This window comes from Actinomycetospora rhizophila, assembly GCF_042657905.1.
Lineage (GTDB): Bacteria > Actinomycetota > Actinomycetes > Mycobacteriales > Pseudonocardiaceae > Actinomycetospora > Actinomycetospora rhizophila.
The window spans coordinates 1-111,355 of record NZ_JBHSKG010000017.1; the positions used below are offsets into that span (position 1 = coordinate 1).

108 protein-coding genes, 1 tRNA gene, 2 pseudogenes and 1 riboswitch (1 of these 112 cut by a window edge) are annotated in these 111,355 nt (G+C 74.9%); of the genes and pseudogenes, 43 read left to right on the forward strand and 68 right to left on the reverse strand.

Going from position 1 to position 111,355, the window contains the following annotated elements; genetic code table 11:
• Positions 1-127: 127 nt before the first annotated feature.
• From ACFPK1_RS25210 to ACFPK1_RS25220, 3 genes and pseudogenes are all read left to right on the forward strand, one after another.
• Positions 128-1,039 (forward strand): annotated as a pseudogene (locus ACFPK1_RS25210) (IS30 family transposase); the annotation flags it as partial.
• A 292-nt stretch (positions 1,040-1,331) separates the two neighbouring features.
• A riboswitch (glycine riboswitch) is annotated at positions 1,332-1,435 on the forward strand.
• A 200-nt stretch (positions 1,436-1,635) separates the two neighbouring features.
• Positions 1,636-4,581 carry an aminomethyl-transferring glycine dehydrogenase gene (gene gcvP, locus ACFPK1_RS25215; protein WP_378023708.1) on the forward strand — a complete coding sequence of 982 codons (2,946 nt, stop codon included), beginning with the start codon at positions 1,636-1,638 and terminating at the stop codon, positions 4,579-4,581.
• 117 nt (positions 4,582-4,698) lie between these two features.
• Positions 4,699-4,914, forward strand: a complete 216-nt coding sequence (locus tag ACFPK1_RS25220; RefSeq protein WP_378023709.1) for a hypothetical protein — start codon at positions 4,699-4,701, stop codon at positions 4,912-4,914.
• Here the strand turns inward: ACFPK1_RS25220 and ACFPK1_RS25225 are convergent.
• The 3 genes from ACFPK1_RS25225 to ACFPK1_RS25235 are packed head-to-tail and all read right to left on the reverse strand — an operon-like array spanning position 4,908 to position 6,616.
• A complete protein-coding gene (locus ACFPK1_RS25225) occupies positions 4,908-5,465 on the reverse strand; it encodes a Clp protease N-terminal domain-containing protein (protein ID WP_378023710.1) in 558 nt (185 codons plus the stop codon). The genes ACFPK1_RS25220 and ACFPK1_RS25225 overlap by 7 nt on opposite strands.
• 17 nt (positions 5,466-5,482) lie before the next feature.
• Positions 5,483-5,698 (reverse strand): helix-turn-helix domain-containing protein, encoded by a 216-nt coding sequence (locus ACFPK1_RS25230; protein WP_378023711.1) that lies wholly within the window; start codon positions 5,696-5,698, stop codon positions 5,483-5,485.
• 57 nt (positions 5,699-5,755) lie between these two features.
• Complete coding sequence (locus tag ACFPK1_RS25235; RefSeq protein ID WP_378023712.1) at positions 5,756-6,616, reverse strand: alpha/beta hydrolase; 861 nt, start codon at positions 6,614-6,616, stop codon at positions 5,756-5,758.
• A 141-nt stretch (positions 6,617-6,757) separates the two neighbouring features.
• Between ACFPK1_RS25235 and ACFPK1_RS25240 the strand changes: the two genes are divergently transcribed.
• Entirely contained in the window at positions 6,758-7,705 is a 948-nt protein-coding gene (locus ACFPK1_RS25240; protein ID WP_378023713.1) for a helix-turn-helix domain-containing protein, read from the forward strand.
• Between the two features lie 3 nt (positions 7,706-7,708).
• On the opposite strand, the gene ACFPK1_RS25245 is transcribed toward ACFPK1_RS25240, so the two are convergent.
• From ACFPK1_RS25245 to ACFPK1_RS25280, 8 genes are all read right to left on the reverse strand, one after another.
• Complete coding sequence (locus ACFPK1_RS25245) at positions 7,709-8,506, reverse strand: universal stress protein (RefSeq protein ID WP_378023714.1); 798 nt, start codon at positions 8,504-8,506, stop codon at positions 7,709-7,711.
• A complete protein-coding gene (locus tag ACFPK1_RS25250; RefSeq protein WP_378023855.1) occupies positions 8,503-9,897 on the reverse strand; it encodes an APC family permease in 1,395 nt (464 codons plus the stop codon). Before ACFPK1_RS25250 ends, ACFPK1_RS25245 begins: the two co-directional genes overlap by 4 nt.
• 115 nt (positions 9,898-10,012) lie before the next feature.
• Complete coding sequence (locus ACFPK1_RS25255; protein ID WP_378023856.1) at positions 10,013-11,329, reverse strand: MFS transporter; 1,317 nt, start codon at positions 11,327-11,329, stop codon at positions 10,013-10,015.
• Positions 11,330-11,447: 118 nt separating this feature from the next.
• A complete protein-coding gene (locus tag ACFPK1_RS25260; protein ID WP_378023715.1) occupies positions 11,448-12,224 on the reverse strand; it encodes a VldE C-terminal domain-containing protein in 777 nt (258 codons plus the stop codon).
• A gap of 299 nt (positions 12,225-12,523) precedes the next feature.
• Positions 12,524-13,498, reverse strand: a complete 975-nt coding sequence (locus ACFPK1_RS25265; protein WP_378023716.1) for an NAD(P)/FAD-dependent oxidoreductase — start codon at positions 13,496-13,498, stop codon at positions 12,524-12,526.
• Complete coding sequence (locus tag ACFPK1_RS25270; protein WP_378023717.1) at positions 13,495-14,679, reverse strand: hemolysin family protein; 1,185 nt, start codon at positions 14,677-14,679, stop codon at positions 13,495-13,497. The genes ACFPK1_RS25265 and ACFPK1_RS25270 overlap by 4 nt, the downstream gene beginning before the upstream one ends.
• Positions 14,676-16,031 (reverse strand): hemolysin family protein, encoded by a 1,356-nt coding sequence (locus ACFPK1_RS25275; RefSeq protein ID WP_465252230.1) that lies wholly within the window; start codon positions 16,029-16,031, stop codon positions 14,676-14,678. The genes ACFPK1_RS25270 and ACFPK1_RS25275 overlap by 4 nt, the downstream gene beginning before the upstream one ends.
• Positions 16,032-16,050: 19 nt before the next feature.
• On the reverse strand, positions 16,051-16,515 hold the full coding sequence (locus ACFPK1_RS25280; protein WP_378023718.1) for a PPOX class F420-dependent oxidoreductase: 465 nt from the start codon (positions 16,513-16,515) through the stop codon (positions 16,051-16,053).
• A gap of 50 nt (positions 16,516-16,565) precedes the next feature.
• Between ACFPK1_RS25280 and ACFPK1_RS25285 the strand changes: the two genes are divergently transcribed.
• The 4 genes from ACFPK1_RS25285 to ACFPK1_RS25300 all read left to right on the forward strand — a co-directional run bounded on the left by ACFPK1_RS25285 (position 16,566) and on the right by ACFPK1_RS25300 (position 19,488).
• Positions 16,566-17,297 carry an SDR family oxidoreductase gene (locus tag ACFPK1_RS25285; protein ID WP_378023719.1) on the forward strand — a complete coding sequence of 244 codons (732 nt, stop codon included), beginning with the start codon at positions 16,566-16,568 and terminating at the stop codon, positions 17,295-17,297.
• A 61-nt stretch (positions 17,298-17,358) separates the two neighbouring features.
• The gene (gene coaA, locus ACFPK1_RS25290; protein ID WP_378023720.1) at positions 17,359-18,333 is read left to right on the forward strand and encodes a type I pantothenate kinase; all 975 of its coding nucleotides are present in this window, start codon (positions 17,359-17,361) and stop codon (positions 18,331-18,333) included.
• Between the two features lie 44 nt (positions 18,334-18,377).
• Positions 18,378-18,845 carry a MarR family transcriptional regulator gene (locus ACFPK1_RS25295; protein ID WP_378023721.1) on the forward strand — a complete coding sequence of 156 codons (468 nt, stop codon included), beginning with the start codon at positions 18,378-18,380 and terminating at the stop codon, positions 18,843-18,845.
• A 58-nt stretch (positions 18,846-18,903) separates the two neighbouring features.
• The gene (locus ACFPK1_RS25300; protein WP_378023722.1) at positions 18,904-19,488 is read left to right on the forward strand and encodes a mycothiol transferase; all 585 of its coding nucleotides are present in this window, start codon (positions 18,904-18,906) and stop codon (positions 19,486-19,488) included.
• On the opposite strand, the gene ACFPK1_RS25305 is transcribed toward ACFPK1_RS25300, so the two are convergent.
• Together ACFPK1_RS25305 and ACFPK1_RS25310 are read right to left on the reverse strand one after the other, a co-directional pair.
• Positions 19,485-20,279: a DUF427 domain-containing protein gene (locus ACFPK1_RS25305; RefSeq protein WP_378023723.1), complete on the reverse strand. Its 795-nt coding sequence runs from the start codon at positions 20,277-20,279 to the stop codon at positions 19,485-19,487. The genes ACFPK1_RS25300 and ACFPK1_RS25305 overlap by 4 nt on opposite strands.
• Before the next feature lie 69 nt (positions 20,280-20,348).
• Positions 20,349-20,999, reverse strand: coding sequence for a GOLPH3/VPS74 family protein (locus ACFPK1_RS25310; RefSeq protein WP_378023724.1), 651 nt, complete (start codon positions 20,997-20,999; stop codon positions 20,349-20,351).
• A gap of 92 nt (positions 21,000-21,091) precedes the next feature.
• On the opposite strand from ACFPK1_RS25310, the gene ACFPK1_RS25315 reads away from it, so the two are divergent.
• Positions 21,092-21,820 (forward strand): YqjF family protein, encoded by a 729-nt coding sequence (locus ACFPK1_RS25315; protein ID WP_378023725.1) that lies wholly within the window; start codon positions 21,092-21,094, stop codon positions 21,818-21,820.
• Positions 21,821-21,833: 13 nt separating this feature from the next.
• Here the strand turns inward: ACFPK1_RS25315 and ACFPK1_RS25320 are convergent, their stop codons facing one another.
• Positions 21,834-22,241: a hypothetical protein gene (locus tag ACFPK1_RS25320; protein WP_378023726.1), complete on the reverse strand. Its 408-nt coding sequence runs from the start codon at positions 22,239-22,241 to the stop codon at positions 21,834-21,836.
• A gap of 113 nt (positions 22,242-22,354) precedes the next feature.
• Between ACFPK1_RS25320 and ACFPK1_RS25325 the strand changes: the two genes are divergently transcribed.
• Complete coding sequence (locus ACFPK1_RS25325) at positions 22,355-23,149, forward strand: MmyB family transcriptional regulator (protein WP_378023727.1); 795 nt, start codon at positions 22,355-22,357, stop codon at positions 23,147-23,149.
• 46 nt (positions 23,150-23,195) lie between these two features.
• On the opposite strand, the gene ACFPK1_RS25330 is transcribed toward ACFPK1_RS25325, so the two are convergent.
• On the reverse strand, positions 23,196-23,828 hold the full coding sequence (locus ACFPK1_RS25330) for a class I SAM-dependent methyltransferase (protein ID WP_378023728.1): 633 nt from the start codon (positions 23,826-23,828) through the stop codon (positions 23,196-23,198).
• 89 nt (positions 23,829-23,917) lie between these two features.
• Here ACFPK1_RS25330 and ACFPK1_RS25335 point away from each other — a divergent pair, with 89 nt between their 5' ends.
• The 3 genes from ACFPK1_RS25335 to ACFPK1_RS25345 are packed head-to-tail and all read left to right on the forward strand — an operon-like array spanning position 23,918 to position 26,875.
• On the forward strand, positions 23,918-24,799 hold the full coding sequence (locus ACFPK1_RS25335) for a hypothetical protein (RefSeq protein WP_378023729.1): 882 nt from the start codon (positions 23,918-23,920) through the stop codon (positions 24,797-24,799).
• Between the two features lie 7 nt (positions 24,800-24,806).
• Positions 24,807-25,520 carry a DUF998 domain-containing protein gene (locus ACFPK1_RS25340; RefSeq protein ID WP_378023730.1) on the forward strand — a complete coding sequence of 238 codons (714 nt, stop codon included), beginning with the start codon at positions 24,807-24,809 and terminating at the stop codon, positions 25,518-25,520.
• Between the two features lie 11 nt (positions 25,521-25,531).
• A complete protein-coding gene (locus ACFPK1_RS25345; protein WP_378023731.1) occupies positions 25,532-26,875 on the forward strand; it encodes a pyridoxal phosphate-dependent decarboxylase family protein in 1,344 nt (447 codons plus the stop codon).
• On the opposite strand, the gene ACFPK1_RS25350 is transcribed toward ACFPK1_RS25345, so the two are convergent.
• Positions 26,859-27,605, reverse strand: coding sequence for a class I SAM-dependent methyltransferase (locus tag ACFPK1_RS25350; RefSeq protein ID WP_378023732.1), 747 nt, complete (start codon positions 27,603-27,605; stop codon positions 26,859-26,861). The genes ACFPK1_RS25345 and ACFPK1_RS25350 overlap by 17 nt on opposite strands.
• 89 nt (positions 27,606-27,694) lie before the next feature.
• Between ACFPK1_RS25350 and ACFPK1_RS25355 the strand changes: the two genes are divergently transcribed.
• On the forward strand, positions 27,695-28,591 hold the full coding sequence (locus ACFPK1_RS25355) for a helix-turn-helix domain-containing protein (protein WP_378023733.1): 897 nt from the start codon (positions 27,695-27,697) through the stop codon (positions 28,589-28,591).
• A gap of 3 nt (positions 28,592-28,594) precedes the next feature.
• On the opposite strand, the gene ACFPK1_RS25360 is transcribed toward ACFPK1_RS25355, so the two are convergent.
• A complete protein-coding gene (locus tag ACFPK1_RS25360) occupies positions 28,595-29,374 on the reverse strand; it encodes an SRPBCC family protein (protein ID WP_378023734.1) in 780 nt (259 codons plus the stop codon).
• A gap of 190 nt (positions 29,375-29,564) precedes the next feature.
• Between ACFPK1_RS25360 and ACFPK1_RS25365 the strand changes: the two genes are divergently transcribed.
• The 3 genes from ACFPK1_RS25365 to ACFPK1_RS25375 are packed head-to-tail and all read left to right on the forward strand — an operon-like array spanning position 29,565 to position 31,368.
• A complete protein-coding gene (locus tag ACFPK1_RS25365) occupies positions 29,565-30,326 on the forward strand; it encodes a 5-formyltetrahydrofolate cyclo-ligase (RefSeq protein ID WP_378023735.1) in 762 nt (253 codons plus the stop codon).
• A gap of 54 nt (positions 30,327-30,380) precedes the next feature.
• Entirely contained in the window at positions 30,381-30,791 is a 411-nt protein-coding gene (locus ACFPK1_RS25370; RefSeq protein WP_378023736.1) for a hypothetical protein, read from the forward strand.
• Between the two features lie 7 nt (positions 30,792-30,798).
• Positions 30,799-31,368 (forward strand): Uma2 family endonuclease, encoded by a 570-nt coding sequence (locus ACFPK1_RS25375; RefSeq protein WP_378023737.1) that lies wholly within the window; start codon positions 30,799-30,801, stop codon positions 31,366-31,368.
• Here the strand turns inward: ACFPK1_RS25375 and ACFPK1_RS25380 are convergent.
• Entirely contained in the window at positions 31,365-32,438 is a 1,074-nt protein-coding gene (locus ACFPK1_RS25380; RefSeq protein WP_378023738.1) for an AbrB family transcriptional regulator, read from the reverse strand. The two genes, ACFPK1_RS25375 and ACFPK1_RS25380, sit on opposite strands and share 4 nt — an antisense overlap.
• A 262-nt stretch (positions 32,439-32,700) precedes the next feature.
• A complete protein-coding gene (locus tag ACFPK1_RS25385) occupies positions 32,701-33,195 on the reverse strand; it encodes a hypothetical protein (RefSeq protein ID WP_378023739.1) in 495 nt (164 codons plus the stop codon).
• A 67-nt stretch (positions 33,196-33,262) separates the two neighbouring features.
• On the opposite strand from ACFPK1_RS25385, the gene ACFPK1_RS25390 reads away from it, so the two are divergent.
• Positions 33,263-33,916, forward strand: a complete 654-nt coding sequence (locus tag ACFPK1_RS25390; RefSeq protein WP_378023740.1) for a TetR/AcrR family transcriptional regulator — start codon at positions 33,263-33,265, stop codon at positions 33,914-33,916.
• Between the two features lie 286 nt (positions 33,917-34,202).
• Complete coding sequence (locus ACFPK1_RS25395; RefSeq protein WP_378023741.1) at positions 34,203-34,856, forward strand: sigma-70 family RNA polymerase sigma factor; 654 nt, start codon at positions 34,203-34,205, stop codon at positions 34,854-34,856.
• Here ACFPK1_RS25395 and ACFPK1_RS25400 read toward each other — a convergent pair.
• The 5 genes from ACFPK1_RS25400 to ACFPK1_RS25420 form a co-directional block, all read right to left on the reverse strand.
• Positions 34,804-36,042, reverse strand: coding sequence for a class I SAM-dependent methyltransferase (locus tag ACFPK1_RS25400; RefSeq protein WP_378023742.1), 1,239 nt, complete (start codon positions 36,040-36,042; stop codon positions 34,804-34,806). The genes ACFPK1_RS25395 and ACFPK1_RS25400 overlap by 53 nt on opposite strands.
• An 11-nt stretch (positions 36,043-36,053) precedes the next feature.
• On the reverse strand, positions 36,054-37,412 hold the full coding sequence (locus ACFPK1_RS25405; protein ID WP_378023743.1) for an FAD-binding oxidoreductase: 1,359 nt from the start codon (positions 37,410-37,412) through the stop codon (positions 36,054-36,056).
• 164 nt (positions 37,413-37,576) lie between these two features.
• The gene (locus ACFPK1_RS25410) at positions 37,577-38,488 is read right to left on the reverse strand and encodes a YihY/virulence factor BrkB family protein (RefSeq protein WP_378023744.1); all 912 of its coding nucleotides are present in this window, start codon (positions 38,486-38,488) and stop codon (positions 37,577-37,579) included.
• A 44-nt stretch (positions 38,489-38,532) separates the two neighbouring features.
• Positions 38,533-39,066: a UGSC family (seleno)protein gene (locus tag ACFPK1_RS25415; RefSeq protein WP_378023745.1), complete on the reverse strand. Its 534-nt coding sequence runs from the start codon at positions 39,064-39,066 to the stop codon at positions 38,533-38,535.
• Positions 39,063-40,481 carry a thioredoxin domain-containing protein gene (locus tag ACFPK1_RS25420; RefSeq protein WP_378023746.1) on the reverse strand — a complete coding sequence of 473 codons (1,419 nt, stop codon included), beginning with the start codon at positions 40,479-40,481 and terminating at the stop codon, positions 39,063-39,065. The genes ACFPK1_RS25415 and ACFPK1_RS25420 overlap by 4 nt, the downstream gene beginning before the upstream one ends.
• A gap of 95 nt (positions 40,482-40,576) precedes the next feature.
• On the opposite strand from ACFPK1_RS25420, the gene ACFPK1_RS25425 reads away from it, so the two are divergent.
• The 4 genes from ACFPK1_RS25425 to ligD are packed head-to-tail and all read left to right on the forward strand — an operon-like array spanning position 40,577 to position 44,083.
• Positions 40,577-41,161: a dihydrofolate reductase family protein gene (locus ACFPK1_RS25425; RefSeq protein WP_378023747.1), complete on the forward strand. Its 585-nt coding sequence runs from the start codon at positions 40,577-40,579 to the stop codon at positions 41,159-41,161.
• Between the two features lie 48 nt (positions 41,162-41,209).
• Positions 41,210-41,608, forward strand: coding sequence for a CopG family transcriptional regulator (locus ACFPK1_RS25430; RefSeq protein ID WP_378023748.1), 399 nt, complete (start codon positions 41,210-41,212; stop codon positions 41,606-41,608).
• Between the two features lie 32 nt (positions 41,609-41,640).
• Positions 41,641-42,645, forward strand: coding sequence for an extracellular catalytic domain type 1 short-chain-length polyhydroxyalkanoate depolymerase (locus tag ACFPK1_RS25435; RefSeq protein WP_378023749.1), 1,005 nt, complete (start codon positions 41,641-41,643; stop codon positions 42,643-42,645).
• A gap of 10 nt (positions 42,646-42,655) precedes the next feature.
• Positions 42,656-44,083 carry a non-homologous end-joining DNA ligase gene (gene ligD / locus ACFPK1_RS25440; RefSeq protein WP_378023750.1) on the forward strand — a complete coding sequence of 476 codons (1,428 nt, stop codon included), beginning with the start codon at positions 42,656-42,658 and terminating at the stop codon, positions 44,081-44,083.
• A gap of 25 nt (positions 44,084-44,108) precedes the next feature.
• Here the strand turns inward: ligD and ACFPK1_RS25445 are convergent, their stop codons facing one another.
• A complete protein-coding gene (locus ACFPK1_RS25445) occupies positions 44,109-44,951 on the reverse strand; it encodes a hypothetical protein (protein ID WP_378023751.1) in 843 nt (280 codons plus the stop codon).
• Positions 44,952-45,116: 165 nt separating this feature from the next.
• On the opposite strand from ACFPK1_RS25445, the gene ACFPK1_RS25450 reads away from it, so the two are divergent.
• Both ACFPK1_RS25450 and ACFPK1_RS25455 read left to right on the forward strand, forming a co-directional pair.
• A complete protein-coding gene (locus ACFPK1_RS25450; protein ID WP_378023752.1) occupies positions 45,117-45,932 on the forward strand; it encodes a glycerophosphodiester phosphodiesterase family protein in 816 nt (271 codons plus the stop codon).
• Between the two features lie 155 nt (positions 45,933-46,087).
• Entirely contained in the window at positions 46,088-46,432 is a 345-nt protein-coding gene (locus ACFPK1_RS25455; protein WP_133828683.1) for an RNA polymerase-binding protein RbpA, read from the forward strand.
• A gap of 70 nt (positions 46,433-46,502) precedes the next feature.
• On the opposite strand, the gene ACFPK1_RS25460 is transcribed toward ACFPK1_RS25455, so the two are convergent.
• The 4 genes from ACFPK1_RS25460 to ACFPK1_RS25475 all read right to left on the reverse strand — a co-directional run bounded on the left by ACFPK1_RS25460 (position 46,503) and on the right by ACFPK1_RS25475 (position 50,253).
• Entirely contained in the window at positions 46,503-47,282 is a 780-nt protein-coding gene (locus tag ACFPK1_RS25460; RefSeq protein WP_378023753.1) for a polyprenol monophosphomannose synthase, read from the reverse strand.
• Positions 47,279-48,874: an apolipoprotein N-acyltransferase gene (lnt, locus tag ACFPK1_RS25465; protein WP_378023754.1), complete on the reverse strand. Its 1,596-nt coding sequence runs from the start codon at positions 48,872-48,874 to the stop codon at positions 47,279-47,281. The genes ACFPK1_RS25460 and lnt overlap by 4 nt, the downstream gene beginning before the upstream one ends.
• Complete coding sequence (locus ACFPK1_RS25470; protein WP_378023755.1) at positions 48,868-49,974, reverse strand: M24 family metallopeptidase; 1,107 nt, start codon at positions 49,972-49,974, stop codon at positions 48,868-48,870. Before ACFPK1_RS25470 ends, lnt begins: the two co-directional genes overlap by 7 nt.
• Positions 49,975-50,046: 72 nt before the next feature.
• On the reverse strand, positions 50,047-50,253 hold the full coding sequence (locus ACFPK1_RS25475; protein ID WP_133828686.1) for a hypothetical protein: 207 nt from the start codon (positions 50,251-50,253) through the stop codon (positions 50,047-50,049).
• 131 nt (positions 50,254-50,384) lie between these two features.
• Between ACFPK1_RS25475 and ACFPK1_RS25480 the strand changes: the two genes are divergently transcribed.
• A complete protein-coding gene (locus ACFPK1_RS25480) occupies positions 50,385-52,343 on the forward strand; it encodes a DUF2339 domain-containing protein (RefSeq protein ID WP_378023756.1) in 1,959 nt (652 codons plus the stop codon).
• A gap of 791 nt (positions 52,344-53,134) precedes the next feature.
• On the opposite strand, the pseudogene ACFPK1_RS25485 reads toward ACFPK1_RS25480, so the two are convergent.
• Positions 53,135-53,596: pseudogene (locus tag ACFPK1_RS25485) on the reverse strand (FAD-dependent oxidoreductase); the annotation flags it as partial.
• A 114-nt stretch (positions 53,597-53,710) separates the two neighbouring features.
• Here ACFPK1_RS25485 and ACFPK1_RS25490 point away from each other — a divergent pair.
• The gene (locus ACFPK1_RS25490; RefSeq protein WP_378023757.1) at positions 53,711-54,691 is read left to right on the forward strand and encodes a 5'-3' exonuclease; all 981 of its coding nucleotides are present in this window, start codon (positions 53,711-53,713) and stop codon (positions 54,689-54,691) included.
• On the opposite strand, the gene ACFPK1_RS25495 is transcribed toward ACFPK1_RS25490, so the two are convergent.
• The 10 genes from ACFPK1_RS25495 to pafA form a co-directional block, all read right to left on the reverse strand.
• Positions 54,688-55,092: an MmcQ/YjbR family DNA-binding protein gene (locus ACFPK1_RS25495; RefSeq protein WP_378023758.1), complete on the reverse strand. Its 405-nt coding sequence runs from the start codon at positions 55,090-55,092 to the stop codon at positions 54,688-54,690. The two genes, ACFPK1_RS25490 and ACFPK1_RS25495, sit on opposite strands and share 4 nt — an antisense overlap.
• Entirely contained in the window at positions 55,092-55,895 is an 804-nt protein-coding gene (locus ACFPK1_RS25500; RefSeq protein ID WP_378023759.1) for a DUF4333 domain-containing protein, read from the reverse strand. Before ACFPK1_RS25500 ends, ACFPK1_RS25495 begins: the two co-directional genes overlap by 1 nt.
• Before the next feature lie 3 nt (positions 55,896-55,898).
• Positions 55,899-58,745, reverse strand: coding sequence for a DEAD/DEAH box helicase (locus ACFPK1_RS25505; protein WP_378023760.1), 2,847 nt, complete (start codon positions 58,743-58,745; stop codon positions 55,899-55,901).
• A 38-nt stretch (positions 58,746-58,783) separates the two neighbouring features.
• On the reverse strand, positions 58,784-59,797 hold the full coding sequence (tatC, locus tag ACFPK1_RS25510; protein WP_378023761.1) for a twin-arginine translocase subunit TatC: 1,014 nt from the start codon (positions 59,795-59,797) through the stop codon (positions 58,784-58,786).
• A gap of 1 nt (position 59,798) precedes the next feature.
• Positions 59,799-60,068 carry a Sec-independent protein translocase subunit TatA gene (gene tatA / locus ACFPK1_RS25515; RefSeq protein ID WP_378023762.1) on the reverse strand — a complete coding sequence of 90 codons (270 nt, stop codon included), beginning with the start codon at positions 60,066-60,068 and terminating at the stop codon, positions 59,799-59,801.
• A complete protein-coding gene (locus ACFPK1_RS25520) occupies positions 60,065-60,310 on the reverse strand; it encodes a hypothetical protein (protein WP_378023763.1) in 246 nt (81 codons plus the stop codon). The genes tatA and ACFPK1_RS25520 overlap by 4 nt, the downstream gene beginning before the upstream one ends.
• 215 nt (positions 60,311-60,525) lie before the next feature.
• On the reverse strand, positions 60,526-61,515 hold the full coding sequence (locus ACFPK1_RS25525; protein WP_378023764.1) for a helix-turn-helix transcriptional regulator: 990 nt from the start codon (positions 61,513-61,515) through the stop codon (positions 60,526-60,528).
• The gene (locus tag ACFPK1_RS25530; protein ID WP_378023765.1) at positions 61,512-62,495 is read right to left on the reverse strand and encodes a helix-turn-helix transcriptional regulator; all 984 of its coding nucleotides are present in this window, start codon (positions 62,493-62,495) and stop codon (positions 61,512-61,514) included. The genes ACFPK1_RS25525 and ACFPK1_RS25530 overlap by 4 nt, the downstream gene beginning before the upstream one ends.
• A 67-nt stretch (positions 62,496-62,562) precedes the next feature.
• Positions 62,563-64,317, reverse strand: coding sequence for a serine/threonine-protein kinase (locus tag ACFPK1_RS25535; protein WP_378023766.1), 1,755 nt, complete (start codon positions 64,315-64,317; stop codon positions 62,563-62,565).
• 89 nt (positions 64,318-64,406) lie between these two features.
• Complete coding sequence (pafA, locus tag ACFPK1_RS25540; protein WP_274279480.1) at positions 64,407-65,765, reverse strand: Pup--protein ligase; 1,359 nt, start codon at positions 65,763-65,765, stop codon at positions 64,407-64,409.
• Between the two features lie 147 nt (positions 65,766-65,912).
• On the opposite strand from pafA, the gene ACFPK1_RS25545 reads away from it, so the two are divergent.
• Together ACFPK1_RS25545 and ACFPK1_RS25550 are read left to right on the forward strand one after the other, a co-directional pair.
• Complete coding sequence (locus tag ACFPK1_RS25545) at positions 65,913-67,463, forward strand: bifunctional phosphatase PAP2/diacylglycerol kinase family protein (protein WP_378023767.1); 1,551 nt, start codon at positions 65,913-65,915, stop codon at positions 67,461-67,463.
• Positions 67,436-68,953 (forward strand): diacylglycerol/lipid kinase family protein, encoded by a 1,518-nt coding sequence (locus ACFPK1_RS25550; RefSeq protein ID WP_378023768.1) that lies wholly within the window; start codon positions 67,436-67,438, stop codon positions 68,951-68,953. The genes ACFPK1_RS25545 and ACFPK1_RS25550 overlap by 28 nt, the downstream gene beginning before the upstream one ends.
• A gap of 34 nt (positions 68,954-68,987) precedes the next feature.
• Here the strand turns inward: ACFPK1_RS25550 and prcA are convergent, their stop codons facing one another.
• The 8 genes from prcA to ACFPK1_RS25590 form a co-directional block, all read right to left on the reverse strand.
• Positions 68,988-69,806: a proteasome subunit alpha gene (prcA, locus tag ACFPK1_RS25555; protein ID WP_378023769.1), complete on the reverse strand. Its 819-nt coding sequence runs from the start codon at positions 69,804-69,806 to the stop codon at positions 68,988-68,990.
• A gap of 49 nt (positions 69,807-69,855) precedes the next feature.
• Positions 69,856-70,689, reverse strand: a complete 834-nt coding sequence (gene prcB / locus ACFPK1_RS25560) for a proteasome subunit beta (RefSeq protein WP_378023770.1) — start codon at positions 70,687-70,689, stop codon at positions 69,856-69,858.
• 137 nt (positions 70,690-70,826) lie between these two features.
• Positions 70,827-71,021 carry a ubiquitin-like protein Pup gene (locus tag ACFPK1_RS25565; RefSeq protein WP_337698589.1) on the reverse strand — a complete coding sequence of 65 codons (195 nt, stop codon included), beginning with the start codon at positions 71,019-71,021 and terminating at the stop codon, positions 70,827-70,829.
• Between the two features lie 82 nt (positions 71,022-71,103).
• On the reverse strand, positions 71,104-72,621 hold the full coding sequence (gene dop, locus ACFPK1_RS25570) for a depupylase/deamidase Dop (protein ID WP_378023771.1): 1,518 nt from the start codon (positions 72,619-72,621) through the stop codon (positions 71,104-71,106).
• Between the two features lie 46 nt (positions 72,622-72,667).
• On the reverse strand, positions 72,668-73,891 hold the full coding sequence (locus tag ACFPK1_RS25575; protein WP_378023772.1) for a multidrug effflux MFS transporter: 1,224 nt from the start codon (positions 73,889-73,891) through the stop codon (positions 72,668-72,670).
• The gene (locus tag ACFPK1_RS25580; RefSeq protein WP_378023773.1) at positions 73,888-75,156 is read right to left on the reverse strand and encodes an esterase/lipase family protein; all 1,269 of its coding nucleotides are present in this window, start codon (positions 75,154-75,156) and stop codon (positions 73,888-73,890) included. The genes ACFPK1_RS25575 and ACFPK1_RS25580 overlap by 4 nt, the downstream gene beginning before the upstream one ends.
• A gap of 37 nt (positions 75,157-75,193) precedes the next feature.
• Positions 75,194-77,014, reverse strand: coding sequence for a proteasome ATPase (arc, locus tag ACFPK1_RS25585; RefSeq protein WP_378023774.1), 1,821 nt, complete (start codon positions 77,012-77,014; stop codon positions 75,194-75,196).
• Positions 77,015-77,171: 157 nt separating this feature from the next.
• Complete coding sequence (locus ACFPK1_RS25590) at positions 77,172-78,035, reverse strand: tRNA (adenine-N1)-methyltransferase (RefSeq protein WP_378023775.1); 864 nt, start codon at positions 78,033-78,035, stop codon at positions 77,172-77,174.
• A 67-nt stretch (positions 78,036-78,102) separates the two neighbouring features.
• Here ACFPK1_RS25590 and ACFPK1_RS25595 point away from each other — a divergent pair, with 67 nt between their 5' ends.
• On the forward strand, positions 78,103-78,945 hold the full coding sequence (locus ACFPK1_RS25595) for a RecB family exonuclease (protein WP_378023776.1): 843 nt from the start codon (positions 78,103-78,105) through the stop codon (positions 78,943-78,945).
• 7 nt (positions 78,946-78,952) lie between these two features.
• Here the strand turns inward: ACFPK1_RS25595 and ACFPK1_RS25600 are convergent, their stop codons facing one another.
• Positions 78,953-79,981, reverse strand: a complete 1,029-nt coding sequence (locus ACFPK1_RS25600; RefSeq protein ID WP_378023777.1) for a hypothetical protein — start codon at positions 79,979-79,981, stop codon at positions 78,953-78,955.
• Between the two features lie 65 nt (positions 79,982-80,046).
• Here ACFPK1_RS25600 and ACFPK1_RS25605 point away from each other — a divergent pair, with 65 nt between their 5' ends.
• Complete coding sequence (locus ACFPK1_RS25605) at positions 80,047-80,844, forward strand: thioesterase family protein (protein ID WP_378023778.1); 798 nt, start codon at positions 80,047-80,049, stop codon at positions 80,842-80,844.
• A gap of 6 nt (positions 80,845-80,850) precedes the next feature.
• On the opposite strand, the gene hisG is transcribed toward ACFPK1_RS25605, so the two are convergent.
• The 4 genes from hisG to metH form a co-directional block, all read right to left on the reverse strand.
• Complete coding sequence (gene hisG / locus ACFPK1_RS25610) at positions 80,851-81,744, reverse strand: ATP phosphoribosyltransferase (protein WP_378023779.1); 894 nt, start codon at positions 81,742-81,744, stop codon at positions 80,851-80,853.
• 34 nt (positions 81,745-81,778) lie between these two features.
• A complete protein-coding gene (locus ACFPK1_RS25615) occupies positions 81,779-82,042 on the reverse strand; it encodes a phosphoribosyl-ATP diphosphatase (protein WP_378023780.1) in 264 nt (87 codons plus the stop codon).
• Positions 82,043-82,234: 192 nt separating this feature from the next.
• Entirely contained in the window at positions 82,235-82,942 is a 708-nt protein-coding gene (locus tag ACFPK1_RS25620) for an HAD family hydrolase (RefSeq protein ID WP_378023781.1), read from the reverse strand.
• A gap of 96 nt (positions 82,943-83,038) precedes the next feature.
• Entirely contained in the window at positions 83,039-86,584 is a 3,546-nt protein-coding gene (metH, locus tag ACFPK1_RS25625) for a methionine synthase (RefSeq protein WP_378023782.1), read from the reverse strand.
• Between the two features lie 173 nt (positions 86,585-86,757).
• Here metH and ACFPK1_RS25630 point away from each other — a divergent pair, with 173 nt between their 5' ends.
• Together ACFPK1_RS25630 and ACFPK1_RS25635 are read left to right on the forward strand one after the other, a co-directional pair.
• Positions 86,758-87,624: a PAC2 family protein gene (locus ACFPK1_RS25630; RefSeq protein ID WP_378023858.1), complete on the forward strand. Its 867-nt coding sequence runs from the start codon at positions 86,758-86,760 to the stop codon at positions 87,622-87,624.
• Positions 87,621-88,745: an MFS transporter gene (locus ACFPK1_RS25635; RefSeq protein ID WP_378023783.1), complete on the forward strand. Its 1,125-nt coding sequence runs from the start codon at positions 87,621-87,623 to the stop codon at positions 88,743-88,745. Before ACFPK1_RS25630 ends, ACFPK1_RS25635 begins: the two co-directional genes overlap by 4 nt.
• Here ACFPK1_RS25635 and ACFPK1_RS25640 read toward each other — a convergent pair.
• The 6 genes from ACFPK1_RS25640 to ACFPK1_RS25665 form a co-directional block, all read right to left on the reverse strand.
• Positions 88,729-89,937 carry an MFS transporter gene (locus tag ACFPK1_RS25640; protein ID WP_378023784.1) on the reverse strand — a complete coding sequence of 403 codons (1,209 nt, stop codon included), beginning with the start codon at positions 89,935-89,937 and terminating at the stop codon, positions 88,729-88,731. The genes ACFPK1_RS25635 and ACFPK1_RS25640 overlap by 17 nt on opposite strands.
• Positions 89,938-89,973: 36 nt before the next feature.
• Entirely contained in the window at positions 89,974-91,368 is a 1,395-nt protein-coding gene (eccB, locus tag ACFPK1_RS25645; RefSeq protein ID WP_378023785.1) for a type VII secretion protein EccB, read from the reverse strand.
• A 162-nt stretch (positions 91,369-91,530) separates the two neighbouring features.
• Positions 91,531-91,887, reverse strand: a complete 357-nt coding sequence (locus tag ACFPK1_RS25650) for a DUF2237 family protein (protein WP_378023786.1) — start codon at positions 91,885-91,887, stop codon at positions 91,531-91,533.
• A gap of 36 nt (positions 91,888-91,923) precedes the next feature.
• Positions 91,924-93,174: a cysteine--1-D-myo-inosityl 2-amino-2-deoxy-alpha-D-glucopyranoside ligase gene (gene mshC / locus ACFPK1_RS25655; protein ID WP_378023787.1), complete on the reverse strand. Its 1,251-nt coding sequence runs from the start codon at positions 93,172-93,174 to the stop codon at positions 91,924-91,926.
• Positions 93,175-93,483: 309 nt separating this feature from the next.
• Complete coding sequence (locus tag ACFPK1_RS25660; RefSeq protein ID WP_378023788.1) at positions 93,484-95,445, reverse strand: VWA domain-containing protein; 1,962 nt, start codon at positions 95,443-95,445, stop codon at positions 93,484-93,486.
• Positions 95,435-96,883 (reverse strand): ATP-binding protein, encoded by a 1,449-nt coding sequence (locus tag ACFPK1_RS25665; RefSeq protein WP_378023789.1) that lies wholly within the window; start codon positions 96,881-96,883, stop codon positions 95,435-95,437. Before ACFPK1_RS25665 ends, ACFPK1_RS25660 begins: the two co-directional genes overlap by 11 nt.
• Positions 96,884-97,092: 209 nt before the next feature.
• Between ACFPK1_RS25665 and ACFPK1_RS25670 the strand changes: the two genes are divergently transcribed.
• From ACFPK1_RS25670 to ACFPK1_RS25685, 4 genes are read left to right on the forward strand one after another with little or no spacing between them, the layout of a single operon-like run.
• Positions 97,093-97,401, forward strand: coding sequence for a hypothetical protein (locus ACFPK1_RS25670; RefSeq protein ID WP_378023790.1), 309 nt, complete (start codon positions 97,093-97,095; stop codon positions 97,399-97,401).
• On the forward strand, positions 97,398-98,054 hold the full coding sequence (locus ACFPK1_RS25675; RefSeq protein ID WP_378023791.1) for a class F sortase: 657 nt from the start codon (positions 97,398-97,400) through the stop codon (positions 98,052-98,054). Before ACFPK1_RS25670 ends, ACFPK1_RS25675 begins: the two co-directional genes overlap by 4 nt.
• A gap of 37 nt (positions 98,055-98,091) precedes the next feature.
• Entirely contained in the window at positions 98,092-98,838 is a 747-nt protein-coding gene (locus ACFPK1_RS25680) for an SDR family NAD(P)-dependent oxidoreductase (RefSeq protein ID WP_378023792.1), read from the forward strand.
• Positions 98,839-98,870: 32 nt separating this feature from the next.
• Positions 98,871-99,668, forward strand: a complete 798-nt coding sequence (locus ACFPK1_RS25685) for an enoyl-CoA hydratase/isomerase family protein (RefSeq protein ID WP_378023793.1) — start codon at positions 98,871-98,873, stop codon at positions 99,666-99,668.
• Here the strand turns inward: ACFPK1_RS25685 and ACFPK1_RS25690 are convergent.
• From ACFPK1_RS25690 to ACFPK1_RS25715, 6 genes are all read right to left on the reverse strand, one after another.
• The gene (locus ACFPK1_RS25690) at positions 99,614-100,942 is read right to left on the reverse strand and encodes an MFS transporter (RefSeq protein WP_378023794.1); all 1,329 of its coding nucleotides are present in this window, start codon (positions 100,940-100,942) and stop codon (positions 99,614-99,616) included. The two genes, ACFPK1_RS25685 and ACFPK1_RS25690, sit on opposite strands and share 55 nt — an antisense overlap.
• On the reverse strand, positions 100,939-101,880 hold the full coding sequence (locus tag ACFPK1_RS25695; RefSeq protein ID WP_378023795.1) for an MBL fold metallo-hydrolase: 942 nt from the start codon (positions 101,878-101,880) through the stop codon (positions 100,939-100,941). The genes ACFPK1_RS25690 and ACFPK1_RS25695 overlap by 4 nt, the downstream gene beginning before the upstream one ends.
• Before the next feature lie 82 nt (positions 101,881-101,962).
• On the reverse strand, positions 101,963-102,799 hold the full coding sequence (locus ACFPK1_RS25700) for an SCO1664 family protein (RefSeq protein WP_378023796.1): 837 nt from the start codon (positions 102,797-102,799) through the stop codon (positions 101,963-101,965).
• Between the two features lie 4 nt (positions 102,800-102,803).
• On the reverse strand, positions 102,804-103,373 hold the full coding sequence (locus ACFPK1_RS25705) for a DUF3090 domain-containing protein (protein WP_378023797.1): 570 nt from the start codon (positions 103,371-103,373) through the stop codon (positions 102,804-102,806).
• A gap of 70 nt (positions 103,374-103,443) precedes the next feature.
• Positions 103,444-104,175 carry a histidine phosphatase family protein gene (locus tag ACFPK1_RS25710; RefSeq protein ID WP_378023798.1) on the reverse strand — a complete coding sequence of 244 codons (732 nt, stop codon included), beginning with the start codon at positions 104,173-104,175 and terminating at the stop codon, positions 103,444-103,446.
• Between the two features lie 26 nt (positions 104,176-104,201).
• Positions 104,202-105,050, reverse strand: coding sequence for an undecaprenyl-diphosphate phosphatase (locus tag ACFPK1_RS25715; protein WP_378023859.1), 849 nt, complete (start codon positions 105,048-105,050; stop codon positions 104,202-104,204).
• A gap of 101 nt (positions 105,051-105,151) precedes the next feature.
• Here ACFPK1_RS25715 and ACFPK1_RS25720 point away from each other — a divergent pair, with 101 nt between their 5' ends.
• Together ACFPK1_RS25720 and ACFPK1_RS25725 are read left to right on the forward strand one after the other, a co-directional pair.
• Positions 105,152-106,159: an aldo/keto reductase gene (locus ACFPK1_RS25720; RefSeq protein WP_378023799.1), complete on the forward strand. Its 1,008-nt coding sequence runs from the start codon at positions 105,152-105,154 to the stop codon at positions 106,157-106,159.
• A gap of 145 nt (positions 106,160-106,304) precedes the next feature.
• Positions 106,305-106,505, forward strand: coding sequence for a DUF5703 family protein (locus ACFPK1_RS25725; protein ID WP_378023800.1), 201 nt, complete (start codon positions 106,305-106,307; stop codon positions 106,503-106,505).
• 4 nt (positions 106,506-106,509) lie between these two features.
• Here ACFPK1_RS25725 and ACFPK1_RS25730 read toward each other — a convergent pair whose 3' ends face one another.
• Positions 106,510-106,944: a MarR family winged helix-turn-helix transcriptional regulator gene (locus ACFPK1_RS25730; protein WP_378023801.1), complete on the reverse strand. Its 435-nt coding sequence runs from the start codon at positions 106,942-106,944 to the stop codon at positions 106,510-106,512.
• Between the two features lie 68 nt (positions 106,945-107,012).
• Here ACFPK1_RS25730 and ACFPK1_RS25735 point away from each other — a divergent pair, with 68 nt between their 5' ends.
• Positions 107,013-107,648, forward strand: a complete 636-nt coding sequence (locus ACFPK1_RS25735) for a maleylpyruvate isomerase family mycothiol-dependent enzyme (protein ID WP_378023802.1) — start codon at positions 107,013-107,015, stop codon at positions 107,646-107,648.
• Here the strand turns inward: ACFPK1_RS25735 and ACFPK1_RS25740 are convergent, their stop codons facing one another.
• Positions 107,649-108,593, reverse strand: coding sequence for an NADPH:quinone oxidoreductase family protein (locus tag ACFPK1_RS25740; protein ID WP_378023803.1), 945 nt, complete (start codon positions 108,591-108,593; stop codon positions 107,649-107,651). It abuts the gene before it with no gap.
• Positions 108,593-109,909 carry a M20/M25/M40 family metallo-hydrolase gene (locus ACFPK1_RS25745; protein ID WP_378023804.1) on the reverse strand — a complete coding sequence of 439 codons (1,317 nt, stop codon included), beginning with the start codon at positions 109,907-109,909 and terminating at the stop codon, positions 108,593-108,595. Before ACFPK1_RS25745 ends, ACFPK1_RS25740 begins: the two co-directional genes overlap by 1 nt.
• Positions 109,910-109,973: 64 nt before the next feature.
• On the opposite strand from ACFPK1_RS25745, the gene ACFPK1_RS25750 reads away from it, so the two are divergent.
• The 3 genes from ACFPK1_RS25750 to ACFPK1_RS25760 all read left to right on the forward strand — a co-directional run.
• A tRNA-Leu gene (locus ACFPK1_RS25750) sits at positions 109,974-110,057 on the forward strand.
• A gap of 65 nt (positions 110,058-110,122) precedes the next feature.
• Entirely contained in the window at positions 110,123-110,836 is a 714-nt protein-coding gene (locus ACFPK1_RS25755) for a VOC family protein (protein WP_378023805.1), read from the forward strand.
• Between the two features lie 60 nt (positions 110,837-110,896).
• Positions 110,897-111,355, forward strand: the 5' portion of a protein-coding gene (locus ACFPK1_RS25760; protein WP_378023806.1) for an endonuclease/exonuclease/phosphatase family protein. The gene runs 507 nt beyond the window's last position; only the first 459 of its 966 coding nucleotides appear in the window; the start codon lies at positions 110,897-110,899; its stop codon lies off the right edge, out of view.

A 111,355-nucleotide genomic window follows, 5' to 3' on the forward strand; every position in this document is an offset into this window, starting at 1 on the left:
AGGGCAGCACCGTGCTCGGCTGGAAACAAGCCCTCGGCGCTCTCGCCCTGGCCTACCCCGACCGCATCGGCCCCTACCTCAGCTGACCGACCCATAGATCAACTTACACAGACAACTTGACAGGCCCCGACCGTATCGACGTGTCGATGCCCGTCAGGCCTGTCGGGACGCTTACCGGGCCGGGCCGGCGCGGCACAAGGCCGACCAGCGGGCGCGGCGCCCGAAGCCGACCAAGTTCAGCGGGCATCCTGAGCTGGTCACCGAGGTCCAGCAGGGCCTTGAGCTGCACTGGAGCCCCGAGCAGATCGCGGCCGAGTTACGCGTCCGGTTCCCCGACCGCCCGGAGATGTGGGTGTCCCACGAGACGATCTACCAAGAGCTCTACGTCCAGGGACGGGGCAGCCTGCGCCGCGAGCTGCACCGCTGCCTGCGCACCGGTCGTGCGCTGCGCCGCCCGCGGGCCTTCACCCGCCGCTCGGGCCGGCTCCACATCCCGCCCGAAATCATGATCAGCGAGCGGCCGGCCGAGGCCGGGGACCGCGCGGTGCCCGGGCACTGGGAGGGCGACCTGATCCTCGGGGCCGCCAACGGCTCCGCGATCGGCACCCTGGTCGAGCGCTCCACCCGGTTCGTGCTGCTGCTGCACCTGCCCGAGCGTCACGACGCCGCGGCCGTCCACGACGCCATGGTCCCGGCCATCCGCGCCCTGCCCGCCGGGCTGCGCCGCTCGCTGGCCTGGGATCAGGGCAGCGAGATGGCCCGCCACCACGAGATCCGCATCGCGGCGGACCTGCCGATCTACTTCTGCGACCCGCACAGCCCCTGGCAGCGCGGCAGCAACGAGAACACCAACGGGCTGCTACGCCAGTACTTCCCCAAGGGCAGCGACCTCTCGGTCCACACCGCCGACGACCTCGCCGCCGTCGCCGCCGAACTCAACGCCCGACCCCGCAAGACCCTCCAGTGGCGATCCCCAGCCCGCGCCCTCGACCAACTACTCTCCGGCCCACCAATCACCGGTGTTGCGACCACCCCCTGAGCCCACGGGCGTTCGATCATGCGCACCGTGCCGGTCGCCGCGGGGGGAGCCGGAGGGCCCGCGAGGTGCTCTCCATGTCGATCTCTCGAGAGTGCCGCCAGTGCTCTCGGACCCGGTTGCGCTGAGAGCTCTCTGGAGAGATCGTTCTGGCGAGCTCGCGTGGCGAGAGGCACGTTCGGCAGGTGCTCGGCGGGTTCGATCATGCGCACCGTGCCGCTCGCGGGAGGTGACGGGGCCCACGCGGGACCTGGGTCGTCGCCACCATCTGCGGTACCCTCCACGCGTCGTTCTTGGACACCGCGCGGGAGAGACCTGCAGACAGAAGCCTCTGGGTGCAGGCGCCGAAGGAGCAACTCCTCCCCGGAACCTCTCAGGCACCCCGACCGCGCGGAGGAGACGACCTCTGGAAAGAGGTGAGCGGTCCGGGTCCTGCCGGGATCGTCCACCCGCCGATGGTGCAAGCCGAGGGTGAGCCCACCCCACCGGCGAAGCTCTCAGGCGCTCGCACGGAAGCGGGCAGCGGCAGAGGGGGAGGCCGCGCGGAGGACGGAGACGTCCCGAGCGCGAGGCCCAGTCCGCCCTGCCCCGGAGGCGTCATGAACGCACCGCACGGTCCCGCATCCTCCTCACACTCCCGCGAGTCCTGGGAGACCGCCCCGCTCGCCGCGCTCGAGCACGGTGTCCCCTTCGCCGACCGCCACGTCGGTCCCGACGCCCGCGGGCTCGCCCGCATGCTGGAGACGGTCGGCGTCGGCTCGCTCGAGGAGCTCGCCGACCGGGCGATGCCCACGTCCATCCGGACCGACCCCGCCGACTGGTCGGACGACCCGACCGGCGCCGCGCCGCCCCCGCCGGCCACCGAGGCCCAGGTGCTCGAGGAGCTGCGCGCGCTGGCCGCCCGCAACACCGTGCTGGAGCCGATGCTCGGCCTGGGGTACCACGGCACGATCACCCCGCCGGTGATCCGCCGCAACGTGCTCGAGGACCCGGCCTGGTACACGGCGTACACGCCCTACCAGCCCGAGATCTCCCAGGGCCGGCTCGAGGCGCTGCTGAACTTCCAGACGATGGTCTGCGACCTCACCGGCCTCGACGTCGCCGGCGCCTCGATGCTCGACGAGTCCACCGCCGCCGCCGAGGCCATGCTGCTGCTGCGCCGGGCCGACAAGACGAAGAGCTCACGGTTCCTCGTCGACGCCGACACGCTGCCCCAGACGATCGCCGTGCTGCGCACGCGTGCGGAGGCGCTCGGCATCGAGATCCAGGTCGTGGACGTGACGGCGGAGCTCCCGGAGCCGGACTTCTTCGGCCTCCTGCTCGCCGCCCCGGGCGCCTCGGGCGCGCTGCGCGACCACCGCGGCGTCGTCGAGGCCGCCCACGCTCGCGGCGCCGCCGTCGTCGCGGCCTGCGACCTGCTCGCCGCCGCGATGGTCACCCCGCCGGGCGAGATCGGCGTGGACGTCGCGGTCGGCTCCACCCAGCGCTTCGGCGTCCCGCTCGGCTTCGGCGGCCCGCACGCCGGCTTCCTCGCCGTGCGCCAGGGGCTCGCGCGCCAGCTGCCGGGCCGGCTGGTCGGCACGTCGGTCGACGCCGACGGCGACCCCGCCCACCGGCTGGCCCTGCAGACCCGCGAGCAGCACATCCGCCGCGACAAGGCCACCAGCAACATCTGCACCGCGCAGGTGCTGCTCGCGGTGATCGCCTCGATGTACGGCGTGCACCACGGCGCCTCGGGCCTGCGCACCATCGCCCGGCGCACCCACCGCATGGCCGCGGTCCTGGCCGCCGGCCTGGTCAAGGGCGGCGTCGAGGTCGTACACCGCGAGTTCTTCGACACCGTGCTGGTGCGCGTGCCCGGCGGCGCGGCCGGGGCCGTCGCGGCCTGCCGCGCCGAGGGCATCCTCGTGCGCGAGGTCGACGCCGACCACGTCGGCGTCTCCTGCTCCGAGCAGACCACCCGCGAGCACCTGCGGGCCCTGTGGCGGGCGTTCGGTGCCGGCGCGATGGACGTCGAGGACCTCGACGCGGCCACCGACGACGCGATCCCCGCGGCGCTGCAGCGCACCTCGAGCTACCTCACGCACCCCGTCTTCCATCGCCACCGCAGCGAGACCGCCCTGCTGCGCTACCTGCGCGAGCTCTCCGACAAGGACGTCGCGCTCGACCGCAGCATGATCCCGCTGGGCTCCTGCACCATGAAGCTCAACGCCACCGCGGAGATGGAGCCGATCACCTACCCGGGCTTCGCCGGGCTGCACCCGTTCGCGCCGGAGTCGGACGCGCCCGGGATGCTGCAGGTGATCCACGACCTCGAGGACTGGCTGGTGCACCTCACCGGCTACCACGCGGTGTCGCTGCAGCCCAACGCCGGCTCGCAGGGCGAGCTCGCGGGCCTGCTCGCCATCCGCGCCTACCACCGCAGCCGCGGCGACCTGCAGCGCGACGTCTGCGTCATCCCGTCCTCGGCGCACGGCACCAACGCCGCGTCGGCGATCTCCGCAGGGATGCGGGTCAAGGTCGTCAAGACGACCGACCGCGGCGACGTCGACCGCGAGCACCTGGACCAGGTGATCGCCGAGGCGGGCGACGCGCTGGCCGCCATCATGATCACCTACCCGTCGACGCACGGGGTGTACGAGCCGCACGTGCGCAAGGTCTGCGCGGCCGTCCACGACGCCGGCGGGCAGGTCTACGTCGACGGCGCCAACCTCAACGCGCTGGTCGGGCTCGCCCGGCCCGGCCGCTTCGGCGCCGACGTCAGCCACCTGAATCTGCACAAGACCTTCTGCATCCCGCACGGCGGCGGCGGTCCGGGCGTCGGCCCGGTGGGCGTCGCCGAGCACCTCGCCCCGTTCCTGCCCAACCACCCGGCCCAGCCGTCGGCGGGCCCGGAGACGGGCGTCGGCCCGGTCGCGGGCGCGCCCTGGGGCTCGGCGTCGATCCTGCCGATCTCCTGGGCCTACGTGCGGCTCATGGGAGTCGACGGGCTGCGCCGCGCCACGCTCACCGCGGTCGCCGCCGCGAACTACGTCGCCACGCGGCTCGCCGACCACTTCCCGACGCTCTACACCGGACCGGACGACTTCGTCGCCCACGAGTGCATCCTCGACCTGCGCCCGATGACCAAGGCCTCGGGCATCACGGTCGACGACGTCGCCAAGCGCCTCGCCGACTACGGCTTCCACGCGCCGACGATGTCGTTCCCGGTGGCGGGCACGCTCATGGTCGAGCCCACGGAGTCCGAGGACCTCGACGAGATCGACCGCTTCTGCGACGCGATGATCGCGATCCACGGCGAGGTGGCCCGCGTCGAGTCCGGCGAGTGGCCGGCCGACGACAACCCGCTGGTGCACGCCCCGTTCACGGCGCGCTCGGTGCTGGTGGGGGAGTGGGACCACGCCTACAGCCGCGAGCAGGCCGCCTTCCCGGCCGGCGGGCGCCCCACCAAGATCTGGCCGCCGGTGCGGCGGATCGACGCCGCCCACGGCGACCGTCACCTCGTGTGCTCCTGCCCGCCGCTGGAGGAGCTCGCCGAGTCGTGACGTCCCCGGGGTCGCCGTCGAGGTCGTCGGCGGCGGCCCCGGGCACGCGGCGTGTCGGTCTCACTCGATCGTGGTGCCAGAGGTGACACTGGGACTCACGCGAACAGGGGGGCCACTGTGACCACGTACATCGCCGCTGGGGCCGTCGCCGGTGTCGTCATCGGGTTCTTCCTAGGACGGAGCTGGGCCGAGTACTTCCGCGCTGCCAACGACGCCAAGAACATCATGGCGGGCCGCAAGAACTACCACGGCAAGAGCACTCGTGCGTTCGTTCTTGGTGGTCTCCTGATCCTCGGTCTCGCGATCTTCTTCGCGAACAGTCAATTCTACTGAGCCGCCGCGCCGGGATCGTCGAGCGCCGCGCGCGCACCCTCGAGCGTCACCCCGCGGGCGGCGAGCAGGGGCAGTGCGCGCCCGGTCCCGGAGTGCAGCATCCCGAGCAGGACGTGCTCGGTGCCGATCGAGCGGTCGCCACGCCGCAGCGCCTCGCGCAGGGCGAGCTCGAGGACCTTCTTGGCGTCGCGGCCGAACGGGATGTGACCCCAGCGGCGGCGCCCCGCGGCCCGGGTGCTCTCCAGCGCGCCCGGCCCGAACGCCTCCTCGACGCGCTCGCGGACCTCGTCGAGGTCGATCCCGACGCTCGCCAGCGCGGCCTTGTCGGGGAGGCCGGGGAGGTCCGTCGGTGGCGCCGCGTCGAGGTCGGCCTCCACGCCCGCCCGCGTCACGCCCCGGGCGGCCAGCAGCGCCGCCGCCCACGTGTCGGTCGCCCGGCACACGCCGAGCAGCAGGTGCTCGCTGCCGATCCGGTCGGCGGCGCGCTCGCGGGCGTCCTCCTGCGCGAGCACCACCACCCGCCGCGCGGGGTCGGTGAACCGTTCGAACACGTCGGACCTCCTGGGGGTCAGTCGATGTGGCGGCGGTACTTCTTGTGCACCGCCTGCCGGCTGACCGACAGCCCGTCGGCGATCTGCTGCCAGGACCACCCCCGGTCACGCGCGTTGCGGACCTGCAGCTCCTCGAGGGACTCGAGCAGCGTCCGCAACGACGCCACCGCCGCGAGCCCCGTCGCCGGGTCCCGCGAGGACGCCGCGGCCGCCACCGCCGTCGCATCAGCCATGACTGTCAATCTAGGTTGACACGACGGCGCTGTCAACCACGGTTGACAGAGCCCCGCTCAGACCGTGATCGCCTCGGTGGGCGCGTCCGGCGCCGGCACGATCGGCGGCGGGGTCGTGGCGTGGCGCAGCGCCCAGGCCAGGACGTAGTCGGCGATCTCCTCCCAGCCCGGCGCGGCGGGCAGGAGGTGCGGCTTGCTGCCGAACTCGACCACCTCGGTGATCGTCTTCTCGGCCTTGTAGTGCGCCGCGTTCGACCACTGCACCTTCGGCGGCATGATGTTGTCGCAGCTCCCGCCGACGAACAGCAGCGGCGCCCGGTCCTCGTTCTCGTAGTTCACCCAGGTGCCCTGGTGGCCGGGCGTGAGGTTGGCCAGCGCGCTCTCGAACAGGATGCCGCCCGACACCGGCACCGCGTAGCGCTCGTAGAGGGCGCGGGCCTGCTCCTCGGGGAAGGTGTTGGTGAACGCGTAGTTCCAGTGCGCGAAGTCGTAGCGCACGGCGCGGTGGCGGTTCGCCGGGTTCTTCAGCACCGGGAACGTGGCCTTGACCTGCGACAGCGGGATCACCGGCACGCCCTCGGTCGGCGCAGAGTTCAGGGCGACACCGGCCGCGCCGAACCCGTGGTCGAGGAGGATCTGGGTGAACGCGCCGCCCGCGGAGTGCCCGATGATGATCGGCGGCGACGAGAGCCCGCGCAGGATCTCCTCGAGGTGCTCGACGATCGCGGGGATGGTGACGGCCTCGACGGGGGAGGGGTCGGCGTTGAGCGCCTCGACCTCGACCTCGAAGCCCGGGTAGGCCGGGGCGATCACCCGAAAGCCCTTCGCCTCGTAGTGGGCGACCCACTGCTCCCAGGAGCGCGGGGTCACCCAGAAGCCGTGGACGAGGACGATGGTGTCGGGCGTGCGCTGGGTCATCCGGTTCTCCTCGATCGGCCTACACTGAGATCACCGTAGGTAGACAGAAGACGCCGGAGTTGCCCGAGAGTGCGCGGTTCTTGTCCCAGGATGCGGTCGCAGGCTTGGTATCGATCGCCCTCTTCTCTACGCTGAGTCACCATGCTGGTGCTCGACTCCCGGGACACCCCCGTGGCCGAGCGCGCCGAGCTCGTCACGACGCTGATGGCCGAGACGAGCGCGGCCACCGTGACGCTCGCGCCGCACGCCGACCTCCACGCGCGCATGGAGCTCTGGCAGCTCGGCCGCCTCCCGCTCTTCCGCAGCGAGTCGTCGGGGATGGCGATGTCCCGCGACGTGCGGCGGGCCCGGCGTGACGAGGCGCCGATCGTGGCGCTGGCGGTCCAGGAGCGCAGCACAGCCCGCCACGAGCAGTTCGGTCACCAGCAGACCGTCGCCCCGGGCCGCCTGATGCTGGTCGACCTCACCGCGCCGTTCGCGTTCTCGTGGGCGACGACCGGTGCGTCGCGGGCGCTGCAGGTGCCCCTCGACGCGCTCGGCCTGCCGATGGAGGTCGTCCGCGACGCCGCGCCGCACCTGGAGGACAGCCCGCTCGCGGCGCTGGTCAGCCGCCACGTCGTCGACCTGTTCGGCGCGGCCGACCGGCTGGAGGCCGGTGAGCAGGCGGCGGCGATCGGAGCGGCGAGCATCGACCTCGTCCGGGCCCTGCTCGCGTCGACGGCCCGTCCTCCCGTCGCCCGCGATGTCCACCACGAGACGCTGCTCGCGCGGATCCACGAGTACGTCCGGCAGCGGCTGCGCGACCCCGACCTGGGTGCCGACGAGATCGCCGCGGTGCACAACATCTCGCGCCGCCAGCTCTTCGAGCTCTTCGCCCGCACCGGCAGCAGCCTCGAACAGACGATCATCGGGCGGCGCCTCGAGGGGGCCCACGACGAGCTCGGCCGGCCGGGGGCGCGGCACAAGGCGATCGCCACCGTGGCCCACGAGTGGGGCTTCCGCGACGCCGCGCACTTCTCCCGCCGGTTCAAGGACGCCTTCGGGATGACGCCGCGCGAACGGCGCGCGGCGGTCGACGCCGGCGGCTAGCGCTCAGGACAGGGTCGTCGTCCCCGGCGTGAGGACCACCGGCACGGGGGCACCGCGCACGATCGCGCCGCCCGGGTCGCCGAGCAGGACACGGGTGGCGGCGCCGGCCGCGTTGGCGCCCACCACGAGGAGCTCGCCGTCGTCCCAGCCGATGCCCATCACCGCCTCCTCGACGGTCGCGCCGGCGGCTGCGAGGGTCTCGGCGTCGGTGACCCCGAGCTCGTCGAGCGCCGCGCGCTGGGCCGCGAGCATCTGCTCGCGCCACTGCTCGACGACGACCTCCTCGGCGTGCAGGCCCGCCTCCGAGGGCACGGTCGTCCCGCGCTGGGGACCGAACGACGCCACGCGCAGCGACCCCCCGGTGCGGCGGGCGAGGTCGACGGCCGTGGCGAGCACCCGGGAGGCGTGCCGGCCGCCGCCCCACGCGCAGGTCACCCGCGTGACCGGCCCGTCGTGGACCGCGGAGTCGCCGGCCACCGCCACCGGCACGTCGGCCGAGCGGGCGAGACGCGCGCCGACCGACCCCGGGCCGGGCGGGGCGTCGCCGAGCACGATCACCGCGGCCTGCCGGGCGTGGGCCGCGCGCGCCAGACCCCCGGGCACCGAGCGGTCCTCGACGACGGTCGTCTCGACCTCGACGCCGTCCACGGCGGGCGCGGGGCCGGCGGGGGTGCCGTCGCCGGGCGAGGTCACCGTGCACACGACGAGCGGGCCGCCGAGCGCGCGGGCCAGGCGCGCGCCGAGCACGAGGGCCCCGCTGCCCGGCTCCTCGCCGGGCACGCGGCCGACCAGGACGGTCACGTCGCCTCCTCTTCGGTCGGTGCGGCCAGGCGCGAGTGGCGGGCGCCGTAGAACCGCCAGAACACGAGCGCGACGCCGAGCCAGAGCACGAACACCAGCAGCGTGATCCACCGCAGCCCGGAGATGAGGTAGACGCAGGCGGCGATCGAGAGGATCGGCGTCACCGGGTAGCCCGGCACCCGGAACCCGCGGGGCAGGTCGGGGGCGGTGCGGCGCAGGATGATCACGCCGACCGAGACCACCGCGAACGCCACCAGCGTTCCCACGCTGACCAGGTCGGCGAGGACGTCGAGCGGGATCAGCCCGGCCAGGACCGCCACGGCGACCCCGACGATGACCGTGGTGGGCACCGGGGTCAGCGTGCGCGGGTTCACCCGGGAGAGCAGGGGCGGGAGCATGCCGTCGCGGCTCATCGAGAACAGGATGCGCGACTGCGCGTACATGGTCACCAGCGTGACGCTGAAGATCGAGATGACCGCGCCCGCGGCGACGACGATGCCCGGCCAGGCGGACCCGGTGACCGCGCCCATGATCGCGGTGAGGCCGGCCTCCTGGCCCTCGAACTCCGTCCAGCGCTGGGCGCCGACGGCGGACACGGCGACGAGCAGGTAGATCGCGGTCACGGTGACGAGGGCGAGCATGAGGGCCCGGGGGACCGTGCGCCGCGGGTCGCGGACCTCCTCGCCGGCCGTCGACACCGCGTCGAGGCCGATGAACGAGAAGAACACGGTGCCCGCCGCGGCGCCCACCCCGCTGAACCCGAGCGGGGTGAACTCCGCGAAGTTGTCGACGTCGAACGCGGTGAACGCGATACCGACGAACAGCAGCAGCACGCCGAGCTTGATCACCACCATCACGGCGTTGACCGTCGCCGACTCGCTGACACCGCGGATCAGCAGCAGCGTGCACAGCACCACGAGGATCACGGCCGGCAGGTTGAACACCCCGCCCGCCCCCGGCGCGCCGGACAGCGCCTCCGGGAAGCGGATGCCGACGGTGGCCTGCAGCAGGGCGTTGAGGTACTCCGACCAGCCCACCGCCACCGCGGCGGACGAGACGAGGTACTCGAGGATCAGGCACGCCGCCACGGCCATCGCCGCGGCCTCGCCGAGGGTGGCGTAGGCGTAGGAGTACGACGAGCCCGACACCGGTACCGCCGAGGCCAGCTCGGCGTAGCACAGCGCGGTGAGCCCGGCGGTGATCGCGGCGATGACGAACGACAGGACCACCGCGGGCCCGGCCTCCGGGGTGGCCTCGGAGAGCACGAAGAAGATGCCGGTGCCGACCGTGGACCCGATGCCGATGGCCGCGAGCTGACCGAGGCCCATCGACCGCTTGAGGTCGCCGCCCTCGTGCCCCGCGCTCGCGTCCGCGCCGGTCTCGGCGGCCATCGCGGTGACCGGTTTGCGCCGCAGCCAGGCAGAGCGGTCGGGTCCGGGCACGGGTCCCCCTCGAGGGTCGCTGTCGATCTCCGCAGGCTCCGTCTCCGAGCGGGTGATCGAGAGCCTAGCCTCCGGTGACGCGCACGGACTCGCTCTCGACCGCGCTGCTCGCCCGGCGTCCCACCGACAGCGCGACGACCGCGGCCACGACCGTCACGATGCCGACGACCCAGAGCCCGGCACGCTGGCTGCCGGTGAGGTCGGCGAGCCCGCCGGTGACGTAGGGGGCGGCAAACCCGGAGATGTTGCCCAGCGAGTTGATCAGCGCGATGCCGCCGGCCGCCGCCGCGCCGGTGAGGAACTGCGAGGGCAGCGGCCAGAACGTCGGCAGGGCCGCGCAGGTGCCCACGGCGCAGACGGTCACCGCGGCCATCGCCGAGTAGGGGTCCTCGAGGTAGAGCGCGACGGGGATCGCGACCCCGCCGAGGATCATCGGCAGCGCGAGCCACCAGCGCCGGCCGCGCTCGCCGGACAGGAAGCCGCCGTCGGCGCGGGCGGCGGCCCGGTCGGCGGCGCGGCTCCACACCACCATCCCGATCGCGGCGACGGCGTAGGGGATCGAGGTGACCAGGCCCTTCTCGATCGTGTCGAGCTTGGTGCCGAACTGCTGCTCGAAGTCCGACACGATCGTCGGCAGGAAGAACCCGAGGGCGTAGAGCCCGTAGGTGACGCCGAAGTAGACGAAGGCGAGCGCGAGGATCCGGGGTGCGGTGAGCGCGCGGCGCAGCGTCCAGTGGTCGGCCTTCTCCACCTGCGCGGCCTCGGCGTCGAGGCGCCGGCGCAGCCAGGACCGCTCGTCGTCGGCGAGCCAGCGGGCCTGCTCGGGCCGGTCGGTGAGCGCGAAGAAGGTGACGACGCCGAGCAGGATCGCCGGGATGCCCTCGAACAGGAACATCACCCGCCACCCCGACAGGCCGAACAGCCCGTCGCCCGCGGAGATGATGAGCGCGCTGACCGTCGAGCCGACCGCTGTCGAGATCGGCACCGCGACCATGAACCAGCCGACCGCCCGCGCCCGGTACTCGGCGGGGAACCAGAACGTGAGGTACAGGATGATCCCGGGGAAGAAGCCGGCCTCGGCCACGCCGAGCAGGAACCGCAGGATGATCAGCACGGTGGCGTTGGGGGCGAACGCCATGACCGACGCGACGATCCCCCAGGACACGAGGATCCGGGTGATCCACCGGCGCGCCCCGAAGCGGTGCAGCGCGAGGTTGCTGGGCACCTCGAGCAGCAGGTAGCCGATGAAGAAGATGCCCGAGGCGAGCCCGAACATCGTCGCGGTCAGGCCCAGCTCGCGGTTCATGCCGTTGGGCCCGGCGAACCCGATGTTGACGCGGTCCAGGTAGTTGACGAAGTAGAGCACCCCGAGCAGGGGCATCAACCGCCAGGCGACCTTGCGGAGCGCCCGGCGCCCGACGTCACTGTCCGTGCTCGATCCGCTCGTCTCCGTCGACACCCGTTCAGTGGACCAGTCGGGTGAGGTCCCTGTGAAGACGTCAGCCGCAACTGCGCAGGGCCGACACGTCCGGCGACCCTCCGCGCTCGAACGAGATGTGGACGTGGTCCTCGTGGTTGGCCGTGGCGCCGCCGCGGTCCTCCATGCCCTCCCACCCGGAACCGGTGTTGATCCGCTGGTCCCAGATGACGTAGGAGACGCCGAGGTCGTCCTTGTTGTCGATGACGCAGTCGGCGATCGCGTCGCCGTCGGTGGTCATGAAGTCGAGCGCGTAGCCGCCCGGGTGGTCGGACTGGCCGCCGCGGCTGCCGACGCCCAGGACGTCGTGTCCGGGGAAGACGCACTCCATCGCGTTGCCGACCTCCTGCACGGAGTCGGCCACGCCGCCGTACGAGCTCGAGGCGCCGCAGCTCGTGATCGACGCGGTGCGCTCCTGCTCGGCGGCGGCCTGCTGCGCCCGCTGCTGCTCGGCCTCGCGGGCCTGCGCCTCGCGCGCGGTCGCGGCGTCGGCGGCGCGGTCGCGCTCCGTGGCCTTGATCAGGTCGGCGGACGCCGCGCCCGTGCCGGGCCCGCTGACCGGGGCGACGGCGGCCTGCGCGCCCCCCGCGGCGGGCGTGTCCGCGAGCGCGGCGCCCTGGGCGGAGAGCTCGAGGGTGGCCGCGGCGTCCTGCGTGTCCTGGTCGGGCAGGGCGATGACGGCCGGCCCGACCAGCGCGAGCGCGCTGCCGGTCAGGCCCGCGGCCACCGCGCCGTGCCGGATCGCGGCGCGGCCGGGGGAGCGGTGCCGGGAGGCGCCGCGGACGGCGCCCTCGGGCATGACGAACGGGACGGTACGGGGCTCGCGTCGGCGCTGTCCTGCGTGCGCGTCACGGCCCCTGGGGGAGCGTTGCCGTGTCACGTGCTGCCTTCCGGTCACGGAACGGCCTGGCGACACCGTCGGGGTCGGTCGTCGCCGCGGGGAGGGAGCAGATCACCACGGGGGAGCCGTGACCAACTCGTAACCGTTCCGTGAGCGACAGTAGACGAACCGGACGGCGAGGACGGGCGGGGTTGCCCCCGCGACGGCGGACGGGACGTGCGGCGCGGTCGGCGGTCACCGGGCGCGGCGACCGGCGGTCAGCAGACGACGCGTGTCGCGATCGCCCGGCCGAGCAGGGTGCCCGAGCGCCAGGCGGTCTCGACCTTCGGGCTGCCCCAGCCGTCGCCGCAGAGCCCGACGAGGTCGTCGGTGAGCACGAACTCCTCCTCGTGCGGCTGCGCCGGGCTGGCGAACGTCCACCGGTGCGCGTGGGTCCAGGCCGGCGCCTCGTCCAGGGCGAGCAGCTCGGTGACGGCGTCGACGACGGGCGGGATCGCGCCGTCGGGGTCGTCGAGGTGGCGGCGGGCCCGCTCGGCCGTCGTGTGGGCGACGAGCACCGGCGCGAGGTCGCCGCGGCGGTCGCCGTCGTCGGCGAGGAGGTCCACGTCGGGGTGCCCGTTGACGAACGCCGCGGGGAACCGGTCCCAGCCGCGGTGCCCGTAGCCGAGCGCCACCGCGACGACGGGGTTCCACTCCCGCTGCGCGACCAGGGCGCCGGCGCGCAGCGCGGGGTGCAGCAGGCGGGCGGCCTGCGGGTCGGGCATGGCCAGCACCACGGCGCGCGCGGGGACGCCGTCGACCGCGGGGCCGGGCTCGACGACGCCCACCGTGTGCCCGGTGCGCACCGGCAGGCCCTCGGCGAGGTCGGCCACCAGCGCGCGCAGCCCGCCGGGGGAGCGCCACCGCTGCGGGCCGGCCTTCGACGACCAGGTGCCGTCGGCGTCCCGGCTCGCGAGCGTGTCGGTCCACGGCACCGCGAGCCCCCGGCGCCGCCAGCCCTCGACGACCGCCGCGAACTCCTCGTCGCGCACGGTGAAGTAGGCGGCGCCCAGGTCGACGACGTGCCCCGAGCCCGCCGGCAGCGCCCGGCTCGCCATCCGGCCGCCGACGCGGTGCGAGCGCTCCAGCACCCGCACGCGCACGCCGGCGGCGACCAGCGCGCGGGCGCACGCGATGCCGCTGATGCCGCCGCCGACGACGAGGACCTCGTCGCGGACCCGGGGAGACGTCACGCCCGCGACCTCGTCACGTGCGTGCTGTCGCGGACCGTGCCGACGTACTCCTCGACGAGGTCCTCGAGGGCCACGAGCCCGACCGTGGTGCCCTGGTCGTCGACGGCCCGCGCGAGGTGCGAGCCCTCGCGGCGCAGCGCCGCGAGCGCCTCGTCGACCGGCGCGGAGAGCGCCAGCTCGGGCAGCGCGCGGACCCGCTCGGCGGGCACCGGCCGGTCGGCGGCCTCGTCGTCGGACTGCCCGTCACCGTCGCCGTCGCCCAGGTCGAGGACGTCCTTGACGTGCAGGTACCCGGCGAGCGCGACCACCGGCGCGTGCTCGGTGTGCTCGCCGTCGCCGTCGGCGGGGCTGATGGGCGTCGTCCCGGCCTCGAGCGGGCGGGTGTCGAGGCGCGGGTGCGCGTCGGGGGCCTGCGGCGCCTGCACCGGGAACCGCGAGAAGCCGGTGCGGGCGACGGCCTCCTCGACCGCCCCGACCGTCGGGTGCGGCGGGAGCACGGTGACCCGGTCGAGCGGGATCGTCACGTCGGCGACGGTGTGCTCGGCGGAGCTCAGCGCCTGGGTCAGACGCCGGGTCTGCGAGGCGTCGAGCAGCCCCTCGCGGCGCGACTCCGAGAGCATCTCGGCGATCTCCTGCGGCGTGTAGGCCGCCTCCCGCTCGTCGACGGGCGTCACGCCGAACAGCCGCAGGACGTGGTTGGCGCACCAGTTCAGCACCGTGATGATCGGGCGCGTGACCTTGAGGAACGCCACCAGCGCCGGCACCAGCCACAGCGACGTGCGCTCGGGCCCGGCGATGGCGATGTTCTTGGGGACCATCTCGCCGATGACGATGTGCAGGATCGTCACGATCGTCAGCGCGATCACGAAGGCGATCGGGTGGATGAGCACCGACGGGACGCCGAGCGGCTCGAGGACGGCCTCGAGCTGGTGGGCCACCGCGGGCTCGCCGAGCGAGCCGAGCGCCAGCGAGCAGATGGTGATGCCCAGCTGGGCGGCCGCCAGCATCATCGAGAGGTGCTCGGAGGCCCGCAGCACCGTGGCGGCGCCCGCGGTGCCCTCGGCCTGGAGGGCCTCGAGGCGGTCGCGGCGGGCCGTGATCAGCGAGAACTCGGCGCCGACGAAGAACGCGTTGGCGAGCAGCAACGCGATCATCAGCAGCAGGGCGACGGTGTCGCTCACGCGGGCGCCTCCGTCCCGTCGGTGGTGACCGCGGCCGGGACCTGGGGCGGTCGCACCACCCGGACCTCGGCGACCCGGCGGCCGTCCACGCGTGTGACGATCAGCTGCCAGTCGTCGCAGGTGACGGCGTCACCGACGTGGGCCAGGCGCTGCAGCTCGGCGACGATGTAGCCCGCGAGCGTCTCGTAGACCTCGCTCTCGGGGAACGACCAGCCGACGGCCTCGGCGAGCTCGTCGGGGCGCAGCATCCCCGAGACGATCCAGCTGTCCTCGCCCTCGCTGTGCACCCGGGTGGCCTCGCCGCGGTCGTGCTCGTCGCGGACGTCGCCGACGATCTCCTCGACGAGGTCCTCGAGGGTGACGATGCCGGCGGTGCCGCCGTACTCGTCGACCACCAGGGCCATCTGCAGCCCGGCGCCGCGCAGGCGGTCGAGCAGCTCGTCGCCGTCGAGGGAGTCCGGCACGGTGGTCGCGGTGCGCATGAGGTTGCGCAGCTTCGTCGTGGGCCGCTTGGCCCGCGGCTCGGAGAACGCCTGCTTGACGTGGACGACGCCGCGGATGTCGTCGAGGTCGCGGTCGACCACGGGGAACCGCGAGAACCCGGTGCGCACGGTGGCGGCGAGCAGGTCGTCGACGGTGTCGTCCTGGGACAGCGACTCGACCCGCACGCGCGGGGTCATCAGCTCGTCGGCGCGGCGGTCGCCCACCCGCAGCGAGCGCGCCATCACCTCGGCGGTGCCCTCGTCGAGCGTGCCCTGCTGGGCGCTCGTGGCCACCAGTGAGCCGAGCTCCTGGGGCGAGCGCGCCGAGCGCAGCTCCTCGGCGGGCTCGATGCCGAGGCGCCGCACGATCCAGTTGGCCGACCCGTTGAGGCCGCCGATGAAGTAGGAGAACACCCGCGAGAAGCCGGCCTGGATGCCCGCGACCATGCGGGCGGTGCTCATCGGGCGGGCGATCGCGAGGTTCTTCGGCACCAGCTCGCCGAACACCATCGACAGCGCGGTGGCGAAGACCAGCGCGATGATCGACGCGGCGCCGCCGGCCGCGCCCGCGGGCAGGCCGAGGTCCTCGAGCAGCGGGGAGATCAGCGTCGCGATCGCGGGCTCGGAGAGGTAGCCGGTGATCAGCGTGGTGATCGTGATGCCCAGCTGGGCGCCGGAGAGCTCGAACGAGAGGTTGCGATGTGCGCGCTGGACGATCTTCGACCGGCGGTCGCCGACCTCGGCGACGTGGTTGTCGATCTGGCTGCGTTCGAGGCTGGTCAGGGAGAACTCGGCCGCCACGAAGATGGCGGTGCCGAAGGTGACGGCGACGAACCCGACGAGTCCGAGCACCGACAGGAGGACGTCCACGATGCGTCGAGTCCCCGCCTCAGCCCGTGGCCAACCGGGCCGGGAAACCGCCGGTGGCGATCGGCCCCCAGCGCTCCACCGACAGGCGGATCAGCGACTTGCCCTGCCGCGTCATGGCCTGGCGGTACTCGTCCCAGTCGGAGTGCTCGCCGGAGATGGAGCGGAAGTACTCGACCAGGGGCTCGAGCGCGTCGGGGAGGTCGAGGACCTCCGCGGTGCCCTCGACGTGCACCCACGGGCCGTCGAAGTCGTCGGACAGCACGCACATCGCGACGCGGGGGTCGCGCCGGATGTTGGTGACCTTGGCGCGGTCGGGGTAGGTCGATACGAGCAGGCGCCCGTCGGCGTCGATGCCGAGCGTGACGGGCGAGGTCTGGTCGCCGCCGTCGCTGCGCCGCGTCACGACGATCGCCTTGTGCCGCGTCCGCAGGAACGCGTCGAGCTCCTCGCGCCCCACGCGGTCGTTGGTCGCCACGTTCACCATGGCGACGAGCGTAGCCGCGGGAGGGGGTCGGCCCCTCTACGGTGATCACCATGGGGTCGCTGGACGGTCGTCGTGTGGTGGTGACGGGCGCGTCGTCGGGCATCGGCGCCGCGGTGGCCCGGGCGGCCGCCGACGCCGGGGCCCGCGTGGGGCTGCTGGCCCGGCGCGCGGACCGGCTCGAGGCGCTGGCGGCCGAGGTCGGCGGCCGGGCCGGCGTCGCGGACGTCACCGATGCGGCGGCCGTCACGCGGGCGGTCGACGAGCTCGCCGGCGCCCTCGGCGGGGTCGACGCCGTGGTCGCCGCCGCCGGGACGATGCACCTCGGCGCGGTGTCCGAGACCGACCCGCAGCGCTGGCGCGAGGTGTTCGACGTCAACGTGCACGGGCTGCTCGCCACCGCCCGCGCCGCGCTGCCGCACCTGGGCGAGGGCGCGAGCTGGGTGACGGTCTCGTCGATGTCGGGCCGGCGGGTGCCGAGCGCCGCGGGCGGGGTCTACGCGGCGAGCAAGCACGCCGCCCACGCCGTGGACGAGACGCTGCGCCGCGAGGCGGGCGCGCGGGGCGTGCGCGTCACCACCGTCGCGCCGGGGTTCGTCGCCACGGACCTCATGGCGGGCGACGAACCGGGCCGCGAGGACGTCGCGGCCTTCCGCGGACGGATGCACGAGCTGGGCCTGACGCCCGAGCACGTGGCCGCGGCGGTGGTGCACGTGCTGGGCCTCCCGCCCGAGGTATGCGTGGTCGAGTACGCCCTCGTGTCGTCGGCGCAGCAGCGGGGATGAGGCCCCGGTTCCGTGACCTGCGCCGCAGGCGGTGGCGGGGCCCCCCACGTCCCCGACGACAATGTCCCGCCATGTGCGACGGAGCCCGGGGGATGAACGGCCGGTGAGCGGCAGTCCGTTCGTCGACTTCGACCGGAACACCTGGGCGCAGCTGCGCGAGACCAGTGCGGTCCCGCTGACCGCCGAGGAGCTCGAGGAGCTCCGCTCGCTGGGCGACCCGGTCGACCTCGACGAGGTCCGCGACGTCTACCTGCCGGTCTCGCGGCTGCTGGACCTGCACGTCCGGGCCAACGCCGGCCTGCTGGACGCCTACCGGCGGTTCCTGCGCCAGGACGAGGAGGCGACGCCGTTCGTCATCGGCATCGCCGGGTCGGTGTCGGTCGGCAAGTCGACGACGGCCCGCCTGCTGCGTCTGCTGCTGGCCCGCTGGGACGACCACCCCGACGTCGCCCTGGTGACCACCGACGGGTTCCTGCACCCGAACGCCGAGCTGGAGCGCCGCGGCCTCATGCGCCGCAAGGGGTTCCCGGAGTCCTACGACCGGCGTGCCCTGCTGCGCTTCGTCGCCGACATCAAGGCGGGCAAGCCCGAGGTGCCGGTCCCGATGTACTCGCACCTCGTCTACGACGTCCTCGACGAGCAGCGGATCGTCTCGCGCCCGGACATCCTCGTGCTCGAGGGCCTCAACGTGCTCCAGCCGGCGCCGCAGACCGGCGAGCGCGCGAGCGCGCTGGCCGTCTCGGACCTCATCGACTTCTCCATCTACGTCGACGCTCACCCCAGCGACGTCCGCCGCTGGTACGTCGAGCGCTTCCTGGCCCTGCGCGAGACCGCCTTCCGCGATCCGGCGTCGTACTTCCGCCGCTACGCGGAGATGGACGAGGACGCCGCGCGCGCCCAGGCCGCGCGGCTCTGGGACGAGATCAACGGGCCGAACCTGCGCGAGAACATCGCACCGACGCGGTCGCGGGCGGGGCTCGTGCTCACCAAGGGCGGCGATCACACGGTCCGGCGCATCCGCCTGCGCAAGCTCTGACCCAGCTCTGACCTCGTCGTCACGAGGGCGTGGGACCATGAGCTATGTCCACTTCCGCCACCGGGACGCAGGCCGGGCCGTCCGGTGGGTCCGGATCGTCCGATCCCGACCTGCCGTCGCGCCTGCGGCTGGCCATCGGCCGTCTCAACCGCCGGATCCGCGTCGACTCCGCGGCGGCCCTGCCGCCGTTGCAGACGTCGGTGCTGGCCACACTCGAGGACCACGCTCCGCTGCGCCTCTCGGAGCTGGCGCGCCGGGAGGCGGTGACCCCACCCACGATGAGCCGCGTGCTGGCCGCGCTCGACGACGCGGGGCTGCTGGTGCGCACGCCCGACCCGCAGGACGCGCGGTCGGCGCTGATCCACCTCTCCGAGGAGGGCCACGCCGCCATACGGCGTATCCGCACCGAGCGCACGGCGTCGCTCGCGCAGCGGCTCGACCGGCTCGACGCGGAGCAGCGCGCGGCCCTCGAGGCGGCGCTGCCCGCCCTCGAGGTCCTCGTGGAGGAGTGACGATCCCTCGCGCGGTGTAACGTTCCGCGGTCGACTGACGACGGACGGTGTGTCAGGTGTGAGCGATACGACTCCGGGAGAGCCGGTGCCGCTGTTCCAGGCCCCCCTGCAACGCCGCCCGTCCCCGCCCGAGGTGGCCGACGAGCGCGAGGCCCTCGAAGGCTGGCTCGACTACTTCCGCGCCCTCGTCGTGCACGCCCTCGACGGGCTGGACGACGCGACGCTGCGCCGCCGCGTGCCCGACGGCGACGGGCCGAGCCTGCTCGCGATCGTCAAGCACCTCACCGAGCTCGAGCGCACGTGGCTCGTCGAGCGCTGGGGCGGTCGCGGCGGCCGCCACGTCCCGAGCTACGTCGACGAGGAGGTGCCCGGCTTCCGTCTCGCGGACATCGAGTCCCCGGACGACGTGGTGGGCAGCTACCTCGAGGCGTGCGAGAAGGGTCGCGACGCCCTGGCCGGCGCCGAGTCGCTCGACGACGCCGTGCGCGACGACCGGCGCGGGCACATCGAGCTGCGCTGGATCCTGCTGCACCTCGTCACCGAGACCGCCCGCTACGCCGGGCAGGCGCAGGTGCTGCGCGACGCGGCCGCCGCGCTGACCGGCGCCCGGCCCGAGCCGCAGGACGACGACCCGGCCGGCTAGCGGACGTCCGCGGTGACCACCAGGTCGTCGTGGGCGAAGCTGAGCAGCCCCTCGATGGCGCGCGACTCGTCGGTCGGCGTCTCGTAGGACCACGCGGCGTCGCTGAGCACCCGCCCGTCGGGCAGCCGCACGTCGTAGTACGTCGCGTAGCCCTTGTACGGGCACGCCGTGCGCTTCTCGGCGGGCTCGAGCGTCGCCGAGAGCGCGGCACGGGGGATGTAGAGGCGGTCGACCAGGCCGGTCTCGCCCAGCAGCACCCCGCCCGCCGCGTCGGCCACGGGGACGCCGTCGGTGGTGGTGACGGTGACGTGGCGGCTGGTGTTGCGCAGGCTCACGCGGTGGTAGGGGTCGGGCAGGCGCCCGATGACCTCGTCGTCCTCGTCGAACCACCGGTCGGCGGCCTCGGGGGCCAGCACCGCGAGGCCCGCGAGCCACGACGACTCGGGGATCGGCTCCGGGTAGGCCCACACGGCGTCGGTCACGACGCGGTCGCCCACGCGCAGGGACCGGTAGGTCGCGTCGCCCTTGAACGGGCAGTGGGTGCTGGTGTCGCTGGGCTCGAGCAGGTCGGCGCGCAGGTCCTCCTCGGGCACGTAGAGCTGCGGGGGCAGCCCCGTCTCGTAGAGCAGCGCGCCGCGCGTCGTGTCGAGCACGGTCACCCCGTCGACCTCCGCGCGCACGCGCCGGGTGAACGGCTCGAGCAGCAGCGAGTGCGCGGGACCCTCGACGGTGAACGTCCTCGTCTCGGGCACCTTGCGCGACAGCGGGCCACCGAACATGGTCAGGGCCACGACGACCTCCTGGGCTGGGGATGCTCTCGTCTGCGTGCAACCCGGCCCCCGGCAGCGGGATTCCCCGGGTCAGGTCCCGCTCGCCGCGGCGCCCGCCCCGGCCACGACGGCGACCGCGGCGTAGAGGTCGGCGATCGCCCTGTGCACCGCCTCGCCCGCCCACTCGCCCTCGGCGACCACCTTGCTGCGGTCCCGCAGCGCGCGCTTCGGGGCGTCGACCACCTTGTGCTCCGCCTTGACCGCGCGCAGCAGGGCGACGAGCGCGGCGTCGTCAGTGGTCGGCGCCACGCCGTCCACGAGGACCGCGCGCATCCGGACCGCGGCGGCGTCCCGTCGGCGGCGGTCGGCGGCCGGGTAGAGCGGGGAGCGCGGGATGCCGAGGAACGAGCGCTCCTCGACGCGCACGGACCCGTCGTGCACGAGCCCGGCCATGAGCGGGCCCTGGACGCGGCTCTGCAGCTTCTCGATCGCGGCCTTCGGGACGGGGTCCGCGGGGAGCCGCTCGAGCGCGAGGTCGAGCACGTGGTCGCCGGTCGGCGCGCGGTCGCCGATCACGAGGTGGGAGTTCCACCGGCGCTGCTCGAGGCGGGCGCGGCCGTCGAGCACGAGCTGCAGCACGACGGCGCCGGCGAGGGCCCGGGGCAGCGACGAGGAGTCCACCAGGGGCGCGCCGGTGGCGGGGTCGTGCAGGAGCAGGGCCAGGTCCTCGGCGGTGCGCATCGGCTCATCGTGGCGGGCCGCGGGGCCGCGCCACCTCCTCCTCGCGGCGGAGATCGGGTGTCGCGGAGGTCCGTACGGGGGACGACCGGGGCGTGACCTCGCCCGTGCCCGTGCCCGAGCCCGTGACCCGCAAGGCCCCCGGTTACGCGGGCCCGACGATGATGACCCAGCGCTGGCTCGACGTGGCGTTCCTGCACTGGGCGGTCGACCCGTCGGCGGTGGCCCCGATGCTCCCGCCGGGCGTGCGGCCCGACGTGCACGAGGGCGTCACCTGGGTCGGGCTCGTCCCGTTCCGCATGGTCGGGGCCGGGGTGCTGCGCGGTCCGTCGGTGCCGTGGCTCGGGACCTTCCCCGAGACCAACGTCCGCTGCTACACCGTCGACGAGCGCGGCGTGCGCGGGATCGTCTTCCGCAGCCTCGACGCCACCCGCCTCGCCGTCGTGGCGGGCGCGCGGGCCGCGTTCGGGCTGCCGTACCGCTGGGCCTCGATGGGCATCACCGGCGAGGGCGACGAGCGCACCTACGTCACCCGCCGGCCGCACCCCAGCGGGGTGCGCGTCCGGATCGGCGCGCCCCGGGCCGCGGGAGAGCTCGAGGACTTCCTCACGGCCCGCTGGGGCCTGCACGAGCGCCATGCGCGCCGGGACTGGTACGTCCCGAACGTCCACGAGCCCTGGCCGCTGCACGACGCCGAGGTCGTCGACCTCGACGACACGCTGCTCGCCGCCGCGGGCTTCCCGGACCTCGCGACCCGACCCCCGGACCACGTGATGTGGTCGCCCGGGGTGTCGGTCCGCTTCGGGTTCCCGCGGCGGCGCTGAGCCCGCGCGGCTCTCACGCCCGGCGCAGCCCGCTCGCCCACTGCAGGTCGGCGAACACGGCGACCGCCGCGGCCTGGGCGAGCACCACGATCGCGCCGAGCACGGTCAGCTGCTCCCAGGCGCCGACCACGAGGCCCAGGCTCATCAGCACCCAGGCGCTGTTGCCGAGCACGACCACCCACGTCGCGGGCCGGGGGATCGCCGGGCGTCCCGCGAGCAGGACGAGCCCGGTGGCGTAGACGACCAGGAACACGCCGACGCCGAGCAGCAGCGGGGTGGACAGGCCGAGCAGCGTGTCGAGCACGCCGGCGCCGGCCGCGGCGGCGACGCCGAGGGCCCCGGACGCGGCGGCGTCGAGGCGCAGGACGCCGCGCAGGGTGCGCTGGACGTCGGTGCGGGTGGCGGTGGTCGTGGTGCTCATGGGGTCCTCCTCGTGTCGGGCTGTCGACGAGAACCCTGCGGCGCCGCGGGTAAGCAGGTCGATGACCTCGTAGGTCATGGCCCCGGTCCCCGGCGGCCCCTAGCGTCGGGCCCGTGACGACGCTCGAGTCCCGGCCCGCTCCCGGCGACCTGCTGCGCGGCTGGCGCACCCGCCGGCGGCGCAGCCAGATGGACCTCGCCCTCGACGTGGGCGTGTCCACCCGGCACCTGAGCTTCGTCGAGACCGGCCGCGCCCGGGCCAGCCGCGAGCTGCTGGTCGACCTCTGCGAGCACCTCGAGGTCCCGCTGCGCGAGCGGAACACGCTGCTGCTCGCGGCGGGCTTCGCCCCGACCTACAGCGAATCCCGGCTCGACGCGTCCGCCCTCGACGCCGTGCGGGGCGCACTCGAGCACCTGCTGACCGGGCACGAGCCGTTCCCCGCGCTGGTGGTCGACCGGTGCGGCGACGTCGTCATGGCCAACCGGGCGGTGAGCGCGCTGCTGGCGCTGCTCGACCCGGCGCTGCTCGAGCCGCCGGTGAACGTCTACCGGCTCAGCCTGCACCCCGACGGCCTCGCCCCCCACGTGCGCAACCTCCCGGAGTGGGCGGGCCACCTCCTGCACCGCCTCGAGCGCCTCAGCGACCTCACCGGCGACCCGCGCCTCGTCGCCCTGCGCGAGGAGCTCGCCGGCTACGCCCCGCCCGCCCCGACCGGCGCCGCGGCACGGGCCGCCCACGTGATGCTGCCGCTGCACATCGCCCACCCCGACGGCGACCTGCGGCTCTACTCGACGATCACGCACTTCGGCGCGGCGTGGGACGTCACCCTCGACGAGCTGTCGCTGGAATCGTTCGTGCCCGCCGACGACGCGACCCGCACGACGCTGGAGCGCCTGGTCGCGGAGTAGGGGCGGGGGGCGAGCGGCACGGTCGGCCGGTCCGCGGGCCCGTCGATCATGCGGAACGTGCCGGTCGCCCCGGGCGCCAGGAACGCCGCGCGTGGACCGCGATCACCGGGTCGTCGGACGACGCCCGGCGCTGGGCCACCGGCTCGTCGAACGTGCCCGCGTCGCGCAGGTAGGTCGCCACGATGGCCGCGCGCTGCCCGTCGTCGGCGGCCAGCCAGCCGCGGATCGCCTTGGTCGGGAAGCAGCGGTTCGAGAAGGTCAGCGCGAACGTCCCGCCGGGGCGCAGCACCCGGCCGACCTCGGCGCACACGGCGACCGGCCGGACGAGGTAGTCGATCGACACGGTGCAGACGACCGTGTCGAAGGCCGCGTCGGGGAAGGGGAGCGCGGGATCGGTGTTGAGGTCGCGCACCACGCGCTCGTCGGCCATCGGGTTGGCGTCGAGCTCGGCGGCGTTCATCCCGAGCACGGTGAGGTGCCGCGGCCGGGTGTGCAGGTGCGAGACCCACGAGCTCATGAGGTCCAGCACGTCGCCGTCGACGCCGATCTCGTCGTAGAACGCGCCCACCGCGGCGATCGCGCCGTCGTCGATGTGCTGCACGAGGCGGGGCGGGCCGTAGAAGCCGCCGTCGTCGCCGTCGTCGGCGCGGTCGAAGAACCCGGGCGGGAAGTCGGTCACGGTGCCGGGATATCCCGGCGCGGGCCGTCACATGTGATCCGGTCGGTGGCGGCGCGACGCGCCGGTCCCCGTCGCCGACGATGGGGCGCATGGCCGACCACGCCCCGGTCCTGTCCGCCGGGCCCTCGCTCGCCGAGGACGGTGGCGCCCTCGCCGACCCGTCCGCGTTCCCCACCCTGCACCCGCTGACGCCGCGCTACGCCGACCTCGGCGGCGACGCCCGCGTGACGACGGTGGCGCTCGGCCGGTGGTTCGAGGAGGCGCGGGTCGCCGCGGCGCTGCCCCGGTTCCGGCGGCTGGTGCAGGACGGCGGCTTCCGGCCCGGGCGCATCCTGCTCGCCGCCCAGCGGATCCGCGCCCTGGCGCCGATGACGCCGGGCGAGCAGTACCGCGTCGGCACCGGCGTGCGGCGCGTCGGCGGGTCGTCGTACTCCTGGGGCCACGGCGTGTTCGCGGGCGAGCGCTGCGTGGCGGTCGCCGACTCGGTGACGGTGCTGGCCACCGACGCGGGCCCGAGCGAGCTGCCCGACGAGCTGCGCGCCGACCTCGCCGCGATGGTCATCGACGAGCCCGGCGGCGCCCCGGCGCGGCCCCACGCCTCCCGGCACGACCGCGGCGGCTACCCGACCGGGCACACGGTCACCACGCGCATCGGCGACGTCGACACCAACCGGCACGTCAACAACGTCGCGATCCTGTCCTGGTACGCCGACGCCGTCGCGGCCTGGCAGGCGGCGCAGCTCGGTGCGGCGGACGGCGGCCCGCCCGAGGATCTCGCGCCGAGCGCCTGGGAGGTGCAGTACGTCGCCGAGGTGGCCCACCCGCGCACCTACGACGTCGCCCTCGCCGTCGACGACACCCCCGACGGCCTGCACTACCGCGCGGGCGTCTTCGCGGGCGAGCGGTGCGTGGGGCTCGCCGACGGCTTCGGTCCGGCGCTCGCGGAACGCGGCGCGCGCCCGCCACGTTGATCCGGTCGTGACGACTCCCGAGGTGGCGGCGGCCCGTGGTGTGGCGCCGGGGGCGCGGGCCGGGCTCGCGGGCGTGCTGCTCGCGCTCGTGGTGATCGGCGCGATGCACCTCGTGGGGCCGTCGTCGCGGGTGGACCCGGTCCGGCGCACGATCAGCGAGTACGCGCTGCTGCCCGGCGGGTGGCTGTTCGACGTCGCGGTGGTGGGGCTGGCGCTCGGGTCGGCGGGCGTGATCGCCGCGCTGGTCGCGGCCCGGCTGGCGCCGGCCCGATCGCTGCCGGTCGTGCTGCTCGGCGCCTGGTGCGTGGGGCTGCTGCTCGTGGTGGCGTTCGAGAAGACCAACTGGTCGATCGGGCCGAGCCTCTCGGGCTACATCCACCGCTACGCGAGCCTCGTCGCCTTCATCGCGCTGCCCCTCGGGGCGCTGCTGCTCGCCCGGCGCCACCGCCACGACCCGGCCGCCCGGCCCTTCCGGGTCGGCGTGCGCGTGGGGTCGTGGCTCGCGCTGGCGTCGTTCCTGCCGATCGTCGGGGCCATCGCCCTGCGCGGGATCACCGGGGTGCCGTGGTGGCGCGCGGTCCCGCTGGGGCTGCTCGAGCGGGGGCTCGCCCTGGCCGAGGTGCTCGTCGTGGCCCTGCTGGGGGCGTGGGCGCTGGCGCACGCCCGGCGGTCGGTGCCGGCCCTCGAGGACGACCCGCCGGGGGACCGGGCCGCCGCGTAGCGTCCCGCGGCGTGTGGGACGCAACGCTCGACCGGGCCCGGCGGTTCGCGGGCGACTGGCTGGCCTCGCTGCCCGAGCGTCCGGTGGGGCGCCCCGTCGAGGAGCCCGTCGCCCTCGACGACCGGCTGCCCGAGCACGGCACCCCGGCCCCGCAGGTCCTCGACGACCTCGCCGCCGCCCTGGGCCCGGGCCTGGTCGCGACGCCCGGGCCGCGCTACTTCGGGTTCGTCACCGGGGGCTCGCTGCCGGCCGCGCTCGGCGCCGACTGGATGGTGTCGGCGGCCGACCAGAACGTCGCCGCGCGGGTCATGTCGCCGGCGATGGCCGCGCTGGAGGAGGTCACCGGTCGGTGGGTGTGCGAGCTACTCGGGCTCCCCGCCGAGAGCGCCCTCGGCTTCGTCACCGGCGCGCAGATGGCCAACGTCGTCTGCCTGGCCGCGGCGCGCCACGCCCTGCTCGCGGCGGCCGGCTGGGACGTGGGGACCGACGGGCTCGCCGGCGCCCCGGTGCCGACCGTCGTGATCGGCGAGCAGGCGCACTCGACGATCCTGCAGGCGCTGCGCCTGCTCGGGTTCGGCTCCGGGCGCGCCGTGCGCGTCCCCGCCGACGACCAGGGACGGATGCGCCCCGACGTCCTGCGCGACCTGCTCGCCGCGATCGACGGCCCCGTCCTCGTGTGCGCGCAGGCGGGCCAGGTCGACACCGGCGCGTCGGACCCGCTCGACGCGATCGCCGAGGTCCTGGCCGCGCGGGAGCAGCGGTGGCTGCACGTCGACGGCGCGTTCGGGCTGTGGGCCGCGGCGGCACCCGGCCGCCGCCACCTCGTCGAGGGCGCCGGCCGGGCCGACTCGTGGACCGTCGACGGCCACAAGTGGCTCAACGTCCCCTACGACTGCGGCATGGCGATCGTCCGCGACCCGGCGGCGCTGACCGCGGCGATGAGCCTGTCCGCGGCCTACCTGCCGATGGGGCAGGCCGACCCGTCCAGCCGCGTCCCGGAGAGCTCCCGGCGCGCCCGCGCGCTGCCGGTGCACGCCGCCCTGCGCAACCTCGGGCGCGACGGGGTCGCCGACCTCGTCGAGCGCTGCTGCACCCTGGCCCACCAGGCCGCCGACGAGCTCGGCGCGCACCCCGGCATCGAGATCCTCAACGACGTCGTGCTCAACCAGGTCCTGTTCCGGCCGCGCGCGGGCGACGCCCGCGAGCTCGCCGCCGCCGTCGCCCGCGACGGCACCTGCTGGGTCGGCACCACCGCGTGGCAGGGCCGCCCGGCGGTGCGGCTGTCCGTGTCGAACTGGTCGACGACCCCGGACGACATCGCTCGCTCGACGGCGGCGATCACCCGGCTGCTGTGACCCGCGCCCGGTAGGAGGCGAGCGTCCCGAACACCCACCGGCGCCGCTCGACGACCTCGGCGTCGACGAAGCCGGCCTCGGTCAGCAGCGTGACGACGTCGGCGGCGGGGGAGAGCTGCGGGCGCAGGTCGTGGTCGTGCTCGTCATGGCCGCCGTGGCCGTGGCCGTGGCCGTGGCCCTGGTCGCCGTTCCGCTGCACCCGGCTCAGCGCGTGCATCGCCGCGCCGGCCGCCCGGGCGACGACGCCGGTCGAGCGCTCGCCCTCCATGTCGACGATGTGCACCGTGCCGCCGGGGCGCAGGACGCGGCGGACCTCGCGCAGGACGCCCGGCCGGTCGTCGGCGGGCAGGTGGTGGAACATCAGCGACGAGAGCACGCGGTCGACGTGGTCGTCGGGCAGCGGCAGCGCGTCGGCGAAGCCCTGCTCCAGGCGGACCGTGGCGGGGAGCTTGGTGCGGGCCCGGGCCAGGGCGGCCGGGTCCGGGTCGAGGCCGACGAGCTCGGCGTCCGGGTGCCGCCGGGCCATCACGGCGAGGACGTTGCCGGTGCCGCAGCCGATCTCCAGCACCCGCCCGCCCGGCGGGGGCGCGGCCTGCGCGACGAGGCGCCGGTGCGAGGGCCCGGCGCCGAGCACGCGGCTCATCACGTCGTACAGGAACTGAGGCGCCTCCGCGGGCATCCCGGGCAGGTACGCCCGGCCCCCGGTGCTGGCGCGCTCCGGCTCCGTCATGCTGGACTCTCCTCGTGGGACGGGATTCGGTGTCGAGCTCCACGATCGCGGGGGCTCCACCAGGCGACAAGGGACGGAGCCCGGCCGTGATGGAACGATCCTCGGACGTCCCGGTGGTCGACTACCCGCGCTCCCCGGACGGCCTCGACGTCACCGTGCGGCACCGCCGCGGTGGCGCGGCGCTCCCGGCCGCCGGGACCCCGGTCGCGGGCCCGCACGCCCACGACTTCCTCGTGCTCCTGCTGGTGCAGAGCGGGCACGGCACGATGCGGGTGGACGACCGGGAGGTCCCGCTGGGCCCGGGTGACGTCCTGGTGCTGGCGCCCGGCGCGGTCGTCGCCCCGTACGCGGGGCACGTCGACCCCGACGCCGAGGTGTGGATGGTCTTCTTCCCGGCCGACGTGGTCGACCCGGCGACCACGGGCTCGCTGGTCTCGTGGCGCTCGCACCCGCTGCTCGCGCCGCTGGTCGGGCCCGGGCGCGCGGGCGGGCAGCGGTTCGCCGTGCCGGTGGGGGAGCGGGAGCAGTGGCTGGCCCACATGCGGGCCCTCGACACCGAGCTCCGGGAGCGCCGGGAGGGCGCCGCGGCGGCCGTCCGGGCCCACCTGACCCTGCTGCTCGTCGGGCTCACGCGGCTCGAGGCCGTGGTCACCGACGAGCTGCGCGCCCGCGACGAACCGCTGCTCGCAGCGGTGTTCGACGTCGTCGAGCGGCGGTTCCGCGAGCCGCTGTCGCTGCGCGACGTGGCGGGCGAGGTGGGGCTCACGCCCGGCCACGTGACCACGATCGTGCGGCGGCGCACCGGGCGCACCGTCCAGCAGTGGATCACCGAGCGCCGCCTGCGCGAGGCCCGCCGGCTGCTGCACGACACCGACCTGACCGTGGCCGCCGTCGCCGCCCGGGTGGGGTTCCGCGACGCCGGCTACTTCGTGCGTCGCTTCCGTGCCGAGCACGGTGTCCCACCCGGGCGGTGGCGCGCGGCCTGACGGTCATCGGATCTCCTCGAGCCAGGTGCGCCAGCGGGGGCCCTCGCGGTCGGCGAGGGCGGCGGCATCGGTGCCGGCGTCGTCGAAGAGCGACAGGTGCACGGTGGCGTGACCGCCCGCGGTCGCCAGGTCGGCGATCCCCGGCGCGGGGGCGTCGAGGTGCAGGACGACGCCGCTGAGGTGCTCGCCGGGGGAGAGGGCCGTGACGGTGCCGGCGAGCCCCGGGGTGGCGTCGAGGGTCACGTGGTCGCCGACCCGCGCGTCGGCGAGACCCGCGGCGGCGAGCAGCGCCTGCCAGGCGTCGGGCTGCGACCCGCCGAGGCGGGCGCCCTCGGCGACCGTCGCCGACCGTCGTCCCGCGAAGTGGGTGAGGTAGACCCGCAGGGTCTCCAGCGCGAGGCCCATCCCCTCGCGCAGCGCGTCGATCTCGCCGTCCCAGTCGTCGCCGGTCCCGAAGCCGCTCATCACCATGCCCACGACGCAGGTGCCCTCGTCGCGGGTCGAGACCAGCCACTCGGTCGCGAGCGTCGTGGTCTCCTCCCCGGCGGGCCAGGTCGCCTCGGTGGCGAAGCGCTCGGGAGCGTCGTAGGCGGTGACGGTGCCGCCGTCGGAGAAGCCGCTGCCCATGTCGAAGGCGAACTCACCGCCGGCGTACTCGCCGACGCGGGTGGGGTGCAACCAGGAGCTGACGCCGGGCCCGGTCGCGATCGCGTCCCAGACCTGCTCGGGGGTGCCGGGCACCGTGACCTCGAGGTCGACGGTACGGGGGTCCTGCTCGGTCATGAGGCGTCCTCTCCGGTGGGGGCCGGCACGGGGTGCGCGCCGATGATCAGGCGGTGGGGTCGGCCGTCCGGGGCGTGGTAGCGGGCGGCGAGGTCGCGGACGGCGGCGCCGAGCTCCTCGGCGAACGCGGCCCGCTCGGAGGCGGAGGCGAAAAGATTGGCAAATGACGACGACGCCTACGGTGGGCGCCGTGGCACGGCGACACGACGCGGACGCCGGGGGACCGGCGGAGGTCAACGAGGCGAAGGCGGCGATCCGGCAGCGCGTGTGGGACGCGCTGAAGGACGGCAAGCTGGCCCGGTTCCCGGGCGCGCACGGGCGCATCCCGAACGTCAGCGGCGCCGAGGCCGCCGCCGAGCGGCTGCGCGAGACCGAGGTCTGGCAGCGGGCGCGGACGCTGAAGTGCAACCCCGACGCGGCGCAGTGGCCGGTGCGCCAGCGCGCGCTGCAGGACGGCAAGACCGTCTACATGGCCGTGCCGCGCCTCGCCGAGGAGGCACCGTTCTTCCTGCTCGACCCCGAGCACCTCGCCGACACGCCCCGTAAGGCGTCGTCGATCAAGGGGGCGTCCCGGTCGGCGCGGACGGTGGCCGTCGAGGACCTCGAGCCCGTCGACCTCGTCGTCACCGGCTGCGTGGCCGTCGCCGAGGACGGCGCGCGGCTGGGCAAGGGCGGGGGATTCAGCGACCTCGAGTTCGCCGTGGCCAGCGAGGCGGGCCTCGTCGCGCCGGACACCCCGGTGGTCACGACGGTCCACGAGCAGCAGGTCGTCCCGCGTGGCGAGATACCGGTGACCGACCACGACGTGCGCCTCGACCTCGTCGTCACCGCCGACCGCGTCATCACGTGCACGCGGGAGGCGCGCCACCCGGGACGGATCGACTGGGACGCGCTGACCGAGGAGAAGATCGCGGCGATCCCGCTGCTGCAACGGCTGCGGCCCGGCCGCTGAGCAGTTCCGCGAAACCGCACCCACCGGTCCGCGCGAGCGCTCAACGTGGACGACATGACCCGAACCCCCGAGAACGCCCCGCCGCTGCTGACCGACGACGACGTGCACGACCGCGTCGCGGCGCTCGTCGGCCCGGCCACCCAGGACGGCTGCGTCTGGCTGATGCTCGTCGACGGCGACCGGCGCCAGGCGCCCCTCGTCATCCCCCTCGCGGACTCGCCCCGGCGCCCCGAGACCCATCTCGTGGACGGCCTGCGCGACATGCTCGCCCACCTGAGCCATCAGCTGGCGACCGACGCCGGTCCCGGCGCCTGCTTGTTCACGTTCGAACGCCTCGGGCCGACCGCGACGGGCCCGGACGACGAGGAGTGGGCCCGGGCGCTCCACGGCGCGGCGACCGGCGCGGGTCTGGGCACGGTCGGGGTCTTCCTCAGCACGCCGGCGGGTGTCCGGCGGGTCCGGTAGGTGCACCATGAGTGCTGTGACCGAGCTGGCCTCCACCGCGGCGTACACCGTCGCCGAGCTGCACGCGATGCCCGACGACGGGCGGCGGCGTGAGCTCATCGACGGGATGCTGTTCGTGAGCCTGGCGCCCGGCTGGCCGCACCAGGAGATGGCGCTGACGCTGTACCGGCTGCTGCACGCCGCGTGCCCGCCGGAGCTGCACGTGCTCGCCGCACCCTTCGCGGTCACCACCAGCCCGATCGACGAGGTCCAGCCCGACGTGATCGTCTGCCGGTACGCCGACCTCACGCGGGCCAACCTCCCGGTTGCGCCCGTCCTGGCGGTCGAGGTGGCCTCGCGCAGCACGCGGCTGCACGACAGGAACACCAAGAAGGCGCACTACGAGCGGCTGGGAGTGCCGAGCTACTGGCTGCTCGACCCCGACGGCGACGGCGCGCTCGCGGCGCTCGAGCTCGACGGGGCCGGGCGCTACGCCACCGCCGCCGAGGTCGTCGGGGACGAGACGGCCGACCTGACGGCGCCGTTCGCGGTGAGCGTCGCGCCGACCCGCCTCCTCGCCGGCCTCCGTCGTCCCTAGGCGGCCCGCCGCCCGACGATCCGGGCGAGCAGGGGAGCGACGAGCAGCATCAGCAGGACGCGCAGCACCTGCACCGCGACGACGGACGTGACGTCGACGCCCGAGGAGATCGCGGTGGCCAGGACGGCGTAGATGCCGCCCGGGGTCGTCGCGAGATAGCCCTCGAGCGGGGTCATGCCGGTGGTCCAGGACAGCAGCAGGCCCAGCCCGGCGCAGACCGCGATGACGGCGAGGATCAGCGCGGTGGCCAGGGGCAGCACGCGTACGACGGTCGCCAGCGCCTCGCGCGTGAACTTCAGGCCGGCCTGCCACCCGATCACCGCGTACGCGACGTCGACCAGCAGGGTCGGCACGCTCGCCCCGACCACCACGCCGGACAGGCTCAGCGCGGCCGCGAGCACCATCGGCCCGAGCAGGGCACCGGCCGGCACGTGCAGGGCCCGCGCGAGCGGGACGCCCACCGCCGTGCACCCGACCAGCAGCAGGACGCCGACCCACCACGGGGCCGACGGGCCCACGGTGGGCGGCCCGGCCGCGCCGGCGTGCGCGGCGCCGTAGAAGGCGATCGCGACCACCGGCATCGTCGCGGTCACCAGACCGACCCGCAGGTACTGCACCACCGAGACGACCCGCTCGTCGCCGCCGAGCTCGTGGCTCATCGCGACGAGGCCGGAGGCGCCGCCGGCGGTCTGGGCCAGCATGCCCGTCAGCGGCGACACCCCGCGCTGCAGGCCCATCACCAGCCCTGCGGCCATGCTCGCCAGCAGCGTCCCCAGGCTGATCAGCAGCACCGGCAGCCACTCCGCCGCGACGGCGCCCAGGGTCTCGGGGCGGGCCAGCAGACCGATCACGACCCCGATGACGGCCTGGCCGCCGGTCGTGGCGCGGCGCGGGACGGCGCCCGGGCCCAGGCCGGCCAGCGCGACGGCCGTGGCCACCACGAGCCCGGCGAACAGCGCCGCCGACGGGACGGCGAGGGTGGCGAACCCGGCGGTCGCGGCCACCGTCAGCACCGCGAGCAGCGCCCACCGGGCGCCGGTACCGAGCCGTCCCGCGCCGCGATCTGCCACCGCGCGGGAGCCTAGGCCCCACGCCCGTCGTCCGCGGGGGAGGACGTTCGCTCAGGTGTTCGAACGACGGCGAGAGGTGCGTCCGGCAGGCTCTTGATCATGCGAGGAGGTGCCGCTCGCGAGCCGCGGCGTTGCGGCGAGGGGCGCCCACCGTCCGTCTGTCCGACCGAAGGTGCCCTTCGCTCAGAACCCCCGGGGCGAGGCAGGTCCGCGCAGGTCCGCGCCGGGGAGGGCCGCTCCTGTCAAAATGACATAATGTCGATTATCGGATCGCGCGGGTGATGCGCGAGGTCGCCACCAGCAGCGCCGCGGTGCTCGCCGTCAGCGCCAGCGACCGCACGAGGTTCGCGTCGAGCAGGCTGTCGATGGTCGCCGCGGACTGACCGATCCGGTCGAGCCGGTCGTGCATCGGGATCGCCCACGCGACCGTCGCCACGAGCGACACCAGTCCGCCCGCGGCGACGACGCCGGCGAGGCGGCGCGAGACGGCGGCCGGGCGCGTCCACGGGAACGCCGCACACGTGAGGAACGTCAGGAACCCGGGCACGATCACCACGAGCGGGATCGCCCGGTCGTACTGCGCGTGGTAGGCGAGGAAGTCCGAGGCCGGGACGGCCCGGTAGAGCGGGTACGACACCAGCTGCGCCTGCCAGCCGATGCCCGTCGAGTACGCCGTCAGCGCGGTGAGGCCGACGAGGTGGGCGGGTCGCCAGGACGTCCGGAGGCGGAACGGTCGGTCGGCGACGACGGTGCTCATGCGGGTCTCCCCTGTGTCAGAATTCGATGGAGTGATACTAACTCTATTTGAGCAGGAGTCCAACCAAATGTCGGCACGACGTCGCTACGACGCCTCCGGGCGCGAGCGCCAGGCCGCCCTCACGCGCCGCCAGATCGCCCTGGCCGCGGTCGAGCAGTTCGTGGTCCAGGGGTACGCGACGACCACCGTGGCGTCGGTGGCGAAGGCCGCCGGCGTGTCCGCGCAGACGGTCTACAACGGGTTCGGGACCAAGGCGGCCCTGCTCAAGGAGGGCTACGACCTGCTCATGGTCGGCGACGGCGAGGCGGTGCCGCTGGCGGAGCGCCCCGACGTGCAGGCCCTCTACGCCGACCCCGACCCGGTGTCCTTCCTGCGCGGCTACGCCCGGCTCGGCCGTGAGCTGCTCGACCGCCTCGGCCCGCTCGCCGTGCAGATCGGCGCCGGCGCCCTCGCCGGCGACGCGGACCTCGTGGAGCTGCGCGCCACCACCGACCGCGAGCGCCTCACCGGCACCGGCATGGTCGTGGGGCGGCTGGTCGAGCTCGACGCCCTCTCCCCCGGGCTCGACGCCGACGCCGCCCGCGACCGGCTGTGGACGCTGAACAGCACCGAGGTCTGGTACCTGCTCACGACCACCCGCGGGTGGACCGGCGAGCAGTACGAGGACTGGGTCGGGGACGCCATGGCCGCCGCCGTCCTGCGCCCCGACCTGCTCCGGTGATCGAGATCCGCTCGCCGAGGCACGGCGACCGGTGACGCGGTCCGATCGGGTAGGAACGTTGAATCGCGCACGATCGATCGACCGTCTGGCGGACGGTCGCACCGCCGACCGCGCGCCTCCTTCCCACCGCCCACCCGATCGAGCACGGTGAGGTCACGACCGGGTCGCACACCGCGACTTTCATGTTCGTCGCGTGACGACCCGCTCACGATCAGTGCCGGGCGACGACCCGGGCGTGCTCGGGGGGAACCGTGACGACAGGGGCAGGACACCGGCGGGGGCGCCGGTGACCGAGGAATCCGACGAGATCGACCGGCTGGTCGCCGCCGTCGTGGCGGGCGACCGGACCGCGCTCAACCAGCTGCTCATGATCCTGCGCCCCCTGGTCGTGCGCTACTGCCGCTCGCGGCTCGGCACCGAGCGCTCCGGCATGGCCGCCGACGACGTCGCGCAGGAGGTCTGCCTGGCGGTGCTCAAGTCGCTGCCGACCTACACCGACCAGGGCAAGCCCTTCCTCGCGTTCGTCTACGGCATCGCCGCCCACAAGGTCGTCGACGCCCACCGGCACGCCGGCCGCGACCGCTCCGAGCCCACCGACGACGTGCCCGAGGGCTTCACCGACGCCGTGGGCCCCGAGCAGGCGGCGCTGGAGATGTCGGCCAGCACCGAGATGCGCGCGCTGCTCGCCCAGCTGCCCGCCAAGCAGCGCGAGATCCTGGTGCTGCGCGTCGTCGTCGGGCTCTCCGCCGAGGAGACCGCGGTGGCGGTCGGCTCGACGCCCGGCGCGGTGCGGGTCGCCCAGCACCGCGCCGTCGCCAAGCTGCGCACCGTGATGGGCGGCCAGGACGACGACCGCGGCCCGGACGACACCCCGCCGCGCGGGCTGCTCAGTACGCGGGCCGCAGCGGGAACCCGGACCGGGCGTCGGGGCCGAGCTTGACCCCGAGCACCTGGTGCAGCTGGATGTTGTTCAGGTCGAAGCCGACCTGGCACGCCGGCATGTAGAGCCGCCAGACGCGGGCCCGGCCCTCGCCGGCCTCGGCGACGCACTCGTCCCAGTTCGCCTCGAGGTTGGCCGACCACCCGGCGAGCGTCCGGGAGTAGTGCTCGCGCAGGTTCTCCTCGTGCCGGATCTCGAAGCCGGCGGCGTTCATCCGCGAGATCAGCCAGCCGACCGGCAGGAGCTCGCCGTCGGGGAAGACGTAGCGGTCGATGAAGGGGTCGGCGTGGGCCCGGTGGTGGGCGTCGGGCCGGGTGATGCAGTGGTTGAGCAGGCGCCCGCCGGTGCGGAGCTTGCCGTACAGGAAGCGGAAGTAGCCCGGGATGTTGCGCCGCCCGATGTGCTCGGTGAGACCGATCGAGCTGACCGCGTCGAACTCGCCCTCGGTGACGTCGCGGTAGTCGCCGTGACGGATCTCGACCAGGTCGCCGAGCCCGCGGCGGGCGACCTCCTTCTGCGCCCAGTGGGCCTGGTCGCGCGAGAGCGTCACGCCCAGCGCGCGCACTCCGTGGTGCTCGGCGGCGTGCATCGCCATCTGGCCCCAGCCGCAGCCGACGTCGAGCAGCCGCATCCCGGGCTCCAGGCGGAGCTTCTCGGCCACCAGCGCGTGCTTGGTGAACTGCGCGTCCTCGAGCGTCGCGGTCGCCGACGGGTAGACGGCGCACGTGTAGGCCATCGAGGGCCCGAGGACCATCTCGTAGAAGCGGTTCGACACGTCGTAGTGGTGCTCGATCGCCTCGGAGTCGCGGTCCTTGGAGTGTCGCCGGCCGTGCTGGCGGTGCTCCTCGGGCGGCGGCGCGACGCGGTGACGGAAGCGCAGCGGCGCGAGGCGCGCGGCCATCCGCACGAGCGTCGCCGGGGTGACGTCGGAGACGGTGAGCTCGCCCAGGGCGGTCAGCGCCTCGTAGATGTCGCCCTCGACGTCGAGGTGCCCGGAGACGTAGGCCCGCGCGAGGCCCAGCGAGTTGGGCGAGCTCGCGAGGTAGGCGAGCGCGGTCTCGCTGCGCACGTCGACGGTGGCGACGGGACTCGCCCCGGACGGGGACGAACGACTCCCGTCGTAGGCGCGGATGGCGACGGGGGCCTGCTCCCCCAGCACCGGTCGGAACATCTCGGCGACCTGCACGGCGATCCTCCTCAGCCCGTCACGGTCTTGGTGTAGAGGTCCGGGAGGCGGCCGTCCGGGTCGTAGCGGGCCTTGAGCTCCCGGTAGGTCGTCCCCCCGTACAACGCGTCGAACTCGGCGCGCGTGTAGCTCGCCGTCGAGTACAGCGACTTGTGCCCGTCCAGCCCCATGAGCACCTGTTCGATGCGCCGGTTGTGGTGGTCCGGCGCCTGGCCCTCCGCGAGCGGGGCGTCCGACCAGAACCCGATGTTGACGTAGGTCGTGTCGGGGTCCAGGGGGTAGAGCGGCCAGCTGCGCCGGTCACGCTGGCGCAGCGGGCACAACCAGATCGGCTCGATGCCGATCTCGTCGTGGAAGAACGCGAGGAACTCCGGCAGCCGGTCCACCGGCACCTCGACGTCCTGGATGATCGGCTCGACGCCGGCCGCGCCGCTGCGCCGCGCGAGGGCCTGGGACAGGCCGGTGCGCCGGTCGAGCGCGACGATGCGGCGGTAGACGTCCGAGCGCCGGTACCGCGACGGCCAGAGCCGCCGGACCACGGGGTGCTGCACGCCGAGGGCGCGCGAGCACCAGAACCAGTCGGTGTCCCAGCGCCACAGGTAGTCGTGGATCGTCAGGAAGTCGACCTGACGATGCTGGATCGACCGGTAGTAGATGCCCTGGCCGGTGTAGTCGGAGAGGTACGGCGCGGTGTCGACCATCTCGCCGACGGTCATGTAGTGCTCGCGCCCGGAGAACACGACGCCGTCGCAGAAGTCGACGCGCTCACCGGCCCACTCGCGGGTCGTCGAGACCTCCGCCAGCGCCTGCGCGACCTCCGCGGCGGTGTCGAAGCGGACGTGGCGCAGGCGCACGAACGGCCGGACCGGGGCGAGCTCGATGGTCAGCCGCAGCGCGTAGCCCAGCGTCCCGTAGGAGTTGGGCAGGCCGGCGAGCAGGTCGGGGTGATCCGTCGTGGACAGGATGTCGCCGGTGCCGGTGAGGACGTCGGCCTCGAGCACCGACTCGTGCGGCAGGCCGTCGCGGAACGACGACGACTCGATGCCGAGCCCGACCACCGCTCCCCCGAGCGTGATCGTCTTGAGCTGCGGGACGACGAGCGGCATGAGCCCGTGGGGCAGGGTCGCCGCGACGAGGTCCTCGTACGTCGTCATCCCCGCGACCTCGGCGGTGCGCGCCGCGGGGTCGACGGCGAGCACGCGGTCGAGCCCCTCGACAGTGAGCCCGCCCGCGCCGCCGCGGAAGCGGAACAGGTTGGAGGTCTTCTTGCGCAGCCGGACCGGGGCGTCCGCCGGCAGTGCCGCGAGCCCCTCCCGCACCGCGTCCACCGCCCGGCGGTGCTCGGTCTCGGCGTCCGCGCCGACGCTCATCTGGGTGCCTCCTCCCGGATCCAGCCGAGCGTATGCCCGCTGTGAGGCCGGAGGCACCGGATCTCAGATGTTCTGTGCGCCACCCGAGCGGACGCTCGACGGACCGTGGTCGTTGTGCCACACGGCGTGTCGAGCGAGCGTGTCGGCCCGGGTGTGGCGCGGCGTCACCCGACGAGGTCGGCCACCAGCTCGATCCCCCCGCGGGCGGCCTCGCCGCGGTCCGACACGGCATCGGGTGCCCGCGTCCCGGTCCAGACGGTGACCAGGAACAGCCAGCGGACGACGAGGTAGACGATCAGCAGGAAGCCGACCAGCGCGCCCAGGGCCGTCACCGCGGGCGAGGTGCCGACGAGGCCGAAGTACAGGCCCCCGAGCTGCTGCAGGACGACGAGGCCCGCCGCGGCGACGGCCGCCGCCGGCAGCAGCGGGCGCAGGGGACGCGCCGGGCGCGGCAGGCGGGCCAGGCACCACGCGACGACCAGCCAGTTGGCGGCCAGCCCGACGACGATCGACCCGACCGCCAGCACCGCCCGCGCGCCGCCCGTGCTCGTCAGGCCGAGCAGGTCGAGCAGCCACCTCCCGAGGACACCGGTCAGCGACGCCAGCGCGAACGAGACCGCCAGCGCGAGGCCCACGCCCACCAGCGCGACGACGTCGGAGACCGCGGAGCGCACCCGGCGCTCCGGGCACGGGCGCCCCAGCAGCGCGGTGACGGCGTCGCGCAGGTGGCTGATCCAGCTCCACCCGGACACCGCCGCGGCCGCCAGCCCGAGCACCCCGAGCGCCCCGCGCTCGGCCACCACGACGTGCACGACGTGGACGACCTCGGCGCTCACCGGCTGGGGCAGCGCCACCGCGAGGAGGCGCTCCACCTCGGCGAACACGCTCTGGCTCGACGACAGCACGAACCCGACCGCGGACACCGCCAGCATCAGCAGCGGCACCAGGGCGAGCACGGTGAAGAACGTGACGGCGGCCGCGAGGTGGTCACCGTGACGCGCGCGGTAGAGCCGGCGGCTCTCGCGCAGGCGCCGCCACCAGGGCCCGGTCCGGCCGATCCTGCGCCCGGGTGCCATCCGGCCAACCAACCACGCTCACGCACGGTCCCCTCACCGGGGGTTCACGTGCCGGGCGCGCCCCCGGTGACCGCCGCCAGCACGCGCGGGAGCGACTCGTCGGCGAGGGCGGCCATCTCCGCGTCGGTGCGGTCCTGGATCGGGTGGGCGACGTAGACCGCGGGCACCGACGCGAAGCCCAGCGCGCGGGCCTGGACGTCGGTGGCGATCACGAACTCCGTCGACGCGACGAAGGTGGCGGTGACGCCGTCGGCCTCGAGGGCGGCGAGGTCGTGCACACTGCACGACGTGCACGAGCCTCAATCGGCGAGTGCCTCGATCACCACGTCGCACTCGGCGGCGATCTCCGCGCGCAGGTCCGCGGGCAGGGGCTTGGTGAAGGTCGGCTTGGCGTAGCGGCGCACCGTCACGCCGTGCTCGCCGAGCAGCGCCGCGAGCCGGTCGAGGTAGACCTCCCCGCGCGGCTTGGAGATGTCGAGCAGCCCGACGGTGCGCCCGGCGAGGTCGTCGGGCCGCGCGCCGACGGTGCGCGACGACGGCCGGGCCTCGTCGGTGGGGTCCAGGACGGTGGTGCTCATGTTCCCTCCTCGATCACGCGGGTGACGGGGCTGCTGCCGCCGGGTCCGCCGACCCAGCCGCCGAGCACGGCGGAGAACTTGCCCGCTCCCCCGCCGGCGACCGTGATCAGCAGCCCGCCGGGGCGGAACTTGGGGCGTGCACGGGTCGGCGCCGGAATGCCCTCCTCGACGCCGCCGGCGCCGCGGGCGAGCTCCTCGGGCGGGAGCAGGAGCAGCTCGTCGAGCGCGGCGGTGAACCGCGCCCGGTCCCACCCGGCCGCGGCGAACACCGCGACGTGCTCCGGACAGACCACCAGCGTCGCGTCGAAGCCGCCGGCGAGCTTGGGGTGCGCGACGCCGCGCAGCGCGCCGGCCAGCGTGCGGGCCAGCGACTCCGGACTGCGCGAGATCTGGTCGACGACCCCGCGGACGCCCTCGGCGGCGAACACCGTGACCGCCGACGCCCCGGCGGGCACCCCGCGCGACACCGACAGCGGCTCCCACGGCGAGCCGTCCTCGTCCTCGGCGAAGCAGAGCCCGACCTTGCCGGGCTGACCGAGCGTGGCCCGGTCGACCTCACCGGGGCGCCCGCCGCCGACGTTGCGGATCACGAGCTGCAGCGCGCGCCCGATCGTCGAGTTCGCCCGGGTGCCCTGGCCCAGGGCGTTGCCGCCGGCGTTCACCCCGATCCGGCGGGCCACCGGGCCGTGCACGAGCACCGCCGGCGCCGCGCCCCACGTGGTGGCGAGCAGGCCGTGCGCGTTGAACTCGGGGTCGCAGGCGGCCTCGACGGCGGCGAGCACCACCGGCAGGTGGTCGGGGCGGCAGCCCGCGAGGACGGCGTTGATCGCGACCTTCTCGACGGTCGCGGGCACGAGGTTCGGCGGGACGACCGCGACGACCTCGCCGGGCGCCCGGGTGGTGCCCGCGAGCATCCGCAGCACGCGCGGCGGGGTCGGCGCGACCACGGGCAGCCCGTCGGTCCAGCCCCGGTCGTACAGCGCCTCGGCCTCGTCCTCGAGCCCCGCGAGCTCGACGCGCCGGGCGGTGAGCTCGTGGCCGCGGGCGCGCACGAGCATCTCGTCGGCCACCGCGGGGTCGTGCGTGCGCGACCCGCAGCCCGGCTTCCACTCCGGCAGCTCCGCGCCGAGGTCGGCGATCCCGGACAGCTCCCGCCAGCGCTCCCGGTCCCAGCCCTCGGTACGCGCGGTCTCGCGGCCGCCCTCGCGGCGCAGGAGGGTCGGGACGACGTCGATGCCGAGCGCCACGCTGGCGTCGAGGGCGGTGTCGTCACGGACCGCGATGCCCGGCGGGAAGGCGGGGTCGTCCTGGCTGAAGACGGTGGCGTCGAGGACGTCGAGGACGGGCGCCACCAGCCGGCAGGTCGGGCAGTCCTGCTTGAGCACCACCACGAGCCCGTCGTCCGGCAGGGTCACGCCCGGCACGGTAGCCCAGAAACCCTGTCGAGGATCCCGGTCCGGCTCCGTCCCCGTGGTGCAGGCACCCCGCCCACAGGTCAGGAGCACCGGAGATGCGTCAGCTCGTCGTCACCGTCATCGCCACCCTCGACGGCTTCGTCGCCGGCCCCGGCGGCGACGTCATGGTCATGCCCTTCGACGAGGGCTTCGACGACTACGCCGGCGAGCGCATCCGCGCCGCGGGCACGCTGCTGGCCGGCCGGACCACCTACGAGGACTTCCGCGCGTACTGGCCGGGCGTCGCCGACGACCCCGCGAAGGGCGAGATCGAGCGCGGCATCTCCCGGGTGCACAACACCCTGGAGAAGGTCGTGGTCTCCGACTCGCTCGTGCTCGAGCCCGGGTCCACGTGGGCCGACATCACCCGCGTCGTGGCGCGGGCCGACGCGACGGCGACGGTGCGGGAGCTGAAGGAGTCCGACGGCGGCGACATCCTCGTGTTCGGCAGCTTCACCACCTGGAACCCGCTGCTGCTCGCGGGCCTCGTCGACGAGCTGCACGTCCTGGTCGGCCCCGCGCTGCTCGGGGCCGGTGTGCCGCTGCTGTCGGAGCCCACCCGGGTGCCGCTGCGGCTGCTCGAGGCCCGGCGCCTGCCCGGCTCCTCCCTGGTGCTGCACCGCCACGCCGCGCTTGCGTAGCGCCGGCCCTCCGTGCACCATCCAGGTGGATGGCGGACGGAGGGCAGCATGGCCGGTGAACCGGACCGGACCGAGAAGATCACGATCAATCTCGGTCCCGTCGACCTCGGGCGCATCGACCTGCTCGTGCAGGAGGGGTTCTTCACCACCCGCACGGACTTCATCCGCACCGCCGTCCGCAACCAGCTCGCCACCAGCGAGCGCGCGATCGAGCAGACCGTCGCGCGCCGCACCCTGGTGTTGGGGACCCAGCACTTCTCCCGGCGCGACCTCGAGGCCCTCCGCGACGCGGGCGAGCAGGTGCACATCCGTGTGCTCGGGCTCGCCACCGTCGCCGAGGACGTCCCGCCCGAGCTCGCGACGGCCACGATCGCCTCGGTCGAGGTGCTCGGGGCCTTCCGGGCCAGCCGCGCGGTGAAGGCCGCGCTGGGTCCCCGCATCGTCTGACGACCCCCACGGGGGTCAGCAGGGAGGACGCCGTGTTCCGCAGGATGACCGAGGCCACCCGCCTCGTGCGCCAGGGCCGTCTGCTCGACGCGACGGCCCGGATCCAGGAGCACCTGGGCGGCGGAGGCCGGCCCGGACCGTCGCCGACGACGACCCCCGGTCCGTCCCGCGCCACCGGCACCGTCACCCGCGGCTCGGCGGCGGCAGGCGGCGACCGGCGCGCCTACCGCCTCCACGTCCCCGCCGGCCTCGCGCCCGGCGCGCCGCTGGTCGTGATGCTGCACGGCGGCACCCAGGACGCCGACGGGTTCGCCGCGTGCACCGGCATGGACGAGGTCGCCGAGCGCGCCGGGGTCGCGGTCGTCTACCCGGAGCAGTCGCGGTCGGCCAACGCCATGGGCTACTGGAACTGGTTCCGCCCCGGCGACCAGACCCGCGACGCCGGGGAGCCCGCGCTCATCGCCGCGATCACCCGCGCGGTGACCGCGGAGCTGCGGACCGACCCGTCGCGGGTGGCCGTGGCCGGCTTCTCCGCGGGCGCGGCAATGGCGGCGGTCATGGCCGCCACCCACCCCGACGTCTACTGCGGGGCCGGCGTGCACTCCGGTCTGCCCCACCGGGCCGCCCACGACGTCGGCTCGGCGTTCGCGGCGATGTCCAGCCCGCCCACCTCCGTCGCCGACGCCGGGCCCGTCCCGCTCGTCGTCGTGCACGGCGACGGCGACCGCACCGTGGCGCCGGGCAACGGCGAGGCCGTGCTGCGCTCGGCGCTGGTCGGCGCCACACCCGGCCGGCTCGACCGGAGCACCGGGCGCGCGCCGGGCGGGCACGCCTGGACGCGCGAGCGGTTCACCGAGCCGGGCGGGCGGGTGCTCGCGGAGTCGTGGACCGTGCACGGCCTGGGCCACGCCTGGTCCGGCGGACCGGCGGGCGTCCAGTACGCGGACCCGGCGGGGCCGGACGCCTCCGCGGCGATGCTCGACTTCTTCGGGTTCACGGGCGCGGCGGGGATGCCGCGCCAGCGCGCGGTCGGGTAGACCCGTCCTCGTGCCCGACCTCTCCGAGTACAACGCCAAGCGGGACCCGGCGCGCACGCCGGAGCCCTTCGGGGACGTCGATGCCGCGGCGCCGACCGGGGACCGCTTCGTCGTCCAGGAGCACCACGCGCGGCGCCTGCACTACGACGTGCGCTTCGAGCGCGACGGCGTGCTCGTGTGCTGGGCGGTGCCCCGCGGGCTGCCCGACAAGCCGGGCGCGCCGCGGCTCGCGGTGCACACCGAGGACCACCCGCTGGAGTACCTCGAGTTCCACGGCGAGATCCCCGCCGGCGAGTACGGCGGCGGCTCGATGACGATCTGGGACTCGGGGCGCTACGAGACCGAGAAGTGGTCCGACCGCGAGGTCGCGGTGACCCTGCACGGCGAGCGGGTCTCGGGCCGGTTCGTGTTCTTCAAGCCCGACCGGGACGACCAGGAGGAGAAGGACTGGCTGGTCCAGCGCCGGAAGGCCGACACCGCCGCGCCGGCACGCGACGCGTCGGCCCAGTCGCCGCGGGTCTCGGTCGGCGGGCGCGGCCTGCGCCTGTCGAACCTCGACAAGGAGCTCTACCCCGACGTCCCCAAGGCGGCGGTGATCGACTACTACGCCCGGGTCGCGGACACCCTGCTCCCCCACCTCGCCGGCCGGCCGCTGACGTTGCGCCGCTTCCCCGACGGCATCGCGGCGCCCTCGTTCTACGAGAAGAACGCGGGCGCGAAGGCCCCGGACTGGCTGCGCAGGGTCACTGTGCCCACCCCGGGCAGCAGTCGGGGCTCGGCGACGGCGAACTTCGTGGTCGTCGAGGAGCTCGCGACGCTGGTCTACCTGGCCAACCTCGCGGTGCTCGAGCTGCACGTGCCGCAGTGGCGGGTCGACGACGACGACACCCCGCAGCCGCCCGACGAGCTCGTCTTCGACCTCGATCCCGGCGAGGGCACCACGGTCGTCGACTGCGCGCGGATCGCAGAGCGGGTGCGCGACGTGCTGGTCGCCGACGGCCTCGCGCCCTGCCCGAAGACCAGCGGCAGCAAGGGCATGCAGGTCAGCGCCGCGGTGCGCGTCGACGACCCGGCACGCACGTCGGCGTACGCGAAGGCCGTCGCGGAGCTCCTGGCCCGCGAGACCCCGCGCTCGGTCACGGCGATCATGGCCAAGGAACGGCGCCGCGGGAAGATCTTCGTCGACTGGAGCCAGAACAACACCGCGAAGACCACCGTCGCGCCCTACTCGCTGCGCGCCCGGGCGGCGCACGGTGCACCGACCGTGTCCACACCGCTGACCTGGGACGAGGTGGCGGCGGCCCGGGAGGTCCGCGAGCTGACGTTCTCCCCCGCCGACGTCCTCGCCCGCATCGAGGCGCACGGGGACCTCTACGCGGCGGCGCTGGGCGAGGGCGTACCGCGCCCCGACCTGCCCGAGGCGCCCTCCGCCGGCTGACGGCTCGCCGGAACGGTCGGTGTGCTCAGCCCGTCAGGCCGTTGACGGGGCGGCCCAGACCACCGACGACGCCGCCGACGGTCCGGCCGAGGCCGCCGACCACACCGTCGCCACCCCCGCGGGAGCCCGAGCCACCGGAACCGGCGGAACCCCCGCCCGATCCGGAGCCACCGCCCGAACCGGAGCCACCCGAACCCCCGGAGGAGCCACCCGAGCCCCCGGAACCGCCGGACGACCCGCCCGACGAACCGCCCTCGTCGTCATCGTCGCCGCGGGTCGTCGGGGTCGAGGTGTCGTCCTCGTCGTCGTCGCCCGTGGTCGTGGTGGGGCGGGTGGTCGTGCGCGAGGTGGTCTCGTCGTCCTCGCGGGCCAGGGCGCGCGGGGTGACGGTCGCGGTGCGCGGCGGCTGGGCGACCACGACGCTCGGGTCGTCCAGCGGCGGGAGCACCGAGGCGTCCGCGGGCGCGCCCGGGTCCTGGGTCGACGAGCCCGGCGCGGTCCGCGTGCCGGGCGGGAGGCCCTGGCCGGGCAGGTCGCCCGGCGCGACGACGGGGAACGTGCCGACGCGGGGCAGGGCGGTGTTCTCCCCGTTGTGCGCGAGCGTCGAGATCGCGGCCGGCACGACCGCGGCCGCGGCGGCGACCGAGGCGGCGGCGAGGCCCCAGCCCCGCAGACGGCCGCCGGTGCCGGCCCCCGCGGCGGCCGCGGCCCCGCGACGTCGGCGGTGGCGACCCGGATCGGTGACCGGCGCGGAGGGCGTCAGCGCGGTGGGCGACTCCTCGAGGCCGCGGCGCGCCCAGTCCGGCAGCTCGGCGGGCACGTCGCCCGACGACCACCAGGAGGGCTCACCCCCCGACCCCTTGGGCATCCTGCGCTCCCCTCAGCCCAGTGTGATCGCCGAGACTACTGCACGTGCACGGGCGCCCCCAAGGTGGCCCGGCGATTCCCCGAAACGTGCGAAGGCTCACGGCTGTGTGCACCAGCGATGCCCGACCTGAGCGCCGGCGGCGCGGACCGGGCAGACTCGGGGCCCGTGACCCGGCACCCGTTCCTCGCCGGTCGGACGCCCCGGGCGTTCGCGCACCGTGGCTGGCACATCGGTGACCTCGCCGGCCTGGAGAACTCGCTCGCGGCGTTCCGCCGGGCGGTCGAGGAGGGCTACACCCACCTCGAGACCGACGTGCACGCGACCGCCGACGGCGTGCTGGTCGTCCACCACGACGCGACCCTGCGCCGCGTGGCCGGGCACCCCGGCGTCCTGCGCACCATGCCGTGGGCCGACCTGGCCGGCGTGCGCCTGCGCGGGCGCGAGCCGCTCCCCCGCCTCGAGGAGGTGCTCGAGGCGCTGCCGGGGACGCGGTTCAATGTCGACCTCAAGGCGCCGGGCACGCTCGGGCCGATGCTGCGGCTGCTCGAACGCGACGACGTCGCCGAGCGGGTCGCCGTGGCGAGCATGGACGAGCGGCGCCTGCAGGCGGTGCGCGCGCGGTTCGGGGACCGCGTGATCACCGGGATCGCGGCGCGCTCGGCGGTGCGCCTGCGGGCCCGCGCCGCGTCGCCCTCGCCGCTGCGCCGGGCGCTGCCCGTGCGCGGCGACCTCGCCCAGCTGCCCGTGCGCTTCGGCGCGCTGTCGGTGGTGGACCCGACGCTCATCGCCGCCGCCCACGAGCTCGGTGTCGAGGTGCACGCCTGGACCGTCGACCGCACCTCCGAGATGCACCGCCTGCTCGACCTCGGCGTGGACGGCATCATGACCGACCGTCCGGACCTGCTGCGCGACGTCCTCGTCGCCCGCGGGGCCTGGCCCGGGCACAACCGGCGTCGTGTGGGCGTTGACGAGGACGGGTAATCACCCGCTGTGCGCCCGGACCGGTGAGTCGGGTCACGGATGGGGTGAACGGCGGTCGGCGCGGGAACGAACTGCGTTGGTCCGGCGTTGACCACCCCGTGCCCGGCGCCTCGCGCGTCGTCGGGTGCACTCGCAGTCGAGGAAAGGACACCATCATGGCCGACCGCGTCCTCCGTGGTAGCCGTCTCGGGGCCGTCAGCTACGAGACCGACCGCGACCACGACCTCGCCCCCCGCCGTTCCTTCGCCTACCGCTGCCCCAAGGGCCACGACTTCGAGGTGCCGTTCTCGGACGACGCCGAGGCGCCGGTGACCTGGGAGTGCCGCCTGCACGGCGACGAGGGCAAGCGGATCGACGGCACCGAGCCCGAGCAGAAGAAGGCCAAGCCGCCGCGTACCCACTGGGACATGCTGCTCGAGCGCCGGTCCGTCCCCGAGCTGGAGGAGCTGCTCGACGAGCGCCTCGGCCTGCTCAAGGAGCGCCGCTCCGAGAGCGCCTGAGCGCCCCCGGGTCCCGAGCACGCACAGGGCCGTCCCGCACCGCCGGGGCGGCCCTTTCGTGTGCCCGGGGTCAGGAGCGGGCCGGGCGGGCGCGGCGCCGCCGCACGCGGTCGCGCACGGCCCACGAGGTGATCCGCCACAGCGCCTCGCGCACCACCGCGCCGCTCATCTTGGACAGGCCGTGCTCGCGCTCGACGAAGGTGATCGGGACCTCGCGGGCGCGCAGCCCCGCCCGGTCCACCCGGAACGCGACGTCGACCTGGAAGCAGTAGCCCTCCGAGGCCACGGTCGCCATCCCGAGCTCGGCGAGCGCCGTGCGGCGGAAACAGCGGTACCCGCCGGTGACGTCGTGCAGCCGCAGGCGCAGCGCCCGCCGCGAGTACGCGTTGCCCGCCCGCGAGAGCAGCCGGCGGTGCCACGCCCAGCCCGCGGTCGCGCCGCCGGGCACGTAGCGCGAGCCCAGCACGACGTCGGCGTCCGCGGCCGCCGCGAGCAGGCGCGGCAGCTCCTCGGGGGCGTGCGAGCCGTCGGCGTCCATCTGCACGATCCACCCGATGTCGTGGGCGAACCCGCCGCACCGCCCGTCGACGATCAGCGAGAACGCGTCGACGTACGCGGCACCGAGCCCGGCGCGCGGCGCGTGGTGGTGCACCCGCACCCGGGGGTCGGCGGCGGCGAGCGTGTCGGCGAGCGCGCCGGTGCCGTCCGGGCTGCCGTCGTCGACGACGAGGATCCGCAGGCCGGGCAGGGTGTCGTGGAGCCGGGTCACGAGCCGGGGCAGGCTCTCGCGCTCGTTGTAGGTCGGGACGGTGACCAGCACGTCCGACCCGTCGGCGGCCGGACCGGTCACGCGCGCTCCTGCCGGCGCCGCACCGTCCCGACGACCAGCGCACCGAGGCCGAGGGCGACCAGCACCCACTCCGGTGCCGGCCCGACACGGGTGGCGAGCGTCGTCGTGGTGCGCAGCGGCACCGTCTCGACGAGCACGCCGGGAGTGAACAGCGCCCCGGTGCGCGCGACCAGCGACCCGTCCGGCGCGACCACGGCGCTCTGCCCGCTGGTGGCGGCGATGACGACGGCGCGGTCGTGCTCGACGGCGCGCAGCCGCGACATCCCCTGCTGCTGGTAGGTCATGTCGCTGTAGCCGAACGTCGCGTTGTTCGTCGGCACCGTGAGCAGGTCGGCGCCGCCCCGCACGGCGTCGCGGACGGCGTCGTCGAAGACCACCTCGTAGCAGGTCACGACGCCCAGGCGCACCGGGCCGGCCGGCAGCACGCCCGAGCCCGTGCCCGGCTCGAAGTCGGTGACGCGGTCGACCAGCGGCGACACCGCGCGGGCGATCGGGCGCAGCGGGATGTACTCGCCGAACGGGAGGATGTGGCGCTTGGTGTAGGTCCCCGCCGGGCCGGTGCCCGGGAGCCAGACGATCGCGGTGTTCCGCGGTCCCTGGACGAGCGTGCCGTCGGCGGCGCGGGTGCCCGACAGCACGGCGCCGACCACCACGGGCACGCCGATCTCGTCGGTGACCGCCTGGATCTCCATGCCGGCGTCGGGGTTGCGGATCGGGTCGATGTCCGAGGAGTTCTCCGGCCAGATCACCAGGTCGGGGCGCGGGGTGCGGCCGGCGCGGACGTCGTCGGCGAGCCGGCGGGTCTGCGCGACGTGGTTGTCGAGCACCGCGCGGCGCTGGGCGTTGAAGTCGAGGCCCGCGCGCGGCACGTTGCCCTGCACCGCGGCCACCGTGACGGTCGGTCCGGGGGGACCCGACGCCACCGACGGCCACACCGCGAGGCCCGCCACCGGGCCCAGCAGCACGGCGACGAGCGCGCCCGCCACGGCCCGGGGACGGCGCGGGCCCCGCAGCGCCCGCACCAGCGCCCAGAGCCCGGCGCCGGACAGCGCCACCGCGAAGCTGACCAACGGGGCGCCGCCGAGCGAGGCCAGCGGGGCGAACGGGCCGCCGGGCTGCCCGAACGCGAGCTTGGCCCAGGGGAAGCCCTCGAAGGGGGCGCGCTCGATGAGCGCCTCGCCGGCCACCCACAGGCACGCGGCCCACAGCGGCGCGCCGGGCAGCCGCGTCACCAGCGGGACCAGGGCGATCGGCAGCGCGACGACCACCGTCAGGGCCGCGAGCAGCAGGAACCAGACGCCGCCGACGTACTCGCCGGTCCAGTGCAGCAGCGGCCACTGGTAGGCGAGGCCGACCAGGAGGCCGAGCCCGAACGCGGCACGCAGGCGGCGCCCGTCGACGACGGTGACGACCAGCGCGATCCCCAGCGGCGCGGCCCACCAGGCGCCGAGCGGCGGGAACGCCACGTAGAGCAGGAGCCCGGCGACGACGGCGCCGGCGAGACGACCCCATGTTCCGAGCGAGGGGCCCCGTCGCTCGGCCAGGTCGAGCGAGGGGGCCCCTCGCTCGGATCCGGGGTCGGTCGTCAGCACGACTGCAGGTCGTGGGGGCGCCGGTTCACCGGCTCGCAGCCGGACTCGGTGACCACCACGATGTCCTCGATGCGGGCGCCCCAGCGGCCGGGGAAGTAGATGCCCGGCTCGACGCTGAAGGCCATGCCCGGCTCGAGCGGGAGATCGTTGCCGTCGACGATGTAGGGCTCCTCGTGCACCTCGAGGCCGATGCCGTGGCCGGTGCGGTGCACGAAGAACTCGCCGTACCCGGCGTCGCGGATGATCGCGCGGGCCGCCTCGTCGACGCTCGCGGCCGTGGCGCCGGGGCGGACCGCGTCGACGGCGGCGGCCTGGGCGCGCTGGAGCACCGCGTAGACCTCGCGGACCTCGGGGTCGGGCTCCCCCACGACGTAGGTGCGGGTGGAGTCGGAGTTGTAGCCGTCGGGCAGCGGGCCGCCGATGTCCACGACGACGACGTCGCCGGTCTGCAGCACGCGGTCGGACACCTCGTGGTGCGGGCTCGCCCCGTTCGGCCCCGAGCCGACGATGACGAACGCGGCCTCGGCGTGCCCGGTCTCGACGATGGCGCGGGTGATGTCGGCGCCGACCTCGGCCTCGGTGCGGCCCGCGACGAGCCACCCGGGCACGCGGGCGTGGACGTCGTCGATGGCGGCCCCGGCCTTGCGCAGCGACGCGATCTCCTCGGCGTCCTTGCGCATCCGCAGCTGCCGCAGGATCGGGGTGGCGAGCTCGAGCGTCGCGCCGGGCAGCGCGTCGCGCAGGCCCAGGACGTGCAGGGCCGGCATGTCGGCGGCGACGGCGACGCGTCGGACGTCGCCGAGCCTCGAGGCGGCGAGCGCGTGGGGGTCGACGCCGTCGGTCCAGGTCAGCACGTCCATCGCCTCGACCGCGGACCCGTCGAGGCCGGGGCGCTCGAGCGTGGGGACGACGAACGCGGGGTCGCCCTGGGCAGGCAGCAGCAGCGCGGAGAGGCGTTCGTGGGAGTGCTTGACGACGCCGGTGAGGTACTGCAGATCGGGCCCGGGGGTCACGACCAGGGCGTCCACCCCGGCCTGCCGGGCGGCCGCCCGGGCCCGCTCGAGCCGGGCGGTGACGTGGTCGGGGGCGGTGCCGCTCATGGTCGCCGAGCCTAGGTCAGACCGGCGCGCCCCGGGGTGGCCCGGGGCGCGCCCGGCTGACTCACTCGTGACTCACTCGGCGAGCTTGGCGAAGGCCTGCGCCCAGAGGAAGTACTTGTTCGTGCCCAGGTCGCGCACCGTCTTGATGTTGAACGCCTCCTTGAGCTTCTCCGCGTCGCTCTCGCTGACGCCCTGCAGCGCGGCGACCGGCGCGTCGGCGATCTCCTGCGCGGACTTGGTCTCGTACTCCTTGTCGAGCTTGGACGCGATGTCACCCATGATCGTCTCCCCTTCGTCGTGGGTCGTGCTTGGCGTCGATCCTCTTCCCTCTCGCCCGCCGGATCACGCACCGTCCGGGTTGAGTAGATGTCCCCTGGGGGCGGCGGTCGCGCTCCGGGACGCTCACGGACATGAGCAGCCCGGTGCCCCAGGACGCGCTCCTCGCCCGCCTCGACGGCGACCTCGCCGGCCTGTCCCGTGAGGTCGACCGCATCCGCGCGGAGCTGCGGGCGGCGCGCCCGCGCACCGCGGCGACGCCGGCCCCGTCGGGGCCGATCCCCGCGCCGCCGGTGCCGGGGTGGCCGCCTCCCTGGGCGCCTCCGACGGGCTGGGCCCCGCCTCCCGGACCGCCCCCGCGCGGCGTGCCGGCGGTCCCCCCGCGGCGTCCCGCGCGCCCGCCCCGCACCCCGCGGGTGGCCTGGACGCCCGCGCGCCTGCTCGCCGTCACCGGCGGCGCGACCACCGTGCTCGGCGTCGTGATGCTGCTCGTCCTCGCGGCCGGGCGCGGCTGGCTGGGCCCGGAGGCGCGGGTGATCGGCGGCGCGCTGCTGGGCCTCGCGCTGGTCGGCGTCGGCGTCCGCGTGCGCCGGCGCGCGGGGTCGCCGGAGGCGCCCGCCGGCGCCGTGGCCCTCGTCGCCACGGGCGTCGCCGCACTCTTCCTCGCCGACGTGGCCGCGGTCGCGCTCTTCGCCCTCCTCCCCCTCGCGGTCGCCGCCCCGCTGGCCCTGGTCGTGACCGCGGGCGGGCTCGCGCTCGCCGACCGCTGGCGTCACCGCGGCCTCGCGCTCGGGGTGCTCGTCGCCGCGGCGCTCGCGGCGCCGCTGGTGGTGGGCGCGCCGACCCCGACGCTCGTCACCGTCCTGCTCGCCGCGCAGGTCGCCGCCGCGGCCGTGGCCCGCCGCCGGGCCTGGCCGCTGGTCGCCGCCGTGGCCTCGGTCGCGAGCACCCTGGCCGCGCTGGGCGCGGCGATCCGGTTCCTCGCCGGCGGGACGTTCTCCGACCTGCCCACCGTGCTCGCCGTGCTCGCGGTCCTCGCCGCCGGCGGCGCCACCGCCCTGGCCGTCGGTGCGCCGGGCCGGGCCGTGGCCGCCTCGCTGCTCGGCCTGCCGGTGCTCCCGGTCCTGCTCGTCGCGCCGGGTCTGGCCCGCGTGCCCGGCACCCTCGTCGCCGGGGGCGTCGCGGTGGCCCTGCTGGTCGCCGTGGTGGTCCTGGACCGGTCCGTGCAGCACCGCGGTCTCGCCCTCGTCGCCGGCGCCGGAGGCACCGCGTCCCTGCTGGTCGCGACGCTCATCGCCGTCGACTCCGGCCCGGTGTCCGTGCCGCTGCTCGCCGAGGCCGCCGTGCTCGCGGTCGCCGCGGGTGCCGCCCGCCGGGTCGGGCCGCTGGTCGCCGGGTCCGTCCTCGCCCTCGTCGGCGGGGCCGCGGCGCTCGCGGTCGACGCGCCGCCCGCGCTGGTCGCCGACTTCCCCACCCGCCCGTTCGTCCTCACGGCGCCCGGGGGTACGGCGACGACCGCCGTCGTCGGCGAGCTCGTCGGCGCCCTGGCCACGTCGCTGCTGCTCGTCGCGGTCGCGGCGGCCGGCCTGGTCGCGCTCACCCGCCTCGAGGCCCTGCGCGACCGCACGCAGACCGCCGTCGCGGTCGGCGGGCTCGGCCTGGTCGGGCTCTACGGCGCGACCGGCACGGTGGTGGCGAGCGCGCTGCTCGTCTCCCCCACCCGCGGCGCCTTCCTGGCCGGCCACGTGCTGGTCACCGTGTCCTGGACCGCGATCGCCCTGGTGCTGCTGGTCCGCGGCCTGCAGTCGTCGCTGCCGCGGGTCCTCGGCGGGGTGCTGGTGGTCGCCGCCGTGGCGAAGCTCGTGCTCTTCGACCTCACCGCCCTCGACGGGCTCGCGCGGGTCGCGGCGTTCCTCGGCGCCGGGCTGGTGCTGCTCGCGGCCGGGACCGGCTACGCGCGGGCCGTGGCGGGCGCCGCGGGGGCGGCCGGCGGTGGGGCGGGCACGCCCGGCCCCACCGCCGTGCCCACGAGTCCGGCCAGCTCGTCGACGGTCGGCCCCTCGGCGACCGGCGGCCGCCAGCCGGAGGCGTAGATCTCCTGCACCCGCGGGTGCACCGCGGCCAGCGAGTCGGGCAGCGCGTGCATCGCCAGGTACGGCCCGACCACGCCCATCAGGGAGCGGTCGACCTCGGTCGCGGAGACGACGAGGTCGGAGGTCGGCGGGCGGGCCGGGTCGACGTCCTCGCCGGCCCACCGCGCGGTCTGGGCGGCGTCGGTGGCGAGGTGGTCGAGGAACCAGGGCCGGATCCGCGCGTGGCACCAGGCGTCCTGGGCGAGCGCGAGGGCCTGCGGGTCGGCGCCGCCGCCGGCGTCGAGCAGCGCTAGCAGGTGCTCGACCTGCATCAACGACGTCGAGACCCCGCGGCCCGCCGTCGGGTTGGTGGTGCAGACGCTGTCGCCGACGAACACGAGGCCCGGCAGCGGCACCCGGCCCCGCGCGTCGAGCTGCCCGCGGTAGGTGTTGTGCAGCCGCCCGCCCGGCAGGACCGGCGAGATCGGCACCGACCGGTCCGGGTCGCACCAGACCGCGAGCAGCGGGATCGCGGCGACCGCGGCGGCCCAGGCGGCCTCGTGGCGCAGGTCGGCCAGGCGGCGGTCGGCGCTCGGGCGGGCGATCAGCGTCGAGAAGGTGCCCGCGTCGTGGGTGAAGACGATGACGACGTAGCCGGCGTGCATCGCGACCGCCCCGATCGGCGAGGTCACCGGCCCCGGCTCCGCCCCCGGGCGCAGGCGGTACTGGCGCGAGACGTAGGCGAGGCCGCAGTCGGTGGCGTCGGCGGGCGCCCGCAGGCCCTCGGCGAGGGTGGCGGTGCGCCCGGTGGCGACCAGGACGAGGTCGGCGCGGAGCGTCCGCTCCCGCAGCCCCACCCCGGTCGCGCGGTCCCGGTCGGCGAGCACGGCGTCGGCCCGCGCGCGCACCCGCGTCAGCCCGGGCTCGTCCTCGGCGACGCGGCGCAGCTCGCGCTCCACGACCATCCGGCGGCAGCGCAGGCCCGAGCCCGGCGGGACACCGTCGGCGTCGCCCGACCCCGGCGGGGCGAACGGCTCGGCGCCCGCGGCGAGCAGGGCGTCGAACGCCTCGGGCACCTCCGCGCGGATCACGTCGACGGCCTGGGGCCGGAACCCGTGCGGGTGGTGGAACTGCATCACCCCGCGCCGTGACCAGTGCTCGGCGTCGCGCGGGCCCGGGTCGTTGTCGACCAGCGCCACGCGGTGGCCGCGGCGGGCCAGCGCGACGGCGCTGACGAGCCCCGTGGGTCCTGCGCCGACGACGACGGTGTCCATGGCGGCTCCCGGGTGCTCTCCGGGACCAGGGCACTCCCGTGGGGCCGAGCCGTCAAGCTCCGTGACCGTCGGCGGTCAGCCGTACGCCGAGGGGCACGTGGGAGGCTTCGGACCATGGACGCGCCGGTGATGCTGCTCGACTCGGCCAGCCTGTGGTTCCGGGCCTTCTACGGGGTGCCCGCCACGCTGACCGCCGAGGACGGCACGCCGGTGAACGCCGCGCGGGGGTTCTGCGACATGGTCGCCCGCCTCGTGCGCGGCCGCCGGCCCGGGGCCGTGGTCGCGTGCCTCGACCGCGACTGGCGCCCGGCGTTCCGGGTACGTGCCATCCCGTCGTACAAGGCGCACCGCGTGGACCCGTCGATGGGCGACCCGTCCTCCCCCGTCGGCGGCGCGCCCGACGCCGAGGCCGCCCCGCCCGAGCTCGGGCCGCAGGTGGAGATCATCCTCGAGGTCCTCGCCGCCGCCGGGATCCCCACCGCGGGCGCCGAGGGCTACGAGGCCGACGACGTCATCGGCACGCTGTGCGCCACCGAGAAGACGGACGCCATCGAGGTGGTCAGCGGCGACCGCGACCTGCTCCAGCTCGTGCGCGACGAGCCCAGCCCGGTGCGGATCGTCTACATCGCCCGCGGGGTGTCGAAGTACGAGCTCTACGGCCCCGAGGACGTCGCCGCGCGCTACGGCGTGCCGGTCGCCCGGGCCGGCGACGGCTACGCCGAGATGGCGATGCTGCGCGGCGACCCCTCCGACGGCCTGCCGGGCGTGGCGGGGATCGGGGAGAAGACCGCGGCGCAGGTGGTGTCGAAGTTCGGGTCGTGGGACGAGATGGTGGCCGCCGTCCTCGACCGGTCCGACACCCGCATGTCCTCGGCGGTGCGCGCCAAGATGGCGAAGGCCGGCGAGTACCTCGTCAAGGCCCCGGAGGTCGTGCGGGTCGCCCCCGACGCGCCCCTCGACTGGACCGGCGAGCGCCGCACCCTCCCCCACGACCCGGTGGACACCGACAAGCTCGCCGAGCTCGCCGAGCGCTGGAACCTCACGGGCTCGGTCGACCGGCTCGTCGCGGCGCTGAAGGGCGAGGACGCGCCCTAGCGGTCCTGCTGCTCGGCGAGCCACGCCGCCGCGACCGTCTTCGGCGCGCGCTGCAGCCATGCCTCCTCGACGAGCTCGCGCAGCTCGTCGGCGCCGAGGCGCTCGAGCCGCACGAGCACCGCGGCGTAGCCGTCGAAGTGCGGGGTCGTGAAGTAGATGGCGGGGTCGTCGGCGATCAGCGCGTGCTTGACGCCCTCGTCGGCGACCCGCACGCCCAGCACGTCGCCCTCGGGCAGCGGTACCCCGGCGGCCTCGAGCGCGGCCTCGTCGGCACGGCGCAGCGGGCGCTCCCAGACGAAGCTCTTCGACGACACCCGCCAGTTCGCCGACCCCCACGAGACCTTCTCGTCGGTGCGCGGCAGGGCCAGCGCGAGACGCCGGACGTCGTCGAGCGTGGCCATCAGCGGGGCTGGCCGACCGAGTACGTGCCCTCGGCGTCGACCACCTGCACCGGCACCTGGACCGGGCGCCCGTCGACGGTGGCCGAGCACGTGAACCGGACGCCGGGCCGGACCTCCTGGTCCGACGGGCACGAGACGCCGGTGATCTGGCGCCGCCAGTCCTCGGTGACCACCCGCGTCACGCCCTGCGCGACGGCGTCGGCGTCGAGGACGTCGACCCGGGCGAAGCGCGGGCCGACCACGAACGCCAGCAGGCCCACGACGATCAGGGCGATCAGCAGCAGGGCCCCGACGACGATGCCGACGACCTTCCAGGGGAAGGGCCGGCGCTGCCGCGGCGGGTACGGCCCGCCCCACCCGGGCCCGGGCTGCCCCCAGCCGGTCTGCGGTCCGGGGTGGCCGGCCCCGGGCGGTGCCCAGACCGCGGTGCCCGGTGGGGGCTGCTGGCCGTAGGGGGCCTGCTGGCCGTACGGGGGCTGCTGGCCGTAGGGAGCCTGCTGGCCGTAGGGAGCCTGCTGCCCGTATCCGGGCTGCTGCCCGTACCCGGGCTGCTGCCCGTACCCGGGCTGCTGCCCGTAGCCCGGCAGCGGGCCACCGTGGCCCGGTGGCGGACCGTACCCCGGCGGGAGGGTGTACTGCTGGGTACCGGCGTCGGCGGGGGCGTCGTAGTGCGTGCCGGTCGACGGCGGGGCCTGCTGCCCCTCCGGCGGCGTCGCCGACGGTCCTTCCCGGGTCGTGCCCTCACCGGACCCCGCGTTCGGCGGCGCCCAGGGCGACCGGGCGGGATCGTCCGGCTCGGACACTGCTCAGCCCTCCCCCACGGCGACGACACCCCGCCGGATGGCGCGGACCGCGTCGGCGGCGGCGCGCCCGACGGTGTCGTCGGTGCCCGCGACCGCGCGGATCTGGTCCAGCAGGTCGACGACCTGGCGGCACCAGCGCACGAAGTCTCCCGCGGAGAGCTCGGTGCCGTGCGAGCGGGCCCCGTCGAGCACCGTGGCGAGTGAATCGCCCCGGACCCAGCGGTGCACCGGCCAGGCGAACCCGAGGTCGGGCTCGCGGGTGCGGTCGAGGTGGTGGCGGCGCTCGTCGCCGACGAGGTCCTGCCAGAGCCGCACGGTGCCGTCGACGGCGGTGGCCGCGTCGTCGGGCACCCGCGGCACGCCGCCGTCGTCGCGGCGGCTGTCGTAGACCAGCGACGACGCGACCGCGGCGATCTCGGCGGGCCCGAGCCCGCGCCAGATCCGCTGGCGCAGGCACTCGGCGACGAGCAGGTCGGACTCCCCCCACAGCCGCGAGAGCCGGCGCCCGTCGGCGGTGACGTCCTGCTCGGCGTCGGGGGCGTCGTCGAGGTAGCCGCGCTCGGTGAGCAGCCCGCGGATGCGGTCGAAGTTCCGGGCCAGCGAGTGCGTCGTCGAGCGCACCCGCGACTGCAGCTGCTCGGTCTCGCGCTGGAGGCGCTGGTGGCGCTCGTACCAGCGCGCGCGCTCGTCGCGGTCAGCCAGCCCGTGGCAGGGGTGGGAGCGCAGGGCACGGCGCAGGGCGGCGAGCTCGCCGTCCTCGTTGTCCGCCGCGCCGCGCCGCCGGCGGGCCGACCCGTTGCGCAGCGGCGGCTCGATGCCGGTCTCGCGCAGGGCGTTGGCGAGGTCGCGGCGCAGGCGGGGCACGCGGTGGTCGAGCTTGCGGGGCAGCTTCATCGAGCCGAGCGCCGCGACCGGCTCGGGGAAGTCGGCGAGCGAGAGCCGGCCCGCCCACCGGTCCTCGGTGAGCACGAGCGGGCGGGGCTCCTGGCCCCGGGGGCTGCGGTCGACGCCGGGGTCGAGGACCACGGCGAGGCCGGCCCGCTTGCCCCCGGGCACCGCGATGACGTCGCCGGGGCGCAGGGCCTCGAGCGACGCCGCGGCCTCGGCCTTCTGCGCCGAGCGGCCCTGCCGGGAGAGGACCTTCTCGCGCTCGGAGACGCGTCGCCGCAGGTCCATGTACTCGGAGAAGGCGTGGAAGTCCTTCTCCTCGCCCGAGTGCCCGCCGGCGGCCTCGGCGTAGCCCGCGAGGGCCTCGCGGTTGCGCTCCAGGCGCTTGGCCAGCCCGACGACGCTGCGGTCGGCCTGGAACTGCGCGAACGACTGCTCCAGCAGCTCGCGGGCGTCCTCCACGCCGAGGCGGTCGACGAGGTTGACGGCCATGTTGTAGCCGGGGCGGAACGACGAGCGCAGCGGGTAGGTGCGGGTCGAGGCGAGGCCCGCGACCTGCTCGGGGTCGACGCCCGGTGTCCACACGACCACCGCGTGGCCCTCGACGTCGATGCCGCGGCGCCCGGCACGTCCCGTGAGCTGCGTGTACTCCCCCGGCGTCAGCTCGACGTGCGCCTCGCCGTTGTACTTCACGAGCTTCTCGAGCACGACCGTGCGCGCGGGCATGTTGATGCCGAGCGCGAGGGTCTCGGTGGCGAACACCGCCCGGACCAGGCCGCGGACGAACAGCTCCTCGACGGTCTCCTTGAACGCCGGCAGCATCCCGGCGTGGTGGGCCGCGACGCCGCGCTCGAGGCCCTCGCGCCACTCCCAGTAGCCCAGGACCTCGAGGTCGGCGTCCGGCAGCCCCGCCGTGCGCCGCTCGACGACCTCGCGGATCACGGCGACGTCGTCGGGGCCGGTGAGGCGCAGGCCCGAGCGCACGCACTGCGTGACCGCCGCGTCGCACCCGGCCCGGCTGAAGATGAAGGTGATGGCGGGCAGCAGCCCCGCGGCGTCGAGGCGCTCGATGACGTCGACCCGCGAGGGCGGGCGGAACCCCGACGGCCCGCCCCGGCCGGGCGGACCCTGCCGCCGGCCCGGTCCGCCGCGCCGGTCGCCACCGCGTCCGGGCGGGCCCGACCGCGACCGGCCGCCCCGCAGCGAGGGGCCGCGGTCGACCTCGGCGACGGCCCGCACGAGCGTGGGGTCGACCTTCAGCGCGGCGGTGCTGCCGCGGCGCTCCTCGGCGAACAGGTCGAACATGCGGTGCCCGACCACCATGTGCTGCCACAGCGGCACCGGGCGCGTCTCGTCGACGACGACCGTGGTGTCGCCGCGGACGGTCACCAGCCAGTCGCCGAACTCCTCGGCGTTGCTCACCGTCGCCGACAGCGACGCGATCTGCACGTGCTCGGGCAGGTGGAGGATGACCTCCTCCCACACGGCGCCGCGGAAGCGGTCGGCGAGGTAGTGCACCTCGTCCATCACGACGTACGCCAGGCCCTCGAGCGCCGACGACTCGGCGTAGAGCATGTTGCGCAGCACCTCGGTGGTCATGACCACCACGGGGGCCGAGCCGTTGATCGCCGCGTCGCCGGTCAGCAGCCCGACGGCGTCGGCGCCGTGGCGCTCGACGAGGTCGGCGTACTTCTGGTTGGACAGCGCCTTGATCGGCGTCGTGTAGAAGCACTTCTGCCCGCGGGCCAGCGCCAGGTGCACGGCGAACTCGCCGACGACCGTCTTGCCGGCGCCCGTCGGGGCGCACACCAGCACCCCGTGGCCCTGCTCGAGGGCCAGGCACGACCGGCGCTGGAAGTCGTCGAGCTCGAAGGAGAGCTGCGTGGTGAAGCGGCTGAGCTCGGGGTGGGCGGAGCGGGTGCGAGCCTGCTCGTAGGCCTCGGCGGGAGAGCGAGTGGCCACCTACCCACACTGACACATCGGGGCGACGTGCCGCTGGCTCAGGTGACGTCCCACCGGTCGGCGGACCCGTCGTTGCCCCGGTCGGCGGGGGGCGGCGTCACCGGCCGGATGCGCGGGGCGGGGCTCGCGGCCGGTGTCGTCGACCCGAGCCGGTCGTCCAGCGGGGAGGGCTGGTCGGGATCCAGGCCGTCCCAGCCCTGCTCGAGACGCCGCCGCGCGGCGCGCTTGTCGTGCACCCGCGCCACCTGGATCGCGAACTCCAGCAGCAGCACCAGCGAGACGCCCAGGGCGAGCATCGAGATCGGGTCCTGGCCGGGGGTCGCCAGCGCGGCGAAGACGAAAAGACCGAAGATCAGGCCCCGGCGCCAGCGCTTGAGCTGCTCGTAGGCGACCACGCCGACGCGGTTGAGCATGATGACCAGCAGCGGGAGCTCGAAGCTCACGCCGAAGATGATCAGCAGGGCGAGCAGCAGGCTGAAGTAGTCCGACCCGCGCAGGACGGTGGCCTGGACGTCACCGCCGATGGTGAACAGGAACTGCAGCGCCTGGGTCACCACGAAGTAGGCGAGGACGGCGCCGGCGGTGAACAGCACCACCGCGGCGGTGACGAACGTGTACGCGAAGCGCTTCTCCTTCGCGTACAGCCCGGGCGTGATGAAGCCCCAGATCTGGGCGAACCAGACCGGGCTCGAGAGCAGTGCGCCGGCGGTCGCCGCGACCTGCAGGCGCAGCACGAACTGCTCGAACACCCCGAACGCGACGAGGCGGCACTCGTCGCCCCCGCCGATCTGGACCCGGTTGGCCGGGGGCAGCGCGCAGTACGGGTCGGTGAGGATCTGGCCCAGCGAGGGCAGCCCGAAGGGGTGGCCGGTGTACCAGATGAAGCCGAGCACCGTGCCGACCGCGACGGCCAGCAGGGCGATGGCGAGGCGGCGTCGCAGCTCGTAGATGTGCTCGACGAGCGTCATCGTGCCGTCGGGGTTGGCCCGACGACGCGTTCCGGGCCAGCGCAGGCTGCGCCACCACCGGGCGCGGGACCCGGGAGCCGTCACCTCAGGACGAGGTGGAGCCCGGGCGCGTGGCCGGGGTGTCGTCCTTGGGGCCGGTCGTGCCGTTGGTCGTGCTCGACCCCTCGTCCAGCGCGCGTCCCGGGGCCTGCGGCTCGGCGGTACCCTGGCCGGCCTTCTCGTCCTCGCGCAGACCCCGCGTCTCGGCCTTGAAGATGCGCATCGACTGACCCAGCCCACGCGCCATGTCGGGCAGCTTCTTGGCGCTGAACAGCAGCACCACGCCGACGATCGCGACGATGACCCATTCGCTCACGGTGTGGCTCCTTCCACGGTGCCGCTGATGCTACGCGTGCGACCGGCACCCCGACGCTCGCCGAGACGGACCTTGAGCGCCGCCACCCGGGCGTTGAGCAGCACGGCGTCGCGGCCGAGCTGCTCGCGCGCCACGCTCGCGACGAGCCCGAACCGCTTGACCGGCCCGAGCAGCGTGACCACCACGAGCCCGAGCCCGACCAGCGCGGCGAGCACCGCGACGACGCTCCACAGGTACGGCACGCGCCCGACCCTATCCGGGGCGGGTGACCGCACGGTGAACGCCCGCGCGGGGCTCGGGCGGCCTCCCGGTGCGAGCGATGCGGCGTTGCCGCCGTCTCACGCCAGGATCGCCACACGCTCGGTGCGCGACACGCCGATGCCCCGAGGGGCACGTCGCGCATGATCGACAGGCGCGCCGGCCTGCCGAACGTGCCGCTCGCCGAGGAGCCGGCGGGTCAGTCGTCCTCGCCGTACGCCGCCAGCGCCTCGCGCGCGCGGGCCCGGCGGGCCTCGACGAGGTCCGGCGGTGCCAGGACCTCGACGGCGTCGCCCAGGCCCAGCAGCATGCGCACCATCCAGTCGCGGTCGCCGTAGCGCATCGTCACGCGGGCGGAGCCGTCGTCGTCGGCGTGCAGGTCCTCGACGGGGTAGTACTCCGCCACCCAGCGGGCCGCCGGGTGCAGCACGAGCGCCGCGACGTGCGCGCCGTCGTCCGGGCGCAGCAGGTCCTCCCCCGACCCCTCGCGGCCCCGCGCACCCGGCGGCGGGGCGGAGGGCTCGTCGAGGACCTCGGCGTCGTCGACCCGGTCGAGCCGGAACAGCCGCACACCCTCGGCGCGCCGGCACCACGCCTCCAGGTAGGCGGAGGCGTCGACGAGCAGCAGGCGCATCGGGTCGACCACGCGCCGCCCGACCGCGTCGCGGGACGCCGAGTAGTAGGTCAGGCGCAGCGCCCGCCCCGTCTCCACGGCCCGGCGCACCTCGTCCTCGGCGCGCCCGGGCCGGCGCCCCAGCCCGACGGCCACGCCCTCGCCGACCGGCTCCGCGGCGTCGGCGTGCGCGGCGCCCACCTTGCCCGCGGCGTCCTCGATCTTCGCCAGCGCCCGCTGCACGGCGTCGGCGTCCACCATGCCGGGGGCGTCGGCCAGCGCGCGCAGCGCGACGGCGAGGGTGGCGGCCTCGGCGCCCGAGAGGCGCAGCGGGCGGCGCATGCCGGCGTCGAACGTCACCGTCACCGTGTCGCCCTCGAACGACAGGTCGACCAGGTCGCCCGGCCCGTAGCCGGGCAGCCCGCACATCCACAGGAGTTCGAGGTCGCGGCGCAGCTGGGCCTCGGGCACCCCGAAGTCCGCCGCCGCCTCGGCCACGGCGATCCCGGGACGCGCCAGCAGGTAGGGCACGAGCGTGAGCAGGCGTGGCAGCCGCTCGGACACCCCGGCGGTCATCGGGCGTCCCCCGCGTCGACGGTGGCCAGCGTCCCCCGCAGCAGCGCCACCACGGCCTTGCGCAGCTCCGGCGGCTCGAGGACGACGGCGTCGGGCCCGTACGCGGCCACCCACCGGGCCGCGGTGTCGACGCGCGACAGGTCGATCTCGACGACGTCCGGGTCGCCCCCCGGGTCCGGTCGCGACCCCCGCCGCAGGCCCTGGGCCCGCCCGGGCACGAGCCGGATGCGCGCCGTGCCCGACGGCGGCGGCGGTCCGGCGGACGCGGCGACCAGGGCGACGAGGTCGACGCCCGCGGGCGGGGTGACCGCCCCGCGCGCCCCGATCGCGCGCACGTCGTCGCCGATGCGCGAGAGCCGGAAGCAGCGCACGTCGAGGCGGTCGCGGTCGTGCCCGACGAGGTACCAGCGCCCGCGCCACGAGACGACGCCCCAGGGTTCGACGGTGCGGGTGCGGGCCTCGGCGGTGGGGTTGGACCGGTGGGTGAAGGTGACGACGCGCCCCGCCCGGCTGGCCGCCAGCAGCGGCGCGAACGCCGGCTCCGCGGCCTGCAGGCGCGGCTGCACGGCCGACGCGGCGTCCGGGTCGACCGCGATCCCGGCCGCCCGGAGCTTCTGCAGCGCCGAGCGCGCCGCGCCCGCGAGCGCCGGGGAGTCCCACAGCCGGGCGGCCAGCGCGACCGCGGTGGCCTCGTCGGGCGCGAGGTCGATGTCGGGCAGCTCGTAGTCGCCGCGGGCGATGCGGTAGCCGTCGACGGGCTCGGCGAGCCCCGACCGCCCGGTCTCGAGCGGCACCCCGAGCTCGCGCAGTTCGGCCTTGTCGCGCTCGAACATCCGGAAGAACGCCTCGTCGGAGGCGGCGTCCGCGTAGCCGGGCACCGTGGCGCGGATCCGCTCGGCGCTGAGGTACTGGCGCGTCGAGAGCAGGCAGAGCACCAGGTTGACCAGGCGTTCGGCGCGCGCGGACGGGCTGGTCGTCACGGGGTGAGCCTACCGAGCCCTCGCCCAGGTGTTCGAACGCCGGGCCCGGCGCGCCGGGCCCGGTGGCTCAGCTCGAGTCGCTGCCGCGCTGGGCGCGCTGGATGCGCACCTGGCCGTCGTCGTCCTGGTCGACCTCGAAGCGGTAGTTCTCGCGGCTGGTCCGCCCGCTCGCGGTGACGAACTCGATGTCGGCGGTGACGGTGTCGCCGCGCACCGCGACGTTCGACGTCCGCACCTCGCGGATCCCCGACCAGAACCGCTGGTAGCCGTCGTACCCGCCCGAGTCGTCCTGCGCCCGCTCCGAGAGCCGGCTCCAGGCGCGGTCGAGGTCGCCGGGCAGGGCGGCGTAGTAGTCGACGACGACGGCGGCCGGGTCGCCCGGCGGGGTGGGGTCGGCGGGCGACAGCGGCGCCGCGACGGTGGGCGGCGGGAGGGCGTCCGCCGACGGCGCCGAGGCGGGGGCCGCGGAGGTCGGGGCGGCCACCGACGGGGTCGGCGCCGCGACCGTGCCGCTGCCGGCCGTGGCGGCCAGCGCGGCGCCGGTGCCGTCGCCGAGCACGACCGCCGACGCCGCGGCGATGGCGGCGAGCCGCCGGCGTGAGGGCCGGCGTGACGGGCGGCTGCGGTCGGAGCCGGCGCCGGCCGGGCGGGGCGGCGCGGCGGCCGCCCCGGGACGGGCCAGCGACGACGCCGCGCCGGCGGCGGACGGGCCGCTGATCCGGTGGGCGTCGGCCGCCGGCACAGGCGGTTCGTGATCGATCCCGTCGCGGGCGGCGCCGGGCGCCTCCGCCGCGAGGGCCGCCCCGAGGGGCAGGTCGGCGGTGCCGGTCGGGCGCGGGGCGGGGACGGCGACGTCGGCCGCCTCCGGGTCCTCGGGGTCCGCCGCGGCGGTCACGGGCGCCGGGATGAACGGCGTCGTGCCGGCGCGCGACCGCAGGGCGCGCTCGACGGCGCCGACCGCGGGCCGGTGGGCCGGGTCGAGGCGCAGCATCGCGGCGAGCGGGCGCCCGAGCACCCCGGCGCGCTCCGCCGGGCGCAGCCTGCCCTCGGCCATCGCGTGCAGGACGGCGAGCGTGTTGTCGTGCTGCCCGCAGACCAGCTGGTTCTCCACGGCGGCGTAGAGGGTGGCGCCCAGGGAGAACACGTCGGAGGCGGGCGAGGGGTCGCCGCCGCGCGCGACCTCGGGGGCGAAGTAGCCCGGCGTGCCGGCCACCATGCCGCCGCCGGTGGACGTGGTGTCCCACGTGGCGCGCGAGACCCCGAAGTCGGTGATCTTGGCGACGCCCTCGTCGGTGATCAGGACGTTGCCGGGCTTGATGTCGCCGTGGACGATGCCCGCCTCGTGCACCGCGCCGAGGGCCTCGGCCACCTGGGCGCCGATCCACGCGGCCTCCGCCGGGGCGAGCGGCCCCTGCTCGGCGAGCACCGCGGCCAGCGAGCGCGAGGGCAGGTACTCCATGACGAGCCAGGGGCCGGCGTCATCCACCACCACGTCGAACACCGCGATCGCGCGCGGGTGCACGACGCGGGCGGCGATGCGGCCCTCGCGCATGGCCCGGGCGCGGGCGACCCGCTCCTCGGTGGCGTCGCGGTACCCGCGGGCGGCGAGCTGCTTGATCGCCACCGTGCGTCGCAGCCGGCGGTCCCAGGCGGTGAAGACCACCCCCATGGCCCCGGCGCCGATGCACTCCCCGATCCGGTAGCGCCCGCCGAGCACCGTGCCCACGACCGACGTGTCGACCGGGGCCGGCGTGGCGTCGTGGAGCGTGCTCGGCGCCGCGACGGGGCCGTGCAGGCGGGAAGTGCGGGGCTGGTGCTGCATCGCGTTCTCGTGCCGTCCTCGGCGTCGTCGGTCAGTGCGTCCGTGGTTACCTCGTGCGCCCTCGACGCACGCCGCCGACGTGGCCTCGGTTACAAGGTCGCGATCAGCCGGTCCACCCGTTCGTCGACGGCGCGGAAGGGGTCCTTGCAGAGGACGGTTCGCTGGGCCTGGTCGTTCAGTTTGAGGTGCACCCAATCCACTGTGAAGTCCCTCCCTGCGGCCTGGGCGGCCGCGATGAAGTCACCGCGCAGCTTGGCCCGGGTGCTCTGGGGCGGGGTGTCCTTGGCCGCCTCGATCTCGCCGTCGTCGGTGACGCGGTCGACCATGTCCTTGCGCTGCAGCAGGTCGAACACGCCGCGGCCGCGCCGGATGTCGTGGTAGGCGAGGTCGAGCTGGGCCACGCGGGGGCTCGACAGGCCGAGGTCGTTGCGCGAGCGGTAGCGCTGGACCAGCCGGTGCTTGATCGCCCAGTCGATCTCGCGGTCGATGAGCGAGAGGTCCTGGCGCTCGACGGCGTCGAGCGTGCGGCCCCAGAGCTCGACCACCCGGTCGGTCACCGGGTCGGACCCGCGGCGCGCCACGTGCTCGACGGCGCGCGCGTGGTACTCGCGCTGGATGTCCAGCGCGCTCGCCTCGCGGCCACCGGCCAGGCGGACCGGGCGGCGCCCGGAGAGGTCGTGGCTGATCTCGCGGATGGCGCGGATCGGGTTGTCGAGCGTGAAGTCCCGGAACTGCACGCCCTGCTCGATCATCTCGAGCACCAGGTGGGTGGTGCCCACCTTGAGCAGCGTGGTGACCTCGGACATGTTCGAGTCGCCGACGATGACGTGCAGGCGCCGGTAGCGCTCGGCGTCGGCGTGCGGCTCGTCGCGGGTGTTGATGATCGGGCGCGACCGGGTGGTCGCCGACGAGACGCCCTCCCAGATGTGCTCGGCGCGCTGCGACAGGCAGAACACCGCACCCCGCGGGGTCTGCAGCACCTTGCCGGCGCCCGCGATGAGCTGGCGCGTGACGAGGAAGGGCAGCAGGACGTCGGCGATGCGCGAGAACTCGCCCGACCGGCCGACGAGGTAGTTCTCGTGGCAGCCGTAGGAGTTGCCCGCCGAGTCGGTGTTGTTCTTGAACAGGAAGATGTCGCCGCCGATGCCCTCGTCGGCGAGGCGGCGCTCGGCGTCGAGCAGGAGGTCCTCGAGGATCCGCTCGCCCGCCTTGTCGTGGGCGACGAGCTGGGTCAGCGAGTCGCACTCCGCGGTGGCGTACTCGGGGTGGCTGCCGACGTCGAGGTAGAGCCGCGAGCCGTTGCGGAGGAACACGTTCGACGACCGTCCCCAGGACACGACCCGGCGGAACAGGTAGCGGGCCACCTCGTCGGGCGAGAGGCGCCGCTGGCCGTGGAAGGTGCAGGTGACACCGAACTCGGTCTCGACCCCGTAAATCCTCCGCTGCATGGGCACCACCCTAAGCCAGCGACGGGCCGGATGAGGCCTCTCCGACGCTCCGGGTCACCCGCCGTCACGAGCCGTCCACCCCCGATCACTACGGTCGGCGTCGTGGCGCTCCCGGCACGAGAACTCGCATCGGACATCTCACGCGGCGTGGGTCGGCGGGTGCGCCAGGGCGCCCGGGGCAGCAGGCGGCGCCTCGCGGACGTCAACGAGCAGGACTGCCGGATCACCACGGCGATCGGGCACCTGCCCTACTCGGTCGCCGACCCTGCGCTGGCCGCGCTGAGCCGCTCGGCCGATCACAGCAAGCTCTGGTTCGCCGTGGCCGCGGCGCTCGCCGCCGGCACCCGCCACACCCGGCGCGGGGGCCTGCGCGGGGTGCTGGCGATCGCGGGCGCGAGCCTGCTCGCCAACGGCGTGCTCAAGCCCCTGGTCCCCCGGCGGCGGCCCGCGGCGGAGCTGCTGCCCACCTACCGCTCCCTCGACGACCCGCCCACCTCGTCGTCGTTCCCCTCCGGGCACGCCGCCTCGGCGGCCGCGTTCGCCACCGCCGTGGCGATGGAGAGCCCGAAGGCCGCCACCTGGGTCGTGCCCCTCGCCGCGACCGTCGCGTACTCCCGGATCCACGTGGGCGTGCACTGGACCAGCGACGTCGCCGCCGGCGTCGCCCTGGGCGCGGGCGCCGCGCTGGCCACCAAGCGGTGGCTGCCGGTGCGCGACATCGACGAGGCCGCCGCCCGCCCCGTCGCCGGCGCCCCGGCCCTGCCCGAGGGCGAGGGCCTGGTGATCCTGGTGAACAGCCGCTCGGGGCGCGCGGGCGTCGACCCCTACGACGAGCTGACCACCGCGCTGCCCCGCGCCCGCGTCCTGCGCCTCCAGGACGGTGCCGACCTCGCCGAGACGCTCATCGACGCCGCCCGCGAGCCCGGCACCCGGGCGGTCGGCATCGCCGGCGGCGACGGCTCGGTGGCCGCCGCGGCCCGGGTGGCCGAGGACCTCGACCTGCCGCTCGCCCTGGTCCCGGCCGGGACGCTGAACCACTTCGGGCGCGACGTCGGGGTCTACGACACCCAGGAGGCCATCGACGCGACCGGCGCGGGCGAGGCCGTGGCGGTCGACCTCGGCGAGCTGCGGATCCACGTCGACGTCGAGGGCCGCCAGGAGCCGCAGCGCGTCGTCTTCGTCAACACCTCGGCCTTCGGCGGCTACCCCGAGATGGTCCGCCTCCGCGAGAAGTGGCAGCAGCGCTGGTGGGGCAAATGGCCCTCGGCCGTCGCCGCACTGCTCGTGACGCTCGCGCGCAGCCGGCCCATCCGTGTCCGCCTCAACGGGGTCGAGCGGTCGGTGTGGATGCTGTTCGTCGGCAACGGGCCCTACGTGCCGACCGGGATGGTGCCGTCGTACCGGCCCCGGCTCGACACCGGCGTGCTGGAGGTCCGTTACCTGCGCGCCGACCGGCCGCTGGCCCGCGCGCGGGCGTTCGTCGCGCTCGCCACCGGCGTGCTCGGGCACAACAGGATCTACCAGGAGAGCGCCATGCGATCGCTGGACATCGAGCTGCTCGACGGCCCGGTGGACGTCGCCGCCGACGGGGAGGTCGTGGGCCGCGGGCGGCGCCTGCGCTACCGGGTCGCCGACCACCCCGTGCCGATCTACCGCCGTGACGAGTCGCTGTGGCCGCATCGCGCGACCGCGCGGTGACCGGCATCCCGCCCGGGATCCCGCCCGAGCTCCGCTCCCCCTCCGGGCCCCGCTGGATGCGCCGCCTGGACCGCACGGCCGACCGCGGGCTGCTCTGGGCCGCCGTGGCGGGCGGGCTCTTCGCCTCCGGCCGCGGGCCGCGCCGGCGCGCCGGCGTCCGCGGGGTGATGGCCGCCGCCGCCACGTCCGCGATCGCCCACGCGCTGGCCAAGCCCCTGCTGCCGCGCGCCCGCCCGTGGGGCCGGCGCTTCCCGTCGGCGCACGCCGCGTCCTCGTCGGCCTTCGTCACCGCGGCGGCGATGGAGTCGCCGATCGTCGGGGCGGCGCTCGCGCCGGTGGCGGTCGGCGTGTCGGCGGCCCGGGTGGCCCTCGGGGAGCGCGTGGTGTCCGACGTCGTCGCCGGCGCCGCGCTGGGCGCCGGGGTGGCGGTGCTGACCCGGCGCTGGTGGCCGGTGGTGCGGCACGCGCCCGCCCGCGCGCGCCCCGCCGGCGACGCGCCCGCCCTCGGCGACGGCTCGGGGCTCGTGGTCGTCGCCAACAGCTCGGCCGGGACGCCGGGCCCGCTCGAGACCCTCACGCAGATCGTGGCGCCGGTGATCGGCGTCGGCGACGAGCCCGAGGGGGACCTCCCGCCCGCGCCGCCCTCGGAGATCCACGAGGTGCTCCCCCGCGCCCAGGTGATCGTCCCCGAGCCGGGCATCGACTTCGTCGAGGAGGTCGAGGCCGCCCTCGACCGCCCGACGGCCGACGGCCTCGCGCCGCGGGCGATCGGTGTGGCCGGCGGCGACGGCTCGGTGGCCTCCCTCGCCGGGCTCGCCCAGCGTCGGCGCGTGCCGCTGATGGTGCTGCCCGAGGGCACCCTCAACCACTTCGCCCGCGACGTCGGCATCGACGACACGCCCACCGCGCTCGCCGCGGCCCGCGACGGCGAGGCCGTGCTCGTGGACGTCGGCGTCGTCGACATCTCCGCCGCCGACGGCACCGACCGCTCCGTCGCGTTCGTCAACACCGCGAGCCTCGGCGGCTACCCCGACATGGTCCGGCTGCGCGAGGACTGGGAGGAGCGCTGGGGCAAGTGGCCCGCGGCGGCGATGGCGCTGGTACGGGTGCTGGCGGAGGCGACGCCGCTGGTCGTCGAGCTCGACGGCAAGCGCCGCACGATCTGGCTGCTCTTCGTCGGCAACGGGGGCTACGAGCCCCGCGGGATGGCGCCGCTGTTCCGCCCGCGTCTCGACGCGCGCAAGCTCGACGTGCGCTACCTGCGCGCCGACGTGCCGTTCTCCCGCACCCGGTTCGTCGTGTCGGTCGCGGCGGGCACGCTCTCGCGCAGCCGCGTGTACGTCGCGCACTCGCGCACCCGGCTCTCGGTGCGCGTCGTCGGACCGCCGATCGGCCTGGCGACCGACGGCGAGGTGCAGCCCGACGCCGACCGCTTCGTCTTCCGGATCGCCCCGGGCGCGATCCCGGTGTACCGGCCGCAGGAGCTGTAGACCGGGCGCCCACTGGAACCGGCTTGCCGCGAGGCTAGGCCTGAGGGTCGGCGCCGCCCGCGCCGGAGACCTCGTCGCCGGCGCCCGTGTCCTCGGCGGGCGCGTCGTCGGAGGAGTCCGCCCGGTCGCCGGCGGGCAGCAGGCCGGCCAGGGCGGCGCCGGTGATGCGCCGGAAGGCGCGGCGGGGCCGGCGGGTGCGGTCGAGCACGGCCACCTCGAGGGCGTCGACGCCCAGCGTGCGGTCGTCGCTGCCGGCGGTGCTCCCCGAGCCCGAGGTGCTGCCGTTCGCGGACTGCAGGGCGTCGACGGCGATCCGCAGGGCGCCGCTCATGTCCAGCTCGGCGTCGTACGACGAGCGCAGGGCCGCGCTGATCGGCTCGGTGGTGCCGCCCATGACCACGAAGCGCGGCTCGTCGGAGATCGAGCCGTCGTAGGTGATGCGGAACAGCTTGTCGCGGTCCGGGGTCTCGCCGACCTCGGCGACGCAGAGCTCGACCTCGAAGGGCTTCTGCTGCTCGATGAAGCTCGCGCCGAGGATCTGGGCGTAGGCGTTGGCGAGCGAGCGCCCGGAGACGTCGCGGCGGTCGTAGGAGTAGCCGCGTACGTCGGCGAAGCGGATGCCGGCGGTGCGCAGGTTCTCGAACTCGTTGTAGCGCCCGACCGCGGCGAACCCGAGCGCGTCGTAGATCTCCGAGACCTTGCGCAGCGAGTTCGAGCGGTTCTCCGCCACGAACAGCACGCCGCCGGCGAAGGTCAGCACGACGACGCTGCGGCCCCGCGCGATGCCCTTGCGCGCGAGGTCGGAGCGGTCGCGCATCAGCTGGTCGACCGACGCGTAGAACGGCATCGTCATGGCGGGGAGCGCTCCTGGTCTCTCGTGTGCTGGTGGGTCGGTGGGCCGGTCAGCCGCCGGGGCGCTCGCGGCGCCCGGCGATGACGGCGTCGGCGACCGCGCCGACCTCGTCGTCGCCCAGCATCGTCGCGCCCTCGGCGTCGATCGTCACGACGATCGGGTTGATGCCGCGGATGGTGTCGGGGCCGCCGGTGGCGGTGTCGTCGTCGGCGGCGTCGTAGAGCGCCTCGACGAGGGCGCGGACGACGTCGTCCCGCGAGCCCTCCGGGTCGTGGCGCTTCTTCAGCGACGACTTCGCGAACAGCGAGCCGGAGCCCACGCCCGCGTAGTGGCTCTCCTCGTTGCGGCTGCCGACCACGTCGTAGGAGACGATGCGCCCGGCGCGGGCCGGGTCGGCGGCGTCGACGTCGAAGCCGACGAACAGCGGCACGAACGACAGGCCCTGCAGGGCGGCGCCCAGGTTGCCGCGCACCATGCCGGCGAGCTTGTTGGCCTTGCCGTCGAAGGTGAGCGGGACGCCCTCGATCTTCTCGTAGTGCTGCAGCTCGACGGTGAACAGCCGGACCGCCTCGACGGCCATCCCCGCCGTGCCCGCGATCCCGGCCGCCGACCAGTCGTCGGTGACGTAGACCTTCTGCATGTCGCGCGAGGAGATGAGGTTGCCCATCGTCGCGCGCCGGTCGCCCGCGATCGCGACGCCGCCGGAGAAGGTCGCGGCGACGATCGTGGTGCCGTGCACGGCCGACGTGCCGGCCTGCTCGGCGGTCACGGTGCGGGCGCCCGCCCCGGGGAGCAGGTCGGGCCGGACCTCCCGCAGGAAGTCGACGAACGAGGCCGTCCCGGCGGAGAAGTAGGCCGGGGGCAGGGCCGACGAGGGCTCCATCGGTGGGGCGCTCCTGGGGTCTGTGGGTGCGGGGTGCGTTCGGGGGATGGAACACCGCCCCCGGGACCCGGATGACCGGGCCACGGGGGCGGCGTGGTGTCTGTAGGCCGGACGGAGTACCTGACTCCGCCGGGAGGTTACTGGCCGCCCTTCTGGACGTACGCGCGGACGAAGTCCTCGGCGTTCTCCTCGAGCACGTCGTCGATCTCGTCGAGGATCGTGTCGACGTCCTCACCGAGCTTCTCGCGGCGTTCCTGGCCGGCAGCGGTGCTGTCCTCGCTGCCCTCGCCGTCGTCGCCCCCGCCCTGCCGCTGGGTCTGTTCCTGCGCCATGGCTAGCCTCCCGGGGTCTTTCCTCACAACGGGGTACTGCGCCTTCGAACCCTACAGATCGCGGGCGACATCTGCCCGGGAACTAGCCCCGCGTGAGCGCTTCGACCAGGGCCGTCGCGTCGGCCGAGTTGTCGATGAGCTCGCCGACGTGCTTGCGGGTGCCGCGCAGGGGCTCGAGGGTCGGGATGCGCACCAGCGACTCGCGCCCCAGGTCGAAGATGACCGAGTCCCAGGACGCGGCGGCCACCTCGCCGGGGTAGCGCTCGAGGCACCGGCCGCGGAAGTAGGCGCGGGTGTCCTCCGGCGGGTGGGTCACCGCGGCGCGGACCTCCTCCTCGGTGACCAGGCGCTTGATGGAGCCGCGGGTCACGAGACGGTTGTAGAGGCCCTTGGCCTGGCGCACGTCGGCGTACTGCAGGTCGATGAGGTGCAGCTTCGGCGAGTCCCAGGGCAGGTTGTCGCGCTGCTGGTAGTTCTGCAGCAGGTTGAGCTTGGCGACCCAGTCGAGGCGGTCCGCGCAGCGCAGCGGGTCGGTGCCGAGGTCGTCGAGCACCTGCTGCCAGACCTCGAGGACCTCGCGGGTCATCGGGTCGATCTCGCCGTCCCCCGACTGCTCCTCGTGCGCCCAGGCGCGCTCGAGGTAGGCGCGCTGGATGTCCAGCGCGGTCATCTTGCGGCCGTCGGAGAGGTCGACGACGGTCTTCAGCGTCGGGTCGTGGCTGATGCGGTGCACCGAGCGCACCGGCTCCAGCAGGCGCAGGTCGTCGAACCGGACGCCGGCCTCGATCATCGAGAGGACGAGCGCGGTGGTGCCGACCTTGAGGAACGTCGAGTACTCGGCGAGCGTCGCGTCGCCGATGATGACGTGCAGCCGCCGGTACTTGTCGGCGTCGGCGTGGGGCTCGTCGCGGGTGTTGATGATGCCGCGCTTGAGCGTGGTCTCCAGCCCGACCTCGACCTCGATGTAGTCCGCGCGCTGCGAGAGCTGGAAGCCCGGCTCGTCGCCCGACGGCCCGAGGCCCACCCGGCCGGCGCCCACGACCACCTGGCGCGACGCGAAGAACGGCGTGAGCCCGGTGATGATCGTCGGGAACGGGGTCTGGCGGGCGCAGAGGTAGTTCTCGTGGGAGCCGTAGCTCGCGCCCTTGTTGTCGATGTTGTTCTTGTAGAGCTGGATGCGCGGGGTGCCCGGGACGGTGGCGGCGCGCTCGGCGGCGTCCTCCATGACCCGCTCGCCCGCCTTGTCCCAGATCACCGCGTCGCGCGGCGTGGTCACCTCGGGGGCGGAGAACTCGGGGTGCGCGTGGTCGACGTAGAGGCGCGCCCCGTTGGTGAGGATGACGTTGGCGGCGCCGAGGTCGTCGAGGTCGCCCGCGTCCGGCGGCGGGCCCGCGCTCGGCCCGAGGTCGAAGCCGCGCGCGTCGCGCAGCGGCGACTCGACCTCGTAGTCCCAGCGGGCGCGCCGGGCGCGCGGGACGTCGGCGGCCGCGGCGTAGGCCAGCACGATCTGCGTCGAGGTGATCACCGGGTTCGCGGCCGGGTCGCCGGGGACGGAGATGCCGTACTCGATCTCGGTGCCCATGATGCGGCTCGCGGTCATGCCCCGACCCTAATTGCGCCCGGCCTCCTCGGCCCTCTCCGGGCGGTCATGTCGAGCTCTCGCTTCGCTTCGTCTCCCCGCGGCCACCACGCCACAGAAGGCCGAACGCCACGGCGCCGAGGAGGACCGCGCCGGCCATGGTGGCGGCCATCGGCACGGCCGAGCGGCTCCCGGCGAGCCCGACCAGCGGGGCGGTGCCCGCGCCGACGAGGAACTGCGCGGTCCCCAGCAGCGCCGACGCGCTCCCGGCGTGCTCGGGGTGGTCGGCGAGGGCGAGCGTCGTCGCGCAGGGCAGCACGAAGCCCACCCCGACGACGGTGAGCACGAGCCCGGCCAGCAGCCCCGCGAGGCCCGCGTCGAGCAGCGAGGCGGCCAGCAGCCCGCCGGTGCCGACGAGCGCGACCCCGAGCCCGACCACCATGAGGCGCTCGGGGCGGACCCGCCCCGAGCCCGCGAGACGCCCCGCGACCTGCACCGACGTCACGATCGCCACCGAGTTGACCGCGAACACCCCGGAGAACGCCTGCGGCGAGAGGCCGTAGAGGTCCTGCAGCACGAACGTCGACCCGGAGATGTAGGCGAACATCGCCGAGAACGTCAGCCCGGCGGTCAGCACGCACGCCACGACCCGCCGGTCGCCCAGCAGCACCCGGAACGACGCGAGGGTGGCCGCGGCGCTGCCCACCCGCCGGCGCGACGGCGGCAGCGACTCGCGCACCAGCCCGAGCACGGCCAGCCCGGTGAGCGCCCCGTACACCGCGAGCACGACGAACACCCCGCGCCAGCTCGTGATCCGCAGCAGCTGCCCGCCGAGCACCGGCGCGACGATCGGGGCGACGCCGGACACCAGCATGAGCGTCGCGAACGCCCGCGCCGAGGTCGTCCTGTCGCTGGTGTCGCGCACCACCGCCCGCGCGACGACGATCCCCACCGCGCCGAGCAGCCCCTGGGCCAGGCGCAGCGCGATGAGCACCTCGATGGTCGGCGCCACGGCGCACAGCACCGACGCGACCGCGAACCCGGCCGCCCCGAGCAGCATCGGCCGGCGCCGGCCCAGGACGTCCGACAGCGGCCCGGCGACCAGCTGGCCGAGCGCGAGCCCGACGAGGCACGCGGTGAGCGAGAGCTGGGTGACCGACGGCGAGGTCGCGAGGTCGGCGGACAGCGCCGGCAGGGCGGGCAGGTAGGTGTCGAGCGACAGGGGCGCGGCGGCGGTGAGCGCGCCGAGCACGACGAGACGGGCGCGGTGCGAGCGCCTCGTCGTGGTCACCTGCTCGGATCGTCCTCCACGCTCAGCCATCGCATCAGATGGTCGTGCACGTCCGGGTCGTTCAGCAGGTGGAAGTGGTGTGACGACGTCAACGGTTCGACATCGGTGACCGAGCCGCCGGCCGAGTCGACGGGCACGAGCAGGTCGCCCAGGGCGTTGGCCAGCGGCGAGTGCGCCGAGCTCGTGACGCACGCGGCGACCGCGTGGTGCGACGCGTGCGCGAGCAGCGGGACCTCGGTGTCGGACACGCCGGCGACGAGGTCGCGGATGCCGGCCGAGCGGCGGTCGAGGAACTCGCCCCACGTCCTCATCCCGGGCGCCAGCTCCGCTCCGCTTCGTGTCGCGAGCGAGCGCGACCACCGGGAGAGCTGCGTGGCGAGCTGGTCGACGCGGTGGGCCAGCGGCGCCCCGCGGTGCGGCGAGCCGAGGTAGACCATCCGGCGCACGGCGCCGACCCACGGCTGGCCGGTCTGCACGGCGTGGTGGCACGCGTGGCGCAGCACCAGCCCGCCCATCGAGTGCCCCACGAGGTCGAGGCGGCGCACCGTCTCGGGCCAGCGCGCGAACAGGTCGGTGAGCAGCAGCGAGAGCGCGGTGCCGTTGTCGGCGATGCGCTGCCCGCTGTTGTAGCGCAGCAGCAGGGGCGTCGCGCCGGTGGCCGACGCCACGCGCTCGGCGTACCCCTCCCCCGCGCTGGCCTCGCCGTAGAGCCGCCAGGCGTGCTCGGTCTCGCCCAGGCCGTGGACGAACAGCACGAGGCGGGTCAGATCGCGCTCGGGGTGGTCGGCGACGACCGCGCGCAGGGCCTCGGGGTCGGCGGGCAGCTCGCCGTGCTCGTCCTCGAGCGTGGACGTGTAGAGCGCCATCGGGACCGCGAGGTCGTTGTCGAGGGCCACCATGTGGTCGCCGACCAGGCCGTTGACCGCGCCGGTGAGCACCGCGCCGGTCGGCGTGCCCGTGATGGGGCGCCACTCGCCGGGACGGGCGAGCGCGGCCGCCGCGCCGACGCCGCGCCCCGCGAGACCCGAGATGCCGCGCACGGCGGCGTAGACGCCGGTCGTGATGCCGTCGTGCACCACCTGCACCGGCTTCGACGCGGGGCCGAGCCCGACGCGGCGCAGCGCGCCGAACACCGTGCCGGCGATCGCCTCGTGGGTGCCCTGGACCGGGCGGGACACGATGTCGACGGCCTCCGACGCGACACCGGCCGCCCCGCGGACCTCGTTGCGGTCCGGGCGGGACGGCCGGTGTGCGCTGTCGTTCATGGCCTACACGGTACCCGCAGTCACAGGTACCGGCCGGTCACAGGTACTGACCGGTGTTCGACGCGGTGTCGATCTCCTTGCCCTGCGTCGCGCCCTTGCCGGTGACGAGCGTGCGGATGTAGACGATCCGCTCGCCCTTCTTGCCCGAGATCCGGGCCCAGTCGTCGGGGTTGGTGGTGTTGGGCAGGTCCTCGGACTCGGCGAACTCGTCGACCACCGCGTCCAGCAGGTGCTGGACCCGCAGGCCCGGCTGGGAGCTCTCCAGCTGGGACTTGATGGCCGACTTCTTCGCCCGCCCGACGATGTTCTCGATGACCGCGCCGGAGTTGAAGTCCTTGAAGTACAGGACCTCCTTGTCCCCGTTGGCGTAGGTGACCTCGAGGAACCGGTTGTCGTCGGTCTCGGCGTACATCCGCTCGACGACCCGCTCGATCATGCCGTCGAGGCACGCGGCGCGGTTGTCGCCGAACTCGGCGAGGTCGTCCTCGTGCAGCGGCAGGCCGTCGATGAGGTACTTCGAGAAGATGTCCTGCGCCGCCTCGGCGTCCGGACGCTCGATCTTGATCTTCACGTCGAGCCGGCCCGGCCGCAGGATCGCGGGGTCGATCATGTCCTCGCGGTTGGAGGCGCCGATGACGATGACGTTCTCGAGCCCCTCCACACCGTCGATCTCGCTCAGGAGCTGGGGGACGATCGTCGTCTCGACGTCGCTCGACACGCCGGACCCACGGGTGCGGAAGATCGAGTCCATCTCGTCGAAGAACACGATCACCGGGGTGCCCTCGGACGCCTTCTCGCGGGCCCGCTGGAAGATCATCCGGATGTGCCGCTCGGTCTCGCCGACGAACTTGTTGAGCAGCTCCGGGCCCTTGATGTTGAGGAAGTGCGCCTTGACGTCGCGGCTGTCCTCACCACGGGTCTCGGCGACCTTCTTCGCCAGCGAGTTGGCCACGGCCTTCGCGATGAGCGTCTTGCCGCACCCGGGCGGGCCGTAGAGCAGCACGCCCTTGGGCGGGCGCAGCTGGTAGGTCCGGAACAGGTCGGCGTGCAGGAACGGCAGCTCCACCGCGTCGCGGATGGAGTCGATCTGGCGCGTGAGCCCGCCGATGTCGGTGTAGGCGACGTCGGGGACCTCCTCGAGGACGAGCTCCTCGACCTCGGCCTTCGGCACCTTCTCGTAGGCGTAGCCGACGCGGGTGTCGACCATCAGCGAGTCGCCGGGCTTCAGCTCGGGCGCGTCGCCGAGCAGCAGCGAGTCCGCGAGGTGGATCACCCGCTCCTCGTCGGCGTTGCCGATGATCAGCGCGCGGTTGCGCGTGCCGTCCTCGTCGGTGAGGACCTCGCGCAGGGCCACGACCTCGCCCACCCGCTCGTAGGTGCCGGCCTCGACGACGGTGAGCGCCTCGTTGAGCCGCAGGGTCTGGCCGCGGGTCAGCTCGGCGACCTCGACCGCCGGCGACACGGCCACCCGCATCCGGCGCCCGGAGGTGAAGACGTCGACCGTGGAGTCCTCGAACGACTCGAGGAACACGCCGTAGCTGGACGGCGGCTGCGCGAGCCGGTCGACCTCCTCGCGGAGCGCGACGAGCTGGGCGCGCGCCTCCTTGAGGGTGTCGGTCAGCTTGTCGTTCCGCTCGGACAGCTGCGACACGCGCTGCTGTGCCTCGCCGAGACGCTGTTCGAGGATGCGCGCGTGCCGAGGGGATTCGGTCAACTTGCGACGCAACAGCGCGACCTCGTCCTCGAGGAAGCGCACCTGTGCTGCCATGTCCGCCGAGCCACGGTCGTGTCGTTCGCCGCGGTCCCGACCGCTGTCTGCCCTGTCGGATCGGCCCCTGGGGTCGTCGTCGTTCGTCACGGCGCCCTCCTCCGCTACTCCGTGCCGCAAACCGTACCCGCGAATCGAGGTGTCCGTGGAGTAGCGTCCCGGTGACGGACTTCTCACGCAGACCTCTTGCGTGGCGTCACCGAGGGTGATTCCTCCAGCACCGAGCACGACCGGCGCTCACGCTGGGTCAGCCCCGGCTGGGCCGGCGCTGCACCCGCGGCGGCGTCACGCCGTCGGCGAGGCGTCGAGCGGTCAGCAGGAACGCGGTGTGGGCGATCATGCGGTGCTCCGGGCGCACCGCGAGCCCGACCGCGTGCCAGGGGCGGACCATCGTCTCCCAGGCCTGCGGCTCGGTCCAGCACGCCTGCTCGCGCAGGGCCTCGGTCAGCGTCGAGAGCTGGGTCGTCGTCGCCACGTAGCCCACCAGCACGCCGCCGGGCACCAGCGTGTCGCGCACGACGGGCAGCACCTCCCAGGGGGCGAGCATGTCGAGCACGATCCGGTCGGCGGTCTCCCCGGGGTCGTGGTCGGCGAGGTCGCCCACCCGCAGGTCCCAGTTGCCCGGGCGCTCGCCGTAGAAGCGCTCGACGTTCGCCACGGCGTGCTCGGCGTGGTCGGCGCGGATCTCGTAGGAGCGCACGTGCCCGGTGGGGCCGACGGCACGCAGCAGGCTGCACGTCAGCGCCCCCGAGCCGGCGCCGGCCTCGAGCACCCGCGCGCCCGGGAACACGTCGCCCCACATGAGGATCTGCGCGGCGTCCTTCGGGTAGATCACCTGCGCGCCGCGCGGCATCGCCAGCACGTAGTCGGGCAGCAGGGGGCGCAGCGCGAGGTAGGGGGTGTTGGCCGCGGAGTGCACGACGCTGCCCTCGGGGGCGCCGATGAGCTTGTCGTGGTCGATCGCGCCCCGGTGCGTGTGGTAGCTCTGCCCGCGCTCGAGCACGAGGCTGAAGTGCCGGCCCTTGGGGTCGGTGAGCTGCACCCGGTCGCCCGGGCGGAACGGGCCGCTGCGGACGGGCCCGCGCTCTTCCTCGAGTTCCTCGCTCTGCACGACGGTCCACCCTAGGGACCGGTGTCGAGGACAGGTCCTGTCGGGGCGCTGACCTAACCTCGGCGCCATGAGCACGGAGGTGGAGGTCGAGACGCCGCGCGCCCCCGCGCTGTCGCCGTCCCGGGCCGTCGACTTCCGCCGCTGCGCGCTGCTCTACCGCTTCCGCACGGTCGACCGCCTGCCCGAGACGCCGTCGCCGGCCGCGCTGCGGGGCACGGTGGTGCACGCCGTGCTCGAGCGCCTCCACGACCTGGAGCCCGGGGCCCGCCGGCCGGACGCGGCGCGGGCGCTCGCGCAGGACGTCCTCGCCGAGCTGGCCCCCGACGAGCGCGCGCTGCTGGGCGAGGAGCCCGGCGTCGACGCGCTGCTCGCCCGCTACTTCGCGCTCGAGGACCCGCAGGACGTGGTGTCGGAGGCCCGCGAGCTGCGGGTCGACGCCGAGCTGGACGACGGCACCCCCCTGCGCGGCCACCTCGACCGCCTCGACACCGGCCCCGGCGGGCTCACCGTCGTCGACTACAAGAGCGGGCGCTCGCCGTCGCTGCGGGCCGAGGGGCCGATGATGTTCGGGGTGCGCTTCTACGCGCTGCTGCTGGCCCGCAGCCGCGGGGTGGTCCCGACGCTGCGGCTGCTGCACCTCGCCGACACCACGAGCCTCACGCTGCGCCCCCGGGCCGACGAGCTCGAGCGGTTCGCGGGCGTGCTCCGCGCGGTGTGGGCGGCGATCCTGCGCGCGGCGCCCACCGGCGACTTCCGCCCGAACCCCGGCCCCGGATGCGCCTTCTGCGCCTTCAAGCCGCACTGCCCCGCCTGGGACGGCACGCCCCCGCCCTACCCCGGCTGGCCCGGCCGGTCCGACGGTGCCGTGGCACCGCCGCTCCCCCACCCGCGGGCGGGCGGGACGGGCTGACCGCCGCTCAGCAGCCCGGCGGCGCCCCGCCCGTGCCGTCGGGGAACGGCAGCGCGCACGCCACCCGGCGCGGGGAGCCGAGCGGGCCGCCGCCGGGGGTCTCGCGGGCGCTGTTGGTCACGACCGACAGCGAGGTGAACAGCCGCACCATCTGCCGCGAGTCGATGTTCGGGATCTCCGGCTCCGCCCCGGCCTGCGCGTTGAGGGCGTTGGTGTCCTCGCCGCCGGTCTCGTCGACGACGTAGGCGCCGTAGTCGCGCAGCGCCTCGGCGATCTTGCGGGTGTCCTTCTCGGTGATCCAGCTCAGGTCGGTGTCGGGCGCGAGGGCGAGCAGCGTGCCCATGTTGACGTTCGGGTCGGCGCCCCGGTACTGGTCCCGCCACGCGGCGTCGGCCTTCATGGCCGGCCAGCGGAAGCCGTCGAGGGCCGTGCTGCAGCTCAGCTGGCAGTTGAGGTTGATCTTGAGTGCGTGCCGGAGCGGGTCGGGCCCGGACATCTCGCCGACGCGGATGGTGCCGCCGATCCCGGAGAGGTTCGACCCGCCGTGGCAGCCCAGCACGCCGTCGCCGCGCAGCGGGACCGGCGGGTAGGTGTAGTTCCACGACGGCGTGCCCCCGGGGTCGAGCTTGAGGGGCTGGCCGGCCACGACGGTCTCGGCGTCCGGGGTGTCGGCGAGGAACGTCGAGCAGTTGTTGTACGACCCGTCGGCGGACAGGCGCGGGTCGACGCGCACCCGGGGCGAGCCGTTGTCCGAGTCGAGGTCGCGGACCGGCGCGGCCGGGTCGACGCTGATGTTCTCGATGTCGAGGTAGACGTCCCGCGCCCGCGTGTCGAACCGCGCGTACTGCGCCGAGCCCGCCAGCGGCAGGTTCCAGATGGAGTCCCACGCGAAGGGATGAGCGCGCAGATCGCGCGAGGGTCCTCGATAGGGTTCGGGTGCCGCGGCGGTCGGGGACCGCGTCGCGACCACCACGCCCGTGACGGTGATCGCCGCGATCAGCACCGCCAGCAGGACCCGGAGCCTCGATCCCGTCATCGGCCCCGACCCTAGCCGGGACCGTCGCGCCCGCTCGGCCTACCCCGCCCCGCCCCAGGAGAGGTATGACTGCGTCCGTCACCGAGCCGTTCTTCCGCTTCCTGTCGCAGGACGACCCCCAGCGGGTCCTCGCGACCGGCTCGACCGCCGGCCCCTGGTTCCCCGACGCCCAGCACATGGGCCCGCCGAGCGCGCTGCTGGTGCGGGCGCTGGAGCGGTGCGCGCCGCGGGACGAGGTGCTGCTCTCGCGGGTGACCGTCGAGGTGCTGGGCCGGGTGCCCCTGGGCGAGCTGACGGTCCGCGCGTGGGTCGAGCGGCCCGGGCGCACGATCGAGCTCGTGGTCGCGGAGCTGGCCGCGGCGGGCCGGGCGGTGGCGCGGGCGACGGGGTGGCGGCTCGCCGTCACCGACACGGGCGCGGCCGCCACCGACGCGGGCCCGCCGATGCCGGGGCCCGAGGAGGGCTCCATGATCCCCACCCCGCGGGGCTGGCTGCCCGGCTACCTCGACGCGGTGGACTGGCGCTGGCTCTCCGGGCACCTCGGCGAGTCCGGCCCCGGGCGGGCGTGGGGGCGCCTGCGGGTGCCGGTGGTCGAGGGCGAGGAGCCGACCCCGTGGCAGTGCCTCGCCGCGGTCGCGGACTCCACCAACGGCGCCGCGGCTCGCCTGGACCTCAACGACTGGCTCTTCGTCAACACCGACCTGACCCTGCACGTGCACCGCGCCCCGCGCGGGGCGTGGGTCGGGCTCGATGCCGACAGCGTCATCGGCCCGGAGGGGCTGGGCACGGCGTTCGCGGTGCTGCACGACGAGCACGGCCCGGTGGGGCGGGCCGCGCAGGCGCTGACGGTGCGGCCCCGCTGACGGAGCTCAGTGTCCGTTCGGCTGGCCGATGGCGCGGCAGGACTGCAGCGACGAGGTGACGATGCCGGTGGCGCCGAGGTCGGCGAGCTCGTCCATCGTGTCGTTGACGCGCTTGCGCTCGACCATCGAGCGGACCGCGACGAACTTCTCGTTCGACAGCGGCGCGACGGTCGGCGACTCGATGCCCGGCGTCAGCTCGACGGCGCGGTCGAGCAGGCCGACCGGGCAGTCGTAGTCGAGCATCACGTAACGGCGGGCGTAGACCACGCCGCGCAGCCGCTCGACGAACCGGGACTTCTCGCGCTGGGTGTCGGGGGCGTCCGGCGCCTGGTCGAACTTGGCGTTCCGGTCGATGATCACCGCCTGGGACTCGGTGATCGGCTCGCCCAGGGTCACCAGGCCGTGCTGGGCCAGGGTGCGCCCGGAGCTCACGACGTCGGCGATGGCGTCGGCCACCCCGAGCTCGATCGAGATCTCGACCGCGCCGTCGAGGCGGATGACGTCCTTGGCCGCGATCCGCTGCTGCGCGAGGTTCGCCCGCACCAGCCGGGGGTAGGACGTGGCGATCCGCTTGCCGGCCAGGTCCTGGATGCTCCACTCGTTGCGCAGCGGCGCGGCGTAGCGGAACTTCGAGTGCCCGAAGCCGAGCTGGAGCAGCTGGTTCACCGAGGCGCTGGACTCCTCGGTGAGGTCGTGGCCGGTGATCCCGAGGTGCAGCTGGCCCTCGGAGACGTAGGTCGCGATGTCCTTCGGGCGCAGGTAGAAGAACGTGACCGCGTTCGCCTCGTCGTGCAGGCTCAGATCGCGGCTGTCCGCCCGTTGCCGGTAGCCGGCGTCGCGCAGCATCGTCGACGCCTCCTCGGCCAGGGATCCCTTGTTGGGAACGGCGACGCGGAGCATGGGTCCTTCTCCTCCTGACACCCGCGGGTGTCGACTACAGGTGCTTGTAGACCTCGTCGAGGGACAGGCCGCGTCCGAGCATGATGACCTGGACGCGGTAGAGCAGCTGGGAGATCTCCTCGGCCAGCTTGTCGTCGGTCTCGTACTCGGCCGCGATCCACACCTCGCCGGCCTCCTCGAGCACCTTCTTGCCCTGGGCGTGGACCCCGGCATCCAGAGCGGCCACGGTCCCCGACCCCTCGGGCCGGTCCCGGGTCTTGACGGTCAGCTCCTCGAAGAGCTCGTCGAACGTCTTCACGTCGAGCCATCGTCGCACGGGGCCGGAACTGGTCGCACACCACGGGATGTCCCCACTGTCCCGGCTCCCCTCGCCCGACCTGCTCCCGGTGCGCCCTCCGGGCTCCCGGACGCGCCGAACGGACGGTCGGGCGGGAGGACTCGCCCACGGGTGGGTCCGGCATCCCCCGTTCCGCCGACGGGTGCCCCGCGCTCAGTGCGCGTCGGCCCGCGTCCGGTGGTCGTCGCGCGCGGCGGCGTCGCCCAGCAGCACCATGCGGAGCTCGTCCACGGTCAGCCCGACGAGGCCCTCGCGCAGCACGCGACGCTCCCCCGGCGGGACGGCCACCTCGGAGGGCACCACGAGGACGGTGGCCCCGGCCGCGACGGCCGAGCGCGTCCCGGTCGGCGAGTCCTCGACCGCCACGCACGCCGTGACGTCGACGCCGAGCAGCTCGGCGGCCCGCCGGTAGGGCGCCGGGTCGGGCTTGGTCGCCGGCACCTCGTCGCCGCACACCGTGACGTCGAAGAACCCGCGCCCGATGGTGTCGAGCGCGACGTCGGTCAGCTCGCGGTAGGTGCTGGTGACCAGCGCCGTCGCCAGCCCCGCGTCCCGGACCGCCGCCAGTGCCTCCCGGGCACCGGGGCGCCATGGGAGGTCGTCGGCGAACAGGACCTTGGTGCGCTCGAGCAACCAGCGCCCGTCGGCGTGCACCGCCGCCTCGTCCGCGGGGTCGAGCCCGACCTCGGCACGCACCGTCGACACCGAGCGCCGCAGCGACGAGCCCACGAGGTCCTCGCGGGTCGCCGCCGACAGCGTGCCGCCCAGGTGGGCGGCGAGATCGGCCAGGGACACGTCCCACAGCCGCTCGGAGTCGACCAGCGTGCCGTCCATGTCCCACAGGACGGCTTCCAACTCCACCGGCAGCTCCTCGAGGTGATCAGCTGGACGCGGCGCCGCACGTCGACACGTCACGCGACGAAGGAGCGTGAGGGGTGGAACCGGCTTGCCGCGAGGCTAAGCATTGAAGTACTTGGCCTCCGGGTGGTGCACGACGAGCGCGTCCGTGGACTGCTCGGGGTGCAGCTGGTCCTCCTCGGAGAGCTCGACGCCGATGCGGCTCGGGTCGAGCAGGTCCACGATCTTCACGCGGTCCTCGACGTTCGGGCACGCGCCGTAGCCCAGCGAGAAGCGGGCGCCGCGGTAGCCGAGCTTGAAGTACTCGTGGACGTCGGCGGGGTCCTGGTCGGCCATCGTCGAGCCGTCGGCGAACGTCAGCTCCTCGCGCACCCGCCGGTGCCAGTACTCGGCGAGCGCCTCGGTGAGCTGCACGCCGAGGCCGTGGACCTCGAGGTAGTCGCGGTAGGAGTTGTCCGCGAAGAGCTTGTTGGCGAAGTCGGCGATGGGCTGTCCCATCGTCACCAGGTTCATCGGCATGACGTCGACGCCGCCGAGCTCGCGGGCCTCGTCACGGGTGCGGAAGAAGTCCGCGAGGCACAGGCGCCGGTCGCGCTTCTGGCGCGGGAACGCGAAGCGGTGCAGCTCGCCGGCGTCCGGCTTGGCCTCGTCGAGGACGACGACCTCCTGGCCCTCGGAGATCACCGGGAAATAGCCGGTGACCAGCGCGGCGTGGTTGGTGATGCCCTCGGACTGCAGCCGGTCGAGCCAGTAGCGCAGCCGCGGCCGGCCCTCGGTCTCGACGAGCTCGTCGTACGAGGGGCCCTCGTCGCCCTTCTGGCCGCGCAGGCCCCACTGCCCGAAGAAGGTGGCGCGCTCGTCGAGCAGCGCCGAGAAGTCCTGCAGGCGCAGGCCGCGCACGACCCGCGTGCCCCAGAACGGCGGGGTCGGGACCTCGATGCGCCGCGCGACGTCGGAGATGGCGTCGGGGTCGAACGCGTCGGGCTCGCCGCCGGACTCGGCCTCGCGCTTGGCCTTGATGCGCTCGGAGCGCTCGCGGCGCTCCTTGCGCTCGGCCATCTTCTCCTTCTCCTCGTCCGACGGGCCCTCGCCCGTCATGACCGAGTCCATGAGCTTGAGGCCCTCGAACGCGTCCTTCGCGTACCGGACGTCGCCCTGGTAGATGTCGCCGAGGTCGTTCTCGACGTACGAGCGGGTGAGCGCCGCGCCGCCGAGCAGCACCGGGTACTGGTCGGCCACCCCGCGGTCGTTCATCTCCTGCAGGTTGTCCTTCATGACCACGGTGGACTTCACCAGCAGCCCGGACATGCCGATCGCGTCGACCTTGTTCTCCTCGGCGGCCTCGAGGATCGCGTTGATCGGCTGCTTGATGCCGATGTTCACCACGTCGTAGCCGTTGTTCGACAGGATGATGTCGACGAGGTTCTTGCCGATGTCGTGGACGTCGCCCTTGACCGTCGCCAGCAGGATCTTGCCCTTGCCGGAGTTGTCGGTCGCCTCCATGTGCGGCTCGAGGTGCGCCACGGCGGCCTTCATGACCTCGGCCGAGGCCAGCACGAACGGCAGCTGCATCTTGCCGGCGCCGAAGAGGTCGCCGACGACCTTCATGCCACCGAGCAGGTCGGTGTTGATGATCTCGAGCGGGTCCTTCTCCTGCATGCCGGCGTCGAGGTCCTCCTCGAGGCCGTTGCGGTCGCCGTCGATGATCCGCTGCGCGAGGCGCTCGAAGAGCGGCATCGCGGCGAGCTTCTCCGCGCGCTCGTCCTTGGCCGACTGCGCCGACACGCCCTCGAAGAGGTTCATGAAGTGCTGCAGCGGGTCGTGCTTCTCGCGGCGGTCGTAGACCAGGTCGAGCGCGGCCTCGCGCTGCTCCTCGTCGATCTGCGAGAACGGCAGGATCTTGCTGGCGTTGAGGATCGCGGTGTCGAGCCCGGCCTCGGTGCACTCGTTGAGGAACACCGAGTTCAGCACCTGGCGCGCCGCCGGGTTGAGGCCGAACGAGATGTTCGAGAGCCCCAGCGTGGTCTGGACCTGCGGGTACTTCTCCTTGAGCTGCTTGATCGCGTTGATCGTCTCGATGCCGTCGCGGCGGACCTCCTCCTGGCCGGTGGAGATCGGGAAGGTCAGGCAGTCGATGATGATGTCCTCGACCCGCATGCCCCAGTTCTCGGTGAGGTCCTCGATGAGGCGGAAGGCCACGCGGGTCTTCCACTCCGCGGTGCGGGCCTGGCCCTCCTCGTCGATGCACAGGCCGACGACCGCGGCGCCGTGCTCGTGCACCAGCCGCATGATCTTCTGGAACCGCGAGTCCGGCCCGTCGCCGTCCTCGTAGTTCACCGAGTTGATCGCCGAGCGCCCGCCGAGCTGCTCCAGGCCGGCCTCGAGCACCTCGGGCTCGGTGGAGTCGAGCACCACCGGCAGCGTCGAGGCCGTCGAGACGTCGTGGGCGAGGCGGTCCATGTCGGCGACGCCGTCGCGCCCGACGTAGTCGATGCAGAGGTCCATCCAGTGCGCGCCCTCGCGGGTCTGCGCCTTGGCGATCTCCACGCACTTCTCGTAGTCGTCCTCGACCATCGACTCGCGGAACGCCTTCGAGCCGTTGGCGTTGGAGCGCTCACCGATCATGAGCAGGCCGGTCTCCTGCCGGAACGGCACGGAGTGGTACATCGACGAGATGCCCGGCTCGGGCTGCGGGTCACGCTCGGTGGGCGTGAGGTCCTTGCACTTCTCGGCGAGCGCGCGCACGTGGTCGTTCGTGGTGCCGCAGCAGCCGCCGACGAGCTGGAGCCCGTAGTCGGTGATGAAGGAGGCGCAGTAGTCGGCGAGCTCGTCCGGGGACAGCGGGTACTCGGGGCCGTTCGGGCCGAGCTCGGGCAGGCCGGCGTTGGGCATGACGCTGACCGGGATGCGGCTCTGGCGGCTCAGGGCGCGCAGGTGCTCGCTCATCTCGGCCGGGCCGGTGGCGCAGTTCAGGCCGATGCCGTCGATGCCCAGGGGCTCGAGCGCGGTGAGCGCCGCCGTGATCTCGGAACCGACCAGCATCGTGCCGGTGAGCTCGACGGTGACGTGGCAGATGACCGGGACGCGCTTGCCGTACTGGTCCATCGCGCGGTAGGCCCCGAGGATCGCGGCCTTGGACTGCAGGAGGTCCTGGCAGGTCTCGACGAGGATCGCGTCGGCGCCGCCCTCGAGCTGGCCGAGCACCGACTCGATGTAGGCGTCGCGCAGCTGGGCGAACGGCGCGTGCCCGAGGGTGGGCAGCTTGGTGCCGGGGCCGTTGGAGCCGAACACGAACCGCGGGCGGTCGGGGGTGGAGTACTCGTCGGCGGCCTGGCGCGCGATCTTCGTGCCCTCGAGGGCGAGCTCGCGGATGCGGTCCGGGATGTCGTACTCGTTCAGGTTCGGCCAGTTCGTGCCGAACGTGTTCGTCTCGATGACGTCGGCGCCGGCCTCGAGGTGGCCCTGGTGCACGGCGAGCACGGCGTCGGGGCGCGAGACGTTGAGGATCTCGTTGCAGCCCTCGAGCTGCTCGAAATCGTCGAGCGAGAGGTCCTGATCCTGCAGCGCGGTTCCCATGGCACCATCGCCGATGAGGACCCGGGAATGCAGAGCGGACAGGAATGCAGACTCACTCGAAGTAGTCATCGAACGATCGTAACGTGATCGAGGAGCAGTGCCAGGCGCACTGCGAGCCTCGTCACGAGACGTAGGCTGTCCGCGTGTCCGTGCCCGACGACCGCCCCGACGAGCCCGTCCCCTCCCCGGAAGCATCCCCGGACGACGCCCCGGACAGCACGAAGGAGCCCGCCGCGCCGGTGATGCTCGCGGCCTTCGAGGGCTGGAACGACGCCGGTGACGCGGCCAGCACGGCGGTCGAGCACCTCGCCCTGCACTGGGACGCCACCGAGCTCTCCGCGATCGACCCCGACGAGTACTACGACTTCCAGGTCTCGCGCCCCACGATGCGCCTGGTCGACGGCGTCAGCCGCGCGATCGACTGGCCCACCACCCGCCTGACCCGCTGCCGCCCGCCGGGGTCCGCCCAGGACCTCGTCCTCGTGCGCGGCATCGAGCCGAACATGCGGTGGCGCGCCTTCTGCGCCGAGATCATCGAGCACGCCCGCGAGCTGGGCGTCGGCACGGTGATCACGCTGGGTGCCCTGCTGGCCGACACGCCCCACACCCGTCCGGTGCCCGTCACCGGCACCTCGTTCGACAAGGCGTCGGCGGCCCGCTACCGGCTGCAGCGCTCGCGCTACCAGGGCCCCACCGGGATCGTCGGCGTGCTCCAGGACGCCTGCGTGCAGGCCGGGATCCCCGCGATCTCGTTCTGGGCCGCCGTGCCCCACTACGTCTCCCAGCCGCCCGCGCCCAAGGCCACGATCGCGCTGCTGCAGCGCGTCGAGGAGGTCCTCGACGTCGAGGTGCCCCTCGGCGGGCTGCCGGAGCAGGCCGAGAAGTGGGAGCGCACGGTCTCGGAGATGGCCGACGAGGACGACGAGGTGCGCGAGTACGTCAAGGCGCTCGAGGAGGCCGGCGACGCCGAGACCGACCTCGAGGAGGCCTCCGGCGAGGAGATCGCCGCGGACTTCGAGCGCTACCTGCGCCGCCGCGGTCCCGGTGGCGGGCCCGGGGGCACCGCCGGCGGCCCGCCCGGGCCCGGCAAGGGTCCCTGGGAGCGGTGACAGCGGCACCACCCCGCTCGGCACTCGGCCGCGTCCAGGTCGCGGCCCTCTACGCGGGCGCGTTCCTCGGACCGTTCGGCGGCGGCATCACCGCGTCGATGCTGCCCGAGCTCGGTGCCGACCTGGGGCTCTCGCCGTCGGCGGCGTCGGCCTCGCTGACCGCCTACCTGCTCCCGTTCGCGCTGCTCATGCTCGTGTCCGGCACGCTCGGCCAGCGGTGGGGTGCCGCGCGCACGGTCCGGTGGGCCTACGTGGCGTACGTGGTGTTCTCGCTGCTCGGGGCCGTGGCGGGCACCGGGTGGCTCTTCCTCGGCGCGCGGGCGCTGCAGGGCGCGGCCAACGCGTTCACCACGCCGCTGCTGCTCGCCTCGCTGGCCGCCGCCACCCCGCCGGAGCGCCTCGGCCGCTCGCTGGGCGTGATGGGCTCGCTGCAGGCGGCCGGGATGACCTTCGCGCCGCTGGTCGGCGGGCTCGCGGCGAGCGTCGACTGGCGCGCCGCGTTCGTCGGCGTCGCCGTCGTCGCCGCCCTGCTCGCGGTGGCCGGGCTGCCCGCCGACCCGCCCGCCGACCCGAACGGACGCCCCCGCCTGCGCGACGCCTGGACGCCCTCGGTGCTGCGGCTCGGGCTGGTCGCGGGGCTCGCGTGGGGCGCGCTGGGCGGGCTGTCGTTCCTCGTGGCGCTGCGCGTCGAGGACGCCTTCACCGTCGGCGCCGCGCTACGGGGCGCCCTGCTCACGGGCTTCGGGGTGTGCGGGCTGCTCACCGCGCGCCTCGTCGGCTCCGGGGTCGACCGCTTCGGGCCGCGCGTGACGGTGCGGGCCGGCGCGGTCGCGGGCGCGCTGCTCGTCGGCGCGGTCGGGGTGCTGCCGTCCGTGGTCGCCGTCGCCGCGGTCTGGGCGCTCGCCGGCGCGGCCGCGCAGCTGGTGCTCGTCGGCGTGAACACCCTCGTCCTGCGCGGCACCTCGGCGGGCGGGGTCTCGGTGGTCCAGGCCGGGCGCTTCCTCGGCGCCTCCGCCGCGCCGGCGGTGTTCCTCGGGCCCTACCACCTCTCCCCCGTCGCCGGGTTCGGGCTGGCCGCCGCGGTGCTGCTCGCGGCGGGCCTGCTCACCCCGCGCCGCTGAGCCGGCGCGCGCCCGGCAGCGCGAGGGCCGCGGCGGCGACCGCCGAGACGATCGCGAGGCCGGCGAGCGGGCCGGTGAGGCTGCCGTCCCCGGCGAGGGCGGACAGCAGGTAGGGCACCCCGAAGCCCAGGTAGGCGCAGGCGTAGAAGGTGCCGGTGAGGGCGCCGCGCTCGCTGGGCAGCGCCAGCTGCGCGACCATCGCCAGGCCCGACGCCAGGCACAGCCCGTAGCCCGCGCCGAGCAGCAGGGCCACCCCCAGCAGCAGCGGCCAGACCTCGAGGACCAGCGAGAGCAGCGCGAGCCCCAGCCCGGCCGCGCCGAGCGCCAGCCCCGTCGGACCCGCGCGCGCCGCCCCGAGACGGCGCTCCAGCGGCGGCACCAGCGCGCCCGTCGAGAGCGTCACGCCGGCGACGATCCCGGCGACCGCGACCGCGACGCCCGGCATCTGCGGGACGAGCAGCAGGGGCAGGACGGTGGCCGCCGTCGAGGGGAAGGCGAAGACCCCGACGGCGATCGGCACGACGACCAGCACGAACGCCCGTCGCGTGCCGGCCGGGACACCGAGGTTCACGACCGGGCCGCCGGAGCGTCGCCGCTCGGGGCCGAGCGTCTCCGGGACGCCGGGCAGCAGGGCGACCGCGCCGACCATCAGGGCGACGTGCACGAGGTAGGGCAGCACCGTCGGCAGCACGACCCATTGCCCCATCAGCCCGGCGACCAGCGGCCCGCTCGCCCAGCCGACCGCCAGCGCGATCGTGGTGAGGCGCGCCGAGCGTCCCGCCTCGCCGATCAGCTCCCCGAGCCAGGCGGTGCCGACGCTGAACACCACCCCGGACACCGCGCCCTGCAGGAACCGCCCGAGGAAGAGCACGAGCACCGACGACCCGGCGGCGAGGAAGAGCACGGACACCAGCCCGGCGAGCACCACGAACGGCAGGACGACCGGCCGGCGCCCGAACCGGTCGGACGCCGGGCCGGAGAGCAGCAGCGCCGGGATGAGCCCGGCGGCGTAGACCCCGAACGCCGCGGTCAGCGTCGTCGGCGCGAGCCCGAGGGTCTCCCGGTAGACCAGCAGCAGGGGCGTGGGGACGTTGGTGCCGAAGGCGACGACGAGCACGACCGTCCACAGTGCCCAGGGGGAGGCCCAGGGCGCGGCGACCGCACCCGTCCTCCGCGAGGTCCGCACGCCCATGCCCGGCACCCTGCCGTACGGCGAGGCCCAGCGGGGTCAGCGGGCGGTCTGCGCCGCGAGCGGGTCGAGGGTCGGCCCGCGCGGGAGGAGGTCGAGCACGGCGCGCGGGGCCGGGCGCGGAACCCCGAGGCCGAGTGCCGACGCCGCGGCCGGGTCGGGCACCGGGAAGACCCGTCCGCCGGCGTCGACGAGCACGGCGGGTCCGCCCGGCGGGGCGACGTGGGCGCCGCCGTTCGCGACCCAGGCACCGTCGAGGGGCGGGCCGACCAGCGGGGTGGGCTCGGCGGGCCCGGGCAGGGCGGGCGCGGCGAACACCGCCGCGGTGCCGGTCGCGTCCGGGCGCACGCACACCGTGGTGGCCGCGTCGTAGGTGACCGGGCGCGGGAACGTCGCGGGGTAGGCGCGGACGTCGACGACCGCGACCCGCGGGGTGCCCTCGAGGCGCCCGGCCGGTACGGCGGCGATCCCCGGGTCGGCGGCCGGGTCGGGGTTGGCGAACCGGGCGAGCTGCGCGACGACCGCGGGCACCTCCTGCACGCCGCCGGCGGCCACGAGGAAGAACCGGGTGCCGTCCGGGCTGACGACCGCGCCGATCGGGACGCCGAGCGCGGCGGTGCGCGGGTCGGTCGGCGCGGCGCCGGACCCGGGCACGGTGACCGGCACCAGCGGCGGGGCCTCGGGCAGCGTGCCGACCAGGGCGGGGCTCGCCACGCGGGCGCGGGCGCCGGTGAGCTCCAGCCCGCGCACCACCGCGCCGGCCTGCGGCGTGATGAGCGCCCGCCGTCCCTCGGTGACCAGCCAGAAGCGGTCGGCGTCGCGCAGGAGCAGGGCCTCGTCGGGGGCCAGCGGGCGTCCCGGTGAGGGCAGGCCGCCGAGCGCGACCGTCGTCAGCGCGGGGTCGGCGCCCGGGTCGGGCACCGAGGGGTCGAGCGTCACGCGGTCGCAGACGGCCCAGGCGTCGGGGGCCGGCGCGGCCGGCTCCGGCAGGACCGAGGGCGCGCCGGGGATGCCCGCCGGCGCCGTGCGGGGTGCCTCGGCGAGGAGGTCGTCGCGGACCGGGACCGGCGGGCCGAGGAGCCCGCCGGAGCCCGGGGCGTTGCCCGCGGTCGCCGCGAGCAGCCGCGCCGAGGTCAGGTTGAGCGCGGGGACGAGGCGGTCGGGCCCGTGGGCGACGGCGTACAGCGCGCCGGAGGGCTCGCCGCGCACGACCGCCTCGTCGCGCCAGCCCTCGTCACCCCGGACCAGCCCGACCACCGCGAACCCCACGAGCGCCAGCACGCCGAGCACGGCGCCGACGAGCAGCGCTCGGTTCTGCCGGCGGCCCGGATCGTGGCGCGGCGTCGGGTCGCGGCCCACCAGCGCGGACTCCAGCCGGCGCACCGCGAACCGGTGCGCCTGGACCTGCGTCGCGGTGGGCGGATCCGACGGCACAGCGCGATGCCTACCGCATCGGCGCGCCTCGCGTGGGCCGGTTGCCGCGGGCGCTGCGTGATCGCGGGGCGAGCGGCACGTCCGGCAGGTCGGGTAGCCCGTCGATCATGCGCGACGTGCCTCTCGCATGAGTGCGCCCCGAGGCCACAGCGCCCGGGAGCGTCACTCCGGGGCGCGGTGGGCCTCCAGGTCGGCGAGGTCGACCCACTCCAGCGTGCGGGCGTGGGTGGCCTCGAGGACGACCGGCGGGGCGACGCCGGCGTCCAGCGCCTCCTTCCACCGGCTCGCGCAGAGGCACCAGCGGTCGCCGGGCTGCAGGCCCGGGAACTGCGGGGCCGGGCGGGTGAGGTCGTTGCCCCGGGACGCGCTGAAGCTCAGGAACTCCGCGGTGACGCGGGCGCACACGGTGTGCACGCCCGCGTCGTCGGGACCGGTCTCGCAGCACCCGTCGCGGTAGAAGCCGGTGACGGGGTCGTGACTGCAGTCGGCGAGCTCGCTGCCGAGGACGTTGCGGGCCATGGGGTCTGCGTACCCGCGCAGCGCCTGCCGCAGCGCCTATCGCAGGGGCACGCCGAGCAGCGCGTCGACGGCCTCGGCGATCCGGGCCGGGCCCTCGGGGGTCCAGCCGGTGCTGCTGCGGCGGGCGAGCACCTCGTCGGCCCACGCGTCGAGGGCGGCGAGCGCCCCGGGCGTGTCGAGGTCGTCGGCGAGGTGGGCCCGCACGCGGGCCACGGTGTCCTCGGGGTCCGGGCCGGTGGGCGACGCGGCGGCCTCGCGCCAGCGGTGCAGGCGCGCCTGGCCGGCCGTGAGCAGCTCCGCGGTCCAGGACCGGTCGGTGCGCCAGTGCCCGGACAGCAGCGCGAGGCGGACGGCCATGGGGTCGACGCGGTCGGCGCGCAGGCGGGAGACGAAGACGAGGTTGCCCTTCGACTTCGACATCTTCTCGCCGTCGAGGCCGATCATCCCGGCGTGGCAGTAGTGCCGCGCCAGGGGGTGGGCGCCGGTGAGCGCCTCGGCGTGGGCGGACCCGAACTCGTGGTGCGGGAAGGCGAGGTCGGACCCGCCGCCCTGCACGTCGTACTGGTCGCCGAGGCGGTTCAGGGCGATCGCGGCGCACTCGACGTGCCAGCCGGGCCGGCCCTCGCCGAGGTCGGACGACCAGTGCGGCTCGCCCTCGCGGGCCATGCGCCACAGCAGAGCGTCGAGCGGGTGGCGCTTGCCCTTCCGCTCCGGGTCGCCGCCGCGCTGGGGGAAGACCTCGAGCATGCGCGCCTCGGAGTAGCGCGAGACGTAACCGAAGTCCCGGGTCGCGGTGTGGTCGTGGTAGACGTCCGGGAACTGCTCGTCGTCGGCGCGGTAGGCCGCGCCGCTGGCCAGGAGCTTGCCGACCAGCTCGCTGATCTCGTCGACGGCCTCGACGGCGCCGATGAACTCGCGCGGCGGCACGATCCGCAGCGCGGTCATGTCCTCGCGGAACAGCGCGGTCTCGCGCATCCCGAGGACCACCCAGTCGTCGCTGTCGCGCTCGGCCCGCTCGAGCAGGGGGTCGTCGATGTCGGTGACGTTCTGGACGTAGTGCACGTCGTGCCCCGCGTCGAGCCACAGCCGGTTGATGAGGTCGAACGCCAGGTAGGTCGCGGCGTGCCCGAGGTGGGTGGCGTCGTAGGGCGTGATCCCGCAGACGTACATCCGGGCCGTCGACCCGGGCGAGGTCGGCCGGATGCTGTCGCTCGCGGTGTCGTGCAGGCGCAGCGGGGGCGGGCTTCCGGGGACCCGCGGGATGTCGACCGATGACCAGGCTCGCATGGTCACGAGCCTAAGCCCGCCGCGCCGAAGAATCCGGTGCTCGTGGCGAACCGCTCGCCGCGCGGGCGCGAACACCCGGGTGGAACCCCGGCCGGGTCGTGTCAGCAGGGCCGTCGTGGGCGAGCACGCCGCCCCTGCACGGGATGACGGACCCGGCCGGGGTGGCCGGGAGCCGCGGGGGGGATCGGCTCCAGCCACGGTCGAGCGTACGCGGTGTCGCCCCCCGTGGTCGTGACGCCCGAGTGCGGGCGCGTCATTCACCCGATCAGGGTGTTCGTTCCTGGTCCGATGTGCTCAGCGTCGTCGTGCTCAGCGTCGTCGTCGGCTCGCCAGGTAATCGCTGACCACCGCGGCTCCGAGTCCGTCGAGGTCGGGGTTGACCACCCGCCCGCCGGCGCGCCGGGCGACGAGGTCCACGAACGCCTCCAGGCGCGGGTCCTCCCCCAGCATGAACACCGTCAGCGCCGCGTTCAGCCGGGCCAGCGCGTCGACCTCCCCCAGCGTCGCCCGCAGCGTCTCCGGGCTCGGCGGGTAGTCGAACACCGCGTGCCCGTCGGGCTCGAGGTGCGCGGTCGGTTCGCCGTCGGTGACGACGAGGACGACCGGCGCCGCATCGGCGTTCTTCCGCAGGTGCTTCCCGGCCAGCAGGAGCGCGTGGTGCAGGTTCGTGCCCTGCTCCCAGGCTCCTTCCAGCGCGGTCAGCTCGCCGAGCTCGACCTCCTTGGCGTGGCGCCCGAAGGTGACGAGCTGCAGGGCGTCGCCGCGGAACCGCGTCGAGACCAGGTGGTGCAGGGCCAGGGCGGTGCGCTTCATCGGCACCCACCGGCCGTCGGCCACCATCGACCACGACGTGTCGACGCATAGCGCCACCGCGGCCCGCGTGCGCTGCTCGGTCTCCACGATCTCCACGTCGGTGACGTCGAGGGCCCGCGCGTCCCCGGAGGCGTGCCGCATCTCCGCGTTCAGCAGCGTCCGGGGCACGTCCCACTGCTCCGTGTCGCCGAACGACCAGGGCCGGGTGGCACCGGTGGCCTCGCCCGCCGCACCGGAACGCTGCGTCTCCCGCTCGCCCCGGCGCGTGGACAGCGAGCCGACGACGTCGCGTAGCGAAGACTGCCCGAGCTGGCGCAGCGCCTTCGGCGAGAGCATCAACGAGCCGTCCGCCGCGCGTTGGAACACCCCCTGCCGCTCGAGCTCCCGCTGCAGCTCCGACAGACGCTGCGCGTCGACGCGGGCCTGCTCGCCGAGCGTCGCCTCGAGCGCCTCCAGGTCGATGTCCTCCATGCGCGCGCCCGGGTAGGACTGCGAGAGCTGCTCGGCCAGCGCGTCCATCTGCCCGAGCTGTTCCATGGCGCGGGTCGCCTCGCCCATGCCGAGCGGGTCCTCGCCGCGGAAGCGGCCGCGGCCCTGCCAGTCCTCGCCGGGGCGCAGGCCCTGGAGCTGCTGGTCGAGCCGCCCGAGCTGCTCGGCCAGCCGCGGGTCGCCGAAGGCCTGCTGCATGAGGCCCTCGAGCTCGGCACGCTGCTCGGCCGACAGCGAGTTCATCATCCGCTGGGCCGCCGCCGACCGTTCCGCGAGCAGGTCGATCAGCTCGTCGGTGTTCGCGGGGTTCTCCGGGAAGTACTGGCCGTGCTTGTCCATGAACTCGCGGAACTGGTCCGCGGTGTCCTCGCCCCGGCCGTGCGCCTCGAGCAGGTCGTTGAGGTCGGAGATCATCTCGCGGACGGCCTCGACGTCCTGTGGGGTGGCGTTCTCCATCGCCTGCTTCATGCCCTGGAACCGCTGGTCGAGCGCCTCCCGGCCGAGCAGGTCGCGGATCTGCTCGTAGGCCTGGCGCGCCTCGGCGTTGCGCCAGTCGTAGTCCTCCAGCTCGCGCACCGCGCCCGCCGGCGACGGCGGCAGGGCGTCGAGCTGCATCTCGCGGAACCGGGCGTCGTCGGAGTCCTCGGCCTGCAGGGAGTTGCGCTCGGCCTCCAGCGCCTGCTCGAGCAGCTCGCGGACCTCCTGCAGCGTGCCGTCGAGACGGTGCTCGCGCTGCAGCCTGCTGCGCTGCTCGTTGAGCCGGCGCATGAGGTCGTCGAGACCCCGCTGCTCGCCCAGCCCGCGGCGCATCAGCTCCTGCATCGCCTGCCGCGGCGAGGTGCCCTCCATGACGTCGCGGCCCAGCTCGTCCATCGCCTCGCGCAGGTCGAACGGCGGGGCGAGCGGGTCGGGACCGTCGTAGAAGCGTCCGTAGGAGTACCGCCCCGGACCTGGCTGGTCAGCCGCCATAGGCCACCGTTCCCTCGTCCGCGTCGTCGTCCTTGGCCAGCTTGCGCGTGAGGTAGAGGTGCTCGAGCGCCAGCTCGACCGCGCTGGCCAGCGGCCCGGGCGCCTCGGTGCCCGCGGCGCCGAGCCGCTCCGCGATCGTGTAGACCACCGAGATCGACGGCAGCGCGTCGACCACCTGGCGGGCGGCGACCCGGTCGCCGGTGACGACCCGGCGGTCGCCCTCGAGCGCGCTGACGCCGTCGGCCAGCGGGGACAGGTCGACCCCGGCCAGCCGGGCGCGCGCGGTCTCGGTGATCGCGCGGCGCAGCAGGTGGGTGAGGAGCTCGGCCTCGCGGCCCTCCTCCCCCGACTCGAACTCGAGCTTGCCGCGCAGCACCGGCGGCACCGACTCGAGGTCGACGGGACGGGCCACGGCGGCGTCCTCGCCGGTGACCGCGGCCCGGCGCAGCGCGGCGGCCGCGACCGTCTCGGCCGCGGCGATCGAGAAGCGGGCGGACACGCCGCTGCGCTGGTCGACCGCGCCCGACGCGCGCAGGTGGCGGGTGAAGCGCGCGAGGACCTCGACGAGGTGGTCGGGCACCTCGGCCACGAGCTGGGCCTCCTGGCGGACCAGTGCGACCTCGCCGGCGACCTCGAGCGGGTAGTGGGTGCGGACCTCGGCGCCGAACCGGTCCTTGAGCGGGGTGATGATCCGCCCGCGGTTGGTGTAGTCCTCGGGGTTCGCGCTGGCCACGAGCATGATGTCCAGCGGCAGGCGCAGCGTGTAGCCGCGGACCTGGATGTCGCGCTCCTCCATGACGTTGAGCAGCGCGACCTGGATGCGCTCGGCGAGGTCGGGCAGCTCGTTGATCGTCACGATGCCGCGGTGGGCGCGGGGCACGAGGCCGTAGTGGATGGTCTCGGGGTCGCCGAGGCTGCGGCCCTCGGCGACCTTGACCGGGTCGACGTCGCCGATGAGGTCGGCGACGCTGGTGTCGGGCGTGGCGAGCTTCTCGGCGTAGCGCTCGGAGCGGTGCCGCCAGGTGATGGGCAGGTCGTCGCCGAGCTCGGCGACGCGGCGCCGGCCGGCCGGGGTGATCGGGTCGGCGGGGTGCTCGCCCAGCTCGGAACCCTCGATGACCGGGGTCCACTCGTCGAGCAGGTTCACGAGGCTGCGCAGCAGCCGCGTCTTGCCCTGACCGCGCTCGCCGAGCAGCACCACGTCGTGCCCGGCGAGGACCGCGCGCTCGAACTGCGGCAGGACGGTGCGGTCGAACCCGACGATCCCCGGCCAGGGGTCGCTGCCGTTGCGGGAGCCCGCGCGCAGGCGGGCCAGCAGGTTGTCACGCAGCTCGGTCCGCACGCTGCGGACGCTCGCCGCCGGGTGGTCGCTGCGGGCCAGCTCGCCGGCGGTGGTGGGGAGATCGGTGGGAACGGAGGGAGCAGCAGAAGAGCTCACCTCTCCACGCTACGTCGCCGATCGTGATCCGGCTCCCCGCTTCTGCCCGCAGTGAACGGCGGGAGCGGTTCCCCGCGCCCGGTGCGCCCGATCCGTCGCCGGCGTCGGGACCCCCCGAAGGTGTCGCGCGACGCGCCGTCACGCTGCGTGTGCTGTGAACACTCACCGGAGTTGACTGCGTCCGCTCCCCCGCGCGGGGCGGGAGGGGCGTGAGTGATCGGTGGAAGATCATGCAGCGATCCAGCAAGTACGCGCTCGTGGCCGCGATCTCGGGCCTGCTCCTGCTCGGGCCCGCCGGGCCGGCGCTCGCGGTGCCGTCGGGGACCGGCTCCTCGCAGATCGACGTCGTCCCCGTGGGCGCGGCGACCGGCGACGGGTCCGCGCAGCTCGTCGAGCCGCAGCTGGACGTGGTGCCGGCCCCGCCGGTGTCCCCGTCGGTGCTGTGGTGGACCGCCGGCGGGTTCGGCGTGCTGGTCGCGGCTGCCGTCGCGGGCCGCCGTCCCGCGCCGCGGCGGTGAACCGGCACCGTCGCGAGGAGCCGGCCCGGATCGACCCGTCCCTCGCCGTCCGCGCACTGGCCGTGCTCGCGTTCGTCCTCAGCGCCGTCTGCGCGGCGGTGGGGGTGGCGACCGCGACGTCGGAGGGCGCCGGCGCGACCGCCGACCCGTGCCCGCCGGTCGCGACGCCGTGGCACGCCGACGCGGAGCCGATGGCCGCGTCGGACCCGGTGGCGATCACCGTCGACCGGATCGACGCCTGCTCCTCGCTCGTGCCGGTCGGTGTCGACGCGCAGCGGCGGATCGAGGTGCCCTCGGTGCACACCCCGCGCCAGGCCGCCTGGTACCGCCACGGGCCGACACCCGGCGAGCGCGGTCCGGCCGTCGTGGTCGGGCACGTCGACGGCGACGGCGGGCGCGGGGTCTTCGCCGACCTCGCCGACGCCACCGCCGGCGACCGGATCACGATCACCCGCCGCGACGGCTCGCTCGCCGTGTTCACCGTGACCGCCACCGTGCAGGTCTCGAAGAACTGGTTCCCGACCCGCGACGTGTACGGCGACACCGCCGGCCCCGAGCTGCGGCTCATCACGTGCGGGGGCGCGCTGGACGCCACCGGGCGCTCCTCCGAGGACAACGTGATCGTCTACGCGCAGCTCACCGGGCGCGGCTGATCGATGCCACCGCCGCCCGCGAAGTAGCGTCCTGCCCATGGGCAGGATGGACGACAGGGTCGCGGTCGTGACCGGCGCCGGGCGCGGCATCGGGCGGGCGATCAGCGAGAAGCTCGCGGCCGAGGGCGCCACCGTCGTCGCCACCGACGTCGACGGCGACACCGCGCGGCAGACCGCGGCGGCGCTGGGGCACGGCGCGCTCGGCCTCGCCACCGACGTCGCCTCCCGCGCGTCGGTCGAGGAGATGGTCGGCACCGTCCGCGAGCGCTTCGGGCGCATCGACGTGCTGGTCAACAACGCCGGCTGGGACAGGGCGGGCCCGTTCGTCGACTCCGACCCCGCCGACTGGGACAAGGTCATCGCGATCAACCTCTACGGCGTCCTGCACACGTCGAAGGCCGTGCTCCCGATCATGGCCGAGCAGGGCGGCGGGCGGGTGGTCAACCTCGCCTCCGACGCCGGCCGGGTCGGCTCGTCCGGCGAGGCCGTGTACTCCGCGGCCAAGGGCGGGGTCATCGCGTTCACCAAGACCTGTGCCCGCGAGATGGCCCGCCACGGCATCGGCGTCAACTGCGTGTGTCCCGGCCCCACCGACACCGCGCTGTTCGCGGAGTTCGCCGGGGACAGCCCGAAGCTGCGCGAGGCCCTGACCAAGGCGATCCCGCTGCGCCGCCTCGCCCAGCCCGAGGACCTCGCGGGCGCCGTCGTCTTCCTCGCCTCGGACGAGGCCGCCTACATCACCGGCCAGACGCTGAGCGTCAGCGGCGGCCTCTCGATGAGCTGAGCACCGACATCCCCGGACAAGGAGACCCGACGTTGTACGAGGACTACCAGCAGCTGACCTTCGAGCGCCGCGACCACGGCGTCCTGCTCATCACGATCAACCGGCCGGACAAGTACAACGCGGCCGACGAGGTGCTCCACGGCGAGCTGGCCCGCGTGTGGCGGGACGTGGGCGCCGACGACGCCACCCGCGTCGCGGTGATCACCGGGGCCGGCAAGGCGTTCTCGGCGGGCGGCGACCTCGCCATGGTCGAGCGCATGGCGGGAAACTACGACGGCGTCCAGCACATGCTGCGCGAGATGTCCGACCTCGTCTACAACATCATCGACTGCGACAAGCCGATCATCTCGGCGATCAACGGGGTCGCCGTCGGGGCGGGCGTCGTCGTGGCCCTGCTCGCCGACGTCGCGATCGCCGCCGAGGACGCGAAGCTCGGCGACGGGCACGTCAAGCTCGGCGTCGCGGCGGGCGACCACGCCGCGATCATCTGGCCCTTGCTCGCGGGCATGGCCAAGGCGCGCTACTACCTGCTCACCGGCGAGATGGTCACCGGCGCCGAGGCCGAGCGGCTCGGCATGGTCGCCAAGGCGCTGCCGCGCGACCAGGTGCTCGAGGAGGCGCTGCGCGTCGCCGACACCCTGGGCACCGGCTCGCAGCAGGCCATCCGGCTCACCAAGCGCAGCCTCAACAACTGGCTGCGCAGCGCCGGGCCGACCTTCGACCAGTCGGCGGCCTACGAGATGCTGACCTTCCTGGGCCCCGACGTCGTCGAGGGCTACACCGCCCTGCGGGAGAAGCGCGCGCCGCGGTTCCCCTCGGCCGCCGACTGAGCGCGCACACGCCGCACGGACCGCGCGATCCCGAGCAGCGCCACCAGCCACACCGGCACCTGCACGAGCATGGCGGCCCGGAAGGCGTCGAGCGTGTAGGTGTCGGGGGTGCCGGCGCCCTGCAGGTCGAGGACGACGCCGACGACCAGGACGACGGCGACGGTGGAGACGAAGCCGCCGACGTTGACGATCCCCGAGGCGCGCCCGATGCGCTGCGGCGGGACCGCGGCGCGGGCGATGTCGAAGGCGACCAGCGACGCCGGCCCGCCGCCGCCCAGCACGACCACGTGCAGGGCGAGCAGCACCAGCGGCGCCGGGCCGGGCCACGCGAGGACGACGAGCCACGACGCGGCCTGGGCGAGCGTGCACACGACGATCAGGCGGACCCGCTGCGCCGGGAAGCGCCCGGCGAGCGTGCCGACCAGCGGGCCGATCGCGATGCCCGCGGCGACGTAGAGCACGAGCAGGCCGCGGGCGGTCCCGCCGGCGAGGCCCTCGCCGCCGGTGAGGAACGGGAAGCCCCAGAGCAGCCCGAACACGTTGCCGGGGAACGGCGCGGCGAGGTGGCACCAGAAGGCGAGCTTCACGCCGGGCTCGCGCAGGGCCGCGCCGAGGCCGCCCTGCACCGCCGGGCTGTCCACACCGGTCGAGCTCCGCTCCGCTCCGTCTCCCGCCGGTGCCGCGGCTCCCGCCGGCCCGTCGCGCACCACGGCGACGACGAGGACGGCGACGAGCACCGCGGTGCCGCCCGCGGCGAGGTAGGCGGGCGTCCAGCCGGTGCCGAGGACCAGCGCGGCGAGCGGGACCGCCGAGATCACCTGGCCGAGCTGGCCGAGGATGCCGGCGAGCTGGTTGAGCAGGGGCACCCGGCGCGCCGGGAACCACGACGGGATGAGCCGCAGGACGCTGACGAAGGTCACCGCGTCGCCGGCGCCGACGAGCATGCGCCCGGCGACGGCCAGCCAGAACGGGGCCGCGAGCGCGAGCACGACCTGCCCGACGGCGACGAGCACGGCGCCGCCGGCGATGACCTTGCGGGGGCCGACGCGGTCGACGAGCACGCCGGCCGGGATCTGCAGCGCCGCGTACACGGCGAGCTGGACGACCGCGAGCAGCGACAGCACGCCCGACGAGACGTCGAAGCGCTCGGCGGCGGTGACGCCGGTGGCCGCGAGCGACGAGCGTCCGAGGACCGCGGCGACGTAGGCGACGACCGCGACGGCCCAGACGGCGAGCGCCCGCCCGGACCGGCGCGGGGGAACGGGCGTGCTCACAGGACGCGCGTCCCCCCGACGGGCAGGTCCCAGAGGTCGGCGCGGTCGCGCCCGGCGCGCGCCCACTCCTCGCGGACCCGCTCGAGCGGCTCGAGCACCGGTTCGCCCGAGAGCGTGAAGGTGCCCCAGTGGATCGGGACGACGTGGCGCGCGCCGAGGTCGCCCGCGGCCCGGACCGCCTCGGCGGGGTCCATGTGCACCCCGCGCAGCAGCCGGCGGGGCGCGTAGGCGCCGACCGGCAGCACGGCGACCGCGATGTGCCGGTGCCGGGCCCCGATGCGCGCCGGGAAGGGCCCGTAGCCGGTGTCGCCGGCGTGGAGCACGCTGCGGCCGTCGGCGCCGGTGACCACCCAGCCGCCCCACAGCCGCCGGCAGGTGTCGAACAGCGTGCGCCGCGACCAGTGGTGGGCGGGCACGAACTCGATCCGCACCCCGCCCAGCGCGACGTCCTCCCACCAGTCGAGCTCGGTGACGTCGGTGAACCCGCGGCGGGCGAACCAGGGCGCGCTGCCGCCCCCGACGAGCACGGGCGTGGAGCGCGGCAGGCGCCGCAGGGTGGGGGCGTCGAGGTGGTCGTAGTGGTCGTGGCTGATGAGCACCGCGTCCAGCGGGGGCAGCTGCTCGGGGCTCAGGGCCGGCGCGGTCAGCCGGCGGCGGGCGCCGGGGATCCCGCCGACCAGCACCGGGTCGACGAGCAGCGTGACGTCGTCGACGTGGAGCAGCACCGAGGCGTGGCCCAGCCAGGTCACCGCGATCCGGCCCGGCCCGACCGCGGGGTACGGGTCGGCCGCGACCACCGGCACCCGCGCGCCGTCGCGCTCGGCGTGCGGCGGGAACGCCCGGAAGAGCTCGAACGCCTCGAGCGGGTTCAGCAGGTCGGCGGTGCGCCGGTGGTGGAAGTCGCGCGGCCAGCGCGGGTCGCGGCGTGCGGACGGCACGGCGGGATACCTCGGATCCGGGCTATGTGAGCACTTTCCGGGCCTATGGGCCCGGAAAGTGCTCACATGGGGTCGGGACGGGCTAGAAGGCGGGCCACGGGATCGGGGGCCACCGACCGCCGGGCGCGGGGAGCTCGTTCGCGTCGAGGAGCCGCGAGACCCGCGAGCGCAGGGCGCTGACCTCGGCGCGCGTGAGGTGGTCGTGCAGGGTGTCGTCCAGCCCGGCGGCGTTGCCCGGGGACAGCGCGGCGCGCAGCCGGTGCAGGCCCTCGACGACGTCGTCCGTCAGCGGCTCGCCGACCCAGCCCCACAGCACCGTGCGCAGCTTCTCCTCGCGGTGCAGGCAGATGCCGTGGTCGACGCCGTAGACGCCGCCGTCGATCCCGGCGAGGACGTGCCCGCCCTTGCGGTCGGCGTTGTTCACGACGACGTCGAGCGCGGCCATGCGCCGCAGGGCGGGGTCGTCGGCGTGGACGAGCAGCGCGGGATCGCCGTCCATGCCGCGGGCCCGAAGCACCGTGCGCCAGTTCTCGTCCACGTCCTTCGGCGCCAGGATGTCGACCAGCTCGCGCTCGTCGTCGGTCTCGATCCAGCGCTGCACCATGCCGGGCCCGAACGGCCCGTCGCGCAGCACGGTCGGGGGCACCACGCGGAAGCCGGCGGCCTCGCTGACGAGGAAGGTCGCCACCTCGCGGCCCGCGAGCGTGCCGTCCGGGAAGTCCCAGAGCGGGCGCTCGCCGCGCACCGGCTTGTAGACACAGCGCTCCTCGACCCCGTTGGTCGAGATCGAGCACAGCAGCGTGGTGTTGGAGGCCTCGGTGAGCCGGCCCTCGACCTCGATGCGGCCGTGGAGCAGCAGCTCCAGGGCGTCGTGGGTGGTCTCGTCCGTCGGCTGGTGGCCGTGCGTCTCCCGGTCCACGCGCCTACTCGGGGGTCGTCACGCGGCGGTAGCCGTTCTGGCGGGGGCAGACGTGGCCCGCGGCGTCGAGCGGCTGGGTGCACAGGGGGCACAGGCGGCGCCCGGCGCCGACGACCCGCTCGGCGCGGGTCGCGAAGGCGCGGGCCCCGGCCGGCGAGAGGAACACGCGCAGGGCGTCGGGACCCTCGTCGGTGTCGTCGAGGACGACCGACTCGTCGATCTCCTCCTCGGTGACCGCGAGGAGCTCGACGACGACGTTGCGCGACTCGGCGTCCCAGCCCAGGCCCATCGTGCCGACCCGGAACTCCTCCTCCACCGGGACCTCGAGCGGCGAGGTGTCGACCTCGTCCTCGGGCACCGTGACGGGGACGTCGGCGCCGAAGCGGCGCGAGACCTCCTCGAGCAGGGTGCCGATCCGCTCCGAGAGCACGGAGACCTGCTGCTTCTCGAGCAGCACGCTCACCTTCCGGGCCTGCTCGGTGGCCTGGAGGTAGAAGGAGCGCTCGCCGGGCTGCCCGACGGTGCCGGCGACGAACCGGTCGGGCTGGCGGAAGACGTGGATCACCCTGGGCATGACATCTCGATCGTAGGACTCCGGGCAGGGCACCGCTGGAGGACGGTGTCCTCTGGCGTCGGCGGAAGCCTCATGCTACTCCGGTCGACCCCCCGACGGTGGCCTCCGCGGGGACGGCGTCGTCGACCACCGGCGGCTCCTCCCCGTCGGCGCCGGACTCCGACTCCGGCTTCGGGACCAGCGCGGACAGGTCGCCACCGGTGTCGTTGACCCGCACCACGAAGGGCCGCGTCGGCGTGTAGCTGATCACGCTGACCGAGCACGGGTCGATGACGATGCGCTGGAACGAGTCCAGGTGCAGCCCCAGGGCGTCGGCGACCGCGGCCTTGATCACATCGCCGTGGCTGCACGCGACCCACAGCGCCTTGTCGCCGTGCTCGGCGCCGATGCGGGCGGCGTGACGGCGGATCGCGGCCACGGCGCGCGTCTGCATCGCCGCCAGCCCCTCGCCGCCCGGGAAGACCGCGGCCGACGGGTGGGCCTGGACGACCTTCCAGAGGTCCTCCTTGCCCAGCTCGCCGAGCTTGCGGCCCGTCCAGTCGCCGTAGTCGACCTCGGCGAGGTCGTCCTCGACCTCGGCCTCGAGGCCGCGCGCGGCCAGCAGCGGCGCGAGCGTCTCCGCGCAGCGCTGCAGCGGCGAGGTCACCACCGCGGCGAGCGGGAGCTCGGCGAGCCGGTCGACGAGCTTCTCGGCCTGCGTGCGCCCGTGGTCGTCGAGGCCGACGCCGGGGGTCCGGCCGGCGAGCACGCCCGAGGTGTTGGCCGTGGACCGTCCGTGCCGCAGCAGGATCACCGTCGTCACGAGGACGACACTACGTGGCTGTTTCCCTACGTCGCCGCGACGACCCCGTTGCTCACGGCGAGCAGGACGATCAGCCCGAGCAGGACGCGGTACCAGACGAAGACGTAGATCGTGTGGTTCTCGACGAACCGCAGCAGCCAGGCGATCGAGGCGTAGCCCAGGACGAACGCGATCACCGTCGCGACGATCATCTGCGGGATGCTCGGGAACACGACGAGCGCGCCCTGGGTGTCGGCGGCGGTCGGGTCGAGGATGTCGGGGATCTGCGTCAGCCCGGACGCGAACACCGCCGGCAGGGCCAGCAGGAACGAGAACCGGACCGCCACCGACCGTTCGAGCCCGAGGAACAGGCCCGCGGTGATCGTGCCGCCGGAGCGCGAGACGCCCGGGATCAGCGCCAGCGCCTGCGCCCCGCCCATCACCAGGCCGTCGCGCAGCGTGAGCTGGTCGGGGCCGCGGCGCTGGCGGCCGTAGCGCTCGGCGGCGGCCAGCGCGAGCGCGCCGAGGATCAGCACGGTGCCGTTGAGGTACAGGTTGCGGGCCGGGCCCTTGATCGCGTCCTCGAACAGCAGCCCGATCACCCCGATGGGGATCGAGCCGAGGATCACGTACCAGGCGAGCTTGTAGTCGTAGCCCCGTTCGTCCCGTCTCGCGAGCCCGACGAACCAGGCCCGCAGCAGGCGCCAGATGTCGGAGAAGAAGTAGATGAGCACGGCGGTCTCGGTGCCGAGCTGGGTGACCGCGGTGAACGCCGCGCCCGCGTCGTTGCCGAAGAAGAACGCCGAGGTGATCCGCAGGTGCGCCGACGACGACACCGGCAGGAACTCGGTGAGTCCCTGCACGATGCCGAGGACCACCGCCTCGAGCCATCCCATCGGCGCGCCCGCAGTCACGGCGACGGACGGTAGCCCCCTCGGGTCTCGGCTCGGCGTGCCCCCCGGGGCTTCGCCGTGACCTGTTCGTAAGCTCCTCCCCCGTGGAGCAGCGACGCCTGGGCACGAGCGGGCTGCGGGTCTCGCGTCTGGCCCTGGGCACGATGAGCTGGGGCCGCGACACCGACGCCGACGAGGCGGGCGCGTCGCTGCTGGCGTTCCTCGACGCCGGCGGCACGCTCGTCGACACCGCCGACGTCTACGCGGGCGGCGAGGCCGAGCGGATCCTCGGCGGCCTCTTCGACGACGTGATCCCGCGCAGCGAGGTGGTGGTCGCGACCAAGGCCGGCGCGCGCCGCGACGACGGCCCGTTCGGCGGGGGCGCCTCGCGCGGCGCCCTGCTCGCGGCCCTCGACGACTCGCTGGACCGGCTCAACACCGACTACGTCGACCTCTGGCAGCTGCACGAGTGGGACGACGACGTGCCGCTCGAGGAGACGCTGGCCGCGGTCGACGTGGCGCTGACCACCGGCCGCGCCCGGTACGCGGGCGTCGCGAACTACGCGGGCTGGCAGGTCGCGTCGGCGGCGACCCGGCAGAGCCTGACCTCGCTGCCGCTGGTGTCGGTGCAGTCGGAGTACTCGCTGCTCGAGCGCTCGGTCGAGACCGAGGTGCTCCCGGCCGCCGAGCACCACGGGCTCGGGCTGATGCCGTGGGGCCCGCTGGGGCGCGGGGTGCTCACCGGCAAGTACCGCGAGGGCGTGCCCGCCGACTCCCGCGGCGCCTCGGAGCACCTCGCCGGCTACGTCAACCGCCACCGCACCGAGCGCACCGCCCGGATCGTGCAGGCCGTGGTCACGGCCGCGCACGGTCTCGGCACCTCGCCGCTGGCCGTGGCGCTGGCCTGGGTGCGCGACCGCCCGGGCGTGGTCGCCCCGATCGTCGGGGCCCGTGACGGGGCCCAGCTGCTCGGCTCGCTGGCCGCCGAGGACCTCGTCCTGCCCTCCGCGATCCGCGGTGCGCTGGACGACGTCAGCTCCCCCTCGGGCCCGTCGGGGACGTCGGTGCTCGACGACGAGGCCGAGGAGCCCGACCTCCCGCCCTGGGAGTGATCCACCCGGCGGTCCATCGGGCGCCGCGATGGGTGCGCGGGGCGTGTCGCAGTGCGTACGGTGGTGCGGCTGGGTCAGGTGTCCCGGAGGTGGTCGGCTCGTGAACTCTGGTGCCCGCGATGGCGGTGCGCTCGTCGGAGCGCCGGTGGTCGAAGGGGATTGGGAGTACCAGCCCGTGCGGCTGCCCCCGGACGTCACGCGGATATCCGCGACCGTCCAGCTCGGCATCCGCGCCGAGTTCGGGGGCTGGGAGCTCGCTCGGACGCTGCTCTACGCCGACGGCAGCCGGAAGGTCTGGTTGCGCCGCAAGCTCTCCCGCGGGCTCGTCGCGGGCCTCGCGACCTAGCGCGCTACCGCCAGGGGTCGGTGATCTCCCGCAGGTCGGTGAGGATGCCCCGCAGCTGCGCCATCCGGCGCGTCCCGAGGTGGGCCTCCCACTCCGCCTCCACCCGGGCCACCACCGTCCGCGAGGCCTCCACGGCACGGTGCCCCCGCTCCGCGACCCGCACGAGCCGCGCCCGCCCGTCGTCCGGGTCGGGAACGCGGTCGACGTAGCCGAGGCGCTCCAGCTGGTCGACGAGGAAGCCGGCGCTCTGCTTGGTGATCCCGGCCTGGCGGGCGAGATCGCTGAGCCGGCTCCCGTCGGGCGCGATGCGCTGGAACACCCGTGCCTGCGACGGCGTGATGTCGCCGAAGCCGGCCGCGGCCAGCTCCTCGAACACGCGGGTCTCCATCGCGCGGTAGGGCAGGAACAGCAGGAGTCCGGTGTTGAGGTCCTCGGCCACGTTGACGAGCCTAGAAGATGGTAAGAGAATCTGACGTGTTTGGTCAGTCTCTCTGACGGGATGCCGCGATGGACGTCGACGAGAAGTGGGGCACGATCTCCGCCCAGCGCGTGGTGCTGGCCGACCTGCTCGCGGGTGCGACCCCCGCCGCGCTCGACCAGCCGTCGCTGTGCGCGCGCTGGCGGGTCCGCGACGTCGCGGCGCACGTCGCCCTGACGCCGCGCTCCCCCGGCCTGCTCGGCATCCTGGCGCTGGCCGTGCGCGCCCGCGGCGACTTCGACGAGGTCAACCGGTCGATGGCGGTGGCCCACGCCGAGCGGCTCGGACCGCACGTCGCCGACGAGCTGCGGGCGGTCGCGTCCCGCCGGCGCAAGCCCGCGATCACGACGCTCGACAACCTCCTGTTCGACACGCTGGTGCACGTCCAGGACGTCGCCGTGCCCCTCGGCGTCGAGGTCGACACGCCGCGGGAGGGCGCCCGCGAGGGCGCCGAGCGCGTGTGGCGGATGGGCTGGCCCTTCTGGGCCCGGCGCCGCCTGCGGGGCCTCGAGCTCTCCGCCACCGACACCGACTGGATCCGGGGGCACGGCACGCCGGTCCGCGGGTCGATCCGCGACCTCCTGCTCCTGCTCACCGGCCGCACCGCGACCGCGCTGCCCCGGCTCGAGGGCGCTGGCGTGCAGCGGCTCGCCGCCGCCCGCTGACTACGGCGCGCGCAGGACGACGCGACCGGTCGTGCGCCGGGCCGCCAGCTCCGTCAGGGCGGTCGGCAGGTCCTCGAAGGCGTACTCGGCGCCCACCAGCGGGTCAATCGCCCGCCGCGCCCACAGCGCCTCGATCTCGCGCTGCCAGGCCTCGACGAGCTCGGGCGACCGCTCCCGGTACGCCGCCCAGTGCACGCCGACCACCGCGTAGTTCTTCACCAGCGCGTGGTTGGTCGGGGCGTCGGCGATGCGCCCGCCGGCGAACCCGATGACGAGCAGACGGCCCTCCCAGGCCACCACGCGGCGGGCGGCGTCGAAGGAGTCGCCGCCGACCGGGTCGTAGACGACGTCGGCGCCCCGGCCGCCGGTCAGCTCCCGCACGGCGGCCACCAGGTCGTCGGGGGCCACCAGCACCTCGGCGCCGGCCGCCCGCACCACGGCCGCCTTGGCCTCGTCGCCGACGACGCCGATCACGCGCGCGCCGGCCGCCCGGCCCAGCTGCACCGCGGCGAGCCCCACGCCGCCCGCGGCGGCGAGCACGAGCAGCGTCTCGCCCGCGGCGAGCGTCGTGCGGTGGTGCAGCGCGCACCACCCGGTCTGGTACGAGACGAAGAACCCCGCGGCCTGGGCGGCGCTCATCCCCTCGGGCCACGGCCACGTGGTGCGCAGCAGCGCCTCCTGCGCGAAGCCGCCGTGCGGCGGCGACACCGGCCCGAACACCCGCCGGCCGTCGTCGGTCGTGCCCGCCACCTCGAGGCCCGGGGTGAACGGTGGCGGGATCCGCTCCTGGTACTCGCCGGCGACGTGGAGGATGTCGGCGAAGTTCAGCGCGGCGGCCGCCACCCGCACCCGGGTCTCCCCCGGCCCGGGCTCCGGGCGCGGCACGTCGGCGACCTCGAGGACCTCGGCGAACGGCCCGTACCGCGGCACCCGCCAGGCGCGCATCAGGCCCGCAGCAGGATGCGCTCGAGCACCCGGGTGCCGAAGGTCAGGGCGTCGACGGGCACGCGCTCGTCGATGCCGTGGAAGAGCGCGGTGAAGTCGAGGTCCGGGGGCAGGCGCAGCGGCGCGAATCCGAAGCAGCGCATCCCGAGCTTCACGAACGCCTTGGCGTCGGTGCCGCCGGACATCATGTAGGGCAGCGTGTGCGCCTGCGGGTCCTCGTCCTGCACGGCCCGGGTGATCACGTCGACCAGGTCGCCGTCGAAGGGGGTCTCGACGGCCTCGAGGTTGCGGATCCACTCGCGCTCGACGTCGGGGCCCAGCAGCTCGTCGAGCTCGCGCTCGAACGCCTCCTGGCGCCCCGGCAGGACGCGGCAGTCGACGGTCGCCTCGGCCACCGACGGGATGACGTTGGCCTTGTAGCCGGCCTGCAGCATGGTGGGGTTCGCGGTGTCGCGGGTGGTGGCGCCGACGACGCGCGCGACCCCGCCGAGCTTCGCGACGGCCCCGTCGAGGGCGGCCGCGGAGTCGGTGGGGAACTCGATGCCGGTCAGCTCGGTGATCTCGTCGAAGAAGCCCTGGACCGACTCGGTGAGCACCAGCGGGAAGCGGTGGCGGCCCAGCCGGGCGACGGCCTCCGCGAGGAGCGTCACCGCGTTCTCGTCGTGGATCATCGACCCGTGGCCGGGCCGCGACCGGACGCGCAGCTTCATCCACGCGATCGACTTCTCGGCGGTCATCACGGGGTAGACGCGGGTGTCCTCGCCGAGCGTCAGCGAGAACCCGCCGACCTCGCCCAGCGCCTCGGTGCAGCCCGCGAACAGGTCGGGGCGGTGCTCGGCGAGCCAGTGGGACCCGTAGGCGCCGCCCGCCTCCTCGTCGGCGAGGAACGCGAACACGATGTCGCGCGGGGGCACCGTGCCCTCGGCCGCGAACTGGCGCGCCAGGGCCAGGATCATCGCGTCCATGTCCTTCATGTCCACCGCGCCCCGGCCCCAGACGTAGCCGTCCTGTACCGAGCCCGACAGCGGGTGGACCGACCACTCGCTCTCGTCGAACGGCACGACGTCGAGGTGCCCGTGCACCAGGAGCGCCGGCCGGTCGGGATCCGCGCCCTTGAGGCGGGCGAACACGTTGTGGCGTCCGGGCGCGCCGGACTCGATCACCTCGGTCTCGTACCCGACCTCGCGCAGCTTCGCGTCCACGTACGCGGCGGCCTCCGCCTCGCCCGTGGTCGTCGCGAGGTCACCGGTGTTCTGGCTGTCGATCTGGATGAGCTCGCTGGTCAGCGTCACGACCTCGTCCTCGGCACGACCCATGCGCCGCATCCTGCCACCCACCGTGATCGCTCTGCGCGGTGTCGTCTACGCTGTCGTCACGCAAGTCCGAGTGGCGGAATGGCAGACGCGCTAGCTTGAGGTGCTAGTGCCCTAGTAGGGCGTGGGGGTTCAAGTCCCCCCTCGGACACCCCCTGTTCTCCTCCCGGTCCCGGCGATGCGCCCGGGCCGCTCCCTCCTGCCAGACTGCGCGCCATGGACGGGGCGCCCTGCTGGGCCGAGCTGGACGTCGAGGATCCCGAGGCCGTGACGGCGTTCTACGCCGCGGTGCTCGGGTGGTCGGTGGACGCCGGCGTCGGCGCCGACCACCAGCACCGGATCGTGCGGCGTGACGAGCACGCCGTGGGGGCGTTCGGCTCCCCCGGCGTCGCGGCACCGCCGGCCTGGACGCTCTACCTGCGGGTCGACGACGTCGACGCGGCCGCGGAGTCGCTCGCCGAGCTCGGCGGCGAGGTGCTGCACGGTCCCGAGGACGACCACGACGGCGGGCGCTTCCTCGTCGCGACCGACGCCGGCGCCGCGGTGGTCGGGCTGTGGGAGTCCGACCACGACGTGCCCGCGCCCGGGCCCGGGCGGCTGTGCTGGGCGGAGGCCGCGTCGGCCGAGCCGGGCACCACGCGCAGCTTCTACACCGAGCTGCTGGGCTGGCGCTGGGCCGAGGACGGCGCCGGACCGGGCCACCTCGCCGGTGGCGGCGGCGACGGGCCGGTCGCGGGGCTCGGCCTCGCCGGCGACGCGCTCCCCCACTGGCTCCCGGTGTTCGCGGTGCGCGACGCCGACGCCGCCGTCAGGGCCGCCGCGGAGGCGGGCGGGGAGGTCGTGGTCCCCGTCGACGCCGGACCCCGGGGCCGGCAGGCGACGCTCGCCGACCCGGGCGGCGCCCGCTTCGGGGTGCTCGAGATCGGCTGAGCCGGTCGCGGGCGCTCGGGATCGGTACAGTCGGGTCCGGGCTGCCGGGGAGGGCCGAACGTGGAGCGGGACGCCGTCGCGGTGGTGCCGCCCCGCCGCATCCGCTCGTCCCCCTGGCTGTGGCTGCTCCTCGCCGCGCTGCCCTGGGCCTGGTTCCCGCTGCGCGACGAGCTGGCCCTGGTCGGCGACGTCCTCGCCATCGTGCTGCCGGTCGCGGCGGGCCTGGCGGCGGTCGCGGCCGTGGTGCTCAGCCGCCGGTGGGGCAGCTGGTGGGGCCTGCTCACCGCGGTCTCGGTGGTGCTCGCGGCGGCCGTCGCCGTCGTCGGTCCGTGGACACCCGAGGACGCCGGTGCGGTGCGCCCCGGCGCGGGCGTCACGGTCGCGAGCGCGAACGTCACGACCAGGACCTCGACGGTGCCCGCGCTGCGGGCGGCCGGCGCCGACGTGCTGGTCGTCGTCGAGAACGACCGGCGCATCGACGCCGCGCTCGCCGAGTCGTACCGCTTCCACGTGTACGCC

What these genes read in the sequence shown, in the direction of transcription:
- gcvP (WP_378023708.1), top strand. Translation starts at nt 1,636, where the DNA reads ATGAACGCACCGCACGGTCCCGCATCCTCCTCACACTCCCGCGAGTCC.
- ACFPK1_RS25230 (WP_378023711.1), bottom strand. Translation starts at nt 5,698, where the DNA reads ATGGCTGATGCGACGGCGGTGGCGGCCGCGGCGTCCTCGCGGGACCCG.
- ACFPK1_RS25235 (WP_378023712.1), bottom strand. Translation starts at nt 6,616, where the DNA reads ATGACCCAGCGCACGCCCGACACCATCGTCCTCGTCCACGGCTTCTGG.
- ACFPK1_RS25240 (WP_378023713.1), top strand. Translation starts at nt 6,758, where the DNA reads ATGCTGGTGCTCGACTCCCGGGACACCCCCGTGGCCGAGCGCGCCGAG.
- ACFPK1_RS25250 (WP_378023855.1), bottom strand. Translation starts at nt 9,897, where the DNA reads ATGGCCGCCGAGACCGGCGCGGACGCGAGCGCGGGGCACGAGGGCGGC.
- ACFPK1_RS25255 (WP_378023856.1), bottom strand. Translation starts at nt 11,329, where the DNA reads ATGCCCCTGCTCGGGGTGCTCTACTTCGTCAACTACCTGGACCGCGTC.
- ACFPK1_RS25260 (WP_378023715.1), bottom strand. Translation starts at nt 12,224, where the DNA reads ATGCCCGAGGGCGCCGTCCGCGGCGCCTCCCGGCACCGCTCCCCCGGC.
- ACFPK1_RS25280 (WP_378023718.1), bottom strand. Translation starts at nt 16,515, where the DNA reads ATGGTGAACGTGGCGACCAACGACCGCGTGGGGCGCGAGGAGCTCGAC.
- ACFPK1_RS25285 (WP_378023719.1), top strand. Translation starts at nt 16,566, where the DNA reads ATGGGGTCGCTGGACGGTCGTCGTGTGGTGGTGACGGGCGCGTCGTCG.
- coaA (WP_378023720.1), top strand. Translation starts at nt 17,359, where the DNA reads ATGTCCCGCCATGTGCGACGGAGCCCGGGGGATGAACGGCCGGTGAGC.
- ACFPK1_RS25295 (WP_378023721.1), top strand. Translation starts at nt 18,378, where the DNA reads ATGTCCACTTCCGCCACCGGGACGCAGGCCGGGCCGTCCGGTGGGTCC.
- ACFPK1_RS25310 (WP_378023724.1), bottom strand. Translation starts at nt 20,999, where the DNA reads ATGCGCACCGCCGAGGACCTGGCCCTGCTCCTGCACGACCCCGCCACC.
- ACFPK1_RS25320 (WP_378023726.1), bottom strand. Translation starts at nt 22,241, where the DNA reads ATGAGCACCACGACCACCGCCACCCGCACCGACGTCCAGCGCACCCTG.
- ACFPK1_RS25335 (WP_378023729.1), top strand. Translation starts at nt 23,918, where the DNA reads ATGGCCGACCACGCCCCGGTCCTGTCCGCCGGGCCCTCGCTCGCCGAG.
- ACFPK1_RS25350 (WP_378023732.1), bottom strand. Translation starts at nt 27,605, where the DNA reads ATGACGGAGCCGGAGCGCGCCAGCACCGGGGGCCGGGCGTACCTGCCC.
- ACFPK1_RS25355 (WP_378023733.1), top strand. Translation starts at nt 27,695, where the DNA reads ATGGAACGATCCTCGGACGTCCCGGTGGTCGACTACCCGCGCTCCCCG.
- ACFPK1_RS25360 (WP_378023734.1), bottom strand. Translation starts at nt 29,374, where the DNA reads ATGACCGAGCAGGACCCCCGTACCGTCGACCTCGAGGTCACGGTGCCC.
- ACFPK1_RS25370 (WP_378023736.1), top strand. Translation starts at nt 30,381, where the DNA reads ATGACCCGAACCCCCGAGAACGCCCCGCCGCTGCTGACCGACGACGAC.
- ACFPK1_RS25375 (WP_378023737.1), top strand. Translation starts at nt 30,799, where the DNA reads ATGAGTGCTGTGACCGAGCTGGCCTCCACCGCGGCGTACACCGTCGCC.
- ACFPK1_RS25385 (WP_378023739.1), bottom strand. Translation starts at nt 33,195, where the DNA reads ATGAGCACCGTCGTCGCCGACCGACCGTTCCGCCTCCGGACGTCCTGG.
- ACFPK1_RS25390 (WP_378023740.1), top strand. Translation starts at nt 33,263, where the DNA reads ATGTCGGCACGACGTCGCTACGACGCCTCCGGGCGCGAGCGCCAGGCC.
- ACFPK1_RS25405 (WP_378023743.1), bottom strand. Translation starts at nt 37,412, where the DNA reads ATGAGCGTCGGCGCGGACGCCGAGACCGAGCACCGCCGGGCGGTGGAC.
- ACFPK1_RS25410 (WP_378023744.1), bottom strand. Translation starts at nt 38,488, where the DNA reads ATGGCACCCGGGCGCAGGATCGGCCGGACCGGGCCCTGGTGGCGGCGC.
- ACFPK1_RS25425 (WP_378023747.1), top strand. Translation starts at nt 40,577, where the DNA reads ATGCGTCAGCTCGTCGTCACCGTCATCGCCACCCTCGACGGCTTCGTC.
- ACFPK1_RS25430 (WP_378023748.1), top strand. Translation starts at nt 41,210, where the DNA reads ATGGCCGGTGAACCGGACCGGACCGAGAAGATCACGATCAATCTCGGT.
- ACFPK1_RS25445 (WP_378023751.1), bottom strand. Translation starts at nt 44,951, where the DNA reads ATGCCCAAGGGGTCGGGGGGTGAGCCCTCCTGGTGGTCGTCGGGCGAC.
- ACFPK1_RS25455 (WP_133828683.1), top strand. Translation starts at nt 46,088, where the DNA reads ATGGCCGACCGCGTCCTCCGTGGTAGCCGTCTCGGGGCCGTCAGCTAC.
- ACFPK1_RS25470 (WP_378023755.1), bottom strand. Translation starts at nt 49,974, where the DNA reads ATGAGCGGCACCGCCCCCGACCACGTCACCGCCCGGCTCGAGCGGGCC.
- ACFPK1_RS25475 (WP_133828686.1), bottom strand. Translation starts at nt 50,253, where the DNA reads ATGGGTGACATCGCGTCCAAGCTCGACAAGGAGTACGAGACCAAGTCC.
- ACFPK1_RS25480 (WP_378023756.1), top strand. Translation starts at nt 50,385, where the DNA reads ATGAGCAGCCCGGTGCCCCAGGACGCGCTCCTCGCCCGCCTCGACGGC.
- ACFPK1_RS25490 (WP_378023757.1), top strand. Translation starts at nt 53,711, where the DNA reads ATGGACGCGCCGGTGATGCTGCTCGACTCGGCCAGCCTGTGGTTCCGG.
- ACFPK1_RS25495 (WP_378023758.1), bottom strand. Translation starts at nt 55,092, where the DNA reads ATGGCCACGCTCGACGACGTCCGGCGTCTCGCGCTGGCCCTGCCGCGC.
- ACFPK1_RS25525 (WP_378023764.1), bottom strand. Translation starts at nt 61,515, where the DNA reads ATGACCGCCGGGGTGTCCGAGCGGCTGCCACGCCTGCTCACGCTCGTG.
- ACFPK1_RS25535 (WP_378023766.1), bottom strand. Translation starts at nt 64,317, where the DNA reads ATGCAGCACCAGCCCCGCACTTCCCGCCTGCACGGCCCCGTCGCGGCG.
- pafA (WP_274279480.1), bottom strand. Translation starts at nt 65,765, where the DNA reads ATGCAGCGGAGGATTTACGGGGTCGAGACCGAGTTCGGTGTCACCTGC.
- prcA (WP_378023769.1), bottom strand. Translation starts at nt 69,806, where the DNA reads ATGACGATGCCGTTCTACGCGTCGGTCGACCAGCTGATGCGCGACCGC.
- prcB (WP_378023770.1), bottom strand. Translation starts at nt 70,689, where the DNA reads ATGGAGCCCTCGTCGGCCCTGCCCCCGGCCTACTTCTCCGCCGGGACG.
- ACFPK1_RS25565 (WP_337698589.1), bottom strand. Translation starts at nt 71,021, where the DNA reads ATGGCGCAGGAACAGACCCAGCGGCAGGGCGGGGGCGACGACGGCGAG.
- dop (WP_378023771.1), bottom strand. Translation starts at nt 72,621, where the DNA reads ATGACCGCGAGCCGCATCATGGGCACCGAGATCGAGTACGGCATCTCC.
- ACFPK1_RS25580 (WP_378023773.1), bottom strand. Translation starts at nt 75,156, where the DNA reads ATGAACGACAGCGCACACCGGCCGTCCCGCCCGGACCGCAACGAGGTC.
- ACFPK1_RS25595 (WP_378023776.1), top strand. Translation starts at nt 78,103, where the DNA reads ATGAGCACGGAGGTGGAGGTCGAGACGCCGCGCGCCCCCGCGCTGTCG.
- ACFPK1_RS25600 (WP_378023777.1), bottom strand. Translation starts at nt 79,981, where the DNA reads ATGACGGGATCGAGGCTCCGGGTCCTGCTGGCGGTGCTGATCGCGGCG.
- ACFPK1_RS25605 (WP_378023778.1), top strand. Translation starts at nt 80,047, where the DNA reads ATGACTGCGTCCGTCACCGAGCCGTTCTTCCGCTTCCTGTCGCAGGAC.
- hisG (WP_378023779.1), bottom strand. Translation starts at nt 81,744, where the DNA reads ATGCTCCGCGTCGCCGTTCCCAACAAGGGATCCCTGGCCGAGGAGGCG.
- metH (WP_378023782.1), bottom strand. Translation starts at nt 86,584, where the DNA reads ATGACTACTTCGAGTGAGTCTGCATTCCTGTCCGCTCTGCATTCCCGG.
- ACFPK1_RS25630 (WP_378023858.1), top strand. Translation starts at nt 86,758, where the DNA reads ATGCTCGCGGCCTTCGAGGGCTGGAACGACGCCGGTGACGCGGCCAGC.
- ACFPK1_RS25640 (WP_378023784.1), bottom strand. Translation starts at nt 89,937, where the DNA reads ATGGGCGTGCGGACCTCGCGGAGGACGGGTGCGGTCGCCGCGCCCTGG.
- ACFPK1_RS25650 (WP_378023786.1), bottom strand. Translation starts at nt 91,887, where the DNA reads ATGGCCCGCAACGTCCTCGGCAGCGAGCTCGCCGACTGCAGTCACGAC.
- mshC (WP_378023787.1), bottom strand. Translation starts at nt 93,174, where the DNA reads ATGCGAGCCTGGTCATCGGTCGACATCCCGCGGGTCCCCGGAAGCCCG.
- ACFPK1_RS25660 (WP_378023788.1), bottom strand. Translation starts at nt 95,445, where the DNA reads ATGGCGGCTGACCAGCCAGGTCCGGGGCGGTACTCCTACGGACGCTTC.
- ACFPK1_RS25680 (WP_378023792.1), top strand. Translation starts at nt 98,092, where the DNA reads ATGGGCAGGATGGACGACAGGGTCGCGGTCGTGACCGGCGCCGGGCGC.
- ACFPK1_RS25705 (WP_378023797.1), bottom strand. Translation starts at nt 103,373, where the DNA reads ATGCCCAGGGTGATCCACGTCTTCCGCCAGCCCGACCGGTTCGTCGCC.
- ACFPK1_RS25715 (WP_378023859.1), bottom strand. Translation starts at nt 105,050, where the DNA reads ATGGGATGGCTCGAGGCGGTGGTCCTCGGCATCGTGCAGGGACTCACC.
- ACFPK1_RS25735 (WP_378023802.1), top strand. Translation starts at nt 107,013, where the DNA reads ATGGACGTCGACGAGAAGTGGGGCACGATCTCCGCCCAGCGCGTGGTG.
- ACFPK1_RS25740 (WP_378023803.1), bottom strand. Translation starts at nt 108,593, where the DNA reads ATGCGCGCCTGGCGGGTGCCGCGGTACGGGCCGTTCGCCGAGGTCCTC.
- ACFPK1_RS25745 (WP_378023804.1), bottom strand. Translation starts at nt 109,909, where the DNA reads ATGGGTCGTGCCGAGGACGAGGTCGTGACGCTGACCAGCGAGCTCATC.
- ACFPK1_RS25755 (WP_378023805.1), top strand. Translation starts at nt 110,123, where the DNA reads ATGGACGGGGCGCCCTGCTGGGCCGAGCTGGACGTCGAGGATCCCGAG.